Source organism: Stieleria sp. JC731 (genome assembly GCF_020966635.1).
Classification (GTDB): Bacteria; Planctomycetota; Planctomycetia; order Pirellulales; family Pirellulaceae; genus Stieleria.
Genome location: NZ_JAJKFQ010000002.1, coordinates 1,211,104 through 1,326,446, shown reverse-complemented (window position 1 = coordinate 1,326,446; position 115,343 = coordinate 1,211,104). Strand labels below are relative to the sequence as shown.

90 protein-coding genes, 24 tRNA genes and 1 pseudogene (2 of these 115 only partly in view) are annotated in these 115,343 nt (G+C 53.0%); 82 read left to right on the top strand and 33 right to left on the bottom strand.

Features of this window, described 5'->3' with window-relative positions; translation table 11 throughout:
• The 3 genes from LOC67_RS10750 to LOC67_RS10740 all read right to left on the bottom strand — a co-directional run.
• On the bottom strand, positions 1–2,188 hold the 5' portion of the coding sequence (locus tag LOC67_RS10750; protein WP_230262576.1) for an AAA family ATPase. It extends 11 nt beyond the left edge of the window; 2,188 of the gene's 2,199 nt are visible here — the first part of the coding sequence; the start codon lies at positions 2,186–2,188; its stop codon lies beyond the left edge, outside the window.
• Positions 2,185–3,399, bottom strand: coding sequence for a hypothetical protein (locus tag LOC67_RS10745; protein WP_230262575.1), 1,215 nt, complete (start codon positions 3,397–3,399; stop codon positions 2,185–2,187). The genes LOC67_RS10750 and LOC67_RS10745 overlap by 4 nt, the downstream gene beginning before the upstream one ends.
• A 136-nt stretch (positions 3,400–3,535) precedes the next feature.
• Positions 3,536–6,991 (bottom strand): AAA domain-containing protein, encoded by a 3,456-nt coding sequence (locus tag LOC67_RS10740; RefSeq protein ID WP_230262574.1) that lies wholly within the window; start codon positions 6,989–6,991, stop codon positions 3,536–3,538.
• 1,488 nt (positions 6,992–8,479) lie between these two features.
• Between LOC67_RS10740 and LOC67_RS10735 the strand changes: the two genes are divergently transcribed.
• From LOC67_RS10735 to LOC67_RS27725, 18 genes and pseudogenes are all read left to right on the top strand, one after another.
• Positions 8,480–8,692 (top strand): hypothetical protein, encoded by a 213-nt coding sequence (locus LOC67_RS10735; RefSeq protein WP_230262573.1) that lies wholly within the window; start codon positions 8,480–8,482, stop codon positions 8,690–8,692.
• A 147-nt stretch (positions 8,693–8,839) separates the two neighbouring features.
• The gene (locus tag LOC67_RS10730) at positions 8,840–9,049 is read left to right on the top strand and encodes a hypothetical protein (protein WP_230262572.1); all 210 of its coding nucleotides are present in this window, start codon (positions 8,840–8,842) and stop codon (positions 9,047–9,049) included.
• A 535-nt stretch (positions 9,050–9,584) separates the two neighbouring features.
• Positions 9,585–10,154, top strand: a complete 570-nt coding sequence (locus tag LOC67_RS10725) for a hypothetical protein (protein WP_230262571.1) — start codon at positions 9,585–9,587, stop codon at positions 10,152–10,154.
• A gap of 457 nt (positions 10,155–10,611) precedes the next feature.
• On the top strand, positions 10,612–11,286 hold the full coding sequence (locus LOC67_RS10720; RefSeq protein ID WP_230262570.1) for a DUF2726 domain-containing protein: 675 nt from the start codon (positions 10,612–10,614) through the stop codon (positions 11,284–11,286).
• Positions 11,287–11,469: 183 nt separating this feature from the next.
• Positions 11,470–11,673 carry a helix-turn-helix domain-containing protein gene (locus LOC67_RS10715; protein WP_094412377.1) on the top strand — a complete coding sequence of 68 codons (204 nt, stop codon included), beginning with the start codon at positions 11,470–11,472 and terminating at the stop codon, positions 11,671–11,673.
• Positions 11,674–11,731: 58 nt separating this feature from the next.
• Positions 11,732–15,238, top strand: coding sequence for a helicase-related protein (locus tag LOC67_RS10710; RefSeq protein WP_230262569.1), 3,507 nt, complete (start codon positions 11,732–11,734; stop codon positions 15,236–15,238).
• Positions 15,239–15,303: 65 nt separating this feature from the next.
• On the top strand, positions 15,304–16,320 hold the full coding sequence (locus tag LOC67_RS10705) for an AAA family ATPase (RefSeq protein ID WP_230262568.1): 1,017 nt from the start codon (positions 15,304–15,306) through the stop codon (positions 16,318–16,320).
• Positions 16,320–18,914 (top strand): S8 family peptidase, encoded by a 2,595-nt coding sequence (locus tag LOC67_RS10700; RefSeq protein WP_230262567.1) that lies wholly within the window; start codon positions 16,320–16,322, stop codon positions 18,912–18,914. Before LOC67_RS10705 ends, LOC67_RS10700 begins: the two co-directional genes overlap by 1 nt.
• A gap of 27 nt (positions 18,915–18,941) precedes the next feature.
• On the top strand, positions 18,942–21,848 hold the full coding sequence (locus LOC67_RS10695; RefSeq protein WP_230262566.1) for a DUF1156 domain-containing protein: 2,907 nt from the start codon (positions 18,942–18,944) through the stop codon (positions 21,846–21,848).
• Between the two features lie 30 nt (positions 21,849–21,878).
• Complete coding sequence (locus tag LOC67_RS10690; RefSeq protein ID WP_230262565.1) at positions 21,879–22,958, top strand: AAA family ATPase; 1,080 nt, start codon at positions 21,879–21,881, stop codon at positions 22,956–22,958.
• Complete coding sequence (locus LOC67_RS10685; RefSeq protein WP_230262564.1) at positions 22,945–23,526, top strand: hypothetical protein; 582 nt, start codon at positions 22,945–22,947, stop codon at positions 23,524–23,526. The genes LOC67_RS10690 and LOC67_RS10685 overlap by 14 nt, the downstream gene beginning before the upstream one ends.
• A 24-nt stretch (positions 23,527–23,550) precedes the next feature.
• Positions 23,551–26,403 carry an ATP-binding protein gene (locus tag LOC67_RS10680; RefSeq protein ID WP_230262563.1) on the top strand — a complete coding sequence of 951 codons (2,853 nt, stop codon included), beginning with the start codon at positions 23,551–23,553 and terminating at the stop codon, positions 26,401–26,403.
• 4 nt (positions 26,404–26,407) lie between these two features.
• On the top strand, positions 26,408–27,241 hold the full coding sequence (locus LOC67_RS27570; RefSeq protein WP_230262562.1) for a DUF3883 domain-containing protein: 834 nt from the start codon (positions 26,408–26,410) through the stop codon (positions 27,239–27,241).
• A 31-nt stretch (positions 27,242–27,272) separates the two neighbouring features.
• Complete coding sequence (locus tag LOC67_RS10670) at positions 27,273–28,133, top strand: hypothetical protein (protein WP_230262561.1); 861 nt, start codon at positions 27,273–27,275, stop codon at positions 28,131–28,133.
• Positions 28,103–28,771 (top strand): hypothetical protein, encoded by a 669-nt coding sequence (locus LOC67_RS10665; protein ID WP_230262560.1) that lies wholly within the window; start codon positions 28,103–28,105, stop codon positions 28,769–28,771. The genes LOC67_RS10670 and LOC67_RS10665 overlap by 31 nt, the downstream gene beginning before the upstream one ends.
• Positions 28,772–28,806: 35 nt before the next feature.
• On the top strand, positions 28,807–29,100 hold the full coding sequence (locus tag LOC67_RS10660) for a hypothetical protein (RefSeq protein ID WP_230262559.1): 294 nt from the start codon (positions 28,807–28,809) through the stop codon (positions 29,098–29,100).
• A 62-nt stretch (positions 29,101–29,162) separates the two neighbouring features.
• Complete coding sequence (locus LOC67_RS10655; RefSeq protein WP_230262558.1) at positions 29,163–29,714, top strand: DUF4357 domain-containing protein; 552 nt, start codon at positions 29,163–29,165, stop codon at positions 29,712–29,714.
• A gap of 73 nt (positions 29,715–29,787) precedes the next feature.
• Positions 29,788–29,847: pseudogene (locus tag LOC67_RS27725) on the top strand (hypothetical protein); the annotation flags it as partial.
• Between the two features lie 42 nt (positions 29,848–29,889).
• Here the strand turns inward: LOC67_RS27725 and LOC67_RS10650 are convergent.
• Positions 29,890–30,090 (bottom strand): hypothetical protein, encoded by a 201-nt coding sequence (locus LOC67_RS10650; RefSeq protein ID WP_230262557.1) that lies wholly within the window; start codon positions 30,088–30,090, stop codon positions 29,890–29,892.
• Positions 30,091–30,105: 15 nt separating this feature from the next.
• A complete protein-coding gene (locus tag LOC67_RS10645; RefSeq protein WP_230262556.1) occupies positions 30,106–30,870 on the bottom strand; it encodes a hypothetical protein in 765 nt (254 codons plus the stop codon).
• A 475-nt stretch (positions 30,871–31,345) separates the two neighbouring features.
• Here LOC67_RS10645 and LOC67_RS10640 point away from each other — a divergent pair, with 475 nt between their 5' ends.
• Positions 31,346–32,473 (top strand): hypothetical protein, encoded by a 1,128-nt coding sequence (locus LOC67_RS10640; RefSeq protein WP_230262555.1) that lies wholly within the window; start codon positions 31,346–31,348, stop codon positions 32,471–32,473.
• A gap of 25 nt (positions 32,474–32,498) precedes the next feature.
• Here the strand turns inward: LOC67_RS10640 and LOC67_RS10635 are convergent, their stop codons facing one another.
• Positions 32,499–32,996, bottom strand: coding sequence for a zeta toxin family protein (locus LOC67_RS10635; RefSeq protein ID WP_230262554.1), 498 nt, complete (start codon positions 32,994–32,996; stop codon positions 32,499–32,501).
• A gap of 159 nt (positions 32,997–33,155) precedes the next feature.
• Here LOC67_RS10635 and LOC67_RS10630 point away from each other — a divergent pair, with 159 nt between their 5' ends.
• The 6 genes from LOC67_RS10630 to LOC67_RS10605 all read left to right on the top strand — a co-directional run bounded on the left by LOC67_RS10630 (position 33,156) and on the right by LOC67_RS10605 (position 37,263).
• Positions 33,156–34,103 carry an alpha/beta hydrolase family protein gene (locus tag LOC67_RS10630; RefSeq protein WP_230262553.1) on the top strand — a complete coding sequence of 316 codons (948 nt, stop codon included), beginning with the start codon at positions 33,156–33,158 and terminating at the stop codon, positions 34,101–34,103.
• Between the two features lie 125 nt (positions 34,104–34,228).
• Positions 34,229–35,044, top strand: a complete 816-nt coding sequence (locus tag LOC67_RS10625; RefSeq protein ID WP_230262552.1) for a metallophosphoesterase — start codon at positions 34,229–34,231, stop codon at positions 35,042–35,044.
• A complete protein-coding gene (locus LOC67_RS10620; protein ID WP_230262551.1) occupies positions 35,041–35,334 on the top strand; it encodes a cyclic-phosphate processing receiver domain-containing protein in 294 nt (97 codons plus the stop codon). The genes LOC67_RS10625 and LOC67_RS10620 overlap by 4 nt, the downstream gene beginning before the upstream one ends.
• A gap of 72 nt (positions 35,335–35,406) precedes the next feature.
• Positions 35,407–36,387: a methyltransferase family protein gene (locus tag LOC67_RS10615; protein ID WP_230262550.1), complete on the top strand. Its 981-nt coding sequence runs from the start codon at positions 35,407–35,409 to the stop codon at positions 36,385–36,387.
• Positions 36,387–36,749 carry a low molecular weight protein tyrosine phosphatase family protein gene (locus LOC67_RS10610; RefSeq protein ID WP_230262549.1) on the top strand — a complete coding sequence of 121 codons (363 nt, stop codon included), beginning with the start codon at positions 36,387–36,389 and terminating at the stop codon, positions 36,747–36,749. The genes LOC67_RS10615 and LOC67_RS10610 overlap by 1 nt, the downstream gene beginning before the upstream one ends.
• 118 nt (positions 36,750–36,867) lie before the next feature.
• Positions 36,868–37,263 carry a DUF4345 family protein gene (locus tag LOC67_RS10605; protein WP_230262548.1) on the top strand — a complete coding sequence of 132 codons (396 nt, stop codon included), beginning with the start codon at positions 36,868–36,870 and terminating at the stop codon, positions 37,261–37,263.
• On the opposite strand, the gene LOC67_RS10600 is transcribed toward LOC67_RS10605, so the two are convergent.
• From LOC67_RS10600 to LOC67_RS10590, 3 genes are all read right to left on the bottom strand, one after another.
• Positions 37,260–38,042 (bottom strand): DNA polymerase beta superfamily protein, encoded by a 783-nt coding sequence (locus LOC67_RS10600; protein ID WP_230262547.1) that lies wholly within the window; start codon positions 38,040–38,042, stop codon positions 37,260–37,262. The two genes, LOC67_RS10605 and LOC67_RS10600, sit on opposite strands and share 4 nt — an antisense overlap.
• Positions 38,039–38,944 (bottom strand): DNA polymerase beta superfamily protein, encoded by a 906-nt coding sequence (locus LOC67_RS10595; RefSeq protein WP_230262626.1) that lies wholly within the window; start codon positions 38,942–38,944, stop codon positions 38,039–38,041. Before LOC67_RS10595 ends, LOC67_RS10600 begins: the two co-directional genes overlap by 4 nt.
• A 478-nt stretch (positions 38,945–39,422) precedes the next feature.
• The gene (locus LOC67_RS10590) at positions 39,423–39,884 is read right to left on the bottom strand and encodes a TIGR03643 family protein (protein WP_230262546.1); all 462 of its coding nucleotides are present in this window, start codon (positions 39,882–39,884) and stop codon (positions 39,423–39,425) included.
• Positions 39,885–39,910: 26 nt separating this feature from the next.
• Between LOC67_RS10590 and LOC67_RS10585 the strand changes: the two genes are divergently transcribed.
• A complete protein-coding gene (locus tag LOC67_RS10585) occupies positions 39,911–40,561 on the top strand; it encodes an SOUL family heme-binding protein (RefSeq protein ID WP_230262545.1) in 651 nt (216 codons plus the stop codon).
• A 35-nt stretch (positions 40,562–40,596) separates the two neighbouring features.
• On the opposite strand, the gene LOC67_RS10580 is transcribed toward LOC67_RS10585, so the two are convergent.
• The 3 genes from LOC67_RS10580 to LOC67_RS10570 all read right to left on the bottom strand — a co-directional run bounded on the left by LOC67_RS10580 (position 40,597) and on the right by LOC67_RS10570 (position 42,037).
• Positions 40,597–40,914, bottom strand: coding sequence for a four helix bundle protein (locus tag LOC67_RS10580; RefSeq protein ID WP_261366810.1), 318 nt, complete (start codon positions 40,912–40,914; stop codon positions 40,597–40,599).
• A gap of 68 nt (positions 40,915–40,982) precedes the next feature.
• Positions 40,983–41,468: a GNAT family N-acetyltransferase gene (locus tag LOC67_RS10575; RefSeq protein ID WP_230262543.1), complete on the bottom strand. Its 486-nt coding sequence runs from the start codon at positions 41,466–41,468 to the stop codon at positions 40,983–40,985.
• Positions 41,468–42,037: a GNAT family N-acetyltransferase gene (locus tag LOC67_RS10570; protein ID WP_230262542.1), complete on the bottom strand. Its 570-nt coding sequence runs from the start codon at positions 42,035–42,037 to the stop codon at positions 41,468–41,470. The genes LOC67_RS10575 and LOC67_RS10570 overlap by 1 nt, the downstream gene beginning before the upstream one ends.
• Before the next feature lie 77 nt (positions 42,038–42,114).
• Between LOC67_RS10570 and LOC67_RS10565 the strand changes: the two genes are divergently transcribed.
• From LOC67_RS10565 to LOC67_RS10535, 7 genes are all read left to right on the top strand, one after another.
• Complete coding sequence (locus tag LOC67_RS10565) at positions 42,115–42,582, top strand: DUF1569 domain-containing protein (protein ID WP_230262541.1); 468 nt, start codon at positions 42,115–42,117, stop codon at positions 42,580–42,582.
• A 488-nt stretch (positions 42,583–43,070) separates the two neighbouring features.
• Positions 43,071–43,142, top strand: a tRNA-Phe gene (locus LOC67_RS10560).
• A gap of 42 nt (positions 43,143–43,184) precedes the next feature.
• A tRNA-Pro gene (locus LOC67_RS10555) sits at positions 43,185–43,257 on the top strand.
• A 161-nt stretch (positions 43,258–43,418) separates the two neighbouring features.
• Positions 43,419–43,491: transfer RNA gene (locus tag LOC67_RS10550), tRNA-Lys, on the top strand.
• A gap of 11 nt (positions 43,492–43,502) precedes the next feature.
• Positions 43,503–43,575: transfer RNA gene (locus LOC67_RS10545), tRNA-Ile, on the top strand.
• A 25-nt stretch (positions 43,576–43,600) separates the two neighbouring features.
• Positions 43,601–43,673, top strand: a tRNA-Lys gene (locus LOC67_RS10540).
• Between the two features lie 107 nt (positions 43,674–43,780).
• Positions 43,781–43,851: transfer RNA gene (locus tag LOC67_RS10535), tRNA-Gly, on the top strand.
• Positions 43,852–43,868: 17 nt separating this feature from the next.
• Here LOC67_RS10535 and LOC67_RS10530 read toward each other — a convergent pair.
• Entirely contained in the window at positions 43,869–44,228 is a 360-nt protein-coding gene (locus tag LOC67_RS10530) for a four helix bundle protein (protein WP_230262540.1), read from the bottom strand.
• A 46-nt stretch (positions 44,229–44,274) separates the two neighbouring features.
• On the opposite strand from LOC67_RS10530, the gene LOC67_RS10525 reads away from it, so the two are divergent.
• The 6 genes from LOC67_RS10525 to LOC67_RS10500 all read left to right on the top strand — a co-directional run bounded on the left by LOC67_RS10525 (position 44,275) and on the right by LOC67_RS10500 (position 45,213).
• Positions 44,275–44,347 (top strand) — tRNA-Asn (locus LOC67_RS10525).
• 61 nt (positions 44,348–44,408) lie between these two features.
• Positions 44,409–44,479 (top strand) — tRNA-Gln (locus LOC67_RS10520).
• A gap of 201 nt (positions 44,480–44,680) precedes the next feature.
• Positions 44,681–44,756: transfer RNA gene (locus LOC67_RS10515), tRNA-His, on the top strand.
• 105 nt (positions 44,757–44,861) lie between these two features.
• A tRNA-Glu gene (locus LOC67_RS10510) sits at positions 44,862–44,936 on the top strand.
• A gap of 21 nt (positions 44,937–44,957) precedes the next feature.
• A tRNA-Ser gene (locus LOC67_RS10505) sits at positions 44,958–45,040 on the top strand.
• Between the two features lie 102 nt (positions 45,041–45,142).
• A tRNA-Trp gene (locus LOC67_RS10500) sits at positions 45,143–45,213 on the top strand.
• A 40-nt stretch (positions 45,214–45,253) separates the two neighbouring features.
• Here the strand turns inward: LOC67_RS10500 and LOC67_RS10495 are convergent.
• Positions 45,254–45,598, bottom strand: coding sequence for a four helix bundle protein (locus LOC67_RS10495; protein WP_230262539.1), 345 nt, complete (start codon positions 45,596–45,598; stop codon positions 45,254–45,256).
• Positions 45,599–45,655: 57 nt separating this feature from the next.
• Here LOC67_RS10495 and LOC67_RS10490 point away from each other — a divergent pair.
• From LOC67_RS10490 to LOC67_RS10460, 7 genes are all read left to right on the top strand, one after another.
• A tRNA-Val gene (locus LOC67_RS10490) sits at positions 45,656–45,727 on the top strand.
• A gap of 7 nt (positions 45,728–45,734) precedes the next feature.
• Positions 45,735–45,808 (top strand) — tRNA-Leu (locus LOC67_RS10485).
• 64 nt (positions 45,809–45,872) lie between these two features.
• Positions 45,873–45,943, top strand: a tRNA-Ala gene (locus tag LOC67_RS10480).
• A 16-nt stretch (positions 45,944–45,959) separates the two neighbouring features.
• Positions 45,960–46,033: transfer RNA gene (locus LOC67_RS10475), tRNA-Leu, on the top strand.
• 72 nt (positions 46,034–46,105) lie between these two features.
• Positions 46,106–46,178, top strand: a tRNA-Asp gene (locus tag LOC67_RS10470).
• 107 nt (positions 46,179–46,285) lie between these two features.
• Positions 46,286–46,364: transfer RNA gene (locus LOC67_RS10465), tRNA-Leu, on the top strand.
• A gap of 10 nt (positions 46,365–46,374) precedes the next feature.
• Positions 46,375–46,458 (top strand) — tRNA-Leu (locus LOC67_RS10460).
• Between the two features lie 122 nt (positions 46,459–46,580).
• Here the strand turns inward: LOC67_RS10460 and LOC67_RS10455 are convergent.
• Entirely contained in the window at positions 46,581–46,931 is a 351-nt protein-coding gene (locus LOC67_RS10455; RefSeq protein WP_230262538.1) for a four helix bundle protein, read from the bottom strand.
• Positions 46,932–47,147: 216 nt separating this feature from the next.
• Here LOC67_RS10455 and LOC67_RS10450 point away from each other — a divergent pair.
• From LOC67_RS10450 to LOC67_RS10435, 4 genes are all read left to right on the top strand, one after another.
• Positions 47,148–47,220, top strand: a tRNA-Val gene (locus tag LOC67_RS10450).
• A gap of 146 nt (positions 47,221–47,366) precedes the next feature.
• A tRNA-Ser gene (locus LOC67_RS10445) sits at positions 47,367–47,456 on the top strand.
• A gap of 93 nt (positions 47,457–47,549) precedes the next feature.
• A tRNA-Arg gene (locus tag LOC67_RS10440) sits at positions 47,550–47,621 on the top strand.
• A gap of 71 nt (positions 47,622–47,692) precedes the next feature.
• Complete coding sequence (locus LOC67_RS10435; RefSeq protein WP_230262537.1) at positions 47,693–48,499, top strand: hypothetical protein; 807 nt, start codon at positions 47,693–47,695, stop codon at positions 48,497–48,499.
• A 127-nt stretch (positions 48,500–48,626) separates the two neighbouring features.
• On the opposite strand, the gene LOC67_RS10430 is transcribed toward LOC67_RS10435, so the two are convergent.
• Positions 48,627–48,974: a four helix bundle protein gene (locus LOC67_RS10430; RefSeq protein ID WP_230262536.1), complete on the bottom strand. Its 348-nt coding sequence runs from the start codon at positions 48,972–48,974 to the stop codon at positions 48,627–48,629.
• An 8-nt stretch (positions 48,975–48,982) separates the two neighbouring features.
• On the opposite strand from LOC67_RS10430, the gene LOC67_RS10425 reads away from it, so the two are divergent.
• The 9 genes from LOC67_RS10425 (at position 48,983) to LOC67_RS10385 (ending at position 57,706) form a co-directional block, all read left to right on the top strand.
• Positions 48,983–49,054, top strand: a tRNA-Arg gene (locus tag LOC67_RS10425).
• 350 nt (positions 49,055–49,404) lie between these two features.
• Complete coding sequence (locus LOC67_RS10420) at positions 49,405–50,280, top strand: slipin family protein (protein ID WP_230262535.1); 876 nt, start codon at positions 49,405–49,407, stop codon at positions 50,278–50,280.
• 167 nt (positions 50,281–50,447) lie between these two features.
• Positions 50,448–50,966: an endonuclease V gene (locus LOC67_RS10415; protein WP_230262534.1), complete on the top strand. Its 519-nt coding sequence runs from the start codon at positions 50,448–50,450 to the stop codon at positions 50,964–50,966.
• Positions 50,967–50,986: 20 nt separating this feature from the next.
• Positions 50,987–52,537 (top strand): DUF1593 domain-containing protein, encoded by a 1,551-nt coding sequence (locus LOC67_RS10410; protein ID WP_230262533.1) that lies wholly within the window; start codon positions 50,987–50,989, stop codon positions 52,535–52,537.
• An 84-nt stretch (positions 52,538–52,621) separates the two neighbouring features.
• A tRNA-Cys gene (locus LOC67_RS10405) sits at positions 52,622–52,692 on the top strand.
• Between the two features lie 1,141 nt (positions 52,693–53,833).
• The gene (locus LOC67_RS10400; RefSeq protein WP_230262532.1) at positions 53,834–54,199 is read left to right on the top strand and encodes a hypothetical protein; all 366 of its coding nucleotides are present in this window, start codon (positions 53,834–53,836) and stop codon (positions 54,197–54,199) included.
• A gap of 598 nt (positions 54,200–54,797) precedes the next feature.
• Complete coding sequence (locus LOC67_RS10395) at positions 54,798–56,456, top strand: TROVE domain-containing protein (protein WP_230262531.1); 1,659 nt, start codon at positions 54,798–54,800, stop codon at positions 56,454–56,456.
• Between the two features lie 80 nt (positions 56,457–56,536).
• Entirely contained in the window at positions 56,537–57,091 is a 555-nt protein-coding gene (locus tag LOC67_RS10390) for an RNA 2'-phosphotransferase (RefSeq protein ID WP_230262530.1), read from the top strand.
• A 234-nt stretch (positions 57,092–57,325) separates the two neighbouring features.
• Positions 57,326–57,706, top strand: coding sequence for a hypothetical protein (locus tag LOC67_RS10385; protein ID WP_230262529.1), 381 nt, complete (start codon positions 57,326–57,328; stop codon positions 57,704–57,706).
• 129 nt (positions 57,707–57,835) lie between these two features.
• Here LOC67_RS10385 and LOC67_RS10380 read toward each other — a convergent pair whose 3' ends face one another.
• The gene (locus LOC67_RS10380; protein WP_230262528.1) at positions 57,836–58,090 is read right to left on the bottom strand and encodes an indolepyruvate ferredoxin oxidoreductase subunit alpha; all 255 of its coding nucleotides are present in this window, start codon (positions 58,088–58,090) and stop codon (positions 57,836–57,838) included.
• A 137-nt stretch (positions 58,091–58,227) separates the two neighbouring features.
• On the opposite strand from LOC67_RS10380, the gene LOC67_RS10375 reads away from it, so the two are divergent.
• From LOC67_RS10375 to LOC67_RS10350, 6 genes are all read left to right on the top strand, one after another.
• Entirely contained in the window at positions 58,228–59,736 is a 1,509-nt protein-coding gene (locus LOC67_RS10375; protein WP_230262527.1) for a sigma-70 family RNA polymerase sigma factor, read from the top strand.
• A 509-nt stretch (positions 59,737–60,245) separates the two neighbouring features.
• Entirely contained in the window at positions 60,246–60,794 is a 549-nt protein-coding gene (locus LOC67_RS10370; RefSeq protein WP_230262526.1) for a carboxymuconolactone decarboxylase family protein, read from the top strand.
• Between the two features lie 49 nt (positions 60,795–60,843).
• Positions 60,844–61,314 (top strand): DUF1348 family protein, encoded by a 471-nt coding sequence (locus LOC67_RS10365; RefSeq protein ID WP_230262525.1) that lies wholly within the window; start codon positions 60,844–60,846, stop codon positions 61,312–61,314.
• 173 nt (positions 61,315–61,487) lie between these two features.
• Positions 61,488–62,396: a metal-dependent hydrolase gene (locus tag LOC67_RS10360; protein WP_230262524.1), complete on the top strand. Its 909-nt coding sequence runs from the start codon at positions 61,488–61,490 to the stop codon at positions 62,394–62,396.
• Positions 62,396–62,779, top strand: a complete 384-nt coding sequence (locus LOC67_RS10355; RefSeq protein WP_230262523.1) for a hypothetical protein — start codon at positions 62,396–62,398, stop codon at positions 62,777–62,779. The genes LOC67_RS10360 and LOC67_RS10355 overlap by 1 nt, the downstream gene beginning before the upstream one ends.
• Positions 62,780–63,141: 362 nt before the next feature.
• Entirely contained in the window at positions 63,142–63,810 is a 669-nt protein-coding gene (locus LOC67_RS10350; RefSeq protein WP_230262522.1) for an ester cyclase, read from the top strand.
• Between the two features lie 164 nt (positions 63,811–63,974).
• On the opposite strand, the gene LOC67_RS10345 is transcribed toward LOC67_RS10350, so the two are convergent.
• Together LOC67_RS10345 and LOC67_RS10340 are read right to left on the bottom strand one after the other, a co-directional pair.
• Positions 63,975–64,601 (bottom strand): nuclear transport factor 2 family protein, encoded by a 627-nt coding sequence (locus LOC67_RS10345; RefSeq protein ID WP_230262521.1) that lies wholly within the window; start codon positions 64,599–64,601, stop codon positions 63,975–63,977.
• The gene (locus tag LOC67_RS10340) at positions 64,598–65,290 is read right to left on the bottom strand and encodes a helix-turn-helix domain-containing protein (protein WP_230262520.1); all 693 of its coding nucleotides are present in this window, start codon (positions 65,288–65,290) and stop codon (positions 64,598–64,600) included. The genes LOC67_RS10345 and LOC67_RS10340 overlap by 4 nt, the downstream gene beginning before the upstream one ends.
• A 302-nt stretch (positions 65,291–65,592) precedes the next feature.
• Between LOC67_RS10340 and LOC67_RS10335 the strand changes: the two genes are divergently transcribed.
• On the top strand, positions 65,593–76,998 hold the full coding sequence (locus LOC67_RS10335) for a Calx-beta domain-containing protein (RefSeq protein WP_230262519.1): 11,406 nt from the start codon (positions 65,593–65,595) through the stop codon (positions 76,996–76,998).
• A 104-nt stretch (positions 76,999–77,102) separates the two neighbouring features.
• Here LOC67_RS10335 and LOC67_RS10330 read toward each other — a convergent pair whose 3' ends face one another.
• The 5 genes from LOC67_RS10330 to LOC67_RS10310 form a co-directional block, all read right to left on the bottom strand.
• Positions 77,103–77,597, bottom strand: a complete 495-nt coding sequence (locus LOC67_RS10330; protein ID WP_230262518.1) for a MarR family winged helix-turn-helix transcriptional regulator — start codon at positions 77,595–77,597, stop codon at positions 77,103–77,105.
• Between the two features lie 16 nt (positions 77,598–77,613).
• Positions 77,614–78,387: a 4,5-DOPA dioxygenase extradiol gene (ygiD, locus tag LOC67_RS10325; RefSeq protein ID WP_230262517.1), complete on the bottom strand. Its 774-nt coding sequence runs from the start codon at positions 78,385–78,387 to the stop codon at positions 77,614–77,616.
• A 476-nt stretch (positions 78,388–78,863) separates the two neighbouring features.
• On the bottom strand, positions 78,864–79,226 hold the full coding sequence (locus LOC67_RS10320) for a hypothetical protein (RefSeq protein WP_230262516.1): 363 nt from the start codon (positions 79,224–79,226) through the stop codon (positions 78,864–78,866).
• 142 nt (positions 79,227–79,368) lie between these two features.
• Positions 79,369–79,977, bottom strand: coding sequence for a hypothetical protein (locus LOC67_RS10315; RefSeq protein ID WP_230262515.1), 609 nt, complete (start codon positions 79,975–79,977; stop codon positions 79,369–79,371).
• 39 nt (positions 79,978–80,016) lie between these two features.
• Entirely contained in the window at positions 80,017–80,637 is a 621-nt protein-coding gene (locus LOC67_RS10310; protein WP_230262514.1) for a YdeI/OmpD-associated family protein, read from the bottom strand.
• Between the two features lie 257 nt (positions 80,638–80,894).
• Here LOC67_RS10310 and LOC67_RS10305 point away from each other — a divergent pair, with 257 nt between their 5' ends.
• The 6 genes from LOC67_RS10305 to LOC67_RS10280 all read left to right on the top strand — a co-directional run bounded on the left by LOC67_RS10305 (position 80,895) and on the right by LOC67_RS10280 (position 92,425).
• Positions 80,895–82,892: a serine/threonine-protein kinase gene (locus LOC67_RS10305; RefSeq protein ID WP_230262513.1), complete on the top strand. Its 1,998-nt coding sequence runs from the start codon at positions 80,895–80,897 to the stop codon at positions 82,890–82,892.
• Between the two features lie 312 nt (positions 82,893–83,204).
• Positions 83,205–83,609: a VOC family protein gene (locus tag LOC67_RS10300; RefSeq protein ID WP_230262512.1), complete on the top strand. Its 405-nt coding sequence runs from the start codon at positions 83,205–83,207 to the stop codon at positions 83,607–83,609.
• A gap of 77 nt (positions 83,610–83,686) precedes the next feature.
• On the top strand, positions 83,687–84,592 hold the full coding sequence (locus LOC67_RS10295; protein ID WP_230262511.1) for an alpha/beta fold hydrolase: 906 nt from the start codon (positions 83,687–83,689) through the stop codon (positions 84,590–84,592).
• A 969-nt stretch (positions 84,593–85,561) separates the two neighbouring features.
• Positions 85,562–87,715, top strand: a complete 2,154-nt coding sequence (locus LOC67_RS10290; protein WP_230262510.1) for a hypothetical protein — start codon at positions 85,562–85,564, stop codon at positions 87,713–87,715.
• 88 nt (positions 87,716–87,803) lie between these two features.
• Positions 87,804–88,694, top strand: coding sequence for a M28 family peptidase (locus tag LOC67_RS10285; RefSeq protein ID WP_230262509.1), 891 nt, complete (start codon positions 87,804–87,806; stop codon positions 88,692–88,694).
• A gap of 299 nt (positions 88,695–88,993) precedes the next feature.
• Complete coding sequence (locus tag LOC67_RS10280; protein WP_230262508.1) at positions 88,994–92,425, top strand: WD40 repeat domain-containing serine/threonine protein kinase; 3,432 nt, start codon at positions 88,994–88,996, stop codon at positions 92,423–92,425.
• 52 nt (positions 92,426–92,477) lie between these two features.
• On the opposite strand, the gene LOC67_RS10275 is transcribed toward LOC67_RS10280, so the two are convergent.
• A complete protein-coding gene (locus LOC67_RS10275; protein ID WP_230262507.1) occupies positions 92,478–94,346 on the bottom strand; it encodes a hypothetical protein in 1,869 nt (622 codons plus the stop codon).
• A gap of 134 nt (positions 94,347–94,480) precedes the next feature.
• Positions 94,481–98,614: a serine/threonine-protein kinase gene (locus tag LOC67_RS10270; protein WP_230262506.1), complete on the bottom strand. Its 4,134-nt coding sequence runs from the start codon at positions 98,612–98,614 to the stop codon at positions 94,481–94,483.
• A 570-nt stretch (positions 98,615–99,184) separates the two neighbouring features.
• Here LOC67_RS10270 and LOC67_RS10265 point away from each other — a divergent pair.
• Together LOC67_RS10265 and LOC67_RS10260 are read left to right on the top strand one after the other, a co-directional pair.
• Entirely contained in the window at positions 99,185–99,580 is a 396-nt protein-coding gene (locus tag LOC67_RS10265; RefSeq protein ID WP_230262505.1) for a hypothetical protein, read from the top strand.
• A 258-nt stretch (positions 99,581–99,838) separates the two neighbouring features.
• The gene (locus tag LOC67_RS10260; RefSeq protein WP_230262504.1) at positions 99,839–100,999 is read left to right on the top strand and encodes an alpha/beta hydrolase; all 1,161 of its coding nucleotides are present in this window, start codon (positions 99,839–99,841) and stop codon (positions 100,997–100,999) included.
• 26 nt (positions 101,000–101,025) lie between these two features.
• Here the strand turns inward: LOC67_RS10260 and LOC67_RS10255 are convergent, their stop codons facing one another.
• The gene (locus LOC67_RS10255) at positions 101,026–101,415 is read right to left on the bottom strand and encodes a hypothetical protein (protein ID WP_230262503.1); all 390 of its coding nucleotides are present in this window, start codon (positions 101,413–101,415) and stop codon (positions 101,026–101,028) included.
• 196 nt (positions 101,416–101,611) lie between these two features.
• Between LOC67_RS10255 and LOC67_RS10250 the strand changes: the two genes are divergently transcribed.
• Positions 101,612–102,604 carry an ecdysteroid 22-kinase family protein gene (locus LOC67_RS10250; protein WP_230262502.1) on the top strand — a complete coding sequence of 331 codons (993 nt, stop codon included), beginning with the start codon at positions 101,612–101,614 and terminating at the stop codon, positions 102,602–102,604.
• 3 nt (positions 102,605–102,607) lie between these two features.
• Here LOC67_RS10250 and LOC67_RS10245 read toward each other — a convergent pair whose 3' ends face one another.
• Both LOC67_RS10245 and LOC67_RS10240 read right to left on the bottom strand, forming a co-directional pair.
• Positions 102,608–103,345 (bottom strand): YqjF family protein, encoded by a 738-nt coding sequence (locus LOC67_RS10245; protein WP_230262501.1) that lies wholly within the window; start codon positions 103,343–103,345, stop codon positions 102,608–102,610.
• Positions 103,342–103,515 carry a hypothetical protein gene (locus tag LOC67_RS10240; RefSeq protein WP_230262500.1) on the bottom strand — a complete coding sequence of 58 codons (174 nt, stop codon included), beginning with the start codon at positions 103,513–103,515 and terminating at the stop codon, positions 103,342–103,344. Before LOC67_RS10240 ends, LOC67_RS10245 begins: the two co-directional genes overlap by 4 nt.
• Before the next feature lie 187 nt (positions 103,516–103,702).
• On the opposite strand from LOC67_RS10240, the gene LOC67_RS10235 reads away from it, so the two are divergent.
• Positions 103,703–105,532, top strand: coding sequence for a Xaa-Pro dipeptidyl-peptidase (locus tag LOC67_RS10235; protein WP_230262499.1), 1,830 nt, complete (start codon positions 103,703–103,705; stop codon positions 105,530–105,532).
• A 14-nt stretch (positions 105,533–105,546) separates the two neighbouring features.
• Here the strand turns inward: LOC67_RS10235 and LOC67_RS10230 are convergent, their stop codons facing one another.
• Complete coding sequence (locus LOC67_RS10230) at positions 105,547–105,906, bottom strand: ArsR/SmtB family transcription factor (protein ID WP_230262498.1); 360 nt, start codon at positions 105,904–105,906, stop codon at positions 105,547–105,549.
• Positions 105,884–106,348, bottom strand: coding sequence for an SRPBCC family protein (locus LOC67_RS10225; RefSeq protein WP_230262497.1), 465 nt, complete (start codon positions 106,346–106,348; stop codon positions 105,884–105,886). Before LOC67_RS10225 ends, LOC67_RS10230 begins: the two co-directional genes overlap by 23 nt.
• A gap of 170 nt (positions 106,349–106,518) precedes the next feature.
• Here LOC67_RS10225 and LOC67_RS10220 point away from each other — a divergent pair, with 170 nt between their 5' ends.
• Complete coding sequence (locus LOC67_RS10220) at positions 106,519–107,091, top strand: DUF1579 domain-containing protein (RefSeq protein ID WP_230262496.1); 573 nt, start codon at positions 106,519–106,521, stop codon at positions 107,089–107,091.
• A 119-nt stretch (positions 107,092–107,210) separates the two neighbouring features.
• On the opposite strand, the gene LOC67_RS10215 is transcribed toward LOC67_RS10220, so the two are convergent.
• The gene (locus tag LOC67_RS10215; protein WP_230262495.1) at positions 107,211–108,536 is read right to left on the bottom strand and encodes an adenylate cyclase; all 1,326 of its coding nucleotides are present in this window, start codon (positions 108,534–108,536) and stop codon (positions 107,211–107,213) included.
• A gap of 407 nt (positions 108,537–108,943) precedes the next feature.
• On the opposite strand from LOC67_RS10215, the gene LOC67_RS10210 reads away from it, so the two are divergent.
• Positions 108,944–110,353 carry a Gfo/Idh/MocA family protein gene (locus LOC67_RS10210; protein WP_230262494.1) on the top strand — a complete coding sequence of 470 codons (1,410 nt, stop codon included), beginning with the start codon at positions 108,944–108,946 and terminating at the stop codon, positions 110,351–110,353.
• Positions 110,354–110,490: 137 nt separating this feature from the next.
• Here the strand turns inward: LOC67_RS10210 and gdhA are convergent, their stop codons facing one another.
• A complete protein-coding gene (gene gdhA, locus LOC67_RS10205) occupies positions 110,491–111,837 on the bottom strand; it encodes an NADP-specific glutamate dehydrogenase (protein ID WP_230262493.1) in 1,347 nt (448 codons plus the stop codon).
• A gap of 243 nt (positions 111,838–112,080) precedes the next feature.
• Here gdhA and LOC67_RS10200 point away from each other — a divergent pair, with 243 nt between their 5' ends.
• The 4 genes from LOC67_RS10200 to LOC67_RS10185 all read left to right on the top strand — a co-directional run.
• The gene (locus tag LOC67_RS10200) at positions 112,081–112,845 is read left to right on the top strand and encodes a VIT1/CCC1 transporter family protein (RefSeq protein WP_230262492.1); all 765 of its coding nucleotides are present in this window, start codon (positions 112,081–112,083) and stop codon (positions 112,843–112,845) included.
• A gap of 116 nt (positions 112,846–112,961) precedes the next feature.
• Positions 112,962–114,131, top strand: a complete 1,170-nt coding sequence (locus LOC67_RS10195; protein ID WP_230262491.1) for a pyridoxal phosphate-dependent aminotransferase — start codon at positions 112,962–112,964, stop codon at positions 114,129–114,131.
• Between the two features lie 5 nt (positions 114,132–114,136).
• Positions 114,137–114,895, top strand: a complete 759-nt coding sequence (locus LOC67_RS10190; RefSeq protein ID WP_230262490.1) for a nitrilase-related carbon-nitrogen hydrolase — start codon at positions 114,137–114,139, stop codon at positions 114,893–114,895.
• A gap of 199 nt (positions 114,896–115,094) precedes the next feature.
• On the top strand, positions 115,095–115,343 hold the beginning of the coding sequence (locus tag LOC67_RS10185) for a metalloprotease (protein ID WP_230262489.1). It continues 570 nt past the right edge of the window; only the first 249 of its 819 coding nucleotides appear in the window; it begins with the start codon at positions 115,095–115,097; its stop codon lies beyond the right edge, outside the window.

Below are 115,343 nucleotides of genomic sequence, written 5' to 3'. Positions count from 1 at the left end.
TGCGATCGATGCCGGTCCATTGGAAATAATCGTCTTTGCGACAAATCTCAATCTTGGTCTTCAAGGCATCATCATCAACCTTCTCAAGAATTCGATCGATTGTCCCGAAGGCTCGTTGCACGCTAGGGTCTTGAGGATTCAACCCCATCAACTTCGGCAGTATCTTCTGTTCGATTTGATCAGCAATGACGAAGTCTAAATGCCGTTCGACGTCCGGGTAATTTGCGGCGTATTCAAGCATCGAGTGTGCGACACGATAGGCAAAAGGCCGATTGACTTGATCCATCGATCCTCGTAGTTCACCGATCCAATCCAAAAGAGTCCCACGCTCAACTTCAGTAAGAGCTTCCGAGGTTTTGCACCAGCCTTCCCACGTATCGCGGGTCAATCGAGGGCGGCTTCCTGAGAGGCGTCCGTTTCGCTGTGACGCCGGAACTGGCACAATGGAATTTGGGCTGCCAAATCGGAGCACGTTGGCTCGGTCAATCACCTTGTCGGACAGTGCCTGAGTCGTTTCATCCTCGTTCATCGTTCCGACGAATAAAACATTCTTGTCGACAAATAGCTGCATGGGCGGCTGGCCACTTCTTCGCCCGCCGACGTCCAACGGAATCTCTGCGAGTTTTCGTCTCTGAGAGTTCTTGGGGTCGATGCTTCGTCGAGTCTCCAAGCGACTCAAAAACTCGCTGAAGTAGTACTCAATGCGGGCAAGGTTCATCTCGTCGAGCAACACCAGCAGCAATTGATTGGGCAATCGCTGCTGTTCGTAACCCTGTGGTGGATTCCAACCGCGGTCGTTCTCCGCCCCGATCGGATCCATCTGAATCAGTGCCCGTGTGAGATCGGTGGGGCGAAAACGTCTTTCGAGGTAATCGTAGAACCCAAACAAATCCTGCGGACTGTCCCAACGAGGTTGGACAGCCACATTGAGAAAATTAATGCCAGTTGCTTCTGCGTAGCGTCTTGGTAATTCGCTCTTGCCCGTGCCGCTAACACCGGCGAGCGTCACCAGTGGTGAGCTGTCAGTCGTCTTGAGTGAGGTATGGAAAGCGTAAAGAGTGCGGCGATCGAATTTCAATCCAAACGACACAAGGCTGCCAGCCAGGTCTTCCAGGCATTCCTGTTCGCTACGGGACTTCTGTAGCGTCGATTCGAGAACTGGCAACACGGGCTGCCAAATTTCGTTTTCCTCTGGCTTGGTGGGCCCATCATGTTGCGCCACTGCCGATGAAAGATTGTCGAACATGGTTTCCAACGTCGGAATCTGAGCACTCAGTGCGTTCGACTTCGACTCGAGTTGAGCAACTTCGCTCGCGAGTTTGCGGCGTTCTTTTTCCAAGTCCGTCCTTTCGTTCTTCAATCGATCAAGGGATTCTTGCAACTTGCTTGCAGCTGCCTCGGATTCTTCGCGACGTCGCTTCAGATCGTTCAGTTCACGATCGAGCGAATCTACTTCTTCCTTCGCTGCTCGCTTTTGTTGTTCCAGTTCGTCTTCGAGCTTCCGCCTCGCTTGTGCCGCAGCTTGCTCGAAACGGTCCGCCTCTTCCCTCGCAGCCCGCTTTTGCTGCTCGATTTGAACTTCTAGCTTTCGCCTTAACTGAGCGGCAGCTTCTTCAAGTTGCTCTGCCTGTTCCTGTGCCGCTTTCTTGCGATCCTCTAGTTGTGTGATCTCTTCCCGAAGTGCCGCGGCGCGTTCGAGTTCACGCTGAAGATCCTGCAAGTCAAGTGCAAGCGTGCGTTGCCTTTCATCCAGCTCTTCGAGTTGAGATTTTCGATCAGCGATCTCCCCGTCTAAGCCTGATTTCTGTTCGTTTAGGCTCGCAAGTTGTGATTGGGCCGTTTCGAGTTCGTTTTGAATGCGTGCAACTTCTAGCTTGTCTTCCTCAAGCCTTGCAATTTCTTCCTTCGCGTCTTCCATCCATTGACGTTGGTTTTCTGCCGCTTCGATCGTTTGCTGTGCGTCGAATACGTTGTCTTTCAGAGTGTCGTACTCCTCTCGCAGCTCTTCGATCTGAACTTGCAGATTGGCCAGTCGAGTCGCGTCGGGTAAACGCTGTTCACGTTCCCAAAATCGGATCGCTTGACGGCGATGATGCCCGTATGCCAGAAGTGCCAACAAGGCACCGATCAGCGTCACGGCTAATGCAAGAGCGACTGAGATAATCGACCAGAAATTTGGATCGCTCATGGCTGCTCATCACCGGTTTCTTCGGGCGGTGATGCGGTTGGCTGCACATCTGGCACTCGAATCTCGCTGACGGCTTTGCGAACTTCCGCTGCTTTCGCTGCCATTTCCTGGATCGTCGAAGCAGCCGTTGCGGAGATTTCGGAGAGTGATTTCGAAGCATCTGTCGCGGCAGTATTAAGCGTCGTAGTCATCTTTGCCATCTGGTCGGCGAGCTGCTGTTCTTTCTTTCGCAGCTCGGCAAGTTTCGCCTCTGCCATCTCGAGGTCGTTCTTCATCCCCGCCAATTCCGACATCGTTTTGTCTCGAGTCGTCGTCTCTTCATCTACCTGCTTTCTGAGCGCTACTAGCTCATTGGTGGCTTTGGCTACGGCAACAGTTTGGCGACGCAGCTCTTCGCTAGTCGTTTCCAGATTCTTGGCGGCCTCGGCAGACTTCTCCTGCTGCATTCTGTATTCGGCAACACTGGCCAACTTTTTTTGCAGGAATTCATCGAACTGTGCGACCCGCGCTTCCATCGCAGCAAGCTCTGCTTCACTCTTGCTAAGAAGCTCTTTTTGTGTCTCCACCTTCGCTTCGGTCTCAGCAGATTCCAATTCAAGCTTGGCGAGCGCCGCTTTGATCTTCTTACCTCGTTCGATCAGCTGTGCATTCAGTGTCTCGGCCTGCGCACGTTCTGCATCGGATGCCGACACCGCTAGCTCGGCCGCCTGCTTTTGTTTGTTCACCTCTTCCAACTTTGCGTTCGTCGTATCGATTTCACTCTGTAGTGACTCGCGAGTTTGCTGGAGCGAGGAAAGAGTTTCGCTTTGTGAAGTTGCGGTCTCGACCAACTGATCACGCTGCTTTTGAAGCGAGTCGATCGTTCCTTGAAGCAGCGCGGCTTGCTCGCGTAGCTGATCGATGTTCTTGCTGGCCTGTTGTTCGATGCTATTCCAGGTATCAATAGCTTCTTGACGATTCTTGTTCGCGGATTCCCATGCGGCCACCCTCGCTTGAAAATCAGATTCCTGTCGTCCGGCATTCAGAAGCCCGAGCAGCGACCACGTTTGCAATGACAATGCTATAACTGCCGCAATACCGATCAACCATGGCCAAGCGATTGAAGGAAGTTCGGGGCGAACGTCGTCCGACAGATTTGGCTCTACTGGCGCATGCGCTTGACCGGTAGATGGATAATCTGGCGGCTGTGGTGGCTCGGGATAGGCGGTCATGAAGGTGAGACGGCGAATAATGCATGGAAACTCCGGTTTCAGCTGTAAATAGCTGCCCTGGGACCACTATTGTAGTTGCCCGGATGAGGCAGCATAGTCTCCGGTCATCGACCTAAGCCGCAGACTCACATGAAACTCATAGAGAATCATTTCTCCCAATGGTTTGCTTGATCTTTTCAACGCATCGTCCCATGTCTTCGCGGAGTTCATACACCCAGAATCGAAGGATCGTCCATCCGCTTGCGATCAACGCCTGATCCCGACGAATGTCGTCCGAAACGCGATCACCGCTGCCGCTGCGGTGATAGGTCTCACCGTCGACCTCGACATCCAGCTTCATCTCATCGCTGAACAAAGCGAAATCAAGGAACCTACCGCACGCTGGATACTGCTGGTGAAACTGCAACCCGGCCTTCGTCATCGCTTCTGCCAGCGCCGGCTCCCACACCGGGCCGACCAAGTCGGCGCGAAAGCCTGATTGGGCTGCCTTGGATCTTTCGGCCAGTTCGCGATCACAAAACTCAGCGAGCGTGCGGATGTGGCGGATGTTGCAATTACGTGCCCAAGTCGAATCGCCGAAAACGTGCAGCAGCTGTTTCGCACGACTGGCAGCAACGTTGAATCGGTTTGGACCGCCCGATAAAAAGCGAAGCGAACCATCTGTCAGCGTCTCTCCGCCAACCAAGCTAAACAGAACAATGTCACGTTCGTCGCCTTGAAACCCATCGGCCGTGTCGACCAGTAACCGAGCCGTCACAATGAATTCTTGGGGCAAGGACTGGTAAATGGCGTCTCGGAGTCGGTTGGCTTGTTGGCGAAACGGGGTAACAACACCCAGCGAACCCTTGTATCCGTCCTCGTGCAAACGTTTCAATTCGTCACAAATATGCGAGATCTGTTGTTGGCTCAGAGCGCCGCCGCCCGGGGCAGGCTGGCTGTCGTCGGGAACGTCTGTCCATTGAATTCCTTGTTTGCCCGTGTCTTCCGTCAAGACCGTCCAAGAACCTTTGTAGAACGTCTCGCTGCAATAGGCGGCGATCGAAGGATGACACCGGTGATGCTGTCGCAGTGACACTCGCGATCCAACGCTTGGCGACGTATTGGCGAAGTGAAACATAGATGAGGTTCGATAGCTAAATCGTTCCAACTCAATGTCATCGACACCAAATTGTCGACGCAGATGGCGGTCAGTCGCCGACGAAAGGCTTGTCACATGCGAGAGCTGCATCGGATCGCCAACGATCATGGCTCGCTTGGCGCGAAACATAAGCGGAATCACTGAAGCGATGTCACACTGCGAAGCTTCGTCGATCACCAATAAGTCGAATACGGCTGGTTCGAGGTTGATGTCTCGGCGAATAGAAAGATTGGTTGTCGCCGCCAACGGAAAATGTTTTAAGAAAATTGGAAACGCTTTCCGCATCGCTTCCGACCAGCGTCGATGATCGGCCTCGGAGTCCAATCCGCTTCGATTCTCAATCGTCGCCAATATGTTTGCAAGTAGACATCGCTCTTCGTCGGAGATTTCAGCACCGCTTTGTCGTGCCAGTTCCAGAAACGACTCAGCTGAAAGTTTGGCGACTTCTTCAGCAGTCTTATGGGCAGCACGACATGCTTTATCCGTGGGAGGGAGTGCATCAAGCTGCCTTCGCAATTCACTTGCCAAAAATGCTGCTTCGTTCGTTTGCACGATCGGCTTCCAAAATTCCAGCACCTTCCGGCTGAAGGTGATTGTTTCCGGAGTCGCATTGTGCCCCATAGCTGGGAGTTTTCTCGATCGATCGAACACTTGTTTCATCTTGCCGTCGATCGCAATCGCGCGACTTAGTCCTTGTCGCAATCGCTTCTTCTGAAACAGTCGCTGCCACAACCAGGTCAACGACCATCGAAACGGTTTCGGATCGGCCAGTATTCCAATCGCAGCGTTGATCTCTATCTCGTTAGGTAACTGTTCGTGGCCGCGAGTCGCGAGGTCACGATACTCTTTGGGCACCAAACGCACCAATTCGTCGAGATCGAACGATCGCTTGCGGAGTGCCTCACGGATTTCCCCCACTTGCGAAACCACCTCAGCCGTTTTCTCATGATCGTCAATTCTCCTCGCCAGTGCTTGGCGTACATTTTCGAGATGCTCTCGGTCTCCAACCAAATCGCTTGAAACCAATTGCCCAATCGCTGCCTGCATTGACATGTCGGCGGGTGCCCCCCACGGCCGAGCAAGACGAAGCATGATAGGCCAAGGTTCGGTGATTGCGTTGACGCGGGGTACAACCGCTTCGAGTGCTTGATGGTTGCGGCTGGCTGCAAGCGCGCTGCGGTCCAATAGTGCTTGCTGAGCAAGAACGGCAGCAACGACTCGCGACTTTCCGGTTCCGGGCGGTCCAACGACAATGGAAAGATTTTGCTCGGCTGCGGCTCGCGAAGCTGCCATTTGTTCGTGATTCAACGTCAATACCTGAGCACCGATGACATCCGGCGGCCTAACGTCATTTGAGGCAGAATTAGCTGGGAGTTTTGGATCTTCGCTATCCGTTGCCGGGCGAAAGTCTCGACGACTTTCTGTGCCATCGTGTGGAAAGAAATGCCGTAACGCGCTTTGATCTAGTTGCTCGTCCGGCGTCTCGTTCGCTAGCTTCAGAAGTTCCTTGTATAGGCCTCCTGTGAACTTCCACTTTTTCGGGATGATCAAACCAGCTCGGTTGTAAATGCCATCTTTTCGCAGGCTGGCCAATCCAGGTGATGACCGCACGCGACCAGGGTCGAGCGCCTCAACCTGCCAGTCTGGATAAAAGTGATTCAACAACCTCGCACATTCACTCCATGCCGTCGAGTTGATTCCATCGTCACTTACGGAGTCGACACCACAGAGCTCCAGGAAAGTACGACGCTCGTCGACATTCTTGAGACGACGTTCAAGCCAGCCCTCATTGATGCGAACAGGACCAACTGATTCCAAGTGAAGATCAGTGCCCTGCAGGTTGGTTCGGCACGGAAGGACAAAAACAGGTGAGACAAAATCGACGTCCTCGCCTTTCTGCGCGTCCCGCCACCGGTATCGCTGCAGCGGATACCCAACAAACAGGTAGTCATCCTCAGTCAGTTTCCGAATCCATTTGTGCCACGACTCCCGTGTGCGAATCTGCAACTGCGAAGAGTTAGGCAACGCACCATCCATGCAAACGATGGTCTCAAATTCGTCGGCCGCTGTCGCCGTGATCGAAGACCGCTGATCTAAACGCACGCACTCTGCATAGTAGTCGCACAGTCGCCGAAAGGTCGACCAGCGTGAGCCCCGACGATCGAGATGGCGGGAAACCATCTTCGTCCGAGTCGAAGATCGGCTCGTAGGGTCGTGTGAAGATTGAGGGCGACCGTTCTGATTCGGTGACTGTCGAGAATTGGTCCGCGACGGCGACGAAGTTGTGGCGGTCGGATTTGCTGAAAGGTTGCTGCCCAAGTCCGCACGCGAATGGATAACCGACCATTTACCTCCGCGAAATGTGACCTGCCCATCACCTTGAAGCTTCAACAAACACTGATTGACTTCACTTGGGCGAGTCTTCAGTGATCGCGCCAGTTCACGAGTCGTCATTCCAATAGAACGTCCGCTCAGCCTCCGCAAAAGTTGCTGCTCGTCCACCGATAGGCTGCTTCTTGCCACTGTCCGTCCACAAGCCTCAATTAATGTAAAATTTCCTCCGCAAGCATTTTAACGAACATCCATGAGGTGCGGCAGCCAACTCCGTACTGTGAGCGCAGCAAAGACGCCCGCGGTAGATTGCTCCACCACGGGCGTCTTGAATTGCTGGAATTACGTGACGACGCGATTCCGTCGATAACTTTCGCGATTAATTCGAAGACGAATCGCGTCCAAAGTCCGTCGGCTGAATGGCGGGCAATGACGGCATGTCGGGGTAGTATTCCCCTGGGTGACCCGGCGGGAGGTTATCGGGGTCGGAATAGCTGGGCGGCACGTGATACGGATGATCGGGCGGCAGTCGCGGTCAAGTGTGAATGGGTGGCGGGGCTCCGATTACAACGGGTTCTTCGGGCTCCGGCGGCCACGACCAATGCTGCGGGTACTTCTTGCGACATTAATAGGCATGGATTCTTGTAGTCCGCCGGGAACTGGAAAAGGTCATCTCGTCCAGGCAATCAGCCACGCAGTGATTATCAGTGACGCGATGGTTTGCAACCGCAGGATCCATTAGGTGGTTCGTAACCTCCTAAATGACGAAGTCAATAGAGAGTCCAAATTCGCCCGAAATGGGCGCGCACTAAAGGCGACGCGGGAGTCCACTTTGGACTGATCGGTGAAATCGATTTGGATGGCAGGGCTTGTTTCCAAATTCGATTCGTGCAACCTGACCGGAACCCGTACGTTCACTCAGCCGGTCCCCGAGGGCAGTGACTTTTCGCCATGACGTTCTCAATTTCAAGGGATTGTTGGTCAGAGCTCAATTTCGCAATTTCCCGAAGCCTGCGTTCCGCCAGGGCGTTGGGCAATATGTCGGCACCTCCAGATTCGAGCCAACTGACGAAACTCGTGGGCAATCGGCGGACATACGAAACTTGATAGCAAACTGTCGCCACTGAAACTCCGAGACGATCGGCAGCCTCTCGCATGCTGATTCCCTCGGCGGATAACATCGTCTCGACTTGGCGTGCTTTGCGAATAGTCTCGCTGATTGGTTTGCCGCGACCGGTGATTTTGTTAACCTTGGTTGTCCGAGAAAGACGAGAGAGTCCACGATTCCCCGGGAAAAGAGCATGGTTGAACGAGACTCGAAAAGTTGCGTTGGGCGTCGTCTCGGGGAGCTGAAATTAAAAAAGCGAAAACTCTCGCGAACCAGTTAGCACCTGCCGCCTGAATCAGGCAGGCAGGTGTTTTCAATTTCGGCCCGGTTTTTCGCGGTGTTTCGACTTTTTGCCGTGTCAACGAAAGTTCTCTGTTTCGTTTCTCATATTCGGCCTGCCGGACTCAACCACCCTGGTTGGCCTCAAACCACCGAGAGCTTTCTGAGTCTCTGCTTGACTCGGCAAACTGGTTAACACGAAATCGGGTCGGTGGAGGACTCTCATGGACAAGACCATCCGCACGTTTGATACTCACAAGGAAGCTGAACGCGCCGCGTACGATGATGACGCAAAGCTGTCCACCAGTGAGCGGCTGGCGAACTTTTTCAAGATGATGGCGCCCGTTTATGGATCTTCACAGCGACTTCAAAGAGTTTATCGAACTCGCAATCTCGATGAACCTGAAGTTCGTGATCATTGGCGGATGGGCTTATAACCGCTACGCCGAACCTCGAGCGACCGGGGACATCGATTTTTTCTTGGAGAAGTCAGAAGAATCCGAAAAGGTCACTCGAGAGGTTTGACCGAGTTTGGCTTCGGAAACGCCCTGCCAGACGCACCGCTCTTCGAGAAGGATGTGATCATGCTTGGGCATGCCCCCTATCGCATCGACCTGATTACAAAGATCGACGGCGTAACATTTGATGAGGTTTGGCAGACGCGAGAGTACGAAAGTTTCTACGGGCTGCGCGTCCCTTTCATCTCTCTCGAAAAGCTGATCAAGAACAAGGCATCAACCGGCCGCGATCAAGATAACGTCGACGTCGAAAAACTCCGTCGCAAACTGATATAGCAACATTGCATCAGAAGGGATTTCATGACGCCCGAACAGATGCGGCTCGTCGCCTCGTCCACTACGATTGGGGCCCAAAAGCGATCGGGAGTGGATCAATGCGAGTGCAGATCAAAGTTGGCGATGTGCCGCAATGCCCCGCTGACGTTTTAATCTCGACGGCAAACCCCTTGTTAAATCTTTCTAGGAAAGTCAACGGCACGATTCATAGCAAATTCTTCCTGTAGTGGATCTTGTTAAAGATCCCACTCATCACCAAGAGGATTTTTAACAAAATCCACTACATGGAAAACCTAGAGAAGGCTCGCACACTGGCCTAGTCACGACTGCTATCGTACCCGGCGTTTTCGTTCGGCTTGGCTGGGCCCAGTTATCTACTTTCCCAACCGAAGATCCTTGGGAAGCAACCCGATGACACGCGTCCGATATTGGCGGAGGTGGTTTGCAAATTGCAACACGAGTATTGCAAAGTGTAAATTGCCAGTGACGTGGAATCAGTTGGTTGTGAATTCGAGATGAGGCATCGGGCACTGATATGGCTTGGCGACCATCGCACCTGATCTTGGCTGGCGAATTGGACAATACGACGTTCGGATGGACGATCGGCTGGCTGGAATTGGCGGGCTTTGATCAGCCGCTACGATTCAAGTGGCTTGGTAACTGCAATCCAGACTTGGCGGGTTGGCGGTTGCGGATTCATCGCGTTGAACCGGAACTGCCACCAGAGGACGATGAAGATGAAGCGCCGAGAACTTGCGCGCACATTGATCTGGATCAGTCTGGACACGTGGGCGACATAACCGCGGATCAAATGGTGAAGCACTTTGAATTGCCCGCCCACGAAGCGGCGCGGCAACTGATGCAAGGCAAGCAGCCTCCGTATACGTGGCGAAAGTGCCTTTACCTGGAATGGTTCAGCAACACAAACGGTCGGGCGGTTGTCCAAAGCACCAGCTTGGAAGTCGAACGAATTGGCCAGCGGAGTTTCGAGCTGACCGAACAGCAGTGGCGTGAACAAGCATCTCAGAATGCCGAGCAGATAGGGTTCTTTATGACGCAACTCGGTGACGCACTGGAAACCCCTGAATCAAATGAGGGTGAATGAACGGGAGCGGCACCAGATCTGTTTCAGACGCGGCCTGGCCGGTCGAATGCGAATTCCTGAATGCGTAGAACAAGCACCGGTAGTGGACGAGGCGACGAGTCCCTGCTGACGGGATTCGTCCTCTCACCAATCTTCATGTCAATTCGCAGAAGGCTTCATCGAGCATCGCATCGAAGAACGTCGATTCATTGATTTCTTCAAACAGTTCTGTTTGCCGTCTCCACGAGCAGGTTGCGTTTTCAAACACGACAGAATGAGATGACGAGAATCGGGTTCATGTGTGCGAAGCGAGCCAGATCTTCATTCAAAATTCAAGGATCTTGATCTCGTCTGCATACGTTATCTGAAAGCGAAGTTATCTATCTAGTTTCAGTCAGGTTGACGATTCATGCCGGTTCCGACGCGTGTTAGATTCTCACTGAGTCAACATAGGGGAAACAGCCTGGGGCGAACAAGCATGGCGGAATCGCAGAGAAGCGGATGTTTAGGGTTCCTTTTGAAGTTCCTTGGCATCGGCACGGGCAATCGAGCGGAGGGTTTACGAAAGAAACTCCCTTATCGTCTACGAGACAACTTTCTTTCGCCCGCGGAATTGGCTTTCTATCGCGTTCTTGTGCAGGCGGTCGGACAGAGGTACTCAATCAATATCAAGGTCCGCCTTTGGGATGTCCTGTACGTCCCGCGACAAGAAGGCAGTCGAAGCTACGAAAACAAAATCAGCAGCAAGCACATCGACTTCCTGCTCTGCGATCCGACCACGATGCAACCGTTGCTTGCCGTCGAGCTCGACGACGCCAGCCACAATCGCAAAGACCGACAAGAACGTGACGTATTCGTCGACGACGCCTTCGCCGCAGCTGGCCTTCCCATCCTGCACGTGCCAGCCGCTCGCACGTATTCTATTGCCGGAGTCCGAAACGAAATCGGTACACTGATTCCAATGCCTGCTGAAGGAACAGGGCAAGTGAGTCCCTCGGTTACGCCGTCGCCAGACAATTCTTCCGCTCCGACATGCCCAAAATGCGAAGCCGCAATGGTGAAGCGCAAGGCTGCCAAAGGGAAGCATGCCGGAAAGCGATTCTGGGCTTGCTCCAATTATCCCGGATGTCGTGAGATCATCGCGATTGACTAAACCTAGAATTCCCAAGGGTTTTGTCGTTTCTGGGCGGAGCGAAGTTCGGGCAGTGATCACCAGTAATTGACAATAACTGCTAGTTGCCGCAACAATTGGGCCATTCATTGACCAAACGTGTTAAACCATTCGTCTACGCTCTGCAAGGGTCCGGCGATGAAGGTGCAATCGGATAGAGATCTCATGCAAGACCAGGCAACCGACGACTGCGTGCTGACTATTGAAGAGCTTGCGGCCTACCTAAAGGTATCGAAGTCGACACTCTACAAATTGGTCCAGGAAGGCAGTGTTCCTGGCCAAAAGGTTGGACGTCATTGGCGTTTTCGCCGCGAGACGATTGATCGTTGGTTGGACAGTAACGACGGCGGTTCAACAAAACCTCGCTAGGAAAATGAACGAGCTTGCAACGGAGTGACGAAGACGACAGCACGCAAGATGGCGCACGATGAAAATTCAGGACATTCAACCAGGACAAACACTCGAGGGGCTTGAGCCATCCTGCCTAGCGACGGTCGCTGCTGTCGCGGCCATTGGTGACGGTGCGGTCCAGGTTTTCTATCGAACGTCCGATGGTGGCGTTAAAGAACGCCTCCTTAGCGCCGCGGATGAGCCGAACATTTCCATTGCGACTGCGGAAACGCCGTGGTCTTTCGACGGCAATGGAGAAGCATTCAAGCTAGCCGTTGAAGCCAAACGGATCGATTTAGCGTTTTTGTTCGATCCTATGATGGCCGTTCACACGTCCAACGTCGAGCCGCTGCCCCACCAGATCACGGCGGTCTACGAATCCATGCTGCCGCGTCAGCCGTTACGGTTTGTACTGGCTGACGACCCAGGAGCGGGCAAGACCATCATGGCTGGGCTCTATATCCGCGAACTCGTCATGCGAGCCGATGCACAGCGGATCGTCATCGTTTCACCGGGAAGCCTCGTCGAACAATGGCGTGACGAGTTGTGGGAAAAATTCGGTCTGGAATTTAAGGTCTTCTCGAAAGACCTCGAATTAGCTTCACCCAGCGGAAACCCGTTTGACGACAACGATCGTCTGATTATCCGCCTCGACCAAGTATCTCGAAATGAGGAGTTGCGTGATCAACTCTGCGCCGTCCCATGGGATTTAGCGATCTTCGACGAAGCACATAAGTGCGCAGCCCACTACTTCGGCAACAAGCTCAACAAGACGAAGCGATTTGTACTGGCTGAAAAGTTAGGTGCGGCATCACGGCACTTGCTTTTGATGACCGCCACTCCTCATAACGGCAAGGAAGAAGACTACCAGCTTTTTCTCTCGCTTCTCGATTCTGACCGATTCTATGGCAAGTTTCGCGATGGAGTTCACAAGGTCGACGCCAGTGACGTGATGCGGCGAATGGTCAAGGAAGAACTATTGCGTTTCGATGGAACGCCGCTTTTTCCGGAACGAAAGGCCTATACCGTCAACTACACACTGTCGGATATGGAAGCCGCGCTTTATGAAGCGGTTACACAGTATGTCAAAACGGAAATGGGTAAGGCCGAGGCGTTGGGTGGCCAGCGAAAGGGATCAGTTGGGTTCGCCCTTACAGCTTTGCAGCGACGATTGGCTTCCAGCCCCGAAGCCATCTTTCAATCGCTCAAACGCCGACGAGAGCGATTAGAGAAGCGTCTGCGTGAGGAAAAGATCAGCCAACGCGGGCGACAGCTTCTAGCCGAAACAATGGACGACGTTCCAGAAGACGATGATGACCTCACGGCGGAAGAACAGGAGCGGCTAGAAGAAGAACTGGTCGATCGTGCGACAGCTTCGCAAACTCCTGAGGAATTGCAGGCAGAAATCTTGATCCTCGAAGGACTCGAAGCCAGTGCTAAGGCGGTTGTGGCATCTGGACTCGATCGTAAGTGGGATGAGCTTTCGAAGATACTGCAGAGATCGCCGGAGTTGAAAGACGCTACCGGTCGTTTGCGAAAGCTCATTATCTTCACCGAGCACAAAGACACCCTGAATTATCTCTACGAAAAAATTGCGGGCGTCCTTGGAAGCTACGATGCGATTGTCACTATTCATGGCAGCGTCAAACGAGATGATCGGCGAAAGAACCAAGCATTGTTCCGAAGTGATCCCGACGTTCGCGTCTTGATCGCTACCGACGCTGCTGGAGAAGGTGTTAATCTTCAGAACGCTCACTTGATGGTCAACTACGACCTGCCGTGGAATCCCAACCGCATGGAGCAGCGGTTCGGTCGTATACACCGCATTGGGCAGACTGAAGTGTGTCACCTTTGGAATCTCGTAGCCAAAGAAACCCGAGAGGGCGAGGTTTATCACCGCCTGCTTACCAAGTTAGAAGTTGAAGCTGTAGCATTGAAAGGACGCGTCTTCGATATCCTTGGTGAACTATTTGAGGACGTGAGCCTGAAATCGCTATTGATGGACGCGATTACTTATTCCGATCTCCCTGAAACACGTGCTCGACTGTCGAAAGTTATCGACGACACACTCGATCATACCCACATCAAACAAGTTCTCGATCGAAACGCTTTGTCGCAAGAAACGCTTGGTCCTGAGCGGCTGTTCGCTGTCAAATCAGAAATGGAAAAGGCTGAAGCAAGGCGGCTACAGCCGTACTTCGTTCGATCTTTCTTTACTAAGGCATTCGAGCAAATCGGCGGCAGCATGCACCCTCGTGAAGCTGGCCGTTTTGAGGTCACTCATGTACCCGGATCACTTCGTGAACGCGACCGACGTATCACCGGCCGCAATCGCCGCGACCAATCTCCCGTTCTGCGCCGTTATGAAAGGGTGTGCTTTACCAAGGAAGCCGTGCAACCGCTTGACAAACCCGGCATTACGCCCGCTGTCATGCTGCATCCCGGTCATCCATTGATGCTAGCCGTTAGCGATTTGATTTTGGAACAGAATGCCAATCTGCTCCGTCAAGGAGCAGTTCTCGTCGATCCCACTGACGAAGGATCCGATCCATGGCTTCTCTTCATGTTGACACACGAAGTCAAGTCGGGCGACGGCACCGTCATCTCTAAACGGTTGCAGTTTGTTAGGGTCACCCGAAATGGCGAAGCCACTTTTGCCGGCTGGGCGCCGCACCTGGATCTGGAGCCTATTGCCCCAGAACAACAGACTATTGTTGATTCTATTTTGAATGCTGATTGGCTCAAAGCCAATCTCGACCAACAAGCCCTCACGCTCGCTGCCACAACGTTGGTCCCTGAGCACTTCGCCGAAGTCGCGGATCGGCGAATCGCTCACGTCGATAAAACTCTTGGCGCTGTCCACGAACGACTGACTAAAGAGATTGACTTTTGGACAGATCGCTGGATGAAGCTTAAAGAAGATGCAGAAGCAGGCAAAGATGTACGGCTCAATTTGGACAACGCCAAGAGAACGATCACCGAGATGACATCGCGGTTAGAAAGCCGCAAGAAGGATTTGCAGTCGATGCGACACGTGACTTCGGGCACCCCCGTTGTGGTCAGTGGTGCATTAGTGCTCCCGATCGGCCTTATACACGCGGAGCAAGATCAAGCACCAACGCCCGGCAATACGTCTGCTGACCCGCTAGCCCGAGCGCGTTCCGAGAAGATCGCCATGGATGCGGTCATCGAGATCGAAGAAGCAATGGGATGCCGTGTCGAAGATGTGGCTGCTGCCAAATGTGGTTGGGACATCACATCCTACCCACCCAATGGGAACGGCGTCCAATCTGATGCGAGGCACATCGAAGTCAAGGGCCGAGCAAAGGGGGCCGATACGGTCACAATTACGCGCAATGAGATGTTATATGCATTGAACCAATCCGAAAAGTTTATTCTCGCCATTGTGCAGATCAACGAGGACGATTCCGTCGAAAGCGTCCATTACCTAACCAATCCGTTCGACTCCGAGCCGCCTTGGGGAACATCGTCGATTAACTTCAAGTTAAGTCATCTACTCGAACGGGCCGAGCGACTCCGCTAGGTCATACACAGTTTTCTTTGTCCAAATATTAGTCCTCAATACCTTTGAGATAACAAGAACGCCAGATGGCACGTGCCGACCTCATTGCCGATTTAGTCACCTACGGAATGTCAGGGGATCGTGTGCGCTTTCGTAAAACGGTGGAAGCACTCATTGTTGAGGAACGCGCAAAGAACCACGGGGTGCTAGCGGATCGACTGGGCGACCTATTGACCGTAGCTCCTCAAGAAACTGCCACCGCAGCAACGCCCAATGGACAAATCAATGGTTCGCATTCACTCGAGGCTCGCGTTGGCAATTTGTACATCGAGAAAGTTCCAGAGCGAACGCTTGATGAGCTTCTATTGCCGTCTGATGTTGAATCAATCATCAAGGAAGTGATTTCGGAGCACCACCGCGTTGATCTGCTTCGATCGTACAGCCTGGAGCCACGCAATCGCCTCCTTTTCGTTGGGCCACCTGGAAACGGCAAGACATCCTTGGCCGAAGCGATTGCCGAGTCGCTAATGGTCCCATTGCTGCGCGTACGGTACGACGGCATTGTAGGAGCCTATCTTGGCGAGACCGCCGTTCGACTTAAACGTCTGCTAGACGCGGCAAGAACGCGAAAGTGCGTCCTGTTCTTCGACGAGGTCGAGACGATCGCCAAGGAACGCGGCGACACTCGCGACACTGGAGAAATCAAACGCGTCGTTAGCTCGTTGCTCTTGCAAATTGACGACCTCCCCAGTCACGTCATCGTGATCGGTGCCACAAACCATCCCGAGTTATTAGACAGGGCCGTATGGCGACGGTTTCAGGTTCGTGCCGAACTCCCCATGCCCACTCGCGCTCAACTCGCTGAATGGTTTGCTAAGTTTGAGAAACGACTTAAACAACCACTTGGACAAGCTCCAGACACGCTCGCCAAAAAGCTGTATGGCATCAACTTCGCTGAAGCAGAAGAATTCGCTATCAGCGTCATGAGACGCCATATACTCAGCCAGCCCGATGGCGACATAAAGAAGATCGTCCAAGACACGCTCAAAACCTGGAAGGCGCGATCCGTCAACGCAGGAAGTGAAGACGGAGGCAACGCGTAATGGTGGAGCGACCTCTTTTAATCTTCCCAAGTCCACAGCAAGCGAATCGCAGCGCATTGGGTGGCGGTGGCGGTGACAACTTCACTCGCCCGTCACATTCACGTCAAGGTGAGCGAGTGACGCTGCAATTGACTCGGCTTAAAGACGCGTTCGAGCGCCGGGCAGCAGAGGTGCTTGCATCGCCCGACGGAATTGATCCGAGTCAAGTGATCGTCATTGAGACCGTCGGCAGCGTGAGTGGATTTGCCACCGCCGTTAGACGTATCGAAGGCTTGGAGTGGTTGGGCGAGTTTGAAATCGACGAGATCGCGCCCGATGATGACTTTTACCGCACCGATTCGGACGAGAACCCCAACGATAAGACGATGCGTGGGCGGTTATATCTCGTATTCACTGATCAAGCGGCGATGCAGCAGCTCTTGGCTCAATGGGAGCGATACAAGAATGATCGCAATGTCGTGTGGGAACGCGGGCTGACCTCGCTTCGAGATGTCTTTGACAAACTCTACGACATTCGTCGATGGGATGTCCAAGATCGTCTAGAAGAGAGTGGTGCACTCGAAATCTGGCGTGAAGAATTAGAGCATGCACCTGACGAAGTCATTCGGACGGAAATCGAGCTCTGGTATCGAGGTTCGCAGGAAGTTCGCAACCAATCGCAACGAGAGATAACGCAACTTGTTAACCGTGTCGGAGGCAGTGTACTTCAATCGTGCGAGCTTGCCGCAATTGCATATCACGCCATGCTCGTTGAATTGCCAAGGCGGGCGATCGTAGGAATCTTAGAAAACCCAAGCACCGAGTTGGTCAAGTGCGACAGCATCATGTACTTCCGGCCGACCGGACAGATTGCGGTAGGCGAACGTCTCGACGGTCAGGAGCGACACGAAGCACCAGATCGTGGCAGTTTCCCCTATCCCACTGGTGATCCCTGCATCGCAATTCTGGACGGGCTACCAGTTGAGAATCACCTGCTGCTGCGAGATAGGCTGTCCATTGAAGATCCCGATGATCTTTCTCCAACCTACCAAGTGCGAGACCGAGTTCATGGCACTGGCATGTGCTCGCTAGTCGTTTGGGGAGATCTTACGGATAGTGAGCCGCCGTTAACACGGCCTGTCTATGTCCGCCCGATCACTGTCCCAGTGGAATCACTTAATCCGCCGTACCCAGAGCGAATGCCGTCTGACCAGCTCTCGATTGATGTGATTCATCGTGCAGTTCGACGAATGTATGAAGGCGAAGAAGGCTCGCCACCATCCGCGCCGACAGTCAAGATTATCAACCTCTCCATCGGCGATCAAAGCCGTCCTTTTCTTCAAATGGTTAGCCCATTCGCTCGTCTGATTGACTGGTTGAGCCATAAGTATGGAGTTTTGTTTGTCATTAGCGCTGGCAATCAGCTGGGCGACATTCCAGTTTCCAAGTCCAAGGCAGAGCTCGATGCGCTGAGTCAAGACGAACGTGAAAAACTGATCATCAAGGCTCTTTATCGTGAATCACGACATCGTCGGATGTTGTCGCCTGCTGAATCCATCAATGGGTTAACAGTTAACGCCACAAACCACGATTCGAGCGGCGAGCTGGATCCCGGGCGTTTATTTGAGTGTTATCGCACTCCCCTACCAAGTCCCATTGCATCGTTTGGAAGTGGCTATCGTCGGTCAATCAAGCCCGAAGTTGTGTATCCAGGTGGGCGCGTACTCTACGATTTCGCACTTGACGGAAATCGGGTTGTTTGCCGGCCGCACCGGCGACGACCGGGGCACCAAGTTGCCGCTCCCGGAACCGTTCCCGGCGATGGAGCGAAAACCTCGTATTCGCGTGGAACCAGCAACGCTGCTGCGCTTGTTACCAGAAGCCTCGGCTTTGCGTATGAAACGCTCACCGAATTGCTTGACGAACAAGCAAGCGACGTCCCTGTAGATTCGTACTTGGCTCCCCTATTAAAGTCCTTGGTCGTCCACTCATCGGACTGGGACGTCGCCGGGGATCGTTTACGGAACATTCTTTCGGCCAACCATGATTCTGGTTCAATAAAACATGCAGTCAGTCGTTGGTTGGGCTATGGCGAACCTGACATCAACAGAATGCTTGAGTGCACAAAGCAGCGTGCAACAGTTTTGGGATTCGGGTCGCTCAGCGAAGAGCAAGGCCACGAATTTGCAATGCCGCTACCTACCGGTCTCGGATCGCGAAAGACTGTGCGACGATTGACAGTGACGCTAGCCTGGTTTTCACCAATCGTATCGACGAACCAGAAATATCGTGCCGCGCAGTTGTGGTTCGACATGCCTGGCAATCGACTCGCCAATGACCGTCAAGATGCAGATTGGCAAGCGGTCCGACGCGGAACCGTTCAGCACGAAGTTTTTGAAGGCGATCAAGCTATCGCAATTACGAGTGGCGATTCGATCGGGGTGAAAGTCAGCTGCAAGTCTGACGCAGCGAAGGTTCAAACCCCGATCCATTACGGGCTTGCCGTGTCCTTAGAAGTTGCGGAAGGCATTGACATTTCAATTTACGACGAAGTGCGAGCCGCAATTGCGATCCGGCCAGAAATTGACGTTCGCACTCGCAATCCCATCGAATAATTAAATCGTTTTCAATAAGAATCCTGAATGACTCACGAGATCAAATCTCCGAAGAAGCTGATAGAGGTGGCGTTGCCGCTGGATGCGATCAATGCGGCGTCTGCACGGGAAAAGTCGATTCGGCACGGACACCCTTCAACGTTGCATCTGTGGTGGGCTCGGCGTCCGCTGGCCGCTGCACGTGCCGTGATTTTTTCGCAATTGGTTCACGACCCCGAAGACCTTTGGTACTACCAGAACCCCGGGAAAGAGCCAAACAAGCAGGTTCGTGGTCACTGGACGAAGTCACGTGCGCGTTTGTTCAAGATCATCGAAGACTTGGTTTTATGGGAGAATACGACTAACGAAGAAGTTCTCAATGTCGCCCGTGCCGAGATTCGTAAAAGTTGGGCACAGACGTGTGAGCTGAATAATGATCATCCGCAGGCGGATGAGTTGTTCGATCCGGACAATATGCCGGGACTGCACGATCCGTTTGCTGGCGGCGGTACGATCCCGCTGGAAGCCCAGCGTTTGGGATTGGAAGCGTACGCAAGCGACCTCAACCCGGTCCCAGTTCTCATCAATAAATCTTTGATTGAGGTCCCGCAGAAGTTTGAAGGGCTGCGTCCAGTTAATCCTGAATCCCATAGGAACAGGGATCTAATTGACAAAGTGTGGAGCGGCGCAAATGGCTTAGCTGATGACGTACGATATTATGGAGAAAAGCTTCGTGAGCTAGCGGAAGAACGAATAGGGCATTTGTATCCGAAGGTCAAAATCACAAAAGAGCTCGCCGTAGAACGCAAGAGTCTTGAACCATATGTTGGTAAGGAAGTTACAGTCATCGCTTGGCTTTGGACCAGAACTGTGAAGAGTCCAAATCCAGCATTTTCGGATGTCGAAGTCCCACTGGTCACATCTTTCTCGTTGAGTAAGAAGCCCGGAAAAAGTGCATATGTGAATCCTGTAATTTCAAAAGAGGGCTACGGATTCGAGATACAAGACGGTGAAACACCTGAAGAACTGAAGCTGGGGACGAAGACGTCGCGAGGGGCAAATTTTCGCTGCCTGATGTCGAATACGACAATTGAGCCTGCTTACATCAAAAAACAGGCGGTAGCGGGGAAGATGGGTGTGAAGTTGATGGCCATTGTTGCGGAAGGTATTCGTGAACGGATTTTCCTTCCCCCGTTGGAGGACCACGAAGTTATCGCCCGCAGCGTTGTACGCAGGGATGAGCGATCAATACACGTACCCTTAGCTAATGACCCGCGAAATCTTTGGTGTTTGCAATATGGCCTCGACCATTTCGACAAGCTTTTTACGAATCGGCAGTTCGAAACGCTGCTTACCTTTAGTGACCTCGTTGGCGACATCAAAGACGATGTCATAAGCGACGCCTCTAAGTCGATGTCGATAACGGACTCTACAAAGCTATCTGGCGGTGGAAATGGGCCCGTCGCCTACGGGGAGGCTGTGAGTATTTACCTGGCTTTTGCGGTCGACAAGGTCGCCGAAGGAAGCTCGGTGATTTGTTCATGGAGTCCGTTACCAACAAAACTTCACGTGGTCAGTACGTTTGGACGCCAAGCACTCCCCATGACGTGGGACTACGCAGAATCCAACGTTTTTGCTGATTCATCTGGAAATCTCAGTCGGATGTGCAAACTGATTGCGAACGCACTTGCGACCCAGTCACCTCGTCATTCATCGCCGTCTTCTTCGAAACAGGCCGATGCGCAGTCAGTTGAATTAGGCGGCAGATTCGTTTCGACAGACCCTCCATATTACGACAATATTGGATATGCCGACTTGTCGGACTACTTTTACGTCTGGCTACGGCGTTCACTGCGTAGCGTTTTCCCAGATTTGTTCGCGACGATTTCTGTCCCGAAGTCGGAAGAATTGATTGCGACCCCATATCGTCACGAATCAAAAGATGCAGCTGAGCACTTTTTCTTAGATGGAATGACCGAAGCAATGGGGAACATTGCTCGTAAAACCCATCCATCGTACCCTGTCACGATCTACTACGCTTTCAAGCAATCAGATACCGGCACTTCAGGAACGGCGAGTACCGGCTGGGATACGTTCCTTGAGGCGGTAAATCGAGCGGGCCTCAGCGTGACTGGCACATGGCCGATGAGAACGGAGCGAGCGGGTGGATTTCGTAACAAAAGTCAAAATTCGTTGGCTTCGTCGATCATTCTGGTTTGCCGACCGAAGGGTACGCAGGCAGACAGTGTTTCACGCAGAGACTTTATCCGCGAGCTAAACGCCACGCTACCAAAGGCGCTCGACGCCATGACTCGGGAGAGTGAAGATCTCCCTTCCCCTGTCGCTCCGGTCGACCTTTCCCAAGCTGTGATTGGCCCCGGAATGGCTGTCTATTCCAAGTATTCGGCGGTACTCGAAGCGGACGGATCGCCGATGACCGTTCGCACCGCGTTGCAACTTATAAACCGTTTCTTGGCTGAAGACGATTTCGATGCAGACACGCAGTTTTGTTTGCACTGGTTCGATCAATGCGGATGGGACGCAGGAGTCTTCGGTGAAGCTGATGTACTTGCCCGCGCTAAAGCGACTAGCGTCTCCGGCTTGGTCGACGCCGGCGTGCTTCGTAGCGGCGGTGGCACGGTGCAACTGCTCCGCTGGAATGACTTCCCTGCCGACTGGGATCCGCAGAAAGACATGCGAATTCCGATTTGGGAAGTCCTGCACCAATTGATTCGCGCCTTGCGACAGGGCGGCGAATCGGCCGCCGGCAAGTTACTCGGCTGCGGCAACGTCCAATCCCGGGCCGAAGCCGCCCGTCAACTTGCATACCGGCTCTATACTCTTTGCGAACGCAAGAACTGGCCCGAAGACGCTCGTGCTTACAACGAGTTGATCACAAGTTGGACCAATATTGAGTCGGCTACTCCGCAAGTTATACAAACCGAATTGTTCTGACGTCAACTGAACGTCATTGGAGAGCACCACATGGCCGTAAAGCTAAGCAACTTAAAGCGATTGAAGCTAAAAAACTTCACCGTATTCGACAATGATTCAATCGAGTTCAGCGAAAAACTGAATGTCATCGTAGGAGAAAATGGTTCGGGTAAAACTCATTTGCTCAAACTTATCTACTGTGTACTTGCTTCGATCTCGGACCCCGGGAATCCTACGAGCGACCCGAAGCCAACAAAGCGATACCTACAGCGAGTCATTGCTGAGAAGCTGCAGAACGTATTTCGACCCGACCATCTAGGCCGGTTGATTCGACGCGCACCAGGGCGAGGGCGCTGTGAAGTAAACGCGATTATTTCGCAAAAGAAGTCAGTCTCGTTTTTCTTCAACAGTAGCAGCAAAGCAGAGGTGTCTATTGACCGACTGCCAACGCTCTGGCTCGAGGGCGATCCGATTTATCTTCCGACCCGAGAGCTCATGACGCTGATGCCATCTTTTGTTTCGCTTTTCGAGACGAAGATCATTCCGTTTGACGAGACATATCGCGACACATGCGTTTTGCTAGGTAGTCCCGCACTGCGAGGACCGCGTGCTGCCGAAGTAAACGTAATCCTCGAGCCTCTCGAGAAGATCATCGGCGGCAAGGTCGAGACAGATAAGTCTGGACGCTTCTATGTGCGAACAGAAAGCGGAAACCTGGAGATGCCGCTCGTTGCAGAGGGGCACCGAAAGCTGGCAACCATCGCTCGTTTAGTCGCGACTGGACATCTGGTTGGCGGTAGTCACCTTATCTGGGACGAACCGGAAACGAATTTGAACCCTGCTGTCGTCACCAAGATCGCGAAGGCGATTCTTCAGTTGTGTGCTGGAGGCGTTCAGGTCTTCATTGCGACGCACAGTCTCTTCCTGATGAGGGAGCTGGACATTCTTCTGCAATCCGATGAGCACCAGGATGTGGCCGCACGATTCATTGGTCTACACCGAGACAACCATTCAATTCGAGTTGAACAAGGCAACTCAGTCGACGATGTCGGTGAAATTGTTTCGCTTCAAGCGGAGTTGCAGCAGACTGATCGATACCTCGAGGTGGAGGCAGGCGATGACGACGTTTGATGAACAAGAGCAGGCGTTTGATTTTCCCGACGAATGGGACGTATCCAAGTTTGACGAGTGGAGTTTTTACCGAGGACAATTTTCGTCGCTTGCGGACGCGAATTTGAATTGCTCCGCTTGTGAAACCGACGTTCGTTGTGCCAACTGCAATTCTAGGCGCGTCGCCGGGACAAAAGGGATCGACTTTCTTGCTATCGAGTCGGATCACGACTGTTGGCAAATTGAAGTAAAGGATTACCGGAAAACGCTGGAATCAACGTTTTTATTCTTGGCGGATGAAGTCGCTTTAAAGGTTCGCGACACGTTGGCTTGCTTGGTCGTTGCTCGCACGGGCTCTAACAACGCAGATGAGCAGCGTTGGGCTGAGCGAGCGATCGGGTGCAGCAGGCAGCATGTTGTTTTGCACTTGGAGCAGCCAACTTCGAACTCACGCCTCCAATCTCGCCGAAAGCGAGCCGCCGATGTCCAGCAACGGCTTCGACAGCTGGTCAAGTGCATTGACCGACGTGCCCGCGTCGTCGATCAAACAATGAACGGTTCGGTGGGCTGGACCGTCACCGACAACTAACAGATACACACTGCGACTTCGATAATGGCTGTCAAACCTTGGCGAGAAAACATCACCCCACACGCGGACGTTCTGGAAGGAACGTTTCAGCAGTCAGAGTTTGCTGCTGACATTACCGCGGTCCACTCCGGGAAAGCGACACCAGAATACCAGGATCCTATCAAGTTTTTTGACCGCACCTACATCACTGAGGGGATGCGGTTGTTATTGACGTCGGTTGCGAACCGGCTCAATGGCAAAGGCGGCGATCCGGTCATTCAATTGCAGACGGCTTTCGGTGGCGGTAAGACGCACACCATGCTGGCCGTCTACCACATGGCAACTCGCACCGGATCATTGGATGAATTGGCTGGGATTCCAGGCTTGCTCGACCAGGCCGGATTGATGGATGTCCCCAAGTCTCGCGTTGCCGTTATTGACGGAGCTGATTTGTCTCCCGGGCAACCATGGAAACGCGGCCGCAAGGAGATCCGGACGCTTTGGGGCGAGCTCGGTTATCAACTTGGCGGTGACGATGGTTACAAGCTGGTGAAGGAGGCAGATGAGAACGGAACGTCGCCGGGAAAAGAGATCATTCGTCAGCTGCTTCATGACTGTTCACCCTGCGTGGTGCTGGTAGACGAGCTTGTCGCATACATTCGTCAATTTCCAGAGAATGGTGCCGTAAGCGGAGGAACCTACGATACGAATTTGTCTTTCGTGCATTCCTTGACCGAGGCGGCCAAGCTTGTTCCCAATGCCATCGTGCTGGCCTCACTCCCAGATTCGGAAATTGAAGCGGGAAGCGAGCGTGGAATCAAAGCACTTAAGGCAATGGAAAAGACTTTCGGACGCGTACAAGCATTGTGGAAACCGGTCGCAACGGAAGAAGCGTTCGAGATTGTACGTCGTCGCTTGTTCGATAGCGTCAAAAGCGCTGAAGCACGCGATCTGACTTGCCGGGCGTTCGCCGACATGTATGTCGCTGAAGGCGGCAAGATGCCGTCCGAAACGCAAGAGTCACATTACTATGACCGACTGACCGAAGCCTACCCGATTCACCCCGAAATCTTTGACCGATTGTACGAGGACTGGACAACCCTGGAAGGTTTCCAACGAACTCGCGGTGTCCTAAAGTTGATGGCCAAGGTGATCTACCGGTTGTGGAAAGACAACAACAGTGACGGTTTGATCCTGCCCAGCAGCCTGCCACTATACGATGGTGACTCGCGTAATGAGTTGGTCTACTACTTGTCCGCCGGTTGGGATGCGGTACTTGAGAAAGACATTGACGGGGAACGAGCCGAAACAACAGCAATTGACACTAAAGAAACTCGATTTGGAGAGTACCACGCCGCTCGTCGCGTCGCTCGCACACTATTCCTCGGCAGCGCTCCTTCGGCCGGCTCGTCACAGGGGTCATCAGGAAAGCCTGGCACTCGTGGTATCGACCGTGGTCGCGTGCTATTGGGGTGCGTACAGCCAGGCCAGTCATCGTCGCTGTATTCGGATGCACTGAATCGATTGTCGGATCGTTTGCATTATCTCAACACGTCCGGTGACAAGACCCAGGACTCAACTCGCTTCTGGTTTGACACGCGTGCCAACCTTCGCCGGGAAATGGAGGATCGCAAAGGACGCTTTGACCTCAGTACAGACATCTTCAAGAAGTTGGGTGAAGTCACCAAGAAGCTGGCTTCTGGAGTCACCTACTTTGAAGGCGTCCATCCATTCATTCCCCACGAAGACGTTCCCGATGACGCATCATTACGACTGGTGATTCTTCCACCGAAGCACGCATTCCAGAAGGAAGACACCAGGGACTCGTTCAAGGAGGTCGAGAACTATCTCACCAACCACGGCTCGTCACCTCGCCATCGTAGCAACCGTTTGATATTCATTGCGCCGGATTGGGGAACGCTTTCACGCGTCAACGATTGCATTCGCACTGCGCTCGCCTGGGGCTCAATAGTGGACGATGTCAAAGAGCAACGGCTGAACATCGACCGCCTGCAGGAAAACCAAGCGAAGAAAGAATTGCAAACCGCTGAAGAAGTGCTTCCGCGCGTTGTTCGCGAGTGCTTTAAATGGTTGCTCTGCCCCGTGAAGCATAAGCCGACGGACTCCAAGACGACCATTGAGGCGTTTCAGCTAAATACCAGTGGCGGCGCGTTTGCGTCTGAGGTGCAGCGGGTTTGCGTGGAGAACGAATTGGTCATCTCGGCGTGGTCTCCGATTCATTTGCGATCAAAGCTGCAGGAACTCTATTGGAAAAGTGATCGGCCTGCGGTCGAGGCAAAAACGTTTTGGGAAGACTCGCTGCGCTACCTTTACCTTCCAAGATTGAAGGACCGTAGGGTACTAGAACAAGCGATCATCAAGGGCGCGGGAAGCAGGGACTTCTACGGAACTGCATTTGGTCATACCGGGAACAAATATGAGGGATTCAGATTTGGCGACGATAACGTGCAGTTTGATGCGACGTTATTGCTAGTCGACCCCGAAGCTGCGGCAACGTACGAAGCCAGTATCAGAATGCCACCACCTGAAACGCTAGACGCATCGGGCACGGAAACAAGTGGCAACACAGCCGTTAAAGAAAACGGTCTATTAGGGGGCGATAAACCGAAGGCAACGGCAGGCGGCACGGCGATCGAGACGACAAGGAAAGCAAAGACGTACTACGGCTCAATCGATATCACGCCTTCGGGCGCGAAGATGCAAATGGTCAATGTCGCCGATGAAATCATCAGCCTTTTGGCGAGCGACCCCAATGCTGTCCTTAAAGTGTCCGTCGAAATCACTGCCGAGTTCCCTGAAGGCGCGTCCGATCAAATCAAACGGGCCACATCAGAAAACGCCAACAACTTAGGGTTCACGACCAGTGAGTGGGAGTAACCAGGTGGAGTACTGGCTTTACAACACTGATGAAACGGAACCGGAGGGCGAAGGCAAGCATGCGGTCATGCTGAAGCAGCAAGTTGTCGCGGCATGGGGACATTGCAAAGGCCTCGGAGCCGAAGTGACGTTAAACCGGCCCAACCCAGGGGACATAGTCTTCTATTTCCGAGCCGGTTTCGGAATCATTGCCCGAGCGGAAGCGGTTGATTCCTACTCCTCGCCAAGTCAGTCAGTGTTTGGAGCCGTCGGGGAATATCGTCGTCCAGTTGACAATCTTCAAGTACTGCCTGAGGACAAACCAATTACTGTCGCAGAGATCACTGCGTCGACCGGTTACCAAATTCCGTATCGCCAAATCATGGGACGGATTCTTGATGCGTCCACAGTGGATTACTTGAACCGGCGTTTTCGATCGGTGAATTCAAGGTCTCTTCTAAGCAAGAAGGCAATCAAGCAATCTTCTGGCGGCTTCTTTCAAACGGCGCCGGAAGAACGCAAAAGAGTTGAAGTCGCTGCTGTGAGTGCTGTGACCAAGGCGTATGAAGCAGCAGAATGGCAGGTGAAGTCTGTAGAGCGAGAGAAAGTCGGTTACGACCTTCATTGCACCAAGGGCGATAAGTTCGAATGCGTGGAGGTGAAGGGAACTACCGGACCAGACGAGCAATTCATCATTACCGCCAATGAATTGAACAAAGCGAAGACGGATCCCCGGTTTGTTCTATTCGTCGTTACCAACGCGCTCACGAAACCAACCCAGAAGAAATACTCTGGCCAGCAACTGATATCAAAGTTTGACATTCAGCCCCTTCAATATCGAGCAGTACTTCGGAGCTAGGCGAGGCAAAAAAAGTGATTGAAGTCTCACAATGACAAGCTGGGCGATTCATGATGCCAGCATTGCGAACGGCTCGCTCACCAATGTGGAAGGCAGAATTCCAAACATGCGTGAGAGGGACACGGTCGTGTTCTTCAAACGTGGGGACCGCGACATCCACTTTGTTCGCCGAGGTGCTGTCGACCAGGTGTCGCGTTCGACGAACAAGGACACTGGACGAGAAGAAGTATCGCAGGTGGCACTCGCCGTTGGCGACGACTTGGAGCCAGCGCGAGTGCTTTCAGATTTCACGTACTCGCTCGAAAGGATAACCAGGTTCGCGACACCACAGTTCCACTTTCGCAATCGCATCGTCAAACTAACCGACAACGACTTTGAAACGATCATAACTGGCCGAATCTTTTGGTCCCGCACCGGTTTTGGCACGTTTGTGAATAGCCTGCCAGTCGAGCGTCTTTTGGTATTCGTCCAGCGTGTCGCCGAAAGCGACGCAGGCGTTCTTCTCCGTCGTGCGAACTACTCGGTGCTTTGGCGGTTGTTGCGGGATTCTATGCTCAGCGAGTATGTCGACGCCCACTACTACGCGGACGAGATCGCTCGATTGGCGACGAATCTAGGCGAAACGGGAGTGGACTACCAGGAACTTCGAGTTGCAATCGCCGATACGAACATGAGCGGTTCGATATCGATGATGCGGCATGAACTCGCTGCCTTCTATGAAGCAGTGTCCAATGACGACACGGATAATTCACTCAAGGTTTCCGAGTCCGGCCAGCCGCCCTTGTTCACACGCATTGATGGCAGAATTGAACGCAACAGTGAGACAGAACGAATTTTTGAGATCATATTTCGAGCAACACCATGGCCAACTATCCATCAGATTCAGATTTAATGCGTGAGGTGAAGAATGCGGGTGCGAGTCTAACAAAAGCGGCTCTCTGGTCAACGAAGACACCGCTCGACATGGCAAACAGTTTCCTGCTGGAGATGTATCTTCTCTTTCGGCTCTGCGATGACCTTCAAGCGAACTACACCGTTGAATATGTGAAAGGAATACATCCGAACGAGCACACGTTTCCACAAGCGGCATCAAATAAAGCCGGCTGGCCGAAATTCATCGTCAAAGATGCCTCTTCGGGTAAACTGCTATTCCAGATCTGCGCTGGAACTCGTGCAGGCGATATCCACGGTGCGCAGCACGCAATCGATGTCTCGATTCAAACGGCTGCTGCAGGAGACACGCCAGGCCCGGATGATGTGCTTCAGATATTTGACGCAAAATACCGAAGTAACTCGAGTCACCGAATCAGCAAGCACGAGTTTTCTGAGTTTGTACGCTGGGTCGAGCTGTTCAAGCTGAGAGGCGCGGGTACCACTGGTCTCATGCTGAACTCACTGACGTCGCTTGACGGCAACTGCTTGGTTACCAATGGAGAGCCGTCAACAGAACCTGACGCTGAGTGTCACAGGACGAGCGTGAGGGAAGTTACAAAGTTTCACCCAAATGAAACTCTCCGCCACCGCCCCTGATTAGATTGGAAACCGGATAAGATTTTAAAAAGAACATGGCTGGACGATCGATACGCATTTTCTTAGTGGACGGTGAAGAATCAGGGCTGCTCACAGCTGAAGTCATGAACTGGTCTGGCAAGCTACTGGTCGCGCCCCGTACCAAGCTTGCTGACTTGGCCAAGCGAGAGGAGATCGTTCGCACCGGGGTTTACATTCTGGCGGGACCGGATCCGGAAAACCCATCTGGCGAGATCGTCTACATCGGCGAAGGCGATAGTGTCTTCAAGCGACTGGGTCTCACGACAAGGACGAGCGCAAAGAGTTTTGGACGCGCTGTGTCGCGGTGATCAGCAAGGATCTGAATTTGACCAAGGCTCATGTGAGGTACCTGGAGAGCCGCTTGATCTCAATGGGATACGCTGCAGGCCGAGCAAAGATCCACAATGGTACCGCTCCACCATTGCCTCCGATGCCGGAAGCTGATGTCGCAGACATGGAGGGATTCTTGCAGCACATCGAACTCGTCCTGCCGGTACTTGGGTTTTCATTCCTCAAACCCAAACCGTCGGTGGGCGATCAAATGAACGCGGCCACCGGGGCGACGGACACCTCTCCAGTTTTCGAGTTTTCGTCTGGCGATGCCACGGCGAAGGCACGTGAGATCGATGGAGAATTCATCGTCTTGAAAGGATCGACAGCAACGCTGGAACCTCGTGCAAGCTGGACGAGCTACCGGGAACTTCGACAACAGCTCGTCGACAACAAGAAGCTGGTCGAGATCCCTGACAAGGGATTGCTCCTGTTTGCCGAAGATGTTTACCTCAGCAGCCCGAGTGCCGGTGCTGCGATTGTCGCCGCTGGGAACACCAATGGCCGTGCCGCGTGGAAGGTCGCCCAAACCAAGCAGACGTACGCAGATTGGCACCAGACACAGTTGCCGCCTGAATCGGATTCGGAGTGATGGGAAATCGTGGATCACACAGCCTGGCTGGATCGCATCGCAAAACTGAACAAGGCTCGATGGTGGGTCGATTGTGGATGCGGCACACATCCATCAGTTTGCCGACTCACGGAACAATGATCCGCGGAATGGTCTTGCTTTGAGCAAGAATGCTCATTGGCTCTTTGATCGCGGACTATGGTCGATCGATGATGACTACCGTGTACTCGTTGCCGTAGGCGAGTTCGCAGAGTCGTGTCCGGATCAAACTACTTTGGCTGGATACACCGGCAAGATACTCCGATTGCCTATCAATGAACAACTGTGGCCCGATCGACGTCACTGTCGGTGGCACCGCAAACATCGATTTCTCGGGTGACACGTTGAAAAAATTCATGCATTAGAACCGTGTTCAATTCCCGAGGTCTCTTTCGTCGAGCCAATCAAGGAGGGCATCGTAGGTAAGGCCGGTGGCTTGGTTGGCTTTTCTTGCGAAGGTCTTGGAAGAGGCGAGCACCGCGGCGGTCGTGTCAGTTACATCCTCACCAATCAATGCCATGCATCCTTTGCGCAGCATAACCCACGAACGGTTGCCTTGACGTTTGATCTCTCTCAATTCGATGTCGATCGGGTCGTCTGAGCTTGCCGTCGTGAACTCAATCTGATCGTGCCCCGCCTTCGAAAGCGGGATCGGTGGACGCCCGTCTCGGACAGGATGGTGCAACTCGATGACCGAATCTTCGAGCTTGTCGCCGGTGACCAAGCAGTGGTCTGCGAGCTTCCGACATTGCGTCCTGGCAGTTCCACCAAGCAGAAATCTGTCCGTCGCCGCTGACTCGGCGCTGACCCATTGTTTTAATGCGTTCAATGCAAGGCAAAAAGATCGGAACTCGGTCGATAGTCGTTGACCAAGAAACTCCGGTAGTTCGGTGGTATCGAGGAAATCACGCATCTGCCCCGGTGAATTTGCAAGTTGCTTTGACTCTTCCAACAGCGTTGCGCCCACCTTGTTAAGCAGGTCTTCAAAGGTCCCACGTGGAAGCTTCATATTGAGCAACTGTGGATCCTGCCGAGCGATGCGTTCGTAGTGGGCAAAGTATTTTTCCAACAGCTCGTTCTTATCAGTCGGCGACAATGGTTGGTCGTTCTTTGGCCGGATGTATTTCTCAGTTTTCATGGTTAGCTTGCAGAAAGTTGGTGTTGGTCTTTATGCGAATGATGCCGCGATCGCTTTTAGCATCACCATCGAGATGTATCGACCTAGCGGGATGTTTCTCGAATGCGCGTCGGCTTTCAGTAGTCTGATTGAGGGAGTCACTTTTGAATTTATGCTCAAATTGTACCCCGACCAAGCTCGCGAAATCAGCAACCCTGAACTCGGCTTCAATCGGCGGAAAAGGTTTCTGGTTTTGCAAACTATTTTCGGGTCAGGGTTTACAAGGGAGTGAGCCTGCGAAAGGTCACACGCTGAGGGTTACACTCGGAGAGGTCCCATCGCAAGAACCAAAGGAGGTGTGCCGCTACCAAAGATGAAGTCCCGTCTGTTCCTGCCGATGGAAAGCGTTCAAAAAATCAATTCACCTTGAATCGTGAAGTGATGCACGTCACATTGCAATCGATTGAACCTCCGCGTTGCAAACGAGACACGAAACATGAGCGAGTATCAATACATCCACTTCGCCGCGGTGGATCAGCCACTCAATGACAAACAACTCGCGTACATGCAGGCCCAGTCGACGCGGGCAGAGGTCACGCGTTGGAGCTTCGAAATCGAGTACCACTACAGCGACTTCCGCGGCAACGAACTCGAGATGATGCGGCGTGGGTACGACGTGCACCTGCACTACGCAAACTTCGGGATTCGCACGCTGATGTTCCGGCTGCCATTTGGATTGCCGATCAATGAAAAACAGTTCGACGCGTACGCGATGGAGTACTGTATTGAATGGACAAAAGACAAACGCGGAAAAGGAGGCGTGCTGTCAATCCAGGCTGATGCCGATTCAGACTTCTACGACAGTCCGTACTTCGCTTTCGAACGTCTGAAAGAGCAGCTTCCAAAAATTCGCGAAGCCTTGATGGCGGGCGATATTCGGGCGTTCTATCTCGGATGGCTTGCTTTCAACTGGGATGATGATGACCTCGAACCACCCGTACCTGCCGGACTGAAAAGCTTACCGCCTGAGCTCGCTGAGTTCGCCGACTTCTATCAAGTTGATCGTGATTTACTTGCCGCGGCCAGCACCCAGTCTTCAGATGGTCCCAGCCGCCCTATTGACGAAGAAGCAAGTTTCGACGCGTGGCTGAGCGAGCAATCACGTGGCGATCTCCAAAAGCTTATGCGGCGAGTCCTTGAAGGAGATGCAGTCGCTGTTCGAGCCGAGTCGTTGGCCGCTATCAGAAACGCTGCCGGTATGGAGACCTGGCCAACAACGGAGGGCACTCGAACGCTTGCCGAGCTTGCAGAACAAGCTACAGCGAAAGCTGATCAACGGGAGAAGCGAGATCTGGCCGCTGAGCAACGCAAACTGAACAATCGCCTTGCGAAGCTTCGAGAGGATCCATCTGCAGCGATTTCGGAAGCGGGAAAGCTGATCCAAGAGCGGTCAACAACCAGTTATCGTCAAGCAGCAAAGTTGCTGTCTGAACTCCGAGACGCGATTGGTGGTGAGAAAGGCGAACGGCTTGCGAACAACGCGGCCAAGAAAATCGTCAAGAAGCATCCCACACTTCATCACGTCAAACGAGCCTTCAAAGATGAAGGCGTGAACTACAAATGAATCCAAGTGCAGAAGAGAATCGTGATCAAGTCGATTCCTCGGATTCGTAATCCTTCATTGGTAAGCCAACTCGTTTCCCATCCTTGTAGACTTCAACCAACCGATAGGGCTGGCGAAGATCCCTGTTGTCGTAGACGAAAACGTGCGGCAGCCGGTTGATCGCCCGCTCAAGGTTTACCTTCGTTCGCTCCAAACGAGACCGGAGCTTTTCGTCGGGGATATCATGTCCGCCCCTGGCGACTCGCAGTGCGACGCGGCCGATCGACTGACTGACTTCGGCCATGCGGATGAAGAAAAGCACCACGGAGTATCCAAGGTCGGCATACCCGGCGAGTGCGTCGACTTTGTCACCAACAGGGTCCGAGAGCACTGTTTCAAAAATAAAACTCTCTCGCTGATTTACAAGAGAAGATCGAATGGCGGCAGCGACTTCGGCTGCATCGCAGGCCGGAATTTCCAGTTCACCCGCGATTCTGAGAACAGCGTCGAGCTCATCGTGTTCTGAAGTAAACGACGTAACCAACTTGCAGCCACCTTCAAGACTTGGCCGAAAGAGATACTAAAACACGAGACATGTTATAAATGAAGTCCTGCCATTGGCTTCGGTGCGAAGGCCGGCGACAACATTCAGCAAACTAGATGACAGGAAGCTTTCAATATGGGACGTATGCCGGAAGACCGAATGAAGAAGGCCGTGGAGCAACTTGAGACGATCTCCGAGGAGGATCACGCCAAGGTCAAGGGATTGGCTGCGATTGTCAAACCGCTTCGTAGCTTCATTCACAAAACGCCCGATGACTACGGCATGACCGGTTGGTCCGATGTTGTGATCGCTTCCGAGGATGGCACGCCACTGGAAGGCTGGTACATCCCGGCCAAAGGCGGAGAGAGTGACAAGCTCATCATTTTCAATCACGCATTGCCGATGTGCCGCTCCGGATTCCCCGGCCATTTCGGCGAACCTTGGAGCGGTTACGACGCCGTCGAGATTGATTTTGTGATTCAGTACAAGCATCTAACCGACGCCGGCTACAACGTACTGACCTATGACATTCGTAACCATGGAAACAGCGCCGCTGCCAACGGCGGACTCAGCGGCATCGGTTGTTGGGAGTGGCGTGATTGTGTCGGCGTGAAGCGATACGTCGACAACCATCCGACGCTCTCCAAGATGAAAGTCGGCCTCTACAGTCAGTGCATGGGTGGCAATTCTCAATACCATGCGATTCATCGGCACCCAGAGCTTTTTGAAAACGTCCTCTGCATGTGCAGCCCCATGGTCGTTTCGATGGCTGCGATCTACGACGCCTTCTCCGAACTTCAAGGCATTCAGCACTACCAGGAACTCATCGATCTTGAGCTCTTGAAGATGGGCGGATTCGTCGCCGCGGAAATGACACCGCACCACTGGGCTCCCAGCGTGACGATGCCAGTCCTGATGTTGCAGGTGCTGGAGGACGAGTGGACCAGAAATCCTGAGGATGCACAGAAGACTTTCGACTTGCTGGGAAGCAAGGAGAAGGAATTGCTGTGGATCGAAAACACGAAGAAACGATTCAAAGACGGCTACAACTACTTTGGCAGGCACCCCGAGAAAATCCTCCCGTTTTTTGATCGGTACATGAAGTGAGAATGGCGGTACGCAGTAGGGGAAAACTTGCCCAAGCGGACCGTGCTTACTGCCCATACGCATACTGAAGCAGTCACCAGCGATGCAGGTTGAACCATTCGGTTCGTCCGTGTGTCATGGCCGGCATGAGGATTACATCAATTCAACCCGAACTGATTCGGGAGATTCCATTCCTGAATGCTGGCCGAGGGCCGGGCGGTTTCTACAGAGACTCGCTGCCGGTGCACCGTGGTTTTGTGGATGCGCTACCGGAGGGAATGTCAGCGATCATTGCCACAGCTGATCTGCAAGGACGCGAGACTTTCGAATCGGCTGGTGGCAAACCACTTCGTCTGCTCGGTGAAGTACTGCCGGCAATCCTTGCCCATGAGATCATTCCAAATCTCGGCCTCGCCAATGGGAGGATTGGGTTGCTACTGGCCGGCGACTTCTATACCGTTCCCGCACTCGACAAGCGTGGCAGATCCGGTGACGTAACCTCCGTCTGGCAGTCGTTTGCCGACCAGTTCGATTGGATCGTTGGCGTCGCCGGCAACCACGACCTGTTCGGCGACGCGGCAACTCGTCCCCGATTTACCGACCCAGTTCATTTTCTCGACAACGACAAAGTCACCATTGATGAACTGCCAATCGCTGGGCTGAGCGGCATCCCGGGCAATCCAAGACGCCCATGGCGTCGCACAGAAGATGACTTCATTGAAGCATTGGACGGACTGCTATGCGATCCACCGGCGATTGTGGTCATGCACGATGGACCGGACGTACCCGAGTTCGGTTTCCGAGGTTCGCCTAGAATGCGAGAAGCGATCGAGCGTTCGGATCCGACGCTCATTGTTCGAGGGCACGCCCATTGGAACAAACCTCTCGCAGAACTCCCAAACGGGACTCAGGTTCTTAATGTCGATGCGAGAGTCGTCATTCTCACAAGTGAAAAATCATGAAAGTCTATCTCGACGATGACCGAGAAACGCCGGAAGGTTGGACTCGGGTTTATTGGCCGGATGAAGCAATCGAATTATTGCAAACAGGTCAGGTAACCGAGATCAGCCTCGACCACGATCTGGGAGACGACAACCGCGGCACCGGCTACGACGTGGTCAAATGGATCGAAGAGCAGGTTGCGACGAACAACTTCGTACCGCCCAAGATCAAAGTTCACTCCGCCAACATTTCTGCTCGCCAAAAAATGGAATTGGGAATCTCTTCAATCGAGCGACTCTCAAATCTGTAGCGGCAGGTGACAAGTCATTGCTAATAAGAGGTATCATTAAACCGATTTAATCTGCGAAACTCCTTGATGCCCATGAACCCACGACAAATCGTTTCGGGCTATTTTGCTTTGCAAGCGATTGGAGTCGTGGCTTGGTGGGCACTGTTGATGCTACATCCACAAAGCATCGGATGGTTTCATCCGCAGGGTTGGCCAGACGATGCGTTGCTCTCCTTTTGGCTCGCAGATTTCACTCTGATCGTAGGCGGTTCATGTATCGCCGCCTTCAGCGTCTGGCACCAGCACAAATGGGCATCGACAGCGGTTTGGAGTGTTGCCGCAATTTGTTGGTATCCTACTTTGGTATGCATCGCCACGAGCATAAGAACGGGTGAAGCGTGGATTGCTTCAGCGATGATGGTCTGCATGGCGGGACTCTCTCTTGCGATGGCTACGATTCAGGGCAAGCAAGGCGATGCTCCCGCGGCATTTCGAGTGACGTCAATGAATCGTTTTGGTTCATTGCTGTCGACCCTCGGGCAGATTGTGATTTTTTGGGGAACGTTCCTCTGGATTCTGCCCAAGGGAATCGTTGAGCTTCAGGAGGCGATCAACTGGAACCTGTTTGAACATTCGTTCCAGACGCAGGCGTCGATTGGTCTATTCCTGCTGGCGTCCTGTCTCGGCCTATGGAGTGGTATCTCGATGGTGACGCTAGGCGGTGGAACACCGCTGCCGACCGCGACCGCGCCGCAGTTGGTGGTTGCCGGACCTTACCGATTCGCTCGGAATCCGATGGCCGTTGCGGGCATCCTCCAGGGTATTGCAGTGGGTTGGCTGCTCGGCAGTGTTCCGGTCCTTATTTATTCATTGACTGGCATCGTTGCGTGGCATGTTTTCGTGCGTCCCGTGGAAGAGCAGGACTTGCTGAAGAGGTTCGGCTCCGATTACGAGCGATACCGAAGCCGCGTTCGAGTTTGGGTTCCAACAATAGGATGGACTGTTCAACAAGAATTTGAAGGTTCGGAATTGCCTGATGCCAATAATGACGCGAAACAAACGGACAGCTTCTGATGGCCAATCGAATCAACGTTTTGTTCGTTTGCAGTAAGAATCAGTGGCGGAGTCCGACGGCCGAAGCTGTCTATCTGGACGATCCGCGAGTGTCGGTTCGATCTCGAGGCACGGCAAAGTCCGCGAGGCAGACGCTTCAGGATATCGATCTAGCCTGGGCAGACCTTGTCTTGGTGATGGAAGACAAGCATCGCCATCGGTTGCTCGCAGACTATCCCGGCGAGACCGGGTTCCTGCCCATCGAAGTCTTGCATATACCCGACGACTACCAGTTCATGGACCCGGAGTTGGTAGAATTGATCCGCGTCGCTTCTGAACCAATCATTGATTCCTTTAAGTCAAAACCGTCTCGTGGTTTGTGATTGATCGATTTGCAATTTCTGGGTGCCGGTCGGTTATTTCCATCCTGAAGCGAAATGAAACTCCACGCACCGATGAATGCTCATCGCTTTACAACGGTGTTGGTGATAAGAGGTGAGCATGTCAAAAACACCAACTGCAATCGTTTTCGTAACCGCGATCACATGGGCAGCGTTTGCGGTTTGGTTGGGCACCAATCCAGATGCGTTGCTGCCCGCGTTCGGTGTTGAGGCTTCATCGCCACAGATGCTGACGGAAGTGCGTGCGTTCTACGGCGGAGTCGAGTTTGCTATCGCGACGGCAATGATCCTACTTTGGTGGCGTGGAGAGTTGTTTGCTTCGCTCTTAGTTGGAGGATTGCCACTGTTCGGATCAGCTTGTGGCCGAATTGCCGGCTTAGTCTTCGATGGCTACTCGACGTTGCACCTTGGCTTCGCAACCCTGGAACTTGTCGGCGCAGCATTTTGCTTGGCCGGGTGTCTCATGATTCCGAAACCGCAAGGCGACACCAATTAGCCGCACAGCCGCAAACGCACGAGCAGAGCATTTAGTTCATCACGAGCCGATGGCATCTCGGGAAGCTTGCTGGCTTCGTAGGCCGCCTCGAGTTCGTTGGTAAGTCGCTGGTATTCTCGGGTGTGGAAATCCAGATCGGCAGCTTGAAGCGTTCCTTTCTCGGGTCCGCAACGCTTGCGGTCCACGAGCTCGTCGATGTACGAGAGCTTCGCCGACTCGTTCAGCGCGATCAGGTTGGCTTCCACCTCGCCGGTGCGCATCAGGTGGATCCCCGTCAGCAGTACGCGATAGACGTACAGCAGCGGCTTGACGCGCGGAGGTGACTCCTTGGCAAAGAGCTTCCACTGGGTCGCGGCAAATCCGAGGTAGTGATGTGCGTGGTGACGCGTGATGCAGTTTTTGGCGATCGACTTGAGCTCCTCGTGCTCGGGAGTGCTGTAAACCACCAGCGGCGAGAAGATTTGCTCAAGCACGTACCCGTTCCGCTTCAGCATCAACCGGAAGAACTTTTCCACGTCGTGCGTGACCAGATCGATTTCGAGGCCGTCGTAGATACCCTCTTTCTCAACAGTCTGATCGCCACTGCCTCCAGTGTTACTGCCGAGTCCGACAACGGTCTCCAGCGGCAGCATATGAACGCCACGGAGATCGAAGTCAGAATCGGGTGAAGGGAAACCATAGAGATGGGCTCCACTGATGGTCGCGAAAAGCAGCGGGTACGGATGCGACTCGACGTGCTGCATCATCTTCGCGTGGTCAATCGTGCTGGCGTCGGTCATGGCAATGACTCCTGCATCGCTCGCCGGCGTGCGTCGACCAGAAATGCGTTGGCACGCTCGTAGTCGGGACGCTCCGGGAGCTTGGTTGTTTTGAACGCAGACTCAAAATCACTTTGCAGATCCTTCCGCCACGAGTCTGCTTCGGCGAACGGCATTTCACCTCGTTTGATCGTCAACAATTGGTCACGATACTGGCCGACGTCCACCATCATCTCACCCGAACGCAACACGTGGGTTCCAGACAGCAGCAACCGAATCAAGTGCATCACGTGCTTCCACTTCACTCGCCCCTGATTGCGGATGTCGGTTTGCATCTTCTTGAATTGTGATGCCACGTATCCGGAGAACGTCTGGAAGATGAGCTTCGAGAGGAATGCAGATCGCATCTCGAGCAGTTCTTCACCCAGCGGAGTCGCCGACTCAACGATTGGGGAATAGAGGCACTCGAGCACATTTGGGTTCGCCTTCAGTGCGAGCACTATGAACTTCTGCAGTTCCCAGTAAACCTCTTGCGTCTCATCGTTCTCTAGTTGCTCCGGAACCCCGAAGAGCGACCAATGCAGTTCAGCTGCCGGTAGGTAGATTCCACGGCGATCGGTATCCGACGCTTCGTCTTCCAGCCCGTACGCTCGCGATCCAATCACGCAGCGATAGATCACGCGATCCCATAAAGGATGAGGGTTGAGGGCAGAAGGATGAATTGTATTTCCATATTCCGCCTTCACCCTTCCTCCTTCAGCCTTTCCAATGAACTCCGCCAGCCGAACGAGTTGGTCGTGATGGATCGGGGCCTCGAAACCGTCACTGAACTTCACGCGGTAGGCGTGCGTGCGATCGATTGGCGATCGGACGATCACACCGACAGCGCCCGCCGGGTGCGCAATGCGGCCGCCCGTCGCCATGACTTCTTTCTGAGCGACCACCTGCGTGCCGACACTGTAGATAAGCGAATATTCCGTCACCGAAGTGTTTCCGTTGAAATCGATTTCAATAAAGTCTTGACCAACAAAACTGATTGGACGACACGATAGAGACAGATTTTAGCTGGATTGGCCGTGGCCGCCGGAGCCAGAAGAACCCGTCGTGATCGAAGCCCCGCCGCCAATCCACACCTGGCCGCGACTGCCGCCCGACCATCCTTATCACGTGCCGCCTGGCTACTCCGCCCCCGACAACCTGCCTCCCGGCCACCCCGGTGAGTACTACCCCGGCATGCCGCCGTACCCGGTCGTTCACCCGGTACCGGATGAACTGGAAGGATCGACCGGTGATGGAAGCTGCACCAGTCAGTGACACCATTGAAAGGATGAAGGTAGAAGGGTGAGGGATGAATATTGGTGGCAACCTTTCGTCCTTCTGCCTTCACCCCCCTGCTTTCCACTACCCTCGCTGAGACGACGCTCGGAACCGCCGGAATTCGTCGCCGTTCACGGTTTTTGCGAATTTGGCCTCGTGCTTGGTCACTCGGCCGTGGGTTCGCTTTCGCCAGAGCTTGAAGGAACTTGGCTTCATCTCTCGACGCATCAACTTAATGACGTCGCCCGGGGACAGGCCGAACTGGTCCTGGATGGCGTCAAAGCTGGTGCGATCTTCCCAGGCCATCATGATGACACGATCGATCTCGCCCCTCGATAGTTCGGATTGGCGTTCGCCCATCAATGTTTCTCCCAAGACTCCGGACTCCAAATGATTTGCTCCAGGGCAGGATTGGCAGTAGTCAATGGCAGCATGGGCGTTGCTAGCCGAGTGCCTACAGTACCCGTAGTGGATGAGGCGACGAATCCCCATGCCGCCGGTAACCCGCAAGGACTCGTCGCCTCGTCCACTACCCTGGAAAGACATTCAGCAACACTTGGGAGTTGGGACGGATGAAACGTATAGAAATCTATCGAAAGGCAATCTATATCGCGGGATTCCTCGGAGTCGCTCTGGTCGGCACGTTCGCCCTGGCGATCAGCACTCGAGCGGGGTACGAGTCAGCCGAATACAAAGTGATCGAGAACGACGGCAGTTTTGAAGTCCGCGAATACCCGGACCTGATGTTGGTCGCGACCGATTCTAAGATGGACTCTCAAGGTCGGGACGGCAGCTTCATGCGACTGTTCCAGTACATCAGTGGAGCCAACGAAGCCGAGCAGAAGATCGCGATGACGACGCCGGTTTTCATGGAAGGCGAAATCGGCAAGTCGGATGTCTCGATGGGGTTTGTCATGCCCAAAGAAGTCGCGACAAAGGGAGCTCCGGATCCGAAGGGTGAAGGCGTGAAACTGCGAGAGCGAAAGGGCGGCCGGTTCGCCGTGGTTCGCTTCCCCGGCAAGCTCGATTCCAGGCTCGCCAAAGAGAAAGAAACCGAGCTGCGAGAATGGATGAAGAGTCAAGGCTTGGAAGGAGAGGAGTCGGCCGAGGCGGCTGGTTACGATCCGCCGTTCACTCCAGCAACACTCCGCCGGAACGAGATACTTGTAAGGCTGAAGGAAGAGGGCAAAGTGAAAGGCAAAAGGAAGAAGGATGAAGGCTGAACAATCGACCAAATTCATCCCTCAGCCTTTTGCCTTCAACCTTCTGCCTTCCGTTTGGCATTTTTGATGCAGGTGACCAGAATGGCGGTCAATTCATTGGCCTCGTTCATTAGCGGCTCAAGTCGTGCTTCGGGAACAATCTCTGAATGAACAAGTAGCTCGAACCAATAAACCGTTTCTTCCAGTTCTTGCAGACCGCCTCCAATCTTGCTCGTGAATTCAGCGGTTGACCGGGCACGTGTGGCTTCGCGGTAATGCGATCCAACCGATGTCCCACTTCGTAGAACTTGCTTGCCGATCACCTGAGCTTCGGTTGACTTCGGCAACGCCGAATACAACCGAATCACACGCAACGCAAACTCACGGGTTCACTCTGAAAGATCGTTCCGTTGTTCATTCAATCTTACTCATCCCTCTGCCTTCATCCTTCCAACTTCCGCTGCATTCGATAGTTGGTCATCCACACTCCGCGGCACTCGACGGACTGCTCGCGAACGACGCCAAAGCCCATTCGCTCGAAGAATGGTTTTGCGGTGATACTGGCATCCGTCGTGATCTTTTCGATTGAATGATCGATCGCGTCTTTCAGAAGTCTTCTAACAAGTCCACCAGCGATACCGCGGCCCTGATGGTCGGCGGATACAAACAAGCGATCGAGATGTCCTTCTCGTGTCATATCGGTGAAGCCAACGATACAACCATCTTCGATTGCAACGTAAGCGAAACGATCATGGAACCGTGCACGCCATGTTTCAAGATCAACCGTTCGTGAAGCCCACGCCACAATCTGGTCGGGCGTGTAGTCACGTGAGTTAACACGATGGACGCAATCCCTAAACAATGCCAAGCACGTTTCTGCGTCCTGTGGTCTGAACGGTCTAAGCTGTAGTGATGCAGCACCGCCCATCACTCGACCCAGTATTTTTGGTGGCTCAATGCTTCGCAGCACTTGACCGTGCCGTCGAACGACTTGGCCGCATCAGTTTCCAGCTCAAGAACCATCCAAGCGTCTGCGTTCTTCTCAGGTATTGGGTAAGGAGCTTGCAAACCGCGAGCACCGGCGGGCACAAAACCAAATCGAGAATAGTAGCCTGGATAACCGAGCACAAAAACGAGTTGCACGCCGACTGCGGCAAGTTGTTGCAACGCCTCTTTGACGAGATGCGTGCCGATACCTTTGCCATGCAGCTCGCTGGGCACAGCCAAAGGCGCCAGAATTTGGGCTGTCACACCATCGGCAGAGCCGCTGGCCGACTCGATCGTGACAGACGTAAAAAGCACGTGACCGACAATCTTGTCATTTGACTCGGCAACGAATGAATGCATCGGCTCTGCCGTCGGATCGTCGAGCATCTCTTGTAGCAAGCTCACTATCACAGGACCTTCGTCCCCGCCGAATGCATCAAGGTGCACCGCAAGGATGCGATCACGATCATCGCTGCGGGCCGGTCGGACTTGAGTGGCGTCGGTTTTCATCGCTGGTGTCAATCTTCAGGCGTGTCGCCCATAATGTGCTTCCAAAGATTCAGATTCTACCGAGATGCCGCAGACATATGAGTGACCTCCGTCAATTGCAGTTCAACAATCTCGAAGCCGCCGTTGATGACGCTCGGCAATTGTTGGCTAGCGGCTATGTCCGGCATGGAAACTGGTCACTCGGGCAGATCTGTCGGCACCTGGTTTTGGTTCAAGATCCCAGCGTCGATGGCTATCCGAATTGGATGTCACTGTTTGCGCCATTGCGACCTTTGGTGCGACGACTGCTGTTGCCCAAGGTGCTGAGCGGTGATTCTCCTCGTGGGATACGAACGGCTCCGTTGTTCGTTCCGCCGGATGATTTGGAAGATACAACCGAGGTGGACGCATTCGCCACCAGTGTTACACGACTGCTGAATCACTCCGGCAACTTCGCGCCGCATCCAGGATTCGGCCGATTGCCACGCGAGAAGATTCTCGAAATCCACACAGCTCATGCTGCTCACCATCTCCGACATCTTCGAGCACACGATCAGTCTGCTTAATTGGTCGCCAGAGAAAATCTCGTAAGGTGCGAGTACAAAAGCATGGACGAATCGTTTGACTTTCATGCGAGACAAGTAGTGGATGAGGCGACGAATCCCTGCTTGACTTTCAATGGAGGGACTCGTCGCCTCGTCCACTACGTTAGTTTTCCGAAAGCGAGTTTTTTCGCGAACCATTCGGATCCGATAGCGTCTATTACCCCAGAACCGGCCAAGCCGGAACACAAAAGTCACACCCAGAGAAGCGAGTCGAGCTTTCTGATGTTTACCAAGCAGCAATCAAATCAACTCGAACGGATACACGAAGGGAATACCTTCGGCGGTAGCGATTGGTCTTTAGCCAGTACGTTCCTGCCCGGTAATTCCCCGTATCGATTGCTCACGTGACACTCGCTTCAAGCGAACTGCTTTCTACATGAAGGCTCGGTGTCACGCAGACATCGAGCCTTTTTTCGTGTCCGTACCGGACGAACCCAACATGCCAACATGGGCTGGTAGCTGAGACGGTCTAGCGGCGGTCTGAAGAACCGCAGACGAGGATTCGAGCGCCTCCCGGCCCACTGACAAGGAAGATATGCGCCGACGGAATCGGCAACACACATCGGATACAGGTGCAGATGGAAGCACGCCTGCTTTGGGAGCAGGAGGTTCTGAGTTCGACTCTCAGGTGTCCGACTTGAATGGGAACAAAACGGTAGTCGAGGGCTGGTTGCCCAGACACGGCTGATAACCGAGTTGCGCTGAGTTCAATTCCCAGGGCTACCACTTACGACAACGGACACAAAGGAGAACCAAACATGCTGCAGCGATTGAAACGCATACCCCAAATCATTCTTGGGGTTGTGGTGTAACTGGCAGCATGACGGACTTTTAATCCGTTCGGTGAGAGTTCGATCCTCTCCGGCCCCACTTGCTACCCACGGCGTGTAGCTCAGTGGTGAGAGCGGTGTCCTTATAAGACACGGGCCGAAGGTTCAATTCCTTCCACGCCGACTGATACGAAACAACAAAACAATTTGGGATTGTGGCAGACAAGGTAATGCATCGGTCTCTTAAACCGAATGATGTGAGTTCGATTCTCACCGGTCCCACTTTGGAAGTTTGAAGAGTGAAGTTCGAAGTTTGAAAATCTTCACACTTCACCCTTCTAACTTCAAACTTCCGCAGATCTTTGACAATTTGGTTGTGATGCAATTTTGCGCCCATGATGTAGCGGTAGCCTGCTGCCTTGCCATGGCGGAAGTGTGGGTTCGACTCCCACTGGGCGCTTGGTCAGACTTCAGGATTCAGGAGTCAGACTTCAGAGAGCGAAGAAGTCCGTTGAGTACTCGGCCTGTTTCGTTGGCAATGGCGATCACTTTATTTGCGGCGTCTTCATCGAGATAAGAGAGCCGTTGAGCAAGTGAGAGCTGATACTCGACTTCGCAGACGGATCCGTAGGAGATTTCCAGAAATCGAACGTAGTCGGCTTGTGACGATTTCGCACTGCCTTCGACGATGTTCGACGGAGCAGAGACAGCGGCGCGTCGAAGTTGAGACGTCAATCCGAACATCTCCTCTTTCGGAAAAGTTGAAGTGCATTTGTAGACGGCAATAGCAAGTTGATCTGCCAATTCGAACGCCCGCAGTTTTCTGTAGTCTCGCATGCTTACCTCTGATGCCTGAAGTCTGAAACCTGAAGACTGATTCTATTCCGGTGTGGCCCAATCGGTAGGGCGGCTCCCTGTTAAGGAGACGATTGATGGTTCGAGCCCATCCACCGGAGCTTTTCGGAAGTTTGAAGAGTGAAGTTAGAAGTTTGAAGAAGAGCAAGACTGCACAACACTCGGGTGTTGGCTAACGGTAAGCCAGCTGCCTTTGAAGCAGTGGTATGCAGGTTCGAATCCTGCCACCCGTGCTTTCAAACTTCACCCTTCCGACTTCGAACTTCCAAACACCGAGGCGGCAACTGTTGGTCGTTGCACCTGGCTCTGAACCAGGCAAACACAGGTTCGATTCCTGTCCTCGGCGCTCATTAAAGAATTGCGGGTATAGCTTGGAGTAAGCGGTGTGGTTTGGGACCACGCATGGACAGTGTGCGACTCACCGATACCCGACTGTGGCCAGATCTGGTGCTGGTTTACAGAGACTCACTGTGAATGAGTTTGTCGCCGGTTCAATTCCGGTTGGTCACCCTTGCAACGCCGCATTCGACTACTGGCTAGGTCGGTTGCTTCTCAGGCAACAGGAAGGAGATCGATACTCCTATGCGGTACTCGCTTCAAATGAAGCAATTAAACGGCGTGGTAGATTCTGTTGGCAGAATCGTCTGGTTTTCATCCAGGAGTCCGCGGGTTCGATTCCCGCTCACGTCGCTGCGAGCAATCGCAATACTCGGAAGTCACCCGGCCGGATGAGGACACTGTCTTGAAAACAGCTGCGGGTCAAACCGTTGTGGGTTCGAGTCCCACGGCTTCCGCTTCAACTTGGGAGCGTTTCCACACGGGAGGTTGTAACCCTTCTGCCTTTAATTGTGTGGTAGTCGGCGAGAGGTGCGATTCCTTGCGTTCCCACTTCAAACACGTCCTTGGTGTAACGGTAGCACTGCTGATTCCAAACCAGTAAGTCAGGGTTCAAATCCTTGGGGACGTGCTTGGAAGTTTGAAGTGGGAAGTTCGAAGTGCGAAAGTCGTCACCGGTTCTTCTTGCAGATCGAAGTTAGTATGGCAACCAGTTCATTGGCTTCAGCCGTGAGCGGTTCAAGCCGAGATGGTGGAATGACCTCGGTCTTGGCCAGCAAACGCAACCAATAGTGCGTCTCGCGAGCTTCTTTGGCCGCGATTGAATATTTGTGAACGAAGTCACGCTTGCTTTCGCTTGCCTGGGCTTCTTCCACATTCGCACCGATAGATGTGCCGGACCGGAGCAATTGCCGCATCAGTGTTGCAGCAACACTGCTATCGCTCTCCAAAGCAAGGCACAGCTTTACGATCCGCTCAGAAAACGCAAACGTTCGGTCAGGCAAGTCACTTTTCATAACGAAAGGTTACCGCATTTCGATTCAAACTTCCTCCTTCGAACTTCAAACTTCCAAAGTCCTGTGGTCCAACGGCTACGACGCCTGTTTTACACACAGGAAACGATGGTTCGATTCCATCCAGGACTACTTGCATGCCCAGGTACGCCAATCGGCAGAGCGACTCGGCTTAAACCCGAGTGTTTGCAGGTTCGATCCCTGCTCTGGGTACTGAAAACTTATGAAAGAGGCGAACCACCAATCAAGCATTGTCCTCTTCAAACACGAAACACATGGGGCGCTCGTCCAACGGGAAGACGTCTGTTTTGCAAGCAGAAAATCGGGGTTCGATTCCCTGGTGCTCCACTTGGTTGATTCAAACGGCTCGGTAGGCAACCGGAAGACCACTTTGGCTTAGAACCAGAGATGCTGTGGGTTCGAATCCCACTCGAGCTATTCGGAAGTTTGAAGGATGAAGTTCGAAGTTTGAAATTTCGCACTTCACCCTTCTTACTTCAAACTTCCAAAGTCCTCGTGGAGCAGCGGAGTGCTCGCTTGCCTGTCACGCAAGAGGTCGTCGGTTCAAATCCGATCGGGGACGCTGTCGGAGGTGAATAGGCGGTAGCGGTTTAGGCTGTAGGTTCAGAACCAAGCAGACAGACACTTTAACCCTATGGCCTAACGACCTACGGTCTAAACACCTAACCTGGCGCGGTACGCAAACCGGTAAAGCGGCGGAGCTCAAACCTCCGTGACATGTCTGTGGGTTCGATTCCCTCCCGCGCTACTTTCATGACAGCCAAGTGGTGGAACCGGTAGACACGCGATTCTCAGACGATCGTGCCCACAGCGGCGTGCGAGTTCGACTCTCGCCTTGGCTACTTTTCAAAACATCATTGCAGGTGCGACAGGTGTCCAACTGACCGTCATAAGGTCGGTGTGCTCGGCTCGATACCGAGACCTGCAACTTGAGCTAGCGGATTAGCCGTTAGCGAATTAGCGATTAGCTTTTTCGGATCGAGCGAATCAACGCCGCCAATACCTTTGAGGCCTCGGTTAGCTTGTCCGTGAAGTCTGTGTGACTCGGACCGAAATTTAGGCGAACCGCGAGCGAAGTTTGGTACTCAAGTTCTCGCAGGGATCCGTAAGCAACATCTAGAAATCGGAGAAACTCCGCTTCCGTGTGCCTACCGCATCCTTCGACGATGTTCGATGGAACGGAAACCGCAGCTCGTCGCATTTGAGACGTTAATCCGAATTGTTCTTCGCGAGGAAAGTTCTGCGTGAATTTGTAAGTGAGCAATGCAACTTCATCGGCCAATTCAAATGCACGTAGGTTCTTGTGATCTCGCATGACTTCGCCCCAAGGGAATGAAAAGCTAATCGCTAACAGGCTAATTGCTAACAAGCTAACACACCGCGGATGGGCCAGTGCTCAGCCAGGCCTCATAAGCCAGGACCGCCGGGTGCGACCCCCGGATCCGCTACTTTTTTAAAGGTAAAAGGTTGAAGGCAGAGGGATGAATCTCTTCCATTCATCCTTCCCCCTTCTGCCCTCAACCTTTCTCTTGATCGCGTGGTCCAGCGGCGAAGACGTCTGCGTGACATGCAGAAGATCGATGGTTCGATTCCATCCGCGATCACCTGTCGAAAGTTTGAAGTGGGAAGTTCGAAGTTTGAAGGAAGCAATGCGAACCGATTTCACACTTCACCCTTCTTACTTCAAACTTCCTGAGTTCCTTGCAAGATCGGTGGGAGGGTTCGATTCCCTTCCGGTCCACTCATTAACGGAAGGGCAATCCGATCGGCGACGGTATCCGGTTGCTAGCCGGGCGAGCATCTTGATGGTGCCTTGAGGGTTCGACTCCCTCTCCTTCCGCTTTTGATTAGCAAATTAGCCGTTAGCGAATTAGCGATTAGCAAGAGACAGAAAGCTAAGGGCTAAAAAGCTAAATGCTAACCAGCTATTCCTGGCTCGATGGTGAAACGGAAATCATCTCTGGCTTCTAACCAGAAGTTCCGGGTTCGATTCCTGGTCGGGCTACTGCCGAATATCGCGGTCACGTTGGCTGCTGGCATCATTCCGCTTGTTTGACACTTTTGAAAGGCATTGTCATGAGCATGCAGAGTATCGAGCGTCAATTCACGCGGATTGGTGCTCGAGCAAAAGTCCACCCTCCGATCGCCAGACGCTGGGGAACACCTCCCGAAGTTTCGATCGACATCGGCAACGACGCCGAGGGCGAGTTCTTCGATCTTGCGATCCAGCCCAAGTTGGTCGCTGAAACGCAAGTCATCGACGTACAGCCTTCCATGCGGCACTTGCTGTTGATGTCGCGTCAAGACGACGGAAAGCATAAGTTCCTGTGCGGACACGATGAACGTCACTGGTTCGTCGCGGCCGTTCCAGAGCGAGCTTCGGTTTCTTCGGTCAAGACAGCGTTCGACGCGCTCAAGCCGACTGCGGTGCGAGCACTCGAAAACCGTCTCGGTGTGAAACCGCGAAAGCGAAACCGTCGACGCAACGAAGCGTTCATCCGTCAAGGTGAATGGTTCTTCGTTCCCGTCGTAAACCCGAGCTTTGTCGATGAGCGACTGGTGCTCCGAAACGAGCCGATTGCACGTGGCGGTGGAAAGCCGCATATGTGCGAAGAGGTCGTTCGGCAGGGAGGACAACTGGTTTACGTCAGCAACCAATACCCAAACGGTGTGACCGAAATGCAGCGTCGACAAATGATAAGTCGTCGACCTGAACTTCGTCATCTGCATTGGGTGGCTCAACGACGAAACCCGAGTGTGTTCGTTCGTGGACGAGTACGTCATCCGGATCACAAGACGATCATCTTGAACGGATGGCATCAAGTCATGATGAACACAGAAAACGAATCGCTTGCAATGCGACACGTCGCATTCATCGATTAACCCGCGGCTCTCCACCACGGTGGCGAGCCGTTTCATACGGTGCCCGTGGTGTACTCGGTTTGTGCACACTTGCCTGTGAAGCAAGAGGCGGGCGGAAGTTCGAAGTAAGAAGAGAGAAGTGAGAAGTTTAGTCGCGACTCTTCTTGCAGATTGACGTAAGAATAGCGATCAGCTCATTTGCTTCCTGTTTCAATGGGTCAAGTCGTGCGGCTGAAACCACGTCAGCGGCGATAAGCAACCGAAGCCAATAATGGCTCTCACGAGACTCTTTCAACGCAAGCGAGTACTTGTGGATGAAGTCCTTGCGACTTTCGCTCGCCTGAGCTTCCTCGATATGGGATCCGATCGCCGTACCGGCTCGGAGAACTTGCTTCATGAGTGTCCCCGAAACAATTCCCTCGGATTCGAGGTGCCGACAGAGACGAACAATTCTCTCAGCAAACGCGAACGTGCGATCGGGCAAGTCGCTCTTCATTTAAAAATGCCTTGCGAGTGTGATGGATAGCACGACGGTCTTCGAAACCGTTAGACGGGGTTCGACTCCCTGGCGAGGTACTTTAGCTCAATGGTTAGGAATGGGCGAGGCAGGTAGTTCTTACTTCGAACTTCTTACTTCAAACTTCCAAAGTCCAGGTTCGATTCCTGGGCGAGTTATTAAAGGGTCGCCCGAAGCGAGTGCTTTATGGGCGACGTCATTGTCAGGTCACACGATAGAACCTGACAAAATCAGAATGCCTCGGCGGCGTTAGGAGCGAGCGAACAAATGGATCCTGCGTTCACCATTCGAAATGATCGCTCAGATTGTCCTGATCTGACAGCTCGTACTTCACATCAACTCCGCTCCGAGGCTCCATTCACTTAACCATTACCAATCATCAATCACGCAAACCGACAGGAGGTGCATCATGATGATTAGCGGTGCTCGACGAGAATTCATCATCAAGGACACCCACCGCGGTTTGTACTACGAAGACGGTAAGCTGACGAAGATCCTCGAGGCGGGACACTACAAGATTCCGCCACGCAAGCGATTCTTCAGAAAGCTTCCGACCGTCGAGTGCATGCTGGTCGATGTTCGTGAGCGAGAGCTGACGATCAAGGGCCAGGAAATCTTGACGGCTGACAAGGTGGCTATCCGAGTCAGCATTCTGGTGCAGTTCCGTGTGACCGATCCGAAGGCTGCGATCCACACGGTCGATAGCTTTGAGGACCGACTGTACAGCGACGTGCAGCTAGCGGCGCGACGCTCACTGGCGTCGATGACGCTGGAGGAAATCTTGACGAACCGAAATCGGCTGAGTGAGGATATCCTGTCCGACGTCACCGAATCGGCCGGCAGCTACGGTGTGACGATCCGGCGAGCCGACGTGAAGGACTTGATCTTCCCAGGAAACCTGCAGGAGATCATGAACCGCGTTCTGGCAGCCGAGCGACACAGCCAGGCTCAACTGGTCGAAGCACGTACGCGTGCGGAAGTCGAGCAGATCGAGGCGGAGTCTCGAGCTGAAATCACGCGACGCGATGCCCAGGCGGATGCCGAGGCACGACGACTGCGTGAGCAAGCCGATGCGGAAGCGACGCGTTCGAAGGCGGAAGCCGAAACGCAAGCGTACGCGGAACGTGTCAAGGCAGCCGAGGCACTAGAGGGCCACCCGGCACTGCTGCGACTGGCCGAACTCGAAACGCTGCGTGAACTGGCCAAGAACGGCAACGCGCGACTGTACCTCGGTCTTGACCGGGTCAGTCTGAACGGAACGGATTCAGGAAAGCACGATTCATGATGGAAGCGAATCGTGTATTCGATTTAGGCAGGACCGGTGCCCCGTTCATCGGTCCTGCGGTTTTTCGTCCTTGGAGTGTGCTGGACAGCACCCGACCGTGCGAAGGTCGTAGATCAGGTTCGATTCCTGGCGAGGACGCTTTGCACATATAATTGACGCCAATACAAATGGAGAACACGACGCAAACCCAAACGATTGCATGTATCGATGTAGGCTACACGGATAGTGCAGCGCGAGCGGCATGCGTTGTCATTGACGACTGGCACGCTTCGATCCCAGTCGCCGAGCATGTGGCGACGATCCATGAGGTGAAGGAATATCAACCCGGCGAATTCTATCGTCGAGAGCTGCCGTGCATCCAAGTGGTGCTGGCAAAACTCGATCAACCACCGACTTGCATCGTGGTCGACGGCTACGTTTGGCTGGATGGAAATGGCCGTCCCGGATTGGGCGTTCATCTCTACGAAACGCTCGATCGCAAGATTCCCGTGATCGGTGTGGCGAAGAATCCGTTCAAAGACACGGACCACGCCACTGAGATTCGTAGAGGCACGAGCGATCGGCCGCTTTACATTACGGCCGTGGGCATCCCGATCGCCCAAGCAGTTCTGAACATCGGCGCCATGCATGGGCCACATCGACTTCCAACAATATTGAGAAGAGTCGATCAGTTGAGTCGGTCGTGAAGGTTCACGATTGAACTACAATGCCGGAAGAACGGCTACGAAACTCGATCAATTCAGATTGGCTCGGTCCGAGCGAAGAAAAGCATTTGGAACAAACGATGGATCAAAACGCCATTTGGTCAACAGTGCGCCAAGTAGAGGTAATTGCTTGGCTTTCACTTTGGATTTCCGTTTTTGGCAGTGTGTTAGCAGGTCGCTGCGGCGCGCAGGAAGTATCCGCCGATCGGCCTCGCGTGATTGTCACGACGGATGGTGAGGCGGATGACCGATGTTCGATGATTCGGTTCCTGCTCACTTGCAACGATTTCCAAGTGGAGGGAATCGTCAATTCAAGTTCCCAGTTTCATTGGGTCGGCGGCGAAGGCTGGAATGCCTTCCATTCGGTGGATTGGGTTAAGGAGCAAATCGATCTTTATGCCCAGGTGTATCCGCAACTCAAGCGTCATGATCCAAACTATCCCACTCCGGAATACCTGCTCAGTCGTTGGAAGGTTGGCAACATCAACGGGATCGGCGAGTATCAGGAACGAACCGTTGGTGCCGAGTGGATCGCCGATATTCTGCTCGACAAGACCGATGATCGGCCGATCTGGATTCAAGCTTGGGGTGGCTGCAACACGATCGCTGCCGCGTTGAATATCATCCGCCACGAACATGCGTCGGAGATGGAACGGGTCGCGAAAAAGTTGCGACTATTTCTGATTTGGGAGCAGGACGAAACCTACCAAACTCAGATTCGTGAAGCTTGGGAACCGTATCAGGTGCCGACGATCATTTCCGACCAGTTCGATTGCATGGCTTACATCTGGCCGAAGGTGCTTCCAAGTGAAACGAAAAAATACTTCGAGTCCGCTTGGATGCGTAAGAACATTCTCAAAGGTCATGGGCCTTTGTGCAGTGCCTACGAAGCGAAGGATGATGCGTTTCACGCGGAAGGTGACACTCCGGCGTTTTTGCATGTGATTCCAAACGGGTTGCGTAGTTTCGAATCGCCGGCATGGGGAGGTTGGGGCGGCAGATACGTCAGAGTTCGAGAGAATGTCTGGATGGATCCGGCGCCCGCTCCGATCTGGAAGCACCCAGACGGGCAATGGGGATTTTCGCAAAGCTGGTCCAAACGATTGGAAAACGTGACATCCGCCGATGAGATCGCGATCCGCACGCGATATTTCAAGCCGATTTGGCGTTGGCTCGATGACGTGCAGAACGACTTTGCAGCACGCGCGGACTGGTGCGTTAAAGACTTTGATTCGGCGAATCACCATCCGGTTGTGAAACTGAAAGGAACTGACTCTGACATCAAAGCAAAGCCAGGGATGGACGTCGTACTGGATGCAACCGCAACGACCGATCCCGATGGAGATGAACTTCAGTTTCGCTGGTGGCATTACGAAGAGGCTGGGACTTACGAGAGCAAACCAATAGCAGATTCGAATGCAGCTCGCGCAGTTCTCACGATTCCGAGTGATGCGAAGCCCGATGACGAGATCCACATGATCTGCGAGGTCACGGATGACAACTCGCCTCCATTGACTCACTACCAACGCGTGGTGATACGCGTGATTGAGTAGCCTCTTCGCACATTTACAAAACGACTAACTTTCGGCCTTTCATCGCGAACCATGGATCGTGCGGAGAGTCTTAGTCATCAACAAAACGCTGGAGCCAGATGGCCAGGCAACCGGCTGCAACCCGGTCGAAGTGGGTTCGACTCCCACCAGCGTTTCTGACGAATCGACTGCAGGCTTGGATTACATATTGCTAATGTGAACCATCTGAGCTGTTACCTCGTCGATCCGTCACAAACCAAAGCTGCTTGAACTGCCGTTTGGGTTTACATATGAGGAGCCTAAGGTAGCGATGTCGGGCGACCGGCTAGTGAACGTCACCGGAGTCTCTCGCAGACAAAGGTGCCAGTCAACGATCGGCGAAAGCCGAAAACGGACGCTCCTAAACGACTCAACAACCACTTCGTTCAAGCACAATACACGGCGACTGCCGGTTCGGAATACATGTTTGGAAGTTTGAAGTCAGAAGAGTGAAGTGTGAGGGCAGGGAATGAATGCTCGTTTCAAACTTCGGACTTCACTTTTCAAACTTCCGATCGCCTCGTCGCCACGCATACACAACTGACTGCCGATTCGGAGTACATAGGGTTCTGTGGTCGAAAGACCTTGCGGGTTCGAATCCCGTCTGCGATCCATGATCGTAGTGGTGAAATTGGAAGACACGCGGAAAAAAGCCTCTGGTCAACACCTCGTCGGTTGCTTTTGAACACGAACATGGCGACTGCCAGTTTGGAATACATGGATTAAGACACGTGCCTGCACGAGAAGCGGGTTCAAGTCCCGTCCAGCATCGCTGGTCGTCTATCTGATGCTTCTGAACGACGACTTCGTCGCCAACCGTACACGATTGACTGCCAGGTTGGACTACATCACGCGACGGTCGCGGGTTCGAATCCCGCCAAAGCGAACCTTTGGCTTGCTTTGTAGCTCAGTGGGTAGAGCATCGAATTGTCTGATCGATAACTTCGTTGATCGTATTTACAAATCAATGAGCAAAGGCCCAGCGTCGCCCGCTCAAACAATACACGACTGACTGCCGAGTTGGAGTACATCGACTGTTAATCGAAGGATGCGGGTTCGAGTCCCGTCGGTTTGGCCAAGCCGAGCCGTAGCTCAATTGGGAGAGCTTATCTCTGACACATCACTTCGTCAGCCGTTTTCATTTTCATTTGCTTGTGAGAGTAACCATGCGTGTGCAATTTCAATTCTTCGCCATTACGAAATCCGGCGCCGAGTAATTAGGCGTCGAGCGAAAACGATCTGCACATTCAAAACTACTTTCATCAAGTGATATGAATCATGGAAACCACAGCCGAAACCAACTTCGCGACAAACGTGTCAGCGCGCGTCGCCGGAGAAGACATCAAACCAGGAGACTACGTCACCGCTTTGATAGAGATCTACGAACTGCCATCGTTCCTGTGGTGCTGCACCAGCAGCACACTCGCGGCGGACGAACCGGTTCGATCGGTCTACAAAGCCCGTGACGCTGGCCAGCCCAGCAAAGTCATCGCCGTTTGCTTGCCGTTCGTTTACACCAAGCAAGCGAGAGGCGCCACCGCAATCTTCGACATCCGCAAACACCAGCTCGTCCGGCTCGACCGAGGCACTGGTCGCAAGGTGTGGAAGCGATTGAGGAAGAACTTGAAGAAGAAACGGAAATAACAAGCGCACACGATCGACTGCCGACTCGGAGTACATGCTTCAGGAGCCGGGTGTCGTGGGTTCGAATCCCACCGGCCCAACTGTTTATCCAAGCAGGGCCGTAGCTCAGTGGTAGAGCACCGTAAAGTCTCTGATCACAACTTCGTCGATCGCGTTTTGTTTTCCGAGCTGCATCACAACCAACAACCGAACACATTCGACTGCCGGAGTGGAGTACATGGCAACGAACCGAAAGGTTTTGCGGGTTCAAATCCCGTCCCGTCCGCTGGAGAGCAAAACGGGCGGGTTCTCTGCACCAACACCTCGTCGAGTGTTCAAAACAAATCGTGGGATGCGTGTTCCGATCGCCTGTGAGTGATATGTCGAACTCCGTCCCACAACGGTCATCCCGACTGTCGGAACGGAGTACATGAAGGTTCGATTCCCTCCGGCACCTCTTCAGTAGTTGGCTCCGTGCCAACACCGTCTAAGGTGCCGCGCTCACTTGGGAGCCACCTCTGAACCAAACTTCGTCGGGACTTTTAACTTCGTCGCGAACGGGACTTCCGGTTGCGACTGTCCAAGCAGGTGCGTCACCTGCGATACGTAGGAGGCTGTAATGGCAAATAAGTCTTTGTTTTCGAGCATCACGAGCGTTCTACCGCGAGCACTGGCTGTCAACGAAGCTGGCGGTCCGGCGTACAAGTTCCCAGCGAAGCATGCGCTCGCGCAGCTTGCGGCTACCGGTACGTTCGGAAACGTGTTCTACGCGACGGCCTCGGATCAGCTTGACCAACTGCGAAAGTTGATCGACGAAGTCGACGACAACGAGTTCCTGGCGAAGCTGGCGGTCTACTCACGTGAGCGTGCTTACATGAAGGACATGCCGGCGGCGCTGCTCGTCACGCTGTCGACTCGCGACACGGCGTTGATGCACAAGGTCTTTGACCGAGTCGCTGACAACGGACGCGTTCTGCGCACCGTGTTCCAGATGACTCGTTCGGGACAGTTCGGTCGCAAGGGTCTGTCGTCTTCGCTTCAGCGTGCGTTCCAGCGTTGGCTGAACGAGGCTTCGACGGGTAAGTTGCTGTCAAGCTCGATCGGTAACGATCCAAGCCTGCGCGACGTCCTGCGAATGGCACGTCCGACGCCGAAGGATGACGCTCGCCGAGCGTTGTTTGGTTGGCTGACCGATAAGGAAGTCGACAAGTGGGCTCCGGCGACGGAAGCGGACTTGCCGGCCGAGGTTCAGTCGCTGAAGGCGTTCCGTGCTGCGGAGACCGAAGAGGCTCAAGCGTTGATCGCTGGAGACCTGCAAGTTCGTTGGGACTTGCTGGCCGACGCTGCCAAGGGTCCGATCGTCTGGAAGGCAATTGCCCGCCAGATGGGACCGCAAGCTCTGCGCATGAACCTGAACACGCTGTTGCGTCACGACGTTTTCAAGAACGGTAACAAGCCTGACAATGCAATGATCGATTACGTTGCCGGCCGCATTGCGGATCCGGAGGCGATTCGACGTTCACGTCAGTTTCCATACCAGTTTTTGGCAGCGTACCTGAACGCTGCGGATGAGGTTCCACACAAGATCAAGTCAGCGTTGCATGACGCGGCGGAGATCGCATGTGGAAACATTCCGCAGTTGCCGGCGCCGGTCATCATCGGTCTGGACACGTCTGGATCGATGGGATGCTCGGTGACGGGATGGCAAGGTCGAGGCCGCGCGTCGAAGATGCGTTGTGTTGACGTCGCCGCGTTGTTCGCCGCAGCGATCCTGCGTCGCAACCCGGACAGCGTCGTCATCCCGTTCGACACGCAAGCCTACGATTTGTATGGAAAGGGCGCAAAGATCGATCCAAGCGATTCGATCCTGAGCCTGTCGGCACGACTGTCGAAGTACGGTGGTGGCGGAACCGATGTGTCGTTGCCGTTGGTCGAGGCTAACAAGCGGTACGCAAAGCGTACGTTTGCTGGAATCGTCCTGGTCAGCGACAACGAAAGCTGGATCAACTCGGGGCGTGTCTACGGATACGGCCGAGGCGGTTCGACTGGCGTCATGACCGAATGGGAGAAGTTCAAGAAGACGCAAGCAGCGGCCGGCATCGCCGATCCGAAGTTGGTCTGCATCGACATCGCCCCATACGGCAACACGCAAGCCCCCGATCGACAGGACATCCTGAACATCGGAGGCTTCAGCGACGCAGTCTTCAACGTCGTTAGTAACTTCCTAGAGTCCGACACCAATCGCTTCGTCCGCGAGGTCGAAGCCGTTGAGCTGTAGGACTAGAGGCTAAACATCGAAACGCCCGTGACGGAAATCTCTGTCGCGGGCGTTTTCTCGTTTGCGGTACAATCTCAGTCATGAAATCTAAAGATAAACTCGTCTCCACCAGCAAGTTTCTTAGCTTGGTCCTTCGGCATCGACCCGAAGTGATTGGTGCAAAGCTAGACCCTGAAGGTTGGCTCGCGATCGACGAATTGATTGCCCAAGCAAACGCTCACAGAAAAGCGATCACGCTGGAACTGCTTCACGAAGTGGTGGCGACGAACGACAAGAAGCGTTTCGCCTTAAGTGAAGACGGCTTGCGAATCCGCGCTAGCCAGGGCCACTCGGTATCAGGTGTCGAACTCAATCTCGAGCAGAAGACGCCTCCCGCGATTCTCTATCACGGAACGGTCGCCGCATTTCTCGACAGCATTCGAGCCACCGGTCTGCAAAAACGATCGCGTCACCACGTCCATCTCTCACCGGATCAAGAAACCGCCACCAAAGTCGGCTCGCGGCGAGGCAAGCCCATCATCCTGCGAGTCGCTGCCGAAACCATGCATCGTGACGGTCACCAATTCTATCTCTCCGCCAACGGCGTCTGGCTGGTCGATGCAGTCCCGGCATCTTATCTGACTTATTCAGGATGAATGCTACATTGAAAGAATTGAATTGACGGACACCACGAAATATTTGGGATCAGGAGTCGGAACATGGTGAATGATCACCTATCCAGACGCCAAGCTGCTTTGCAAACTGTCTTTGGCTTTTCACAGGCCGACCTAACGGTCAATCGGTCTGGAGATCTATCGGATGCTCAGAAAGAACAGATCTCAAGTACACATTTCGCGAACGTTCGTTTCGCGTGGATTGCCTTCTCGATCGTGCTTGGAGTTGGTTTCTTTGGCTTCTGTGCGGACATGCTTCGCACTGGGATGTTCGGGATTAAAACGCTGTCGATCTACGTTGGTGTAACGGTGTTTTTCAGTCTGATCCTTTGGGGTTTCACTATTCACTACCGCTATCAGATGAAGCGAACTCTTCTGGATGGAAAAACTTTCGCTGTGAAAGGTAAAATCCAGTTGATCACGAGGCGGAATGAAAAATTATTACATCGATATTTTTGTATTGACGGTCATCAGTTCCAAGTTGAACGGTATGACCACTTCAAACTGCTGCAGGAAGCTGGCTTAGCAGGCCAGGAAGCCATCGTGTACATTTCAACGCCACGGAAGGCCGTCCAGTCGGTTGAGTTGAAAACCTGATTTCCTACACGTTTCTCTAGAGCCGATCGGTAATGGAAGCGGACGAGCCGACGAGTCCTCTCCTGATCCACCAGAACGATCTAAACGTCCTCCAGAAAAGGGACTCGTCGCCTCGTCCGCTACGGTTGCTTAATCGTGAGCCGAGGGGCATTCCTTGGCCTTTGTCGCGTTTAATTCAATGAACCGATGCCATTGCTCCGGAACGTCGTCTTCATAGAAAATCGCTTCGGTTGGGCACTCGGGAACGCAGGCACTACATTCGATACATTCATCGGGGTCGATGTAGACCATCGTCTCATCCTCGTGGAAGCATTCGACCGGGCAAACCACCAAGCAAGCTTTGTCTTTGCAACCGATGCAAGGTTGAGTAACCACCATTGTCATGGGAGAGTCCGTAGGGGGTAGGCTGTAGTGGATCTTGTTAAAGATCCCTTGAGTTAGTCAGTACTGGATCCGGCCAAGGATTCCGAGCGGGAGGGATCTTTGACAAGATCCACTACCTAGGAAGTGAGGAACCTCGTTTGGAACCGGACAGCGAAGACGGGAAAGAATTTCAAGAATCCGAATCGATCACGGATCGGCCGGACGGTTGGTTGCTGCGCCAGTGGAAAAGCGGCGACGAGCAGGCGGCCGAAGTCATTTTTGACCGTTACGCTTTCCGGCTTGTGGCCCTCGTCGCCAGCCGCCTGAATCACCGGTATCGCTCGCAAATTGATCCGGACGCGGTCATGCAATCGGCAATGGGAAGCTTCTTCGACGCTGCCCGACACAGTCGCATCCAAGTCAGCCGTAGCGTTTCGCTGTGGCGATTGCTGGCAACGTTCGCTCGTCGAAAGCTTGCGCGATCGATCGAGCGTCACTCAGCGTCAAAGCGTGGTGGCGAGCAAACTCAAGTCTCTCTCGATCAGGCCTTTGATCAGCCGCAGAGCGTTAGCTCACGGTTCTCTACGGTTGGTGCCAACTATTCCGATGCGGACGAGTTATTGGATCAACTCAGAGCAGAACTTCCGGCCGATCAGTTCTCGGTCGTCGATGCCTTGCTTGCCGGCCTGACGCAACAGGAGATTGCTAAATCGCTGGGGATAGATGAACGGACTGTACGAAGGCGAATGGCACGGGTCCGAGAAACGCTTTCACCGATGCTCGATGTAGTGGATCTTGTTAAAGATCCCCAGGAACAAACGTCGTCGGAAGGATCTTTAACAAGATCCACTACGTTGCCGCGAGTCAACTACAACGGATTCGTGCTTGGAAAACTGATTGGTAGCGGTGGCTTCGGCAAAGTCTATCGTGCGAGCATGCAATCCGATGGTTGCACGGTCGCTGTAAAATTCCTTCGTAAAGCATTCTGGCAAAACGATGAAGCTCGCGAGTCGTTCATTCGGGAAATTAACGCTGCGTCCCGCATCAATCACCCTAGTGTGATCCGCTACCTCGGATACGGCGAGTCGCCACATGGCGGCCCATACGTTCTGAGCGAGTGGATCGACGGTCGCCCAATGCACGCGATCGACCGTCCCAGCGAACGAGTCAGCAAGAAGCGTTTCCTCCACTGGCTGCGACAAATCTGCGAAGCCCTGCAGGCGGTTCATGATGCTGGACTGGTTCACGGCGACCTCTCGCCCGCAAACGTTTTGATTGACAATTACGACCGAGTCACGATTACCGATTTCGGCTTTTCACAAGTATCCGCCGGAGCGACTTCTCCAATTCTCGGCGGTACTTTGGGCTTCGCAGCTCCCGAGCAGATTGATCCGGCCTTCGGAATCATCAGCCAAAAAACCGACATCTACGCCATCGGCGGTCTTATCCACTGGTACCTCACTGGGGCACCACCCAACGCTGGCGACGGTACGGCCGAAACCCTGATGAAAACAATCGATCACCAGCGTCCCAATTACGATACCAGTTCTCCAATGAACGCAAACTTTCAAAGGATTTTGCGTCGGTCGTTGGTATCGTCACCGGCGGATAGAACAATCTCGTTGAGCGAAATCAGTTGTCTCATCTCAACGGTCCTTCCATCGTAGACTTGAGTGTCTTCCCGAAACCGTCAATGGAATAATTCGGTCTGATCTGGGAAAGTTAATCAGTCCAGAAACGAGGCAGGTTGGGAAACGCGTATCTACCGCGCTCATGGTGGCTTCCCGATGGACGGGGAGAACCGCATGCTGGCGCATTGCGGCTGATCGCATGGCGTCATGTGAGTGGGGCGAGGAGAACCGCATGCTGGCGCATGGCGGTTGATTACATGGAGTCATGCGAGTGGGGGCGGGGAGAACCGCATGCTGGCGCATGGCGGCTGATTGCATGGGGGCATGCGAAATTTCACACGAAATCTCGTCGTTCCTGCACGACATTTCGTGATCCACGAAATGTCGTTTCTACTGGAAAACTGCCATTGAATCCGTAAGTGATTGACATTGAATGACTTACGAAAACCTTAAGAGTTTTGGCACAGTGCTTGCCTAGGGGATGAAACAGAAAGCTGGTGATCACCAGCTGCACTTCAACACCTTTCTCTATGGGAAACCAGATCATGACACGCCTCGCCCCCGTCGACTCATCCACCGCATCCGAGAAGTCCAGCCAACTGCTCGCCGGAGTTCAGAAGAAGCTCGGGATGACTCCCAACATGATGTCCACCATGGCTCAATCATCCGCGGTGCTGGACGCCTACTTGAAGTTCTCCGCCGCGCTGGGTGATGGCGAGCTTTCCGCCAAAACTCGTGAGCAGATCGCATTAACCGTGGGACAAGCCAATCAGTGCGTTTATTGCCTGAGCGCCCACTCCGCGATCGGAAAGATGGTCGGCCTTTCCGCAGGCGAGATTCGAGATGCTCGCACAGGAACCGCGGCCGACCCGAAGACTGAAGCGATCCTGTGGGTTGCTGCGAAGCTGGTTGAAAAGCGAGGCCTTCTATCGGACGACGACGTGGCCGCCGCCAAAGACGCCGGGATCACCGACGGAGAGCTCGCGGAAGTGGTCGCGAACACGGCGCTCAACCTGTTCACGAATTACTTCAACCACGTAGCCGAAACCGAAGTCGACTTTCCTAGCGCCGAGCCGCTCGAAACGGTTGCCTGATCAACGCCCACTTCTTTCAAACCTAGAAACACATTCAAGAACCCAAACCATGCCTCATCTAACTGACATCAAGCCTCCCTTCACACGCGAGACCGCGATCGCCAAAGTCCGTGCGGCGGAGGATGCCTGGAACAGTCGAGACCCTAAGAAGGTCTCGATGGCTTATTCGGTCGATAGCCAATGGCGCAATCGTGATACGTTTCTTTCAGGCCGTGACGAGATCGTGCAGTTCCTGTCCGGCAAATGGGATAGAGAACTTGAGTATCGCCTCGTCAAGCAGCTCTGGGCGTTTACAGACAATCGAATTGCCGTCCGTTTCCAATACGAATACCACGACGATCAAGGAAAGTGGTTTCGTGCTTACGGAAATGAGAACTGGGAATTCGACGACGACGGTTTGATGCGTCGCAGAGAGGCAAGCATCAACGACTACGCGATCGATGAAGCCGACCGCAAGTTCCACTGGGAACAAGGCTCCCGTCCCAACGAAGCCCCAGAACTCGTCGAAGTCGTGATGTGATCGCGACACCAACACTTTCCGCTCAACCACTGAATCGTAACGGAAACAGTGATGTCTAACTCAAGCCTTTCTACAGCGACGGAACCGATCCGCCGCTGTATTTAGAATGTCAACCGTGAAGACGAAAATCGGCAATGTGACGTTCGGTTGTTCAATGCGGATATAATCATGCTATGGATATTGCCACGCATGCTCTGATTGGGACAGCAACCGCTGCAGGCCTGTTTCAAACACAACCGGCGTTGGCGGTCGGTCTGGTGCTTGGAAACGTTGCTCCAGATTTGGATGCCTTGTCACGTGTGACTGGCAAACATGCGTTCCTGCGTTTTCACCAGACCTACACCCATTCTGTCGGAGCCATCGCGATGGTGCTCGCCATCGCTGCCGGCTTGTTGATCTTGGGACTCCCCGTTTGGGGCGAACTGGCGATGGGGTTGGTAGTCGGAATGGTGATGCACGTCGGACTGGACCTCACTAACTCGTATGGGGTGAAGTGTCTATGGCCGTTCTCGCAAAGACGTTTTGCACTGGATTGGATTTTCTTCATCGATGCTTTCGTCATTGCCCTATCCGCAGTGATTCTTATTGGCCAGTTCGTTTACCAGGCTGATGAAGGCTTGGTACGGTTGTTCTCGGTCGCCTTCATACTCACATTGATTCTCTATGTCGGCATACGATGCATCCTGGCGTTTCGTGCTAGAAGGCTAGTGAAGTCAGCAGACCATCAAACGGTGCCTACATCGATCATCCCCACCACATGGTCGCCTTTTCGATTCCTGGTCTGTCGGCAAAAAGATCGCTTGGTTGAAACATTCACGCTTAATGCTAGATCGGGAAGCGAAACCGATAGGGACCTCATCGAGGTCTTGGATCAACGCGTTCCAGAGGCAATCACTGAATGTCGCGAATGGTTGGTGATGCGATCCCTTTCCGATTCCTTCGTTTGCGTCGAAATTGACGAAGTCAACAAAACCTACACTTGCCGAGATCTACGAATCCGAAATTTCGGAACCAAGTTCGGCATGCTGACGTGCCAACTGGACGATCGGGGAGTCATTCAGAGAAAGACTTGGGACGTTTGATGAACGTGAATTGGAAACATCATCCATCGCACGGATTTCGGTTTTCGCTTACCGACGCTCTGGCAATCGTCGCTTGCATCTTTGCAACGGTTTGGGGCCGTCGTGAGCTGGGGGTTGTGGCATGGTTATTTCCCTTTGTGCTGGGGCACTTCTTTTTGTTCTGCAACATCTTCCGGGTTCCGCGGAAGCCGGAGTTGATTTGGGCGAGTGCATTCCTCGTGATCGTCTCAGGGTGCCTGATCGCTGATGCCTCGATTCTTCACAGCCTGTGGCTGGTTTTACCAATCACAGTGGCAGTTCTCGTCTATGCTATTCGACTACCGACCTATCACGGCGTCGGATCACAGAAGCTGACTGAAGAGGATACGAAGCTTCCCGATTGATCCCTTCTCTCAGTGGGCTCTGCAAGCCTCATTGAGGAAGGCTGATGACGCCATCATTGCGAGCTCGAAGAATTCCGTTCTTCCGGCATGAGCGCAGACCGCGTTGGCAGGTCTCGCTGGCTGTTGACTTCTTCTCCGCAAGCTTTGGCTGGGCCAATATCGTACACACCCGGCGTGGACTGCCGCCGAGTTGATCGGCAGGTACCTAGAACTTATCTTGATGCTGTCGTTTTCGCTTATCGAGCGCCGCCGGAAAGGCTTGAGGTCAAACTCAAGTAAGATAGGGCGTAAGCGGCGAGACACACATGCTGCGAAGAGAAACACTTTGGAAGATCGCGGCGACCACGCGATAAGTTCAGTTGATGGATACAAAGGCATCTAACAGCGGTCGAGGTTTGCCTGTCGATGGCAAGGCACTGCGGGACCGTCGGATTCGGCTGGGCCTCACCCAGGAAGCCGCGGCGAAACTTGCTGGCTACAGCGATCGCGTGCTTCGAAAACTGGAACAAGGAGGCCCGGTGCTCTTGCAAACACTTGACGATGTGGTCGAGACATACAACCAAAAAGATCCCATCGTCAAACTTCCGGTTTCCGCTTTTTTGAGTTCCGAACCCGAAGGCGACGTCGCAGCCTTTTGCCGTCGCTGGTTTGACTGTGTTTACAATCAACGCGACCTGTCCGTCATCGACGAAATGATGTCGGAACATGTCGAGATCCTTTCCGAAGGTGAAGTCCGACACGGCCGTGATGTGATTCGAAACCGTGTCTCTCATGTGCTTTCGGCTTTCGATCCACTGACACTGACGGTGGAAAGCATCATCACCCAAGCCAACGCGTTTGCGGTTTATTGGAGTGTCCGTAAAAAGCACGTGGGTGAATTCCTGGGCATCCCCGCCTCCGGTCGTTGGATCGAGGTCAAAGGAAGTTCCCAGGCGACAGTCCATAACGGCCAAATCATCTCGGTTCGAGATCATTGGGACATTGACGACTGCATCCGGCAGATCAACGGGGACGCATCCCGTCCCGTCTAACCGATCGCAAACTTCGAGTCCCGTTCGGAGTTGTTTCCGATGCCACGATCCTCGCTTGCCGAGGATACTTCGTCATGGACGTCGACATCCTGCGGATAAAGTTCGAAACCGAAAGCCCAATGACCACGATCACACATGGAAGCTCAATGGCAGCTCAAATTTTTCTAAACGCTGCTCTGGTTCCAATGTTCTCGGATCTCGCGAATCAGCTGATCTTCGAAACGCAACAATGAGCTACCGTTCATGTCGATGGTGTCTGGCGTCGATGAGACTTTGGCAAATTCGCTGGCTTGCACCATGGCAGCCTTCCAAAACACAACGGCAGTCGAAGAGTCGACATGGACCCGTTCGATCGTTAAGTGAATCGATTCAAAGGTCAAAAATATCGCACGGAAGTGTTGCCGAATAGAATCTCGTCCCTGAAATCGTTTCCCTGCGGCAAGCAGCACTGCGTCGTGGTGCACAAGGTCGTCAATCGGTTCGAGATTGCGGCTATTGAAAACGTCGTCGAACCAACGCCGAGTCTGTTGTTCCAGTTCCGCCCCCTCCGCGCTGGCAAAGAGGTCGATATTTAGATCAGATCGAGCATTGCGACCTGCTAAAGCGAAATACTCTTGCCAGAACTGAAGCACATCGTTTCGAGCGGAACGGCTGATCGGTCCGCCGTTTTCCAACTTACGAATCAACCGATCAGAATACCCGAGTTGTTTGGCGAGTTGCTCCTGTGTCATTCCCGCCAGCAGACGCAGTTGTTTCAGCTTTGGACCGTCAACCTTCACACTTCGCATCATCGCACTCGATCGACTTGAGCCGACAACACCCGGAATCCTTCAAACAAATGTGAGGCATGGCGAATGTCGAATTGGTCTTCAAACCAAACCAGCTTCCCGGCTTGAAACCTAAAGTAATGACTCAGCTTCATTGGTTCTTGAAGCGGCATGCCCCGAGGATGAATCCAGCTGTCTCCCCACATGTAGACCTCAAGCCCATGAGAGTAGAAATTGTGGGTTGATTGATGGTCGACGTCATCTGGTACTTCGAGGACCGAAAAGAAACGCCGGAAACCTTCTCGCAGTTCTTCGACTCCGCGGTAATCACCCGCGAAGGGAATTTCCATCGGATCACCGTTGACGCGAAAGTGAACTTCGTCGTCCAGCATGTCTTCGATGGCATCAACAATTTCGGCTTGATGCGAGTACAACGCGTCGTTGTAGCGTTTAGCCATCGCAATGGGGAAGGATTTCAAGTCCTCGGCAACGAGCTTCAGATCTTTGGTGCTGAGGTTCTTCGCGATCACGGTCAAACTATTGGCCGAACAGTTGCCACCTTGTTCTGCTTTGCGGATCAATCGCTCCGAGCAATCGCATCGCTCGGCAAGCTCCTGTTGGCTCAGACCAGCCTGGTGACGAAAGTGCCGGATCAATTCTCCATTGCATCCTCGGGGCTCTTGAGGATCGGTCTGGACTTTGGCTGGTCGCATCAGGTCTCGGCACGAGCGGAAATCGTATGTTGCATACTCGATTGTGAATAACGACCGAAAACAGAGCAATTCTGACTCAATCAAAAAGCGGCCGTTAGCGGAAATTCACATAGTATTTTTTGGGTTGCCGAGCAAAACCTGAGACTCAGCCCGCCATAGATGCCATTCGCAGACGCAACAACGCCACCTAGGCCAGCGTTCCGGTTCCGTTCCTGGACGGACTTTCAGCAGTTTAATACGGTCGGGACGAATTCTGTTTACAGGGCAGAAAGATCCCAACTTCCGTCTTTGAGAAAGCTGAAATGCCGATTTTCCGGAACCGCTCGATTAAGCCAAGCAGCAAGCAACGTGTGAATCAACGCAAGAAAGCTGCCCGTCGTCGCTTGCAAGCGGAGCTACTTGAAGATCGACGGCTGCTGGCAGCAACTGTTCTTTATGAAAACTTTGAGCCACCGGGATACACCAGTGGCTCTCTGGAAGGCAGTGCAGGCGGCCCTATTAATTCGCCAAATGGTTCGTATGCAAAGAAGTTTGGCAACTTCTCAACTCAGTATTACAGCCCTCCTCGACGCTCCCATTTTTATGCAGATCTAAGTGGCTTTGATTCGGCGTACGTTGAATTCGACTTTCAGCCTGGAGGCGGTGGAGATATGCCAGAATCCGAAGACCATCTATTCGTCGACTATCGGCGAGTAAGTGATCGAATTTTTTGGGTTCCTCCCGACTGGCAAACGCGTTTACTTGCACTGAACCCCACCGGATATTCATCAACGGCATTCACGCATGTGAAGATAGATCTGCCAGCGGATGCACTTCACCAAAATTTCGAATTGGAATTTGACTATGGACAGTCAGACTATGGTGGGCTGTTTAGCAGTGAGCGTGACAATTGGTTTATTGACAATTTACGAATCGTTGCCAATCGGCGTCCCACTTTGTCGCTATCCAGTCCGACTGGAATCAGGACAGATGATGATCTGCCCCTTCAAATTGTTTGGTCGGGAGCAGATGCGGATGGTGACAATTTAAGTGGTCTCTACTCCGGCAATGTCATCACGGTTACACGCGATGGAGAGATGATCGAAAGTTCTTCGAGTCGTAGTGGTTCGATTGCCATCGACCCCACCGATCTCGTTGGCTCTTTACCGCAGCAGTATGTCATCCAAGCGGGAGTCAGCGATGGTACGAGTAGTCGCGAGCTCACTCGTTCATTCACACTGATCGACGATGACATTGAACCGCCCGTGATTCAAGTCGGAGGCTCTGAGGGATCCGAAGCTGCATCGACACCACAAGCTTTCAATTGGTCGACGGAAGATGATTCAGGAAGCGCCTCACGAGTTATCGTCACGCGCAATGGCGAAGCAATTTTTTCACGCGAATATACGGAGAACATCTCTGGTGACTCGTTCAACTTCGATTCTTACGGAATTGGCACGTACGAGCTGTTCATCGAAGCAACAGACTTGGATCAAGACCGTGACAATGACCGACTGACTTCGACCGCAACGCGTATCGTTAACGTTCTTAATTCCCTGCCAACGCCGTCGATGGGAATTGCGACACCAATCGTTGACCGGAAGGAAGGACACGCCGTCGAGTTCTCTGGGTCAGGTTCGTCAGATCCCGATGGCGATTCGCTCAAATACATTTGGAATTTCGGTGACGGAACATTGATGGAAGGAGAGTCGGTGTTTCACGTCTTTCCGGACGACGGCGACTATGAAGTCAAGCTGACGGTCGTCGATCCTTACGGAGGGATTGGTGAAACGATCACGCACGTTACGATCAGCAATGTTGTTCCCAGTGCCCTGGTGACGCCACTCGGCTCTCCCGAAGAAGCCCGTGAATACTCTATTGAACTCACCTTGGTGGATCCGGGTGAGGACAAAACCGCAGCAACAATTCAATGGGGCGACAATACCGAAACTGCCGTAACCGCATCAGGAACATATTCGCATGTCTATGCCAGCGGAGGCACCAATGCGGACTTCCGTGTCTTACTTCAAGATGAGGACGGTGACTATGGCGAACAGTATACCTCGATGCTTACGGTTCAAAACATAGCGCCAGCGATATCTGGATTGCCGAGCTATATAACCGCGCATCCGGGTGAATCGATTCTATTTGATGTGTTAGTCACCGATGGGGCGAATGACACACTGTCCTACTTGTGGGACTTCGACGGAGACACGGTTTCAGGAAGTGATCTGCAGAGCGTTAGCCACACTTTCACGGCGGACGGTCTTTACCCGGTCAGTCTGCAGGTGACAGATTCCGATGGCTTCACTAGCACCGCAGGCACGGTGGTCGCGGTCGGGGCTCCGCTTTCTTTTTCGGTTTCCGAACAAAGCGTCACTGAAGACGTTGGCAGTCTGAGTGTGGAGGTCTCGCTGGACAATGGAATCGGTCTGGCAACGCATATCGAAGTCCCTCTTGTCGTTTCCGGGACCGCGCATGGAGATGATGCCGAAGTTGGAACTTTGCTGATTCCCGCTGGCGCAACAACTGCCACCGTGAGCGTTGATATTACAAATGATCTATTGAGTGAGAGCACCGAGATGATTGAGTTAGCCATCGGCGCAGTCGCCGGCGTTTCGGCCGGTGTGATCCCCACGCACACGATCCGGATTACGGACAATGATGACGTGCCCACCGCGTACTTCTCCGCGACCGGAGGTGTCTTTGCGGAACAAGATCAAAAGGTCACGCTTGTCGCATCGCTTAGCGAACCGGCAGGTCGAGACGTGCAAATTCCAGTCATGTTTACCGGGTCGGTAACCATCGGATCAGACTTTCAAACGCCATCGTCGATGGTGATCACGGTACCGGCAGGCGCAACCTCTAGTCAATTCGATTTGCTATTGGTCGACGATACCGAGCGTGAGCTCGCGGAAAATCTGATCGTGGAAATGCAGCAACCGATTGGCGCGGACCTGTCTACGACGTCTGGACAATCAACCCGTGCGGTGGTGACGATTCCACAAAACGATGCCCCAGAGATCCGCCTCGATTCGGCCTATCGAATCACGTCCGAGGATGTCTCGGAACTGTACCTGACGGCACGCCTGTCGGCGATTTCGGACCAAGCGATCAGCGTGCCATACTCCATCAGTGGGACGGCCGAGAACGGAGAGGACTTCTTTTTGCTGGACGGTTCGATCCTGTTTTTGCCCGGCAGCCTCGAATCCAGTTTGCGCGTCAATATCAACGACGATCTGATCGATGAGCCAATCGAGTATTTTGCTGTCCAGCTTGAAGATCCAGGGACGGCTTTGCTTGGGACCTCACGTACGATCGTCACCGAAATTCTGGACAATGACATTGCGAGCGTATCATTCTCGACCGAAACGATTGAGGCATTCGAAGATGAATCTTCGATCACAGTCAATGTCGTGCTCTCGAACCCGCTCAGTCAAGCTGTAACGATTCCGATTGTCGTTAAAGGAACTGCGGTCGAAGGTATTGATTACACGCTTTCAACCACATCGGTGACGTTTGATCCGCTCGAGACTTCCAAGTCGATCACGGTGAATTTGCTAGACGATTCATTGAATGAACCGACGGATAACCTTTACCTACAATTCGGTGACGTCTCAGGTGTTGCTGTGGGAGATCTACAGCAAACCGCCATTGTGATTCGTGACGAAGATCCCATCATTCGACTCCGTCAGGCAAGTTTCTCGGTTCTGGAAAGCGATAGCCAATATCAAATCTTTGCAACCCTTTCCGCCCCTTCGAACGAGAGCATCACCATCCCGCTTCTCTACCGTGGAAGTGCCACAAGAGGCATCGACTACGCCGGACCGTCATCGATCACGATTCCGGCCGGCGAAGTTTCAGTTAGTATTGGCGTATCGCCGATTAATGATGTCGATTTCGAAGGTGACGAGCAAATTCGTGTTTACGCGCAATCGCCCACCTCAGGTGAGTTCGCGAACTCAACGGTGTTGACAACGGTGCTTCGGGATGACGATGAACCTCAGCGCCTATTCTGGACGGTGGCGGAACAGACGGTTGTTGAAGGAATTAACTACACGACGCTGCAAGTAGAGTTGACTCGGCCTGCATCCGAAACCGTATCCGTTGGAGTCGAATACATAGGTGGATCGGCGCGACTCGGCACCGACTTCATTCCGACGGTTCATTCGGTATCAATTCCTGCCGGCCAGACAAAGGCTTTGCTGGATGTGATCATCGAAGATGACGAACAGAGTGAGTACAGGGAAGACTTTCGGCTCAAACTAATTAACGCCAGAAATGCGTTGCTACCGGTGGATCCTCGACTGCACTATGCGACTGTTAAGATCACCGACAATGAAATCCTAAGTGTTTCGCAATCCTTGCAGCTGGTGTCAAATCTCGACGCTTACATTTCCGAGCAGGTTAAGGATGAAGCAAGTGAGGTTTCCAATAGCATTAAGCAAAAGCTAGCGGAAAACCAAAACTCGATTGTTGATGCGATCCTCGCTTCGGCCGACTTACTGGTGAAGTTGATTCCGCCGCCGTTCAACATTGTTGCGGAAGTTCCCGTCAAAACGACTCAGTATCTGCGTGAGAGATACCCGGGAACGGGGGCTGCCGTTTTTGACGAAGCGGGGATACGCGCAGACTTCGATCGAGATGAATGGGGGTTCATGCGGAAATTGGCCGCCGAAGTGTCCAAGAACATCATGCTTGACTATGTCGGTTCCCTTTATGATTTAAGCTTCAAAATATTCGTTAAGGTGGGGGACTGGCTTGGAGAAAACGTCAAGCTAGACCTGCAAACTGGGCATATTGAAATTCCTGCTTGGAATTTCAACACGCGTGAGATCACAACAGAGAAAGTTCTCGACGCGATCGATACATGGGATGACGGTGCCTCAGAATGGCTGCAACGAAATACGTGTTCCAACTGTGGGGTTTCGGGACTCAGCATTAACTCGGTCGTAGAAGCAGTCGAATCGTTGTTTGGTCCCTCAGCCAACCGTACTGTTTTCGTGGACGCCAACTTTAACGGGAGCTTTGATCCGTCGGAGCCGTCTGCCGTTACATCGATTGATGGACGAACCTTGATCTTCGGCATGGAAACCGTTGATGCCAATGAGAACGGAATACTTGATCCCAACGAAGGTCAGTGGATTGCCACCGGTGGAGTGGACGTCTCAGTGGACCGGCCGATCGAGATCTCATCGCGTGCTCCGTCTACCTTCTCCGTCATCACACCAACTTCAACCCTGATCACTTCACTTCTAGAAACGGGAGACTATGAGAGGAGTGAAGCTGGACATGCGTTAGCGGAACGCCGGGTACTTGATGCTCTGGGGGCAACAAACGTTGTCACCGCCGATACCAATTTTATCGTTGCCGCCGCCAATGGATACACCGATTCGGCGTTGCTGTTTGCGAGAGAAACCGAACTCTACAACTTGGTGATCGGAATCTCCAAGTTATTCCATGCCGCTGAACCGTCTTTGTCATTGCAACAGTACGCCGATTGGGTCTTCATCGATGTTGCCGAAAAAGTTGCTCGAGGCGGATCGTCCTTCCGTTCGTCGATTCCACTTGTTGTTGGAAACGTGATCGAGGGAGTTTCAGTCCGATCCGGGGTGCAAATCGATGCATCCATTCTGGAGTCCGTTGCGACGGCACTGGCGAACGCCAATTTGCAAATCGAACAAGTCACGCCGGAAGGCAGTCAAGCCTTTTTGGAGCATGTCGTACGTGTTCAACAAATCGCACAAACAAATTTGGTTGAACGCATCGAACAGCTAAATCGCGGTGAGCTATCGGCAGCTGAATTTGATTTGCTGGGATATGCGTCGGCAATCTCGTCCGAAATTGAAACGGCGGAGATTGGCAATATTACTCCTGTCTACCTGGCTGCGTTTGATGCCGTAGGACGGGAGTCGACGGGCGCGCAAAACAATGTGTTTTCCTTCACCGTGTCAGCGATTGGAGAGTCGAGTCATTTGCCCATCACCGTTGACTACGAAGTGATCTCTCAAACCGCAACTGCTGGTGAGGATTTCGAAGCTGTCACCGGCACATTGACCTGGCAGCCGGGTGATCTGTCCGATCGACAGGTCGAGGTGCAGGTTTTTGCGGACTCGGATTTCGAGAACGACGAATCCTTCCAGTTAGTACTCAAAGATCCGATGAACGCCGTATTGCTTCGATCGTTTGCAGACGGTTCCATCATCAACGACGATTCGCTTGTGCTGGATTCCGCGAACGGCTCGCAGGATACCCTGGCAGTCTCCGCCGGTTCAGGATTCGCGGTGATCACGCGGAATGGGGAAGAGATCTTTAGTGGCTCTGCCGGCCAGGACGCTTCAATCACACTCCAAACCGATGAACTGGATTTAATCACCGTTTACAGCGATGCAGAATCTAGTATTCAGCTTTCGGAAAATTATGCGGGACACATCACGCTAAGCATTGATTCATTTGAAATCGAAATCGATGGTTCTCCAATGATTTCCGGTGAAGGCATGACCAATGTCATTGGCTTGCCCCGTCTTTCTGATTTAGGGCAAAGCCTGAATCTCAACACCGTGGTGCCCGATGAGTTTCTCGACACATCCACTTCAATTTCTTGGGACTTGACTCTGGATGGAGTCACGGTGGACTCCTCACAAGGGAATGTCGTTGAGTTGTCTTCCAACAGTACCGGGCTTCACGTCCTGACGATGGAAATCGCCGATGGTTATCGCTTCACGTCGATGTCGCAGGAAGTATTCATCGGTGGCGAAGGTCCAGTTGCCGTTGATGACGACTTTGTAGCCAGAGAAAAGCAGATGTTGGAAGTCGACAGTCTGCTTGGTCTTCTTCGCGATGATTTTGCATCTCCAGGGACGACGATCTCGCTGACCGAAATTGATGGGCAACCGATTCTAGAAGAGGGGCCGTTCTTGTTCGAGACCGCTGCGTTAAATCCGTCGTTGCCATATCTGGCAACGTCGCTTAACAGCGATAATTTTTACGGCGTTCGATTTGAAGTGACAGCGACCACGCATTTGGATCAAGTGGGTGGAAACTTCCAATTCTTTACCGGGACGGGGCCGTTTGCCGCAGTCGTCGCACTCGATGATGCAACGGATTTGCCTGACTCGGAGGATCTTTCGACGCCTGATGTGCTCGCCACCACTGTCATCCCGCTTGCTTTTCAAGATGACGGTGACAAACGTGGAGCGATTGACGTGACATTGCAGCCGGGCTGGTATGCGGTCATGTTCGGCACAGGGAAATTTGGTTCGAACGGCATTACGAATTTATTTCTCAATAGCGACCCAGTTGGCGATCAATCATTTATCCATGCACAGCCAGGTGTGCCAAGGTTCCTAGCACCAACGGCGGCATCCGGAATTCCCGGGGCACGTTTCGTTTTGGAAGGTAGCACCTTGTCGACGATGAGGACAGTCACGCTGGGGTCGGGCGCGAGGATCCTTGCAAATTCAGACGGCAGTTTTTCGTACAATCCAGCCGGCGCATTTGACGACCTTGCAACCGGAGAAACCGGCGTCGATGAGTTCAGCTACACGATCGAAGACTCCGGCGGACGAATTGACACTGGACGTGTAGCGATTTCAGTTGCCGGGGAGAATGATGCGCCAATTGCTGAAGATGATTCGTACTTCGTCTCGGAAGATTCGCTTCTGACCCCGGTTACCAACGTCGGCATCTTGTCGAATGACACGGACGTGGACGGCCGACAACTACGTTTAGCGACGGTCAATGGTCAACCCGCCGGTTCGACCCTGACATTGTCTTCCGGCGCTATTCTTCAAACCTCATCGGAAGGGAACTTCGTCTTTGACCCTCGCACTGCTTATGATTCGATGACGGCAGGCCAAGCTGTCGAAGAGGTCTTCACATATACGGTCGTGGATGAAGGCGGATTGTCTTCAACAGCGACGGTCACGATCACGATCAATGGTGTCGATGATGCCCCGAATGCGGTTGCAGACGAGTATGCGGTCGCAGAAAACGATTCTTTGACGATCGAAGCTCCTGGCATAATAGCGAATGATCGAGATGCGGAAGGCACCGAGCTGGGCGTCACCGCGATCGAAGGCGATCCGATTCCAATCTACGCATCTTATTCCTTCGCAACTGCCTCGATCGATTCGGGATCTTCGGAAGTTTACACGGTGATCAATGAAGGCAATTTCTACGGAGTTCGCTTCCAGGTCGAAGAAACCCTTCACCTGGACCGAGTGGGAGGCAATTTTAAGTTCCTCACCAGCACGGGTCTGTTTGCATCGGTCGTGGCTTTGGAGAACGAGAACGATTTCCCTGATTCGTTTGACCTTTCAACTCCGGATGTGATCGCATCAACGGTGATTCCGCTCGCGTTCGGAAGTGACGGAAATGTGCGTGCGGACATCGATGCGATACTACAACCCGGTTGGTACGCCCTGATGTTGGGTACCGGAAAGTTCGGTACGACGGGCAGTGCTGGGTTGCTACTCAACAATTCACCCGGCGAAGATGATTCTTTCATCCACTCACGATTGCTTGTGCCGGAATTCCGTGAGCCGACTGTGGCGACGGGGATTCAGGGGGCCTGGTTTGCTTTGGAGGGACGTTCAGAGGCAGGAGAAATCTCGATCTCGCTGGCGTCCGGCGCCACCGTCGTCGGTCTTCTTGATGGTAGTTTTTCCTATGACCCAGGAACGGCATTCGACTATTTGCCGGAAGGAATGTCGGCGACCGATCAGTTCACTTATACGGTCACCGATGCGACAGGCAAGTCCTCGGTCGGAACCGTCGCCATGACAATCAACGGTGAGAACGATCCGGCATCTCTGCATGGTGACCTCAGTCCCGTGATCGATGAAGACACTGATTTTGTCGCTGGACTTCTGTCCGTTGATGATGTGGACCAGGGCGAAGCATACGTTGTTCCATCAACCCAAATCGGAAACTTCGGCAGTCTCACAATCCACAGCGATGGCAGCTGGATCTATGACTTGGACAACGCGGCCGTTCAATTCTTGAATGACGGCGATCAAGAATCGGATGCTTTCCAAGTTTCATCACGAGACGGATCAGCCAGCGCGATATTGACTTTCTCTATTTATGGCGGTGACGACTCAGATACCGATGGCGTTGGCGACGAGATTGAACGTGCTATTGGAGATGGGAATGGCGATGGAATAAACGACAGTGATCAAGACAACGTCGCTTCACTACCAAGCGTGGTGAGTGGATCAAACCTCACAATTGCCGCGGCGAACGGTTTCACGCTTACAAATGTACTCAGTACGTCGATTCCAAGTTTTGACGTCGCGCCACCACAAGGGATTGAATTTCCGATTGGATTCACACAGTTCACCGTCGACGTCGAAAACCCCGGCGATTCGACAACCATCACGATCTTTTTTGATGAGGCGGAGTCTTTTAACGCGATTTACAAGTTTGGGGTGACTCCAGATAATCCAACGCCTCATTACTACGAGTTCGCTTACGATGAGGCGAGCGGTATCGGGGCACAGATTCTGTCTGCCCCGTCCCGAATCGTGTTGCACCTTGTTGATGGCGGTTCAGGGGATTCCGATGGTCTCGTCAACGGCAGCATCAGCGATCCGGTTGGATTGGCGCTCGCACAGCGAATCGGTGACGACTATGTCAGCTTGATCGAGGACGAATCGATCACGGTTGACGTGCGAGCAAACGATGTTGGCGATGGCGAATTGGACATCCAATCGATTACCCAGCCCGAGCATGGAACGAGCCAAATCAACCTGGACGGGTCGATCACCTACACGCCTGCCCTGGATTACTTTGGTCCCGATAACTTTCAGTACAGTGTCTCTAACAACACTGGGCAACTCTTTACCGCGACTGTCTACGTCACTGTTGTTCCGGCGAATGTCGCGCCGAGCATTTCGGGCCCCATCTTATTCAGCGCGAATGAAGATCAAGGACTCGTTCTTATCGATCTGCTGCAAGGAGCAGCCGATATCGATGGTGATGAGATGAGCGTCGTCGGTCTGACGCACGCCGCTGGAGATGACGCCGGGGTGACAATCGAGGGGATGTCGCTGTCGATTGATTTGTCACTGTATCAGTCGATTCCCAGTAATGGCCACGAAATTCTGGAGTATCACTACGACATTTCTGACGGAAACGGCGGATCGGTTAACCAATCGGCGACCATCACGATCGTAGGTGTGAATGATGCTCCAGAACTATCGTTCGACTTGGAATCCGTGACAGTTTCTGAAGGAGTCATTGCCTCGAACACCGGATCATGGAGTGATTTGGATCTGGGTGACGAAGTGACGTTGTCAGCGTCCAACGGCATCATAGTAAAATCAAGTGACGACCGATGGGCGTGGAGTTTTGAGAGTTCAAATGGCCCATCGGAATCACAGACGATCGTGATCACGGCAGACGATGGAAGGGGAGGGATCTCCGCAGCAAGCTTCAACTTGAATATCACCAACGTAGCACCAACCGCGTCAGACGCGACATTCTCCATCGTTGAGAACTCGCCCAACGGCACACTCATCGGAGTTGTAACCGCAACCGACCCGGGGGCGGATACACTTGAATTCTCAATCACCGGTGGAAGTGGGGCGACGGCTTTTGCGATTGACTCGGCTTCGGGAGCGATCTCGGTTGTTGACGCTTCACAGCTTGATTATGAAACCACCTCCTCCTTCGATTTGGAAGTGACAGTCAGCGATGGAGATGGCGGCTTCGACACCGCGAATGTGCAGATTGACTTGATCAACATGGCCAGCATCTCTGGCGTTGTGTTCGTCGATGTGAATCAAAACGGCCAGTTCGATGCCAATGAACCAGGAATCAACGGTGTTGTGGTCGAACTACGCGATCAAAATGGAAATGCGGTACTCGATTCACACGGCAATGCGATCAACCAACTGACCAGTGACGGTGGGTTGTATTTATTCGAAGACTTGCCGGCATCGACCTACCAGTTGTATCAGATCCAACCGACCGGAGTCTCTGACGGTGGCGAATCACTTGGTTCGCTCGGCGGCTTGCAGATCGGCGATGACACGATGCAGCTGACAATTTCGGATGTCGACGCGTTCGATTACACCTTTGCCGAGATCGGGTCCCAAGTAACATCGGGTGACACCGCGGGAATTGGATTCTGGCAAAACAAACGCGGTCGGGCGTTGATCACCAGTGGCGGTGAAGACTTGGCGATTTGGCTTACAATTAACTTCGGCAATATCTTCGGTGACTCCCTGTCTGGAGCCGATGGTGCGGACGTCGCAAGATTCTATCGCAACGAATTGTTCAAACATCGGGCCAAGAAAAGTGCCGGACCGGCGAAGGTCGATGCACAGTTCATGGCCGTCGCTTTGGCAACCTATTTCACCAGCAGTCAGTTGGCAGGAACCGTCGCGAATAGCTATGGCTTCAACGTCACCAGCACCGGAATTGGGACGCGTGTGGTGAATGTCGGTTCGACGGGTGCGGCGTTTGGTGTCGACGACAACTCAGAGCTGACCGTGATGCAATTGCTTCAAGCCACGAATCGATTGACGGATGAAGCGAACGCCACCAGTGGTTTCGCTTACATCTACGATTCCGATGGCGACGGAGACATGATGGAAAGCGAGATCGAATTGCGTCGGCAGGCCAATCAGTTGTATCGTCTTATCAATACCATCGATAACCAATCTGACTCAGAACTTTCTAGTCTCTGGTCTTTTCTGACAAGCTTCCGACTGTCTTGTTAAAGTTGATGAGAGAAATGCCAGATGCACCGTCACAGCCGTTCGTTGAGATTGAGAACGGTGCTGCGACTTAGCTCTTTGGTGGCTTCGAATGCTGGGTTCGTCCTTCAATCAGAAGACGCGTCTGGATTGCGGGCTAACCATAGCAAGTCGCTTAGCTGTTTCATTTGTTCGCGACTAAGATGCTTCAATTGTTCGCGGTGTAGGTTGTCTAGAGGTTCGTCCATCCGCTTTAAAAGCGAGGTCCCTTTCCGAGTCAGTTTCACCCATACGACACGACGATCTTTCTCGCAGCGGTTCTTTTCAGCGAATCCCAATGAAACCAGGCGGTCGACCAGTCGGGGTAGATCTGACTGTCGCGTCAACATTTGCTCGCCGATCTGATAAACCGATACCGGCTTGCCATGCCCACGCAAGATTCTTAGAGCGTTGTATTGCGCGGAAGTAATACCGTGCTCTTTGAACAATTCATCGAACGGTTGATTCAATGCAGAAAACGTCTTGGCCAGATTCAAAGCGACTTCGCGTTCAGGCAGAAGCTGATCCGGATGGCGCATCCCGATTTCGAGGCCAATACCTGACCTCTGAGATTTCTTTTTCATTTAGCTTCAGCTTATTCTAACCCAGCCGAACGGAAGTCATACTTAGGCTGCCACCAACCATCTCATTGTTGAACAATTTCAGCGTATCCGGATTGTGCTCCAAACCGAGCACATAAAGCAAAGGCAGATAGTGATCCGGAGTCGGAACGGCCAAGTTCATCGCCCGCCCTTGCTTGGAATAGTCGACTAACTTCTCGTAGTCGCCGGTGGTAAGCTGCTGATTGACAAAGTTCTGTGCTTCGAGCGCCCAGTCAAAACCATGATTGCGACGCTGCATGTTCTGAAAATCGACAAGCCGTAGATTGTGGACAATATTCCCGCTGCCAACAATCAGAATTCCACGTCGTCGCAGTGCATCAAGCTGCTGGCCCAATGCAAAATGAACCTCGGGTGCTTTTGTGCGATCAAGACTCAACTGAACCACCGGAACATCGGCGTTGGGATAGAGATGGGTCAGTACCGTCCACGCTCCGTGATCGAGCCCCCAAGAATCATCGAGCGATGCTGACGTCTTGGTGATCAGGCCTGCCGTCGCCTGGGCTAGCTCTGGACTTCCAGACGCCGGGTATTGGAATTCATGTAACGCACGAGGAAATCCGCCAAAATCGTGGATCGTTTTTGGCTTTTTCATCGCGGTGACCTTCGTCCCATGTGTGTACCAGTGGGCTGAGATGCACAAGATCGCCTTTGGAGTTGGGATTGTCTTCGCGACGGAACGGAATCCTTGCACAAAGCGATTCTCCTCGAGCGCATTCATGGGACTGCCGTGTCCAAGAAACAAAGCAGGCATCGTCTCAGAATGCGGTAATTCCTGAGCGAAAGCGTCAAGCTGATTCAAACTGTTAATCGACAAGGTGCTGCCTACAAGTGCTTTCCCAAAATCTCGACGTTCCATGGTAAAGGTGACCTCCCAGCTTTCGCGTATCTGCCAACCCAATCAATAGTATCTGTTACAACAGATATCGGCAAGGCTAATAGCATGATTGAGCGTGGGCAAGAATTCTTGAGCAGAAATTACGACGGTGTCTTTTGTCCGGGCGGCCCACAGGTTGGGCGTGGCGCGAAGAGCGCGAAAAGCCCGTTGCGATCGAAGGACCGCGTCTGAAAAGAGAAGCCGATGAAAGGAGGAAGGCAGAAGGACAAGGGATGAAAATGTAGTGGATGAGGCGACGAATCCCCCCGTCGTCAATCACTTGCGAGGACTCGTCGCTTTATCCATTACACCTTGTCCACTACTCTGAATACTCAAGCGGCAGGGTGCATGATCTATGCTGGTTCGGGCAGAACTTTGCCGGTTCGAGCATCGACACGATGCATACGCGTGATCTCGCCTGCGGAGCTACTGGAAAACTTTAGTGAGACCAACCAATAGGGTTGATCGGGCACATTTGCGGCAACCATGGCTCGACGGATCTCGGGATCGTTCACTCCGTTTTCGCTATAGAGCTTGGCGTGAAATTCTTGCTCGCGACGAATCCTTTCGGCATCGAAAAAGACTGCCGAGCATTTCGTGCCCGGCTCGATGTCTCCGAAATGCTCGATAACGATCATGATCGCCGCTTTTTGATCAATCTCTCGCACGCTGACTCCGCTGTGTTGTTTGAACTTCCGCGTCCCTATTGTCGTCATGCCGAGTTTGAACGCAAGCGTCTAGTCGGATGTAGAGGAGATGGGACTTCTTCGTAGTGGACGACGCGAGGAGTCCTTCTTTCTGAGTCTTACCGCTGAGCGAATCGTTCAAGAATCGACTACCCCGCTCAATTTATCGGCGTCACTTCCATTGCTGCATTCCGAGCCTTCTTAGCCGCGAAATGATTCGGTCATATCGATCCCAGAAATCTGTGTCGAAGGTTTTTAGTTCGGGGTAGCCGGGGACAAGACATCCGGTGAATGGGTATTTCGAAAACTGATCGGTTTTCACAAGTCCGCTTCGCTCGGGGTTTCTTGCAATGTATTCGCATAGCTGCCTGAAATTGGCTTCCTTGCGATCATCTTCTTTCAGGACATGATCGTAGGCTTGATCTTGAAGTGCAAAGCCAACGCGCTGAAGCGATTCGTCACATCGCGTATGAAAGTGCTTCATCGCATTTAGCTGATCGCATTGAAGGTATAGTCCGATCCAAACCATGTGAATATGATCCGGCATCATGCAGTAAATCGGGCAGGCTAATCCATACCGAAACATCGTGTGTGTGATGAGCTCTCGAAACCGATAGTAGAATGCCGAATTGAGCCATCCTTTATTACGGTTAAGAATTGTGACAGTCCAGTGAATAATCGCCTCTGCCTGGTAGTGTTCTCTAGAGAGGCGTTTCAAGTGCTCTCGTTTCATGAAAATCCTTTTGGGGAAGGACTCGTCGCCTCGTCCACTACGGTTCATCGTTGGGACTCGTCGCCTCGTCCACTACCATCATAGATGTTATCCCAGGGTTTCACCGCGTTCTAGCATTGCGATGAACTCGGTGATTTTCCTTGCTTTGGTCTCGGGCTTCTTTGCATTATGGAGTCGACAATAGAACGCAAACTTCTTGGACTTTGAAAGCGTCGCGTAGAACTTGCTTGCCCTTTTTGACTTCTTCAACGCGGCGAGAAACGCTTCGGATTCTTCGAACGTCGAACTCGAGGCATAGGCGTTATCCCAACGGCCATCGGCCTTGGCTGCTTCCACTGCTGCATGGCCTGCTGGCTTCATGCGGCCGTCACAGATAAGCCGTTCGACATGCTGCTTGTTTACCTGAGACCAGACGCTTCGTTTTTGCCTCGGTGTAAACTTATGAATCCATGAGACGTCGTCGCCTTTGCGTACCGGCCCATCGATCCAACCGAAACACAATGCGACGTCAAGTGCCTCTGCATATGTGACACTTTTAAGTCCGCTGCCTTTTTTAAAGAACTGAATCCAAACACCACGATGATCGGCATGATGTTTGTTGAGCCATCGTTCGAAAAGCGCCGGAGTACGAAATGCGATAACTGGCTTGCCGTCAGGCGATACAAGGGCGGCTGCAGCGGTCGCCCCTTTTGATTTCTTTTTTGCCATTTCCGTAGGGATTGATTGCGATCGAAGAATGAAATGAGCGTTGCGTAGGATAGACGCTGAAGTGCTCGCGCAACAGCGTTGTCGTCAGCCGCATTGAGCTCGGTATCGAATTCGCCTCGGCTGATTTCCCCATCAAAGTCGGAAAGTAGACCACAGCATCGGTCATACAGTTATTCGATCGATTAAAATCTCGACAGCAAGTTGTCTTCTAGAACCAGGTCTCACTGTTTCATTCGCAAATCAACCGATAGGATTCAATGGCTCCTCATCAATCTTTCACATGTGCCTCGTGTGGATTGGAGACCAGCGAAGTGCTGTTGGATGGACGTTGTCGTGAATGCCTTTTATCAGATGACGACCACGAATGTCCGCTGACCAATTTTCAGTTGCCACCAACAGAAGACCTTGCGGCCACGGTCGACACCGAAACATCGCGGCTCGAATCCGGTGGTTCGTCGGAAAGCGATTCGAAGTTGGTCGGCGACTATGACATCATCCGTGAGATTGCTCGCGGAGGGATGGGAGTTGTTTATCAGGCGCGACATCGGACGCTAGGTCGCGATGTTGCATTGAAGTTGATTTTGAGTGGTGGATTCGCATCAGAAAACGACGTGCGTCGATTTCACCTGGAAGCCGAATCTGCAGCCGCAATGGATCACCCCGGAATCGTTGCCATCTATGAGATCGGCCAGCACGACGGCCATCACTTTTTCACGATGAAACTGATCGATGGTGGTTCGCTAGCAGAAAACATGCAGCGTTTTCGTGCTGACATTCGAGCGTTGGTTGTGCTGCTGGCTAATGTCGCTGATGCCATCGACTATGCGCATCGTCGCGGGATTCTGCATCGTGATTTAAAACCAGCCAACATCTTGCTCGACCCGGATGGCTATCCTGTGGTCACCGATCTTGGCTTGGCAAAGCACACCGATTGTGATAGCGACCTAACTGGCTCGGGTGCGATTGTTGGTACACCAGCCTACATGCCACCCGAGCAAGCCAATGCGTCCAAACAGATTACGACTGCGGTTGATATCTATTCTTTAGGCGCGATTCTTTACGACGGCATAACGGGGCAACCTCCACACAAAGCTGAGTCTGCGGTTGCGACGCTTTTAGAAGCGGCGAGGGGAGACATCGTAGAACCCAGTCGCTTGAATCCGAGAATCGATCGGACCCTTGAGTTGATTTGCATGAAATGTCTCGCCCACAATCCGGCGGAACGTTACGCATCTGCAAGTGAACTTAAAAACGACCTGCAAAATTGGTTGCTTGGCAAAGCGGTTTCGGTCAAACCCAAGACATTGGTATCGATTTGCGGTGACTTGATTGGGCAGCAATTGCGATCCGTCCTCGGTGCAATGTTGCTGGGAGTTATCGGCGGACTTGCATTGGGGATCCCGCTTTACAGCGGCATTGCCAATCGCCTTTTCGGCAAGGCAAACGCTCGCTTTAATCTAGATGAGTTATCTAAGCAGCTTCCTTCGTCCGACATTGTCGTCCCTTGGTGGCTACAACCACCGGAGTCATTGGTCACATTCTTCACGCTGTTGGGAATTCCGTTTTGCCTATTTTTGGGTGTGATGATCCGCAGGCTTGTCCGCCCGCAAGACATCCGACAGGCGGTGGCAGTCGGGTTGGTCGCCGGTCTACTGATGACAATCGTCCAGTTTGCAATTTATGGGATCGCCGCGAGCTGGCAGACGTTCGCGTTGGCCAATGCGAATCAAATCGAGCAATTAGCTCTTGCAGGTTTTTTGGACGAACCGGGCAAGCTGCGAGTCATCTCTGAATTACTGGATCAGCATCCCGAGCTGACTAATAGACCAGGGCCGCAGCAAGCGACACTTGTCAGCAAGTTGGTTTCGATCAAGTTGATGTTGACATCGCCACCCGTCACGATTGGTTGCCTATCAGCTTGCCTCATTTTTGCCGGTGTCTTTTGCTTGCTTGGGACGACGCATGCCTATCGCCTAACGCAGACTGATTTCACAGCGGTCAACCGAACGCTGAGGTATACCGAGGTGATCATTCTTTCGACGGCAGCAGGCTTGTTGGCATGCGTCTATGTATTCATGTTCTTCGGAATGATCCAAAACGCCCAGGGAACAATCCATGTGCGTGCACGAGAGCTTGTCGCACTCTCATTTCTAGTCGCGGCTATCGGTCCTGGATGGTTACACGCGAAATGGTTTGTGCGTTGGAGCGGTTACATTCTCGCGACAGTATTGACAACCGCCATTTTGATTAACTGACAGCGGACGTGCACTTGCATGGCTTCATCTCATCGGGCATCGCGGCACAGAATCTAGCCATTTTCGGATTGGCATCGTGAATTGCCTGAGCGGTCACGACAATCACTCGCGTATAAAACCGCCAGACTGGCCATTTCCAAATAGTTTTCAGAATGTTGTCGATTCTGATACCTGCGGTTCGACTGCTCCGTGCAACGATGGATCAAACGACTTCGCATGACACAGAAGTCGACAATTCGGCTCGGTGCGAAGAAGTTACACATTCCGGCTGCTTTGAAATGGCAGCTTTCTCTGAAATGCGAACGAAGACCAATGATTAAACAACTGTTCGTCAACCTTCCAGTGTCCAACTTGGAATCTTCGATGAAGTTCTACGAGGCGTTGGGATTCAACAACAATCCCCAGTTCACGGACCAGACGGCGGCCTGCATGGTTTGGAGCGAATCGATCTTCGTGATGCTGTTGACGCACGCCAAATGGAAAACGTTCACAAGCCGTCCCATTCCGCCTTCGACATCAAGTGAAGTGATGCTTTGCCTAGCTTGTGAAAGCCCTGAAGCTGTTGACCGTCTAAATGAATTGGCCGCAGCCCATGGCGGGACTGCCGACATCAATCCCAAGCAGGAACTTGGCTTCATGTACAACCGCAATCTGGCTGACCCCGATGGACATGTTTGGGAAATGATGTGGATGGATCCGAAAGCAATGCAGGGCTAGTCTTCAATCGAATGCGCGTCTTTAAAAGCAACCGGATTAGTTGAAGCCTCACTGAAATCACAGAGATGGGTCGAACGATGTCATTGTCATGGAAACTTGCCTTGGTGATCTGCCTTTGCGTGACTTCTGCTATCGACGTTCACCGAGCGATCGGACAAACACCTGCGAAGTCAAATCCTCGACAACCATTTTTCAACACAGAAACGAAGCAACGTGGCTATGCTCCTGTCAATGGACTGCAGCTGTATTATGAGGTCCACGGGGCAGAACACGATGGTATTCCGCTGGTGTTGATTCATGGCGGAGGTTCTACGATTGAATCCAACTGGAGCCGAATGATTCCGCTATTGGCCAAGTCTCGTAAAGTCATCGCGTTCGAAGAACAAGGCCACGGACACACAAAGTCTATTGATCGACCCTTCACTTTTGAAAACTCGGCAAGTGACTTAGCTGCGTTGCTCGATGTTCTGAATGTGGAAACCGCTGACGTGCTGGGTTTTAGCAATGGTGGAAACATCGCACTGCAGTTCGGAAGACTGCACCCAACAAAAGTAAATAGGCTGGTTGTCATTTCCGCGATGTACCGGCGAGATGGAATGATTGCCGGTTTCTGGAATATGTTTACGAACCCGGATATCTCGATGATGCCAGAAGCCTTAAAAGCGGCGGACCGCAAGATTAATCCTGATCCGCAACACCTGCAGCAGCTCTTTGAGCAAGATTCCACACGGATGGCAAGTTTCAAAGATTGGCCAGACGAATACATCACCGGTATCAAGGCACCAACTCTTGTCGTCGTTGGTGACCAGGATGTGGTCCTGCCAGAGCACGCGCTGCGAATGTCTCGTTTGTTGCCAGCGGGTAGGCTTTTGGTTGTCCCAGGAAAACACGGAGACTTTCTTGGAGACGTCTTATCCGATCGCCTCGATAGCCAAGTCCCGACCGCTATCGCGACGATGATTGAAGATTTCCTGGATCGATAACCGGGTTGAGGAACGCAGAATAGCGTTGAGGCTCGTCGCTGGGCGATGAACCGCGATGCAGGGACTGGTCGCCTTGTCCATTGTGGTGATTGGTTGGAACTCGTCGCCTCGTCCACAGTGGTTCATGGTTGGGACTCGTCGCCTCGTCCACTACGGTCATTGCTGAAAAGGACTCAACCGCGGCTAGCGCCAAAGCGGCTCATCGTTGTTGCCACTGAGCCGAAACGCGCTAGCGACGGTTGACGGTTCCGGGCTCCAAACACCTAACCGCACGCTCGCGCGTCGCGGCTGATCGTGCCTCGATCTTCTGCTGGCTCTCATCACCCGCTGCCGCCAGCACGCGGTTAACACGCCACATAACCGCGGCTAGCGCCAAAGCGGCTCATCGTTGTTGCCACTGAGCCGAAACACGCTAGCGTCGGTTGACAGATCCGTGCTCCAAACACCTAACCGCACGCTCGCGCGTCGCGGCTGATCGTGCCTCGATCTTCTGCTGGCTCTCATCACCCGCTGCCGCCAGCACGCGGTTAACACGCCACATGACCGCGGCTAGCGCCAAAGCGGCTCATCATTGTTGACGCTGAGCCGAAACGCGATAGCGACGGTTGACGGTTCCGTGCTCCAAACACCTAACCGCACGCTCGCGCGTCGCGGCTGATCGTGCCTCGATCTTCTACTGGCTCTCATCAGCCGCTGACGCCAACTCTCGGTTAACACGCCACTCAACCGCGGCTAGCGCCAAAGCGGCTCATCGTTGTTAGCACTGAGCCGAAACGCGCTAGCGTCGGTTTAGCCGGGACTCGTCGCCTCGTCCACTACGGTTAATTAGGTTGCTGATCCTGCCGGTATCAGATCGTTAGGTTTCCAGCAGCTAAATGAGCCGGCTGTGAACGTATCTTCAGGTAGAAAAATGGGGGCCCGGACCAGCACAATAGGGGAGGCAATAAACCTTCTTTGTGGCAGCCAGCTATGAATTACAACATCGATCCTATACATCCGGATGACCCCAAATCGGAGAGCGGTTCTTCCAACCGAGTCACCGGTTTGCTGACTTCGATGGTAGTCCACGGTGCGTTTCTTGTGATCCTTGCGTTGATGGTTGTCTCGGATCAGAACCCCTTCGCCAATGTCATCCGACTGTACGCAAGTCATGGTGACTCCGATTCATTAGCCGATCTCGTATCACTCGATTTATCCGCCAATTCACAGTCACAGACGCCACGGGCGGAGTCGGAGTTTATTACTGTGGATCTGCAGTCTCAGTTCGATGTACAAGCCGATGACCTCAATTCGTTGCTTGCCCCGGATGTCTTGATCGAGCCTAGTGATCTTCAAGCCATGGTTAGCATGCCTGATCGGCTGAAGATGACGACGGGGACCAAGTCAAAGAACAGCGAAAAGTCACTTTTTGAACAGATGAGCTCGGCACTGCAAAAGCAATCGTCATACACCGGGCCGCTACTGAAAGATGCTAAAGATGGCGTGCGTCAGACCCGTACCACCGCCGGTGCGGCACAAGGGATACTTGATCAATTGCGCGAGACCAACGAACACGAAGGTCCCGTCTGGATCCTATGGGTGATGGATGCTTCGATCAGTTTGGTAAACGAGCGGCAACAGCTGGCGCCGATCATCGGGAACTTTTACGACGAGATTAAGGTTGCACGAAAACCCGGTCCTTTCCCTTGGCCAACCACAGCGGTGTTCGCATTCGGTCAGGGTGTGGTGCCCCTAGGCGTTAACAAAGGGATGCCAAAGCCCTTGGACATTGCCAACACGTTGATTAACGTTCCGATCGATCAAAGCGGCGTCGAAAATGTGATGTCCGCGGTGTCAGCTGCCATTGCCAGTGTCCCAACAAGAAACCCTGATACCAGAATCGAGGTTGTCGTTTGGAGTGACGAATCGGGTGACGATCTAAATGCGCTAGAAGATGTGATTCTATTGTGCCAGCAGCGAAAAGCACGAGTCCATGTTGTCGGCCCGCTTTCGGTATTTGGAATCAAAAAAGGCCTACAACAATTCACGCTTCCGTTCCCATACAACCAACCGATCCTATTGCCTGTGGACCGTGGGCCTGACAGTGCGTTTCCCGAACGCGCTCAGCTGCCCTATTGGTACGAATCGACTGACATCGACTGGGGAAACGGTCCGATCATCCCGGCCAACCTAGGCAACGACGACTTCGGCGGTCCTCATCGCCAACGGTTGCTTGCCCCAAGCGGCCCGTATGCACTGACACGTCTGGCTCTTGCGACCGGTGGAACCTTTACGGCCATCAATCGCCCGGGCGATATCGCGACCGCTACACGCGATGAATTGTTCGATTACATGCCCGATTACCGCAGCACTGCGGAGATCGCATACGACATCAACCGCTACCCGCTTCGCCGGGCAGTCATCGAAGCGGCGGCGTTGACCGGGACCGCTGAATATTGGCCGCCACGAATGAGCTACCCGTCTTCGATATCGGATCAGTTTCCCTACCGCAATGTTAGCTGGTACATGGGACCGGTAAGATTCTCAAACCGCTTGCCCGATGATCTTGAGGTAAGTGTGAAACGATTGCGTCACGCGCAGCAGGTGATCGAGCAAGCGATCCAAATCATGATGTTACGATTCGATCACAGCGATTCCCTTGCATCCGAATCCAGTGACTCGGAAACGGAATTCGTTTTGCACGAGGTTTCATTGGAACAGGTCACTCCGAGCGAGTACTACCAAGAACAGTCACCACGATGGAAAGCATGGTATGACCTGAACCTGGGCCGCTTGTTAGCTCACAGCGTTCGCATTCACGAATTCATTTTGCAGTGTGAAATCCTGGCCAGCCGCGAATCACGCGCGATGATGCTTAGCCAAGGGTTCAACCAACTGAAAATGGTGCCTTCGCAAGAAATGAAAGGCGGAATCGTCAGTGCGACGCGCGTGCAAACGGCGGTGAAGCTACTCGAACGTGTCACACGTGATCATGCCGACACACCTTGGGGTGACCTCGCAACTTGGGAGCTTGAACATCCCGTCGGTGTCCGACCAGTGCTGTCGACTTTGCCTCCGCCGATCCGCGTTGCGAGACCGATGTCACGGCCCCAGACATCGCGTCCGACAATCCCACGGTTGTAAATCACAAATCGTTGCTGAACTTTAAAATGCTAAACTGTTGATGTGGCAGTAGCAGCCCCATCTACCTAAGCGAAGTTCCCCAACAGCGATGTCTATCAGCCAAGATTCGATCGAACAAAATCTGCGACAGCATGTCGATCGCCTCGCGGGCCTTATCGGTCCACGTACTTTGAGTCAGCCCAAAACGATTCAAGCGACGATCGGCTACATCGAAGGCCAGTGGGCGGAGATGGGTTACGATCACAAACGTGAATGCTATGACGCGAATGGTGACGAAGCGACCAATTTGATTGTCGAGTGTCCGGGAACCAAACGAGCCGATGAGATCGTGTTGCTTGGCGCCCACTACGATACCGTCTTCAGCACTCCTGGTGCCGATGACAATGCATCCGCGGTGGCGGTTCTGATTGAAGTCAGCCGACTGCTGCGTGAGCACACCGGTAAACGTACCGCACGTTATGTAGCGTTTGCTTGCGAGGAACCGCCCTACTTCAACTTTGACGCGATGGGCAGCCAACATCATGCACGCCAGTCGCGATCACGCGACGACAAGATTGTCGGGATGCTATGCCTAGAAATGGTCGGTTACTATAGCCTTGCGAAAGGTTCACAAGCAGTGCCGCCGGGAATACCGAAATGGATGCATCGGTTCTTTCCGCAGCGTGGCAACTTTCTAGCAGCAGTCGGGAATATCCCCTCATGGAAACTGTGCTGGAAATTCCGTCGGGGTTTTAAACGTGGCACGCGTCGCATGCCTTTGTTTTCCATCTGTCTTCCAGAAAAGATTCGTGAGATCCGGCTGAGCGACAATAGCTCGTTTTGGGATCAAGGCTATCCTGCCTTGATGCTCACCGATACCAGCTTCCTACGCAATCCGAACTATCATCGATCCACCGATACGCCCGACACGCTTGACTATCCGAGGATGGCCGAAGTGACGTTAGGCGTCGCGTCGGCGATGCGAAAGTTGCTCGGATAATGCCACTGGTCGATAATCGACCAAGTGCTTTTCTTGCTGGTTGTCCGTAAAGCAGGACAAAAACGCCGAACCGCCTTGCCGTTGGCGTACCCTTTTCGTGAGCTATACAGGAATCATGAGCTACACAGGTTACAAGCTCGGGAGTAGCATTCTGACTGAAGCCACACTGTGACTCTTTTTCGAAACTCCGCGACTGATGAGTTCTTCAGTCACTGGCGAACAAATTGGGCGAAGCGATGGTACGTTTCTTCAGCGTGATCCGGTGAGCCGATTAGAGTGGCGTTGGGAAAGGCAAAAAAGTGAATCGCCATCGCAGCAACGACAGCTCTGACGAATCGAGTGACGGTTTAATTGCCGAATACCTTCGACGCGTCAAAGACGGGAGCGGCATCAGCCCTGAGACATTTATTGCGGGGTATCCGAAATCGGTTCGCGAGGACTTTTTGCAGTCTGTTCGGCTCATGCGGCGAACCTCCACCCCGGTAACATCGCAATCCGGTGATGAAGCATCCCTCGGATTGGAGCTCCCATTTCGACAGCTAAAAAACTTTGAATTGTTGCGACTGCTTTCCAGTGGGGGAATGGGAATTGTCTATGTCGCGCGAGAGATCGAAAGCCAACAGCTTGTCGCGCTAAAACTGGTGCGTCAGTCGACGGGCAACCCTCGAAAGCGTCAGCTGCGACTGCAACGAGAGTCTCGCGCTGTAAAAGCGCTGGCACACCCCAACATTGTTCCGGTGATTGATTCCGGCGTTGAATCCGGAGTCGCGTTTCTGGCGATGCAAATGATCGACGGTGTGGCACTGGATTATGTGATCAACGCATGGCAGCTAGAGGACGAGGTTGCAACGGGCGAGACGATCACTGTCGAAGGCTTTGGAACAGATTTGTCATCTGAAGGCATCTGGGGCACGACGCCGCTTTCAGAAAGCGATGCCAGTCTCTGCGCCTCAAGCTTTCAAAATCACAACTTTTATCAGTTGATCGCCGAACGAATGGCTGATGTTGCAGACGCGGTTCATACCGCACATGCGGCCGGAATTATCCATCGCGATGTCAAACCGTCAAACATCCTGCTAGATGTAAACGGTAAGGCTTGGTTAACCGATTTCGGACTGGCTTCGTTCGAAGAAGAGCTAACCGAGTTGACGCAGACGGACGACTTGATTGGCACACCAGCGTACATGAGTCCCGAACAGGCAAGTGGCGGAAGCAACCACATTACACACCTGTCGGACGTCTATGGCTTAGGCGCGAGCATCTTTGAAATGGTAACCTTGCAAAAGCCGTTTCAAGGCGATCGCCATCAAATGCTGCAAGACATCCTCGATGGCCGTTTCTCTAGACCGACCAAAGTCCGGAAGGACGTTCCCGTGCAACTGGAGGCAATCATTTGCAAAGCGATGGCACTGCAGCCCCGCGAGCGATACGCAAGTGCCGCCGAACTTTCCAAAGACCTCCGTGACTTTGCCAGCGGGCTGCAAATCCGGGCGACATTGCCAACACGTTTGCAGAAAGCCTTGCGTTGGTGCGAGCGAAACTCGACCAGAGCCGCTTTGATACTGTCGGGAATCGTTTTTCTTATCGTTACCGCGTTTGCGATTCAATCGTATCATTCTTGGTCTGTCGGACGCCTGAACGCCGAACTGAGTGAGGCGAACGAAGACTTAAAAACGACCTATCAGTTGCTGGATTCAAGCCAACAACGATTGCAACGAGAGCTGTATCTGTCAGACATGCAATCCGCGTTCGCCGCATTAAACGAGCGTGATGTCACGGCCGCGAATGATCAATTGAATCGTGTCGCGAAGGTCGCCGGCGCGCCCCGCCAGCTGGGAACACCTTTCCGTTTGCTTGACCAATTGATCCAGATGAATCGATCACGATTGATCGGACGACACAGTGGCGCGGCGACCGAATTCCTCATCTCGCCAGATCAAAAATCGGTCGTTTCGGTCGGTCACGACGGGACGATTCGTCACCACGATCTTGATGGACATGAGCTGGGTGTTATTGCCGTTGGTGGAAAGCTAGACGCGATCGCTGCCGATCGATCGATGAAGACAATCCTTACCGGTATCAATCAGTCTTCGGAAGCCAACCGTGTTCAACGGGTCTCACTTTCCGACGGAGCGAAACAGGACATCGAAGTCAGTCAGCCCAATAGTATCGAAGCGACTGCAGTTTCACCCAGCGGGAAATGGTTCGCATCGGCAGAACGCTATGGCCAAGTTATTGTGTTTAACCAGCAGGAAACACGTGCACGCTGGGATTCGGAATCTCGCAATGAGTCACTAGCTTTTCTGAACGATGACCAACTTTTTGGGATATTGGATTCCATGGATGGACATCGGCGACTTTACCTTTGGGACATTCCGACCGGTCGTGAACGCTTTATTGATACGAATTATCGATGTGAGTATTTCGCACTGGCATATCCGAATTCCGAAGGCGAGCCCAGCCATATCCTGACAGCATCACCACACGATGTAAGCTTGCTGTCTTGGCCCGAAGGTGAGGTCATCGCGTACCGAGAAAACCTGGCCGGACGGATTCGTTGTGTGGATATCAGCAGCGATGGAAATCGAATCGTCGCCGGTACCGACCAAGGTACGGTGTTCGCATGGGATGTATCTGAACTTCCATTTGATCGCGAACTTCCACCACCACGAGTTGTGAATGCTAGTACCGAACGGATCACTGACATCGAACTGATAGACCGGCCCACCACTGGTGATGTCACCACCGAGCCGAGACACCTGACATTTTTAACCAGCTCTGAAAGTGGCACGCTTGAACAATGGATGTTTCCGAATGAAACCCCGTTGGTCCTTCAATCGATCAAGAATTTGAACCCGAATTGGATTTACGAACCCTTTCAATGTGAAAACGCGCCGACGCTGCTGTACTTTCCTTTTGGTAACGGAAAGGTCGTATGCTTGGATGTAGAGACTTTGGCGATTCACGAGATTTGCGATCTAAAGGAAAGCATCGTTGGCCCCGGCATTCTTTTGGAACAACGAATCTATGCTCCGACCCAAAACGGTATCGTTGAAATTGAAGCGGGCTCTGGGACGGTACTGCGAAGATTCGAGTCGCCCGATGGGGCCCAACACTGCGCTGGAATGGTGCGATGTGGAAGCAACCTTGTCGCAGCCTTTGGCAATGTGGTTGCCGTCTACGACCTCGATCAAGGCGTTTTGCAAAGAGTTCAGGACCTTGGCGAAAATTCCGTCCGTCAGATTGCGTCGTTTCCAGGAACGGCGGACGCGGTAATTCTTACGGAAAAGAACCTCTTCCGTTGGCAGAATGGCGAAGCTCGGTTGTGGAAACGCACTGAAACGTCAGGAACCAGCTTTGTTGAGCTTACCTTTTCCGCTTGTGGTCAACGGATGGCGCTTGTCCAAGAAGACGGAATCAGCATCTTGAATCTGGTCGATTCGAGTGAATCAGTGCTCAATGGTTACATGCACCGAGTCTCGGATCTTCAATTCATCGACGACGACACAAAACTAATGGCAGCGTTCTCGGATGGCTCACTTCGTTTTTGGGACTTATCCACCGGACGCGAAATTGGTCGACTTGAAAATAGCACTTGCCCTGTGTTTTCTGTGTTTGAGTTTCCACGTCTTGGAAAGTTGATCACCTCCCATCCCGAAGGTGACGTTGCCTGCTGGCAGCTCGCCGCTGAAAGAAAACCGGTTGATCGCTCGCCAAAGGAATCGCACTGATCGACTGCCAATCCATCGGCAATCGATTGCTTGATAGCGATGAAGCAGGAGCTTACTCTGCCGGAGGTGCTGGCACGGCCACAGGTACTGGCACGGCCAGTGGTGCTTCGATAGCCGCATTGATGTCAACCGCAGGTGTTGAAGCGGTTAAAGCCGGCATCATCTCACGTTCCGACATCAACTGATCGTAGATCTCGGACATGCGATCAAGCTTGGAGCGATTTTCGGCAGATACTTTCCCAGCTACACGTGGTAAATCTTGCAACGAATGTTCAAGCCAAAGACGCGAGTTCCCTTGGCTTCTGACCAGCAACTGCCGGTTCAAAGGAGCCGCGTCTTCTTCGAGTGCCTGAAAGACCAGTGCCTGTGCCATACCCTCATGGCCTTGGCGATGAAGCAGGTAGGCGGCTTGGCAATAAAAGTGCGCATCGAGCCTTTCCAAGCCCTCATCCTTGGTGACAAGTTCGATGATCGCCTCGGCGTCACCTTGTTTCAAAGCTTCATTTGCGGCAATCGAGATCTCGATCTGCTGACGAATGTCTTGATCTTCGACGGCGACCGAGGTTGGCCCCGGGGTCGACGAGTAAACCGGCACCGTAGCCAAGAAGACGTCTTGCCATGCGAATCGTTTTGGATTGCTTGGAGAAACGATAAATGAATCGCCATCGGACAAGACGTGTTCAACTTGCAAGGCTGTCATCGGACTTCCTTCGACCGAGGTCCAATGAGACTCCGTCAACTGAATTTCAAAGATCCAATCTGTGATCCCGTCGTCACCGGGAATTGCGTTGTTTGCGACGTTGTTATCGACAGCAGGGACAACGTCTTCGTCAATAGCTTCGACCGGTTCAGGAGGCACAGTGCAGACTGGATTACACTGCAAATTCCCGGGCATCCATTGCGAGGGCAACATCGGTTTCGACACCAAGTTAAATGGGCGTCGGGATTGCATTTCGATGTATGGGCTGAATGCGAATTGATGATCCGGTTGCTGCGAACGCTTCGCCAAGGCTGGGAGCGGAAAAATCATTCCACTGGGCGAACAACACTCTTCAGTAGCTTTCGTTTCGATTGTCTTAGGAAGTTCGCTCACTTGACTGAGGATGATCACATAGGCTTCGGGATCAAAGACCGTATCAAAATCCGCGATCCAATCATCTTCGGTTTGGAACACTGCGACGTAAAGCTCGCCTTCAGCGGTTACGTCTTCTTCAAACTCAGTCCAATCAGCTGGCCGACGATCACCACGAAAGATGGGAAAGTCGTTCGGCTGGACATGAACTAATTGCGAACGATAACAAGTCCCATTCACCGTTTTCGTCCGGCATTCAGTAGCTAGTTTTACAAATGGGACCTCAACAGTCTTTTCTTCAGTCACTGGCACACAAACCGTATATTCCTGCGTAACTTGCTCCGTGTATGGAACTTGAACTGCATAATCTTGCGTGATGGTTTCTGTAATGGTCTTGCCGTCGACGACCTTGGAAACAGGCACTGTTCTAGTACGGGTTTCCGTTCTGTGTTTCACAACATTCATGGTCCGTGTCTTGGTTTCGGGAACCATGGACGTTGCCGAGATGGTTTTGGTTTTGGTCATGACCACTGGCACGAGTACCTGGTAAGCCATCTCTCTCGTACATGCCACAACCGTTGGCCATTCCGCCAAAAAGCCGCCTTCCTCATGCAGCTTGAACGGTATCAGCAACCCGTCTTCGATCTCACCGCTCGGTTCAGCTTGCGAAGGGTTCCATTTGACCGAGACGGTTTGCTCTAGCTCGGCGAACTCTTCGAGCAACTTCAAATCTTCGGCTTCATCGGCGATTCGCTCTCCCTCCGCCTCGTCGAGAATACGATCTCCATCTTGAGCGAAAGACGGCAGCCCCGATACAAGAATCATCAACAGGAAGTAGAAACAACGCATGCTAAAACTCTGAGAAATACTTCGGAAACAGATATATCTTCCATACCCAACTGGGCTCACCAGACCCGCCAAACAGGTGGCTCACGAGTGTAACCCCATTGTGTGATCGTGCAAGTATTTTGAAATCCACGGCCCTAATCCACGACTAGAGTGACTCGCTTGCTGCTGCACCACTGACGCAAGGCCTGCTCATGGGCGTCGCTTAGATTCAATTCTTTAAGACTCAATACCTTCAGACCGTCTAGCCGTGTCAGCGTGATCAATTCATCGCGATCCAACACCATGTTTTTCAAGCTCAGGATGCGAAGTTGTCCCATGCCGATCAGCCGCTTGAACTGACTGGATGACAAATTCACACTTTCAAGCATCAGGTTCGAAACCCGTTTCAGGTCGTCAAATGAAGCGTCGTTATTTTCATCGATGGCGCAATCTCGAATTGTCAGGATGCGTACGTTTCGCAAACGCGAGATCTCTTTAAAGTCTGCCTCGCGAAGGTCGTTGCATTTCGTCAATACGAGCTGTTCCAAGCTGCGCATCTTTGCGATCGCCTGACCGTAGCCACGCACCGGAAAGCTAATGTCCAACTTTTCCAAACGTGGAAGCGACGCAAGCGATGACAGAATCTCGCCCGTGACACGAGTCTTGTTGAGCTGCACCGATTCTAGGTTCACCAACGACTGAAGCACTTCACCAGACTTATCCGTGATCCAGGCGTCTTCGATGCGGAGTCGACGCAGCTGTGGACAACCGAGTAAGTATCGGAACCCTCGGTCTTCCAATTTGATTTCGTCAAGCGTCAGTGACTGAAGCTGAGGCAGCTCCTGCAAATGCACCATCGATCGGTTGGTACAGCTGGAACCGCTGATGCTGAGCGCCAACAAGTCTTTCAACACGGATACGCGAGCGACATCTGCATCTGTTAGCGACGTGGCAGACAAATCCAAGCCGATCGCGACGGTGTTTCCGGGTGGGATATCGGCCTCTTGTTCCACTCGTTTTGTGCTGCCATCGGGAATTCGAAAAACAATCTTTCCGTTCTTTTCGAAGATCCACTGATACAGCTCTGCTAACTCGGACGCATTAAGCTGAACATCGTTGTCATTCGGGATGACCTCACACTGCGGTAACGCGGCCCGAAACTTTCGACGCCCCGAAACGGTGGTCCACGCCCGTTCGACATCCAGAGTCTTTAGATCTTGCAACTTAGTCAGTGAAGTGAGACTAAAGTTATCGACAGCGGTGTCTTGGAGAGACAAAGTTTCCAGATGTGGTAAATCCGATATCGCCAACACCGCTTCGCCGGAAAGCGAGACACCATTGAGCTTCAGGTGTTTCAGTGGCAATCTCCGAAGCGTCAGCAAAGACGCTCCTTCCACTTTTGTTCCAGATAGGTCTAGAAGTTCAAGCGTTCGAAACCTTTGCAGCGCATCCACCGATCCATCGGTCACGTTGGTATTCGAAAGGTTCAACGCGATCAGTGATCGCCATCCTTTTAAACTTTCCACATCGGAATCTGTAGCGACGTTGCATTCAAGTTCTCGCAACTCCGGCAACCCGTCAGGATTTGATTCGGCAAGACGCCCCAGCGAGATCCCATCCAGCCTGAGCCGACGGAGGCTTTGGAAAGACCGTAACGTATCCAAAGCCACGCTGGGTTGATCCGGCTTACTGACAATCGTCAATGACTCCAGGCCTGATCCGTCAAAGGCCTCTGAGACACGTTCGCTTAGCATCGATGCATCGATCACCAACGATCGCAGTTGCCCCTGCTGGTGAAACAGCGAAACCGCTTGGTCACTGATACCCGTTAAAGCTATGTCAAGCTCATTGAGTTGGCCAGCGATCACGAGTGAGCGGGCTTCGGCATCCAAGAGTGTGATTCCCCGAAGTGATAGTGATTCCAACTCCGGCAGTCGGGCGATCAGGGGAAGCCAATCGATGATTTCCCAGCCACGCGTCGCGTTGGCCAGGTCGATCTTGGCGATTCGGTGGTCTTCATCTAATGACTCGTCATCGAGAGACACCGTTTGGTCCGAACCGATTTGACTGCTCCACTGGACGACCCCGCCGACATCCAAAGCTGCTTTTGTGATATCCCGATCGAGCGAACGAGCTTGGTTTGCATCCCAGAGGATTTCGGCATCCGGCCATTGCTGGCGGCATCGCATAATCACGGAATCCGTCAAATAGGTTCCGGTAAGAAAGAGCTGCTTGGGGTCCGCTTGACCGAACATCGGTTGAAGATCTTGATCCGTGATCGCACAATCATTCAGTGCGAGTGACTGAAGCCGATGGAACGTTGGCCATGCACTGAAAAGTTCTCCGTTGATATTGCAGCCGGAGAGGTCGATCGAGGTCAATGATGGACGTTCAGCGAGCCAGCCAGCAGCATCATTCGTTGTTGGAGTTTTGCTAACGTCCAATGATTCCAGTTTCTGTAGCGTCCCCTGAGGCAGATGCTCCAGTCGCAGGTTCGAATGGGAAAGACTTAGTCGACGAAGCGATGTCAGTGACTGCCAAATCGATCCGGTTTGTTCAGGATCGATGAACGACACATCATGCAAATCCAAAGCCTCGAGGTTTCCCAGCATGTTGCCCTCGGCAAATGATGTTACATCGGCCTGAAGCCCAACCAGTCGCAGATCTTTCAGGGACGTCGAGCCGCCTATCGCCGCTTGATCGGCCTTCGTTAGAACGCTTGCGTCATCAACGTGAAGCACTTCTAAATCAACTAGCTTGCCGATCGTTGACCATAGACCATCCGGCAGTACCGAAGACTCTGGGCAATGGATTCCGGTGATCTCAAAGTCGCCCTTTGGAAGATCATCAGCTGTTTTGACGGACGCGCGATTTAGCGATGGCGTTTTGACTTCCAACGCGGCTCCAGCTTTTAACCACTGGGTCGCCAGATCGTAGAACGGAGACCTTTCGGCATAGAGCAGTCCGGCGTCCACTTCCTCCACGGTCGTGACGCCCGCGACGACTTCAAACCGATACTCTTTGATCGTGACTCCATTTTTCATCACGACCAATTCATGAAAACCGGCAGGCAATTCGATTTCGTCCGACAACGAAGCGACGTCCACTGATTGCCCATCGATTAAAACCGCGATTGACGGATCGGTCGTATCGATGTTTAACTGCAGCCGAACTTTCCCGTAGCTGCTCTGAAAGAAAACGACAAAACCGATCAAGACAATCGCGGCTGTCAAAACCGAACCGGCGATCCACATCGATAGCGGAACGACTTTTGACTGTTCCTGTTTCCCCAAACCGGCGAGAGACTCGATCAGACTGTCAATTCGTGGATCTGTGGAAGGAACCGTAATCGCGTTGACTCCCGAAGAGATCGATCGAGTCACACTTTGCAGCTCGCCGAGAAGCCCCTTCATCGTTTTGATGCGTTGGTTCGGTCCCCTGCCAAGGCATCGCATCACTAAGTCGGAAACTTCCTTTTCGATATCGCTTCGGACTTCGTTCGGGGCTGGGGGATTCCAATCTTGTGAAGCGACCTTGGCCAAAACTTGGTGTTGGTCACCTTCGAACGGACGAGTCCCACAAAGCAGCTCGTAAAAGATCACACCGAGGCTAAATACATCGCATGCCGGGTTCAGGTCTTCACCGCTCCATTGCTCGGGCGACATGTACGCTGGCGTGCCAACGACGACGCCCGTCGCGGTTAGCTTGTCCGTACTACCGCTGGTTTGTTTCGCTAGCCCGAAATCTGCAATGACAGGCTGCCCCTGATCATCAATCAGAATGTTTTCGGGTTTAAGATCCCGATGAATCAGACCCGAGTCGTGCGCTGTCGCCAACGCGCCGGCCAATTTTTTGATCAGCCCAAGAACTTGCCGTGTCGTCCAAACCGACTGACGCCCCATTGCCTGACGCAGAGAACCACCTTGCAGCAACGTCATCGAGTAGAACGGAACATTTTGGTGCTCGCCAACTTCAAAGACGGGACAGATGTTCGGATGTTGGACGGCAGCTGCGGCGCGCGCTTCCCTTTCGAATCGCTGCCGAAGTTGCGGAGAATCCAAGACACGCTTGCTGGGAACCTTGATCGCGACCTTGCGATCCAAACGCGTATCGTAAGCTCGATAAACGGTCCCGAAGGCACCGCTGCCTAGCTTTTCAAGGATGTGAAAGTGGGCGAATTTCTTTGCCGATGATTTCTCTTGTGTGCGACTGGCAGTTCGGCGTCCAGACGCAGCGACCGGTTTCTGTGGATCGGGTTCGTACTGCTCGGTGTGAGACTCTTTGCTCATTGATTCGTGGCTTGAACCGCACGCGATAAGGAAATCAAAGAAACACCAACGGCTTAAAAAATCATACCCACTCTGTCATACATGAACATGAATCCAGGGGTGTCGACCTGCTCGATTACGCGATTTTCACGGGATATGTTCCATAGCGCGCTCGCATCGCACAGCGTATCCAACAACCAGAGCAGCCACATACCACTAAATGTATACATTGGAACACTAGCGATTTTGGACTCGCAGCGTTCCGTGTTGATACGGCTTGCTTAACAAGTTGCCCGCTTTGATGATTTCATATGGCAGCTCGCATCGACATGCGTTGCTTCGCCTATCCGAATCAGCGACGATACAATCCGCCGCAGAATTCCCAGATCAAATGGGCAATCGTGTCTTTCTACTGGTTGGCGAACTCGAGGATTTTCAATGATGTGTGTCTCACTGATTCGATCGCGATACAGCTTGTTATTTTTGTTCGCGATCGCGCTCACTCAAGCTGCACGAGCGGAAGAAAGGATTTCTATCGATAAGCTGTCTGGCTTGGTTGGCCAATGGAACACATCTGCAAACTTCGGATCAATGAAGGATATCGGAACGAGCAGTTGGCACTGGAAATTCGGCCCCGATAAGAAATCACTAGTTGGTGAACACAAGATTGACCAGACGAGGCCGATCCCTTTAAGCATTCGCATCGTCACCACACTATTTATTGCAGACGGAAAACTGATGAAGATGGAATGGGTTTCTGGTGCAATGGACGGGAAATCGCATTCTCGTTTGGTAGAAGTCGAAGTCGCGGTACAAGAAGATGGTATGACCACACTTACCTATCCAGCAGCCGAATGGGAGAACCGGTTCTTTTCAGATTTCCATATCGACTTCGGCGATGGTAAGTTCTCGAAGTCTGGTTGGAAGGGAGACCGCAAGATCTTTGAGACTGTCGATGTTAAGCGAACTGCATCACCGGAAGAGTGAGTACTTTTCTGTGGCAACAGAGAATTAAAAACCGCGACGCTACATTGGCTCAAAGAGACGCGTCCGCGGTGAGGCGTAACAGAGGGCAGAGTTGAAATCGTTTGACGTGAGTCATCGACTAAGCCACCACTCGCCGCGCGGTGCGACGACCCTACCGCAGGTGGTTTAGCACTTTGACGGATCGATTAGAATGCGTGGCGATTGATCATTTCGCTGTCATTGTTCGCATGATCGACGTCATTGCGTTAGGAAAATTCCATGCAAGCTGCTGTCCGAAGTCTTCTGCTTTGCGCCGTTGTATTTAACACCTTTGCCGAAGCCGCCCCGCAGTCGGAACAGGCACTGACAAAGCGACAAGCAAACGAAGTCGTTTCAAAGCTTTGGAAACAGTACTCCAAGTCCGAAACGGCAGCGCGGCGGACAGAAATCGAAAAGGGCGAAATCACAATCGGCCTACGAACCATGCCGTTTTGGTTCAAAGTCTTCGGCAGCAAGCCGAAAGGCGGACGCAGTCTTTATATTTCCATGCATGGTGGTGGGGCGACATCACCTGGCGTGAACGACCGACAGTACGAAAATCAAAAGCGACTGTATCAACCTGCTGAAGGTGTTTACTTCGTCCCTCGGGCCCCCACCAACACTTGGAACTTGTGGCACGAATCACATATCGATGACTTCTTTCAACGGATCATCGAAGACATGGTTTTGATCCATGACGTCAATCCCAATCGGGTTTACCTCATGGGATACTCAGCGGGTGGAGATGGGGTATTCCAACTCGCACCTCGCATGGCAGATCGATTCGCTGCGGCCGCGATGATGGCCGGTCATCCCAACGAGACCACAGCGGATGGACTTCGAAATCTGCCGTTCACCATTCATATGGGTGAACGCGACTCCGCGTATAACCGCAACGCGATCGCGAAAGAGTGGGAAACGAAACTAAGCGATCTTCACGGCCAAGACCCTGGCGGTTATGTCCACGAAGTCACAATCCACAAAGGCCTCGGACACTGGGTCAATCGTCAGGACGCGGTCGCGGTCCCTTGGATGTCAACGTTCTCCCGCCAACGGCATCCCGACCTAATCGTTTGGAAACAAGATGACCGAACCCACCATCGTTTCTATTGGCTGGCCGTCAAAGACAGTCAAGCGAATCCGAAAGCCGTCGTCCGAGTCAAGCATGATGGGCAAACGTTCGAGATCTTACAAAGCGACGTTGAGACGCTATTGATTCGGGTCAATGACGAGATGATCAACTTTGATCAGCCCGTCAGGGTCATTTACAAAGGCCAAGTGTTGTTTGAAGGCGACGTGATCCGTCAGCGATCGATCATCGAAAAGACATTCAACGAACGGCATGATCCGTCCGCAACCTTCAGCGGAGAAATCGAAGTCACGATTCCGCAGAACAACTGAAGTATGCAGCGGCCCGCGATGAGCAGCTATTGTTTCAACAGAAGCTGGTGATACTGATTGGACGTGCTGACGGTCAACCTTTCGACTGGAAAGATGTTCCAGTGATAGACCGTTTTCAATCGCACGTCGATCGGAATCCAGGATGTGATTTCACAGCCGAGGATGTCGCATAGCGTTCCGTTTTCAAATGCAGAATCGAACAGTTGGTAAACCAATTCTGCTTCGGCGAGATCGGTCGATTCGAACTCGGTTGCCCAATACGTTCCGCCACTTCGCCAGAAGTACCATTCGACTTGCACACAATACGACGTCGTGTACAGCGGAACCGATACTTGGTCCTGAGCTTGGGCTTGTGGAGCGCCACAAAAGGCAGCAACGAGCAAGAACAATGGAGCGATGGTTTTGGTCGTGAACATGAGACGATCCTTATCCTGTGAAACCCGAGTGTGCGTTGAACCCGATGACAGAAAGTTTCTGTGACGCACTCCAAAGCGGATCGAATCAAGCGTTGTTACGAAATAGCGGACGTTTTCTCTGAGAAGATTCTGTTCCCTTTGCGAATTGACCAAATTCGGCGAGAATCGCTTTCGAACCAGAGTTTTATTGCGAGTGATGAAGTTGAGCACACTACCGGAAACCGTTTGCCGAATCACCGGGGCACGTTCGGTCGAACTAGGTGAGAAGATTCAGAGCCTGTGGAGCGGGTACGGGGTGATCCAGCGAGCCGAATTGATCGGCGAAAATTCGGTCCCCGTGGTCATCAAGCACATCGACCTGACCAAAGCTCGTTCGAATCGGCGAGGCTGGGGTGGCGACCAATCACACCAACGAAAGGTCTGGTCCTATCAGGTCGAAAAGACGTTCTACGAGACCTTTTCAAAGGACTGTGATCGGTTCTGTAAAATCCCCAAGTTTTTTGGGGCCGATGAAACCGAAAACGAAGGCGGCTGGGTCATCGTTCTAGAAGACTTGGATGCCCTGGGATTTGATTGCCGCAGAACCCGAGTCACTGGTGAAGACATTCATGCATGTCTTCGATGGCTTGCAGAATTTCACGCGACATTTATCGGCAATCCCGCCAACGGTCTGTGGCCGGTTGGGACTTACTGGCATTTAGAAACGCGGCCTGACGAATTCAAAGCGATGCCCGCCGGCCCGCTGAAGAAAGCGGCACAGCTGATCGATCACAAGCTAAACGAGGCGCGATTCCAAACGCTCGTTCATGGCGACGCCAAACTAGCCAACTTTTGTTTTTCGAGTCGAGATGAGTTTCAAGTCGCTGCCGTTGACTTTCAGTATGTCGGTCGAGGCTGTGGCATGAAGGACGTTGCTTATTTCATCAGCAGTTGTCTGTCGGATGAGGAAGCTGCGTCGCAACAGGATTCATTGTTGTCCGTTTATTTTGGACAGCTTCGATCAGCAATCTCAGATCGTCTGATCGACGTCGATGTTTCTGCCTTAGAAAAGGAATGGCGATCGCTGTACGCCATCGCCTGGGCAGACTTTTGTCGCTTCCTATCGGGTTGGTGTCCGGACCACTGGAAATTGAATGCCTATACGGACCGGATCACTGACGATGCACTGAAGATGTTGGGCAAGAATTAGAACTTAGCCGAGGCATTGGCTGACCCACCACGCTTGGACTTCCACCGGTTCAGCAACCAGCAGGTGTGGCTGGCCAGCAAAATCGAGTCCCAGCCCTGACCCCATGGTGTTGGTGTGTTCGGTGTATGTTGCCGGTGCCAGCGACCAAGGTGGATGATCGATTTCGCCGCGAAAGATTTGCCCGCGTTTATTTTCACTGTAGAGGCAATAGCGAGCCGTCAGCCAGTGTTCGAGCGACCCTGATTGTGCAGGTTGAAATTCACCGGCGACGCGATAACTGGCATCAAATTCCGCAGCGGATTCGCCCCGATGGGTGCGGTGACTTTGGTAGTCGATCGTCCCATCGCCCTGCAGCTTCATTGACATCGACGCATCCATGTAGGGAAGGTTGAACGTTGCTCGCGCGACACGGACTGCAACGCGACTTGCCGCATCGAGCGAAAAGAACCATACACCTGGCTTGCCATCGACCCTCACATAGGTTCGTACGTTTAGCTCAAGAAACCGACTGAGTCCCGGCAGAGGCGGGCATAGCCGTGGGGCCACTGCCGACATCAAGAACGGGACCACCCCCACCCACGCTTTGCCTTCACGTGTGTCGAGTTGAACTCCACCAGGCAGCAACGAAGCGATCGCAGCTGGTTCAAACTGCCAATGGGCAAACAACAGCTCGGACCAAGTCATACGCATGACCCAAGGCATGCGAGGCAATGGCCAAGTACGATCCGTTTTGTCGTTCATCGAACTCCCTTCATCGCTTCTTTCCGTTCTATCGATTCGGTGGTCTGCCGCAAAATCATTTTTCCATGGATCGCCCACCGTCCAGATCGCTCGTTTAGTGGCGAGTCTACCAAGACTCGACCAAGCCATTCGATGGGATCGAATCCCGCCTTTTCGCGTCGTAGCGGCATCGTGGTCTTCTAACCGCCCGAATCTCATCGCGCTAACGGCTTCAGTTATTGAACGATTTTAGGGCCGAGATGATCACTTAGCTGATCGGCTTGAAATCCCTCTTTCGCCGCGATCGCTTGATGTTGATTTGACTATGTGACTAAGCTGAGCACGTCTCGCCTCGATTCCACCTTGGTAACCACAACAATGAATCGCCCGTCATTGCCGATCACCGCGTTGCTAGTCCTTTTGCATTCGCCGCTAATCGGAGCTGAAGTCAAGATCCCCGTCATTAAAGATGGCGAAGCTCAAGTCATCAAGGAACTTGAGGATTCCGACTACTGGGTTCGGCATGACTTATGGGTCGAGACCGAATTTGACAGCGATGGTGATGGAAAGCTGGACCGGATGCACGTCGCGGTCACGCGGCCGGTCCAAACCGATACGCAATCATTGAAGCTACCGGTGATCTACAATTCCAGCCCGTACTTTGCCGGAACGACGGGTGGAGACGATTCGTATTTCTGGGATGTTCGGCAAGAGCTGGGTGCCGATCCGCCGGAGCGTTCTGCTGCTCCGGATATCGAACGTGAAGGCACCCGACCGATTATCTCCAAACGACATATCAAGGACTGGTTGCCTCGCGGGTATATCGTGGTGCACTCCAGCGCGCCGGGCACCGGGCTTTCACAAGGTTGCCCTACCGTTGGTGATGATCCTGAAGCTCTGGCGCCGAAAGCCGTCATCGATTGGCTTTGTGGACGTGGCAAAGGTTTTACCGAACCGGTCGGCGGCGAACCTGTCGAAGCTTATTGGTCGTCAGGTAAAGTCGGCATGACGGGAACCAGCTACAACGGAACGATCCCTTTGGCAGCCGCAACGACGGGAGTCGAAGGTCTGGAAGTGATCATCCCCGTCGCTCCCAATACGTCGTACTACCACTATTACCGCTCCAACGGACTGGTACGTCACCCCGGCGGTTACCTGGGTGAAGACATCGACATCCTGTACGACTTCATTCACAGCGGTGGAGATGAAGAAATCCAGGACTACTGCGATTGCAACGTCCGTGACGAACTGATGAACGGGAATCAGGATCGCGCGACAGGTGACTACAACGACTTTTGGTATTCTCGTGACTATCTCAACCGTGTTGACGGGGTGAAGGCTGCTGTACTGATGGCACACGCGTTCAATGACTGGAACGTTGTTCCCGAGCACAGCATTCGAATCTATCAAGCACTTCAAAAGAACGGTATCGAAACGCAACTGTTCATGCACCAAGGCGGGCACGGTGGTCCACCACCGATGGACATGATGAATCGATGGTTCACGCACTATTTGTTCGGCGAAGACAACGGCGTCGAAAAGACATCGAAGTCATGGATCGTTCGTGAAAGTGACGACCGCGGCAAACCGACCGAATACCCCGACTATCCGCACCCGATGGCAAAGGATGTTCTGCTTTATCCAGTCCCGGGTGCACCCGAACGAGGACAACTGCAACTGGCACCGGTTACCGATCCAAGTACCGAAACACTGGTTGATAACTTTTCGTTTTCTGGTGACTCATTGGCCCAGGCCGAGTACACCGAACACCGTTTGATCTACACCACACCCAAGCTGACCGAAGACACACATCTTTCTGGAACGGCTCGCGTCAAATTGAAACTCGCGTGCGATCGTCCCGCTGCAAACCTGAGCGTATGGCTTGTCTCGCTACCTTGGAATACGGACCGTCGCGCAAAGATTACCGACAACATCATCACTCGTGGTTGGGCCGATCCGCAGAACATCAAATCACTTCGCGAAAGTGAACCGTTGGTTCCGGGACAGTTTTATGACGTCGAATTTGACTTGCAGCCCGATGATCAGATCATCGCCAAAGGCCAACAGATCGGTTTGATGATCCTCTCCAGCGATCGAGACTTCACCCTTCATCCGACACCAGGCACAAAGCTGACGATCGATTTGCAGCAGACCCATTTAAGTCTGCCTGTCGTTGGAGGCGAACTTAAATTCGAGTCTGCAAACTGATCAGTGATCTGACTTCATTTTGCCGAAGAACCTTCGACGAAATCTTTTAGGCGACCGAGAGCGTCTTCCCATTGGCGGCCAATTGCTTCGAGTGATTGGGCCGCCGATCGGATCGCTTTGGGTTCGATCTGAAAGAGCTGTTCGCGGCCACGACGCGTCGCCGTTACCAGTCGAACACTTTCGAGGATCTGCAAATGTTTGCGGATCGATTGCCGAGTCTGCGGTCTTCCCTCGGCAAGCTGGGTGATGGAATACAAACTGCCTTCGCCCAGTTGGCAAAGTAGTGACAGTCGAGTCGGATCGCCCAGCGCCGAAAACACATCCGCTTGAGAAGCGATTTGCTTGGCGATCTTAGCCTGCGTCGTTGCTGACATAGCGTTCTATGTTATTCATCTGTTCGGCCCAGCCTCCTTCGTTCATCCGAAACGCTTCACTGCGTCTCGCTTCCGGAATTCTATCGAATCCAGATTCAATCACCTTTAGCATAGTCCCCGAATCAACTTCGCTGAGCGTGAATTCGACCGTCGTCGGTGGTTCACCAGAGTAGTCGACGCCTGGTTCGATCGCGTAGGGATGCCACAGAAAAGCGAATCGCCGCATCGGTTCGATCGCGACAACTTCGACCTCCATTCGTACATGTTCGTATCCGGGATAGGTGATCTGCCCGAACGACTTTTCCCCCACGATGAACGGACATTCCAGGTTAACACGAAACCACTTTCCGAACGCTTGATAATCGGTCAATGCATTCCAAACATTTTCGATCGAGGCATTGATTTCGACCTGTTTTTCGATCCGATCTGATAGCCCTTCCATCTTTGTCGCCTGCCATAAAAGGAATCAATTACGCAACTATTTGGTTGCATATTAAAGCGGTAGCCGGTACCGTCAAGACGCAAAAGAAAAATGCGCTTGCGTGTCGAAACGATCGATTGCCGTTCGACCAACTAGAACTGTCTCGCCCCATTCACTTTCAGGAAACCAAGATGAAGTTTGCCGCCATTCGTTCTATCGCAGCTGGATTGTTGCTGATCACTGGAACTTTCGCAGGGAACGTGATTGCACAGGACGTGCCCGAGATGCCGAAACCGACCACGGAACACCAATGGCTTGACAAGTTCACGGGAAAGTGGGCTACCGACTGTTCCGCGAAGATGGGCCCTGATCAAGCCGATGTGGAATGCAAGGGACACATGACTTCGCGATCCGTTGGCGGATTTTGGGTCATCAACGAAATGAAAGGTGAGATGTCAGGAATGCCGATGATTGGTGTCCAAACGATTGGCTATGACAAAGCCAAAGGAAAGTTCGTTGGCACATGGATCGACTCGTCCAACTCGTTCATGTGGAAATACGAAGGCTCACTGAACAAGGAGAAGACAACGCTGACCTTGGAAGCCGAAGGCCCGAACTTTTTCGTCGACGGAAAGATGGCTAACTTCCGCGACATTTATGAATTCACATCCGACGATCAGTTTTTGCTGAAGTCACAGATCGAATCCGAAGACGGTCAATGGATAACATTCATGTCAGGAACGGCAACCCGACAGTCAAAGTAATCCTTTGCCGAAAATTCAACTTTGAAACCTATAGAAGGCGGCTAATAAACAGAGCCGCCGTCACTCGGCCAAGGCAAGATTGACCGAGTGGCTTTCAATGAAGCAATAAAGTCGAAACTCTATTCGACGATTTCCAGGTTCTCGTTCTTTTCCAATTCATCGAACGCGTCGTATCCGATGTTGGAGTTTGCTACGCCCAACCATTTCAGGTTTGGCAACTGGCCGAGTTTGCCGAAACCGTCGTCGGTCATCAGTTGGTTGCCCGACAGATCAATCTTGGTCAGGTTTTTGAATTTCAACATCGTGTCGACCGATTCGTCACCCAATTCGGTGTCACGAGCATCAAGCTCAGTCAGATTGGTCAAACCGCCGAGCGAGTTAAACGCTTCGTCGTTCAATTTGGTTTCCCAAAAACCGACGTAGGTTAGGCCAGTCGCTTCGGCCAAGTTCTTGAAGCCTTCCGGCTCAATGCGTCCACATTCACCCAAATCGAGGTAAGTCAATTTGGGATACTTTGCGATGATCGCCAGGGCTTCACCGGTGATCGACGTATCGCGAAGTTCCAATCGGACGATCTTGTCGCCGGTTCCCATGTCCGCGATCCCTTTGTCGGTAACAAAGCAGCCACGGATACGAACGCGTGAGAGGTTCTTGAGGTTTGCCAAGTGCTTCATGCCGTCATCGGTGATCGATGAATAGTCGACTTGAACCTGTTGCAGTGTTGGGATTTTTCCAAGCGATTCGAGGGTCGCGTTGGTCAGCGTTCGGCAGGCATTTGCATTGAAGGACTTCAATTTTAGCGCCGTTAGGTATTCAACACCGACGTCTGTGATTTGAGTTTTCTCGAATTGAACATCGACAAGCGACTTCAGCGCGACAACTTCCTTGACCGCATCGTCACCAACGGTGGTATTTCGCAGGTCGAGCATGCGAAGTTTTTGCAGTGGCTTTAGTTTGGCGAGTCCTTCTTTGGTGACGGCAACCCGACGCAAAATAAGAACTTCAAGCCCTGTGATTTTCGAAACCGACTCGAGAGCTTTGTCGGTGACGGCCGAATCGGTCAGGTCCAATCGCTTCAGTGTTTTCAGTTCGGCCAAGACTTCCAGGCCTTTGTCGTCGATTCCGGGGCCTTTGAACAAGCCTTCTTTGACGTGGTTCAGGCCGGCGAGATTGGCAAACGATTCGCTGATATCGGAGTCGCTAGCGATCCCGAAGGCCACAACATTCCCGGCGTCATCTTTGGTGAGGTCAAAACCGGCCTCTTCGAGAGCTTTTACCGCAGCGGCGTCATCTGGCTCCGGTGCCGCTTCGACGGGGCTGGCTGCTTGAGGTTCGTCGGGCGTGGGGGCTGTCGATTTGCTTCCGCATCCGCTGGTGGCGGAAACAGAAATCAATGCAGCGAGAACGACAGGACCACGTTGGCGTCGAAAAATCGATCGGATCATCAGGTTTATTCGGGGGGTGTGGGCTTACGGCGGGGTAGCTTAGGACCATGGCTAGTGCTTCGTTCCATATGAAAATACGGGTTCGCGTCATCAGCCGGCGGGCGTTAGCCCCGGTTATTGCACTGAAACCGTGGCTGGCCATACGGCTAATCCTAAAATCGAGTTGGAACGAGGCACTAGGGACCACGGTGAAGCCGATTTATTCATCCGGACCGGACATGTTGACAAATCATTCGCTCGTTGACAACGAACTGTGGCGTCAAAACGTTGTGATTTGGGCTAGAGACGGTTATTCTTTCTAGGCTGCAAAGTTAACGTCACGGTTAACGTCATTTTCGCGGACGCCGGTTCAGCACTTGCGTGCCGCCCGAATGAGAACCCATTGTCATCTTCTGAGGAATTATTGAATGACCAAGCGGACGAATCGTCGAACCTTCCTAGGGCAAACCGCAGCTGCGGGTGCCATCGGAGCGGGATACTTCACCGGCGTCTCAACAAAGCTGCACGCGCAAGACTCGGCGCTGCAAGGTCTGACCGCCGCATGTATCGGTGTCGGCGGGAAAGGCAGTAGCGACTCGAGCCACATCGCCGAACATGGCGTCAAGCTGGTCGGCCTGTGCGATGTCGATTCGATTTACCTCGACAAAAAAGCTCTCGACCATCCTAGCGCTGAAAAGTTTTCGGACTTCCGCGAAATGCTTGACAAGCTGGGTGACAAAGTTGACATCGTCACCGTCAGCACGCCTGACCACACCCACGCCGCTGCTGCCGTTCGCGCGATGCGAATGAAGAAGCACGTTTACTGCCAAAAGCCTTTGACTTGGTCCATCAGCGAAGCTCGCCTGATGCGAAAGACCGCTGAAGAAACCGGCGTTGTCACTCAGATGGGCAACCAGGGCACCAGCGAAGACGGTCTGCGTGAAGCTGTCGAAGTGATCCGCAGTGGCGCGATCGGCGACGTTTCAGAAGTTCACGTCTGGTCCAACCGACCCGTTTGGCCACAAGGTCAAGGTCGCCCTGCAGGCGAAGACCCAGTGCCGGACAGCTTGAACTGGGATGCATGGATCGGCCCAGCACCGATGCGTCCATTCAAGAAAGCCGCATACCACTCGTTCAACTGGCGTGGTTGGGTTGACTTCGGTACCGGAGCACTTGGTGACATGGCTTGCCACACCACCAACATGCCCGTCATGGCGCTGAAGCTTTGGGACCCCGTTGCCGTTACCGCGGTTAAGAACCCAGGTATCGTCGAAGGCGAAAGCTATCCCGCAAGCAGCTCGATCCTGTTCGAATTCCCAGAACGCGAAGGCCTGCCAGCTTGCAAGTTCCATTGGTACGACGGTGGCGAATTGCCATCGGACGATTTGCTTAGCCAACTGCCAGCACGTTACCAAAAGAAAATCGCCGAGCAGCGCGCCGGTGGTGGAAAGCAAAGTGGTGCGTTGGTCGTCGGTAGCAAAGGCATGCTGTTCAGCGAAAATGATTACGGCGCTCGCTACGTGTTGCTGCCACGTGATCAGTACGCTGATTACAAACTGCCTGAGCAAACGCTGCCACGTATCCCGTTCAAAGGCAACAACGACTTGCGTCAAAAATGGGAATTCGTTGCGAGCGTCAAAGGTGAATACGAGCCCGGCACGATGTCAAACTTTGGCTACGCTGGCCGCCTAACCGAAACCATCTTGGTCGGTAACTTGGCCCTGCGTGCTGGTGAAGGTCAACGCATCGAGTGGGATGCCGAAAACCTGAAGAGCACCAACACGCCAGCGGTTAATGAATTCGTTGCTCGCGAATACCGCGAAGGCTGGGAAATCTAAGTTTCTCGATAAGCCTTTGTCGAAACATCAACCAAACGGCCGCCGGATCACTCCGGCGGCCGTTTGCATTGAGAGGTTGATCGATAGGAAACTATCCTGCAGATCGCGCACTGCAAGTCGCTCAGACTCGAACCGCCTTACACCACACCGTAAGCCAACATCGCGTCGGCTACTTTCTTGAATCCGGCGATGTTCGCACCGTCAACATAGTTCACACGCCCCTGCTTGTGCCCATACTCGACACATCGGGCGTGAATATTGGCGATGATCGAACGCAACCGTTCATCAACCTCTTCGCGCGACCAACTGATTCGCATCGCGTTTTGACTTTGCTCCAATCCGCTGACAGCGACGCCGCCCGCGTTGGATGCTTTACCTGGTGCGTGCAAAACGTTGTTGTCAGCGAGCACCTTTGCCGCATCAGCCGTCAACGGCATGTTCGCACCTTCACAAACCGCGATGCAGCCAGAACGGACTAATTGCATCGCGTCACTGTCATCCATTTCGTTTTGTGTCGCACACGGCAGAGCAACATCACAGGGGACTCCCCACGGTCTTGCGTCGTGATGGTATTGAACCGAAGGAAACTCGTCCGCCAATTCAGAGATCCGGCCGCGACGTGTTTCTTTCAACTCTTTGACGAAATGTAACTGCTGCTCCGACAAGCCGTCTTTGATATGGACGAACCCTGCCGAATCGCTGAGCGTGACAACTTTCGTGCCTTTCTCGATCGCCTTTTCTGCCGCATAAAGCGCGACGTTGCCACTGCCGCTAATCGCGACACGTTTCCCTTCGAGTGCCTCGCTATGTTGGTTCAGCATGTGTTCGCAAAAGTACACACAACCATAGCCGGTCGCTTCGGTCCGCACCGCGCTTCCGCCGAACGCTAACCCTTTGCCGGTTAGCACACCGCTCCAACGGTTTTCGAGTCTCATGTATTGGCCGAACAGATAACTGATCTCTCGGCCGCCGACACCGATATCACCCGCAGGCACGTCGACGTCTTCACCGATGTGTCGATGTAACTCAGTCATCATCGACTGACAGAACCGCATCACCTCACGTTCGGATTTGCCTTTGGGGTTAAAGTTCGAACCGCCTTTGGCACCACCCATCGGCAACCCAGTCAAGCTGTTCTTAAAGATCTGCTCAAAACCTAGGAACTTTAAGACGCTCTGGGTTACCGATGGGTGAAATCGCAAACCGCCCTTGTAAGGACCCAGCGAGTGATTGAACTGCACTCGCCAGGCACGGTTTGCCCGGACGTCGCCATCGTCTGTTTCCCAGCACACCCGGAAAGTGACGATGCGGTCCGGCTCAGTAACTCGTTCAAGTATCTGTGCCTTGCGATAATGTTCGTGGTCCAGATACCAAGGCATGACCGAGGATGCGACTTCCTCGACGGCCTGATGGAATTCCTCTTCGTGCGGGTTGCGTTTCTTCAGCCCGGAAATGAATTGTTCGAGCTCTTCTTGGGCGGACATCGGGTGCCTCGTTTTGCCTTAATCACCATGTAAGGTGTACATAAACAACAATATGTTGATTATCGGCGGGTGTTGGCACCGTCTTTCTGAATGAGGGGAGTTCCTAACAAGGTACGCAGCCCGGAGTCTTCACGAGAAGCGTTTTGCCATTGATCAAATGAACCGGGCCGTTGGATTCTGTCATGATGGCGTGCTCGGCTATGATCTGAATCGATCCACGCATTTTTCCCAGCAAGACGACCGATGACTTTGCAACGCCCCAACCGGCAAGAGCTTCAAGAACAGCACAGCGCGAGCAAGATACGTGACCGCTTGAAACGGGAACATCGAGCGGACTACCTATCAGACTTGGTCTACGGCGGAATCGACGGAACTGTCACAACGTTCGCGGTCGTCTCGGGAGTCGCCGGGGCTGGGCTATCATCAGATATCGTAATCATCCTCGGGTTTGCCAACCTAATCGGTGATGGCTTCTCGATGGCCGCCAGCAACTACTTGGGCACTCGCGTCGATCAGCAACTGCATCAAAACGTTCGCGAGACTGAAAAGCACCACATCGATACCTACCCCGAAGGCGAACGAGAAGAGATTCGGCAGATCTTTGCAGCCAAGGGTTTTGAGGGTGACGACTTGGAACGCGCCGTCGAGATCATCACCCAAGATCGGAACCGCTGGATCAATACGATGCTGACGGACGAATACGGACTAAGCCTGGTTCAGCGATCGCCGATCAAAGCCGCCGTGACCACGATGGTGGCCTTCAATATCATCGGCTTTGTGCCGCTACTCGCTTTCGTGATTTCGGCAGTCGCACCGTCACTGGTCCCCGCCCCTTATCTGATCAGCACCTTACTGACCTGTGCGGCTTTCTTTTTAGTTGGCGCGATCAAATCAAAGTTTGTTGCCGAACGTTGGTACTATGCAGGGACGGAAACATTGCTTGTTGGCGGTTCCGCAGCCGGGTTGGCTTACATTGTTGGTGCTTGGCTGGCGAATATTACCAGCTAGGCTCGCTTCTGATCGGCGTTTGAAACGATAGCCGCAAACCGATAGAGCGTCTGTTGTCTCATCTTTAGGCCGGCAACTCATTCAAATACAGGCAAGCTTCGATGCCAGATCCGCGTATGGCAAATCAATCTGATCGAGTCCGTAAGGTTCAGGACCCCGTCATTCCGATCGTCGCGAAATTGGCTCGTGAAAACGCCGGCACGATTTCGCTTGGACAAGGAGTGGTGAACTACAGGCCGCCACAGCAGGTCTTTGATGCGGTAATGCATCATGCGTCCGATCCGGCGATGGACCGCTATGGTCCGGTTCTTGGTCAAGCAACGTTGCTGGAACAGTTAGGGCAAAAGCTGGCCGATGAAAACCAGATTGATCTGGACCGACAAGACGCCGTGGTGGTGTGTACTGCTGGCGCGAACATGGGCTTTTTCAATGCCGTGCTGGCCATCACCGATCCCGGCGACGAGGTCATCCTGTTGGCCCCTTTCTACTTCAATCATCAAATGGCGATTGAGCTTGCCGGGTGCAAAGCCGTGGTCGTTCAAACAGACCATCAGCGACAACCCGACGTGGCCGCGATAGCCAGCGCGATCACGTCGAAGACGCGAGCGGTCGTCACCATTTCCCCCAACAATCCCACCGGGGTCACCTACGACGAGCCGACGCTGCGGGCGATCAATAAGCTTTGCGGCGATCAAGAACTGTTCCACGTTGCCGACGAAGCTTATGAGTACTTTGTCTACGACGACACCAAGCATTTTTCGATCGGTTCAGTCGCTGAAGCAGCCCCGCATACGATTTCGATCTTCTCTTTATCAAAAGCGTACGCGATTGCCGGGTGGCGTTTCGGTTACATGGTGATTCCCAATCATCTGGTCGATGCGTTTAGCAAAATCCAAGATACCGATTTGATCTGCCCTCCACTGATCTGTCAGATTGCCGCTTCGGCAGCACTAAAGGCGGGACGCCAATGGTGCATGGATCGTATCGGCGGTTTGGCGGAGGTTCGAGATCTCGCTTTGAATAGCTTGTCTGACTTGGAAGAACGCTGCCGGATCGCGAAACCGACCGGAGCGTTCTACTTGTTTCTCGACTTGCAAACCGATCGAACCGATCGATGGTTGGTTGAACAATTGATCCTTCGCTACCGTGTGGCGGTGCTTCCCGGTAGCGCTTTCGGGGCCGAAGGATGCTCTTTGCGTGTATCGTACGGGGCACTGGACCGAGAATCAGTTGCCGAAGGGATGGGGCGGCTGAATGAAGGGCTGGCAGAGTTATTGAACGAGTAATCAAAATGAAAATCGTCGCCATTCAACTGGACATGGTTTGGGAAGACCGCCCAGCAAATCATCAACGCGTTAAAGAGTTGATGAGCAGCGCCGAAATCGACGCTGGATCTCTGGTCATCCTTCCGGAAATGTTTGAAACGGGATTCAGCATGAATCCAGACCACACGCAACAGTCGGAGCAGCGTGAGGGTGAGTCATTGCTGCGTCAGTTGGCAGCGGAGTATGACGTCGCGATGATGGGCGGCGTTGTCAATCGATATGCTGCCACAGACGCCGCGAATGAGTGTGTCGCGTTTGCCCCCGACGGTACCGAACTGGTTCGCTATCGCAAAATGCGACCGTTTTCGCTGTCTGGCGAAGGCCGTCACTACCCGGCTGGTCAATCACACCGCGTGTTTCAGTGGCAGGGTGTCAAAATCGCACCGTTTATCTGTTACGACCTTCGATTCCCTGAGATCTTTCGTGATGCGATTCGCGATGGTGCCGAACTGATTACTTTGATCGCATGTTGGCCCGGAAAGCGATCCGAACATTGGGTGCGTTTGTTACAAGCACGTGCGATCGAGAATCTTGCATGCGTGGTGGGTGTGAATCGCTGCGGCGAAGAACCCCAACTGCAATTCGATGGGCGGAGTTCTGCGTTCGACTACATGGGCAGCTGTTTATTCGAAGCCGATGACCAAGCTCAGGTCTTAAAAACCGAACTGGATATCGAAGGCCTGCGTCGATGGCGTGACAAGTTTCCGGCCCTGCGGGACATGTGAGGCACAGTCTGATCTCCAGAAAGCACTGGACTGCCGATGTGCTGGGCTGCCGATGCACTGGACTGCCGATGTGCTGGGAGACCGATGTTGGACTGCAGCTTGATCGCATGCAGACTGCACTGACAGGCAAGCCGGTTGCCTTTGCAGGAACAGTTGACCTATCTTCGAAGACTTCACTTCTACCATTTGAAACGCCGCAATGTTACTCGCTGAACCACCCGAGACCGACTACGACCTTCGATTCACCTTGTTCGGGTTTCAGATTCGAATCGCGGTGACGTTTTGGCTTGGTGCGATCGTGTTTGGGTATGATCTTGCCAAGATGGCATCGGAGTCACCGATTTTCTTCGCCGGACAGGTTGGTGTGGCACCCTTATTGGCAGCTTGGGCAGGATGCTTGCTGCTTTCGATCTTGATTCATGAGCTTGGTCATGCCTTTGCGTTTCGA

What these genes read in the sequence shown, in the direction of transcription:
- LOC67_RS10380 (WP_230262528.1), bottom strand. Translation starts at nt 58,090, where the DNA reads ATGACAATGGTGGTTACTCAACCTTGCATCGGTTGCAAAGACAAAGCT.
- LOC67_RS10220 (WP_230262496.1), top strand. Translation starts at nt 106,519, where the DNA reads ATGAAGTTTGCCGCCATTCGTTCTATCGCAGCTGGATTGTTGCTGATC.
- LOC67_RS10720 (WP_230262570.1), top strand. Translation starts at nt 10,612, where the DNA reads ATGGCGGAATCGCAGAGAAGCGGATGTTTAGGGTTCCTTTTGAAGTTC.
- ygiD (WP_230262517.1), bottom strand. Translation starts at nt 78,387, where the DNA reads ATGCCTGCTTTGTTTCTTGGACACGGCAGTCCCATGAATGCGCTCGAG.
- gdhA (WP_230262493.1), bottom strand. Translation starts at nt 111,837, where the DNA reads ATGTCCGCCCAAGAAGAGCTCGAACAATTCATTTCCGGGCTGAAGAAA.
- LOC67_RS10195 (WP_230262491.1), top strand. Translation starts at nt 112,962, where the DNA reads ATGGCAAATCAATCTGATCGAGTCCGTAAGGTTCAGGACCCCGTCATT.
- LOC67_RS10530 (WP_230262540.1), bottom strand. Translation starts at nt 44,228, where the DNA reads ATGCGAGACTACAGAAAACTGCGGGCGTTCGAATTGGCAGATCAACTT.
- LOC67_RS10725 (WP_230262571.1), top strand. Translation starts at nt 9,585, where the DNA reads ATGGCTTGGCGACCATCGCACCTGATCTTGGCTGGCGAATTGGACAAT.
- LOC67_RS10735 (WP_230262573.1), top strand. Translation starts at nt 8,480, where the DNA reads ATGGACAAGACCATCCGCACGTTTGATACTCACAAGGAAGCTGAACGC.
- LOC67_RS10390 (WP_230262530.1), top strand. Translation starts at nt 56,537, where the DNA reads ATGAAATCTAAAGATAAACTCGTCTCCACCAGCAAGTTTCTTAGCTTG.
- LOC67_RS10310 (WP_230262514.1), bottom strand. Translation starts at nt 80,637, where the DNA reads ATGGCAAAAAAGAAATCAAAAGGGGCGACCGCTGCAGCCGCCCTTGTA.
- LOC67_RS10415 (WP_230262534.1), top strand. Translation starts at nt 50,448, where the DNA reads ATGGAGAACACGACGCAAACCCAAACGATTGCATGTATCGATGTAGGC.
- LOC67_RS10275 (WP_230262507.1), bottom strand. Translation starts at nt 94,346, where the DNA reads ATGCGTTGTTTCTACTTCCTGTTGATGATTCTTGTATCGGGGCTGCCG.
- LOC67_RS10250 (WP_230262502.1), top strand. Translation starts at nt 101,612, where the DNA reads ATGAAGTTGAGCACACTACCGGAAACCGTTTGCCGAATCACCGGGGCA.
- LOC67_RS10605 (WP_230262548.1), top strand. Translation starts at nt 36,868, where the DNA reads ATGTCAAAAACACCAACTGCAATCGTTTTCGTAACCGCGATCACATGG.
- LOC67_RS10570 (WP_230262542.1), bottom strand. Translation starts at nt 42,037, where the DNA reads ATGAAAACCGACGCCACTCAAGTCCGACCGGCCCGCAGCGATGATCGT.
- LOC67_RS10685 (WP_230262564.1), top strand. Translation starts at nt 22,945, where the DNA reads ATGACGACGTTTGATGAACAAGAGCAGGCGTTTGATTTTCCCGACGAA.
- LOC67_RS10340 (WP_230262520.1), bottom strand. Translation starts at nt 65,290, where the DNA reads ATGCGACCAGCCAAAGTCCAGACCGATCCTCAAGAGCCCCGAGGATGC.
- LOC67_RS10745 (WP_230262575.1), bottom strand. Translation starts at nt 3,399, where the DNA reads ATGACCGCCTATCCCGAGCCACCACAGCCGCCAGATTATCCATCTACC.
- LOC67_RS10245 (WP_230262501.1), bottom strand. Translation starts at nt 103,345, where the DNA reads ATGAACGACAAAACGGATCGTACTTGGCCATTGCCTCGCATGCCTTGG.
- LOC67_RS10410 (WP_230262533.1), top strand. Translation starts at nt 50,987, where the DNA reads ATGCCGGAAGAACGGCTACGAAACTCGATCAATTCAGATTGGCTCGGT.
- LOC67_RS10695 (WP_230262566.1), top strand. Translation starts at nt 18,942, where the DNA reads ATGACTCACGAGATCAAATCTCCGAAGAAGCTGATAGAGGTGGCGTTG.
- LOC67_RS10345 (WP_230262521.1), bottom strand. Translation starts at nt 64,601, where the DNA reads ATGATGCGAAGTGTGAAGGTTGACGGTCCAAAGCTGAAACAACTGCGT.
- LOC67_RS10270 (WP_230262506.1), bottom strand. Translation starts at nt 98,614, where the DNA reads ATGAGCAAAGAGTCTCACACCGAGCAGTACGAACCCGATCCACAGAAA.
- LOC67_RS10710 (WP_230262569.1), top strand. Translation starts at nt 11,732, where the DNA reads ATGAAAATTCAGGACATTCAACCAGGACAAACACTCGAGGGGCTTGAG.
- LOC67_RS10210 (WP_230262494.1), top strand. Translation starts at nt 108,944, where the DNA reads ATGACCAAGCGGACGAATCGTCGAACCTTCCTAGGGCAAACCGCAGCT.
- LOC67_RS10400 (WP_230262532.1), top strand. Translation starts at nt 53,834, where the DNA reads ATGGAAACCACAGCCGAAACCAACTTCGCGACAAACGTGTCAGCGCGC.
- LOC67_RS10260 (WP_230262504.1), top strand. Translation starts at nt 99,839, where the DNA reads ATGCAAGCTGCTGTCCGAAGTCTTCTGCTTTGCGCCGTTGTATTTAAC.
- LOC67_RS10215 (WP_230262495.1), bottom strand. Translation starts at nt 108,536, where the DNA reads ATGATCCGATCGATTTTTCGACGCCAACGTGGTCCTGTCGTTCTCGCT.
- LOC67_RS10395 (WP_230262531.1), top strand. Translation starts at nt 54,798, where the DNA reads ATGGCAAATAAGTCTTTGTTTTCGAGCATCACGAGCGTTCTACCGCGA.
- LOC67_RS10300 (WP_230262512.1), top strand. Translation starts at nt 83,205, where the DNA reads ATGATTAAACAACTGTTCGTCAACCTTCCAGTGTCCAACTTGGAATCT.
- LOC67_RS10455 (WP_230262538.1), bottom strand. Translation starts at nt 46,931, where the DNA reads ATGCGAGATCACAAGAACCTACGTGCATTTGAATTGGCCGATGAAGTT.
- LOC67_RS10620 (WP_230262551.1), top strand. Translation starts at nt 35,041, where the DNA reads ATGAAAGTCTATCTCGACGATGACCGAGAAACGCCGGAAGGTTGGACT.
- LOC67_RS10285 (WP_230262509.1), top strand. Translation starts at nt 87,804, where the DNA reads ATGTCTATCAGCCAAGATTCGATCGAACAAAATCTGCGACAGCATGTC.
- LOC67_RS10290 (WP_230262510.1), top strand. Translation starts at nt 85,562, where the DNA reads ATGAATTACAACATCGATCCTATACATCCGGATGACCCCAAATCGGAG.
- LOC67_RS10590 (WP_230262546.1), bottom strand. Translation starts at nt 39,884, where the DNA reads ATGTCTTTCCAGGGTAGTGGACGAGGCGACGAGTCCTTGCGGGTTACC.
- LOC67_RS10230 (WP_230262498.1), bottom strand. Translation starts at nt 105,906, where the DNA reads ATGTCAGCAACGACGCAGGCTAAGATCGCCAAGCAAATCGCTTCTCAA.
- LOC67_RS10350 (WP_230262522.1), top strand. Translation starts at nt 63,142, where the DNA reads ATGGATACAAAGGCATCTAACAGCGGTCGAGGTTTGCCTGTCGATGGC.
- LOC67_RS10295 (WP_230262511.1), top strand. Translation starts at nt 83,687, where the DNA reads ATGTCATTGTCATGGAAACTTGCCTTGGTGATCTGCCTTTGCGTGACT.
- LOC67_RS10575 (WP_230262543.1), bottom strand. Translation starts at nt 41,468, where the DNA reads ATGGGCGGTGCTGCATCACTACAGCTTAGACCGTTCAGACCACAGGAC.
- LOC67_RS10595 (WP_230262626.1), bottom strand. Translation starts at nt 38,944, where the DNA reads ATGGCGACGGGCGGCCGCATTGCGCACCCGGCGGGCGCTGTCGGTGTG.
- LOC67_RS10640 (WP_230262555.1), top strand. Translation starts at nt 31,346, where the DNA reads ATGAGCGAGTATCAATACATCCACTTCGCCGCGGTGGATCAGCCACTC.
- LOC67_RS10670 (WP_230262561.1), top strand. Translation starts at nt 27,273, where the DNA reads ATGACAAGCTGGGCGATTCATGATGCCAGCATTGCGAACGGCTCGCTC.
- LOC67_RS10705 (WP_230262568.1), top strand. Translation starts at nt 15,304, where the DNA reads ATGGCACGTGCCGACCTCATTGCCGATTTAGTCACCTACGGAATGTCA.
- LOC67_RS10315 (WP_230262515.1), bottom strand. Translation starts at nt 79,977, where the DNA reads ATGAACCGTAGTGGACGAGGCGACGAGTCCTTCCCCAAAAGGATTTTC.
- LOC67_RS10600 (WP_230262547.1), bottom strand. Translation starts at nt 38,042, where the DNA reads ATGACCGACGCCAGCACGATTGACCACGCGAAGATGATGCAGCACGTC.
- LOC67_RS10360 (WP_230262524.1), top strand. Translation starts at nt 61,488, where the DNA reads ATGGATATTGCCACGCATGCTCTGATTGGGACAGCAACCGCTGCAGGC.
- LOC67_RS10615 (WP_230262550.1), top strand. Translation starts at nt 35,407, where the DNA reads ATGAACCCACGACAAATCGTTTCGGGCTATTTTGCTTTGCAAGCGATT.
- LOC67_RS10665 (WP_230262560.1), top strand. Translation starts at nt 28,103, where the DNA reads ATGGCCAACTATCCATCAGATTCAGATTTAATGCGTGAGGTGAAGAAT.
- LOC67_RS10740 (WP_230262574.1), bottom strand. Translation starts at nt 6,991, where the DNA reads ATGACGACTCGTGAACTGGCGCGATCACTGAAGACTCGCCCAAGTGAA.
- LOC67_RS10435 (WP_230262537.1), top strand. Translation starts at nt 47,693, where the DNA reads ATGAGCATGCAGAGTATCGAGCGTCAATTCACGCGGATTGGTGCTCGA.
- LOC67_RS10565 (WP_230262541.1), top strand. Translation starts at nt 42,115, where the DNA reads ATGAGTGACCTCCGTCAATTGCAGTTCAACAATCTCGAAGCCGCCGTT.
- LOC67_RS10655 (WP_230262558.1), top strand. Translation starts at nt 29,163, where the DNA reads ATGGGATACGCTGCAGGCCGAGCAAAGATCCACAATGGTACCGCTCCA.
- LOC67_RS10255 (WP_230262503.1), bottom strand. Translation starts at nt 101,415, where the DNA reads ATGTTCACGACCAAAACCATCGCTCCATTGTTCTTGCTCGTTGCTGCC.
- LOC67_RS10645 (WP_230262556.1), bottom strand. Translation starts at nt 30,870, where the DNA reads ATGAAAACTGAGAAATACATCCGGCCAAAGAACGACCAACCATTGTCG.
- LOC67_RS10190 (WP_230262490.1), top strand. Translation starts at nt 114,137, where the DNA reads ATGAAAATCGTCGCCATTCAACTGGACATGGTTTGGGAAGACCGCCCA.
- LOC67_RS10330 (WP_230262518.1), bottom strand. Translation starts at nt 77,597, where the DNA reads ATGAAAAAGAAATCTCAGAGGTCAGGTATTGGCCTCGAAATCGGGATG.
- LOC67_RS10355 (WP_230262523.1), top strand. Translation starts at nt 62,396, where the DNA reads ATGAACGTGAATTGGAAACATCATCCATCGCACGGATTTCGGTTTTCG.
- LOC67_RS10630 (WP_230262553.1), top strand. Translation starts at nt 33,156, where the DNA reads ATGAAGAAGGCCGTGGAGCAACTTGAGACGATCTCCGAGGAGGATCAC.
- LOC67_RS10715 (WP_094412377.1), top strand. Translation starts at nt 11,470, where the DNA reads ATGCAAGACCAGGCAACCGACGACTGCGTGCTGACTATTGAAGAGCTT.
- LOC67_RS10625 (WP_230262552.1), top strand. Translation starts at nt 34,229, where the DNA reads ATGAGGATTACATCAATTCAACCCGAACTGATTCGGGAGATTCCATTC.
- LOC67_RS10690 (WP_230262565.1), top strand. Translation starts at nt 21,879, where the DNA reads ATGGCCGTAAAGCTAAGCAACTTAAAGCGATTGAAGCTAAAAAACTTC.
- LOC67_RS10320 (WP_230262516.1), bottom strand. Translation starts at nt 79,226, where the DNA reads ATGACGACAATAGGGACGCGGAAGTTCAAACAACACAGCGGAGTCAGC.
- LOC67_RS10305 (WP_230262513.1), top strand. Translation starts at nt 80,895, where the DNA reads ATGGCTCCTCATCAATCTTTCACATGTGCCTCGTGTGGATTGGAGACC.
- LOC67_RS10430 (WP_230262536.1), bottom strand. Translation starts at nt 48,974, where the DNA reads ATGAAGAGCGACTTGCCCGATCGCACGTTCGCGTTTGCTGAGAGAATT.
- LOC67_RS10495 (WP_230262539.1), bottom strand. Translation starts at nt 45,598, where the DNA reads ATGAAAAGTGACTTGCCTGACCGAACGTTTGCGTTTTCTGAGCGGATC.
- LOC67_RS10265 (WP_230262505.1), top strand. Translation starts at nt 99,185, where the DNA reads ATGAAGGATATCGGAACGAGCAGTTGGCACTGGAAATTCGGCCCCGAT.
- LOC67_RS10200 (WP_230262492.1), top strand. Translation starts at nt 112,081, where the DNA reads ATGACTTTGCAACGCCCCAACCGGCAAGAGCTTCAAGAACAGCACAGC.
- LOC67_RS10370 (WP_230262526.1), top strand. Translation starts at nt 60,246, where the DNA reads ATGACACGCCTCGCCCCCGTCGACTCATCCACCGCATCCGAGAAGTCC.
- LOC67_RS10650 (WP_230262557.1), bottom strand. Translation starts at nt 30,090, where the DNA reads ATGAATTTTTTCAACGTGTCACCCGAGAAATCGATGTTTGCGGTGCCA.
- LOC67_RS10585 (WP_230262545.1), top strand. Translation starts at nt 39,911, where the DNA reads ATGAAACGTATAGAAATCTATCGAAAGGCAATCTATATCGCGGGATTC.
- LOC67_RS10680 (WP_230262563.1), top strand. Translation starts at nt 23,551, where the DNA reads ATGGCTGTCAAACCTTGGCGAGAAAACATCACCCCACACGCGGACGTT.
- LOC67_RS10420 (WP_230262535.1), top strand. Translation starts at nt 49,405, where the DNA reads ATGATGATTAGCGGTGCTCGACGAGAATTCATCATCAAGGACACCCAC.
- LOC67_RS10225 (WP_230262497.1), bottom strand. Translation starts at nt 106,348, where the DNA reads ATGGAAGGGCTATCAGATCGGATCGAAAAACAGGTCGAAATCAATGCC.
- LOC67_RS10660 (WP_230262559.1), top strand. Translation starts at nt 28,807, where the DNA reads ATGGCTGGACGATCGATACGCATTTTCTTAGTGGACGGTGAAGAATCA.
- LOC67_RS10235 (WP_230262499.1), top strand. Translation starts at nt 103,703, where the DNA reads ATGAATCGCCCGTCATTGCCGATCACCGCGTTGCTAGTCCTTTTGCAT.
- LOC67_RS10335 (WP_230262519.1), top strand. Translation starts at nt 65,593, where the DNA reads ATGCCGATTTTCCGGAACCGCTCGATTAAGCCAAGCAGCAAGCAACGT.
- LOC67_RS10365 (WP_230262525.1), top strand. Translation starts at nt 60,844, where the DNA reads ATGCCTCATCTAACTGACATCAAGCCTCCCTTCACACGCGAGACCGCG.
- LOC67_RS10730 (WP_230262572.1), top strand. Translation starts at nt 8,840, where the DNA reads ATGCTTGGGCATGCCCCCTATCGCATCGACCTGATTACAAAGATCGAC.
- LOC67_RS10240 (WP_230262500.1), bottom strand. Translation starts at nt 103,515, where the DNA reads ATGCCGCTACGACGCGAAAAGGCGGGATTCGATCCCATCGAATGGCTT.
- LOC67_RS10700 (WP_230262567.1), top strand. Translation starts at nt 16,320, where the DNA reads ATGGTGGAGCGACCTCTTTTAATCTTCCCAAGTCCACAGCAAGCGAAT.
- LOC67_RS10610 (WP_230262549.1), top strand. Translation starts at nt 36,387, where the DNA reads ATGGCCAATCGAATCAACGTTTTGTTCGTTTGCAGTAAGAATCAGTGG.